This window comes from Nonomuraea sp. NPDC050783, assembly GCF_040802095.1.
Taxonomy (GTDB): domain Bacteria; phylum Actinomycetota; class Actinomycetes; order Streptosporangiales; family Streptosporangiaceae; genus Nonomuraea.
In genome coordinates this window covers 672953-785101 of record NZ_JBFAHK010000001.1, presented here as the reverse complement: position 1 = coordinate 785101, position 112149 = coordinate 672953, and the positions used below count along the sequence as shown (strand labels likewise).

At 73.2% G+C, this 112149-nt stretch carries 108 protein-coding genes and 1 tRNA gene (2 of these 109 only partly in view); 63 read left to right on the top strand and 46 right to left on the bottom strand.

Annotated features, from left to right (window positions below; all coding sequences use genetic code 11):
* A protein-coding gene (locus AB0H75_RS03640) for a GAF and ANTAR domain-containing protein (RefSeq protein WP_367789685.1) crosses the window boundary here: on the top strand, positions 1-248 show its end. It extends 448 nt beyond the left edge of the window; the window shows 248 of its 696 coding nt (coding positions 449-696); its start codon lies beyond the left edge, outside the window; the stop codon is at positions 246-248.
* Positions 249-351: 103 nt separating this feature from the next.
* Here the strand turns inward: AB0H75_RS03640 and AB0H75_RS03635 are convergent, their stop codons facing one another.
* On the bottom strand, positions 352-744 hold the full coding sequence (locus AB0H75_RS03635; RefSeq protein WP_367789682.1) for an STAS domain-containing protein: 393 nt from the start codon (positions 742-744) through the stop codon (positions 352-354).
* A gap of 189 nt (positions 745-933) precedes the next feature.
* Here AB0H75_RS03635 and AB0H75_RS03630 point away from each other — a divergent pair, with 189 nt between their 5' ends.
* The gene (locus AB0H75_RS03630) at positions 934-1575 is read left to right on the top strand and encodes a hypothetical protein (RefSeq protein ID WP_367789679.1); all 642 of its coding nucleotides are present in this window, start codon (positions 934-936) and stop codon (positions 1573-1575) included.
* Positions 1576-1703: 128 nt separating this feature from the next.
* Here the strand turns inward: AB0H75_RS03630 and AB0H75_RS03625 are convergent, their stop codons facing one another.
* Positions 1704-2510 (bottom strand): lysophospholipase, encoded by an 807-nt coding sequence (locus AB0H75_RS03625; protein ID WP_367789676.1) that lies wholly within the window; start codon positions 2508-2510, stop codon positions 1704-1706.
* A 100-nt stretch (positions 2511-2610) separates the two neighbouring features.
* On the opposite strand from AB0H75_RS03625, the gene AB0H75_RS03620 reads away from it, so the two are divergent.
* Positions 2611-3252 carry an alpha-ketoglutarate-dependent dioxygenase AlkB gene (locus AB0H75_RS03620; RefSeq protein ID WP_367789674.1) on the top strand — a complete coding sequence of 214 codons (642 nt, stop codon included), beginning with the start codon at positions 2611-2613 and terminating at the stop codon, positions 3250-3252.
* A 41-nt stretch (positions 3253-3293) separates the two neighbouring features.
* Here AB0H75_RS03620 and AB0H75_RS03615 read toward each other — a convergent pair whose 3' ends face one another.
* The 3 genes from AB0H75_RS03615 to AB0H75_RS03605 are packed head-to-tail and all read right to left on the bottom strand — an operon-like array spanning position 3294 to position 6279.
* Positions 3294-3983 (bottom strand): helix-turn-helix domain-containing protein, encoded by a 690-nt coding sequence (locus AB0H75_RS03615; RefSeq protein WP_367789671.1) that lies wholly within the window; start codon positions 3981-3983, stop codon positions 3294-3296.
* 9 nt (positions 3984-3992) lie between these two features.
* Positions 3993-5036 (bottom strand): alpha/beta hydrolase, encoded by a 1044-nt coding sequence (locus AB0H75_RS03610; protein ID WP_367789668.1) that lies wholly within the window; start codon positions 5034-5036, stop codon positions 3993-3995.
* Between the two features lie 22 nt (positions 5037-5058).
* Positions 5059-6279, bottom strand: coding sequence for an amidohydrolase family protein (locus tag AB0H75_RS03605; RefSeq protein ID WP_367789665.1), 1221 nt, complete (start codon positions 6277-6279; stop codon positions 5059-5061).
* Between the two features lie 111 nt (positions 6280-6390).
* Between AB0H75_RS03605 and AB0H75_RS03600 the strand changes: the two genes are divergently transcribed.
* A complete protein-coding gene (locus AB0H75_RS03600) occupies positions 6391-6918 on the top strand; it encodes an SRPBCC domain-containing protein (RefSeq protein WP_367789661.1) in 528 nt (175 codons plus the stop codon).
* A gap of 1 nt (position 6919) precedes the next feature.
* On the opposite strand, the gene AB0H75_RS03595 is transcribed toward AB0H75_RS03600, so the two are convergent.
* The 3 genes from AB0H75_RS03595 to AB0H75_RS03585 are packed head-to-tail and all read right to left on the bottom strand — an operon-like array spanning position 6920 to position 11530.
* The gene (locus tag AB0H75_RS03595) at positions 6920-10087 is read right to left on the bottom strand and encodes a BTAD domain-containing putative transcriptional regulator (protein ID WP_367789657.1); all 3168 of its coding nucleotides are present in this window, start codon (positions 10085-10087) and stop codon (positions 6920-6922) included.
* A 42-nt stretch (positions 10088-10129) separates the two neighbouring features.
* The gene (locus tag AB0H75_RS03590; protein WP_367789654.1) at positions 10130-10495 is read right to left on the bottom strand and encodes a nucleotide pyrophosphohydrolase; all 366 of its coding nucleotides are present in this window, start codon (positions 10493-10495) and stop codon (positions 10130-10132) included.
* A gap of 24 nt (positions 10496-10519) precedes the next feature.
* Positions 10520-11530 (bottom strand): LacI family DNA-binding transcriptional regulator, encoded by a 1011-nt coding sequence (locus AB0H75_RS03585; protein WP_367789651.1) that lies wholly within the window; start codon positions 11528-11530, stop codon positions 10520-10522.
* Between the two features lie 276 nt (positions 11531-11806).
* On the opposite strand from AB0H75_RS03585, the gene AB0H75_RS03580 reads away from it, so the two are divergent.
* The 15 genes from AB0H75_RS03580 to AB0H75_RS03510 all read left to right on the top strand — a co-directional run bounded on the left by AB0H75_RS03580 (position 11807) and on the right by AB0H75_RS03510 (position 27548).
* Positions 11807-12982, top strand: a complete 1176-nt coding sequence (locus tag AB0H75_RS03580) for an extracellular solute-binding protein (RefSeq protein WP_367789648.1) — start codon at positions 11807-11809, stop codon at positions 12980-12982.
* A complete protein-coding gene (locus AB0H75_RS03575; protein ID WP_367789645.1) occupies positions 12979-13938 on the top strand; it encodes a carbohydrate ABC transporter permease in 960 nt (319 codons plus the stop codon). Before AB0H75_RS03580 ends, AB0H75_RS03575 begins: the two co-directional genes overlap by 4 nt.
* Positions 13935-14777, top strand: coding sequence for a carbohydrate ABC transporter permease (locus AB0H75_RS03570; protein ID WP_367789642.1), 843 nt, complete (start codon positions 13935-13937; stop codon positions 14775-14777). The genes AB0H75_RS03575 and AB0H75_RS03570 overlap by 4 nt, the downstream gene beginning before the upstream one ends.
* An 8-nt stretch (positions 14778-14785) precedes the next feature.
* Complete coding sequence (locus AB0H75_RS03565; RefSeq protein WP_367789640.1) at positions 14786-16153, top strand: glycoside hydrolase family 5 protein; 1368 nt, start codon at positions 14786-14788, stop codon at positions 16151-16153.
* 89 nt (positions 16154-16242) lie between these two features.
* Positions 16243-17061 (top strand): iron uptake transporter permease EfeU, encoded by an 819-nt coding sequence (gene efeU, locus AB0H75_RS03560; RefSeq protein WP_367789637.1) that lies wholly within the window; start codon positions 16243-16245, stop codon positions 17059-17061.
* A gap of 11 nt (positions 17062-17072) precedes the next feature.
* Positions 17073-18206, top strand: coding sequence for an iron uptake system protein EfeO (gene efeO / locus AB0H75_RS03555; protein ID WP_367789634.1), 1134 nt, complete (start codon positions 17073-17075; stop codon positions 18204-18206).
* A complete protein-coding gene (gene efeB / locus AB0H75_RS03550; protein ID WP_367789631.1) occupies positions 18203-19471 on the top strand; it encodes an iron uptake transporter deferrochelatase/peroxidase subunit in 1269 nt (422 codons plus the stop codon). The genes efeO and efeB overlap by 4 nt, the downstream gene beginning before the upstream one ends.
* A 64-nt stretch (positions 19472-19535) precedes the next feature.
* Entirely contained in the window at positions 19536-20525 is a 990-nt protein-coding gene (locus tag AB0H75_RS03545) for an STM4015 family protein (protein ID WP_367789628.1), read from the top strand.
* The gene (locus AB0H75_RS03540) at positions 20525-21499 is read left to right on the top strand and encodes an STM4015 family protein (RefSeq protein WP_367789626.1); all 975 of its coding nucleotides are present in this window, start codon (positions 20525-20527) and stop codon (positions 21497-21499) included. The genes AB0H75_RS03545 and AB0H75_RS03540 overlap by 1 nt, the downstream gene beginning before the upstream one ends.
* The gene (locus AB0H75_RS03535) at positions 21496-22617 is read left to right on the top strand and encodes an STM4014 family protein (protein WP_367789624.1); all 1122 of its coding nucleotides are present in this window, start codon (positions 21496-21498) and stop codon (positions 22615-22617) included. Before AB0H75_RS03540 ends, AB0H75_RS03535 begins: the two co-directional genes overlap by 4 nt.
* A 74-nt stretch (positions 22618-22691) precedes the next feature.
* The gene (locus AB0H75_RS03530; RefSeq protein WP_367790476.1) at positions 22692-23477 is read left to right on the top strand and encodes an STM4013/SEN3800 family hydrolase; all 786 of its coding nucleotides are present in this window, start codon (positions 22692-22694) and stop codon (positions 23475-23477) included.
* Positions 23464-24885, top strand: a complete 1422-nt coding sequence (locus tag AB0H75_RS03525; protein WP_367789621.1) for an STM4012 family radical SAM protein — start codon at positions 23464-23466, stop codon at positions 24883-24885. Before AB0H75_RS03530 ends, AB0H75_RS03525 begins: the two co-directional genes overlap by 14 nt.
* Positions 24879-25715 (top strand): STM4011 family radical SAM protein, encoded by an 837-nt coding sequence (locus AB0H75_RS03520; protein ID WP_367789617.1) that lies wholly within the window; start codon positions 24879-24881, stop codon positions 25713-25715. The genes AB0H75_RS03525 and AB0H75_RS03520 overlap by 7 nt, the downstream gene beginning before the upstream one ends.
* Positions 25716-25809: 94 nt before the next feature.
* Complete coding sequence (locus tag AB0H75_RS03515; RefSeq protein WP_367789614.1) at positions 25810-26334, top strand: SigE family RNA polymerase sigma factor; 525 nt, start codon at positions 25810-25812, stop codon at positions 26332-26334.
* Entirely contained in the window at positions 26331-27548 is a 1218-nt protein-coding gene (locus tag AB0H75_RS03510; RefSeq protein ID WP_367789612.1) for a hypothetical protein, read from the top strand. The genes AB0H75_RS03515 and AB0H75_RS03510 overlap by 4 nt, the downstream gene beginning before the upstream one ends.
* 25 nt (positions 27549-27573) lie before the next feature.
* On the opposite strand, the gene AB0H75_RS03505 is transcribed toward AB0H75_RS03510, so the two are convergent.
* The 3 genes from AB0H75_RS03505 to AB0H75_RS03495 all read right to left on the bottom strand — a co-directional run bounded on the left by AB0H75_RS03505 (position 27574) and on the right by AB0H75_RS03495 (position 29948).
* Complete coding sequence (locus AB0H75_RS03505; protein WP_367789609.1) at positions 27574-28974, bottom strand: DUF6745 domain-containing protein; 1401 nt, start codon at positions 28972-28974, stop codon at positions 27574-27576.
* Entirely contained in the window at positions 28974-29270 is a 297-nt protein-coding gene (locus tag AB0H75_RS03500) for a hypothetical protein (protein ID WP_367789606.1), read from the bottom strand. The genes AB0H75_RS03505 and AB0H75_RS03500 overlap by 1 nt, the downstream gene beginning before the upstream one ends.
* Positions 29271-29360: 90 nt before the next feature.
* Positions 29361-29948, bottom strand: coding sequence for a CGNR zinc finger domain-containing protein (locus AB0H75_RS03495; protein ID WP_367789604.1), 588 nt, complete (start codon positions 29946-29948; stop codon positions 29361-29363).
* A 28-nt stretch (positions 29949-29976) separates the two neighbouring features.
* On the opposite strand from AB0H75_RS03495, the gene AB0H75_RS03490 reads away from it, so the two are divergent.
* Positions 29977-30882, top strand: a complete 906-nt coding sequence (locus AB0H75_RS03490; protein ID WP_367789601.1) for an arginase family protein — start codon at positions 29977-29979, stop codon at positions 30880-30882.
* Here the strand turns inward: AB0H75_RS03490 and AB0H75_RS03485 are convergent, their stop codons facing one another.
* Positions 30883-32493 (bottom strand): DUF4434 domain-containing protein, encoded by a 1611-nt coding sequence (locus AB0H75_RS03485; RefSeq protein WP_367789597.1) that lies wholly within the window; start codon positions 32491-32493, stop codon positions 30883-30885.
* Positions 32494-32615: 122 nt separating this feature from the next.
* On the opposite strand from AB0H75_RS03485, the gene AB0H75_RS03480 reads away from it, so the two are divergent.
* From AB0H75_RS03480 to AB0H75_RS03445, 8 genes are all read left to right on the top strand, one after another.
* Complete coding sequence (locus tag AB0H75_RS03480) at positions 32616-33404, top strand: SDR family NAD(P)-dependent oxidoreductase (protein WP_367789594.1); 789 nt, start codon at positions 32616-32618, stop codon at positions 33402-33404.
* Positions 33405-33498: 94 nt separating this feature from the next.
* A complete protein-coding gene (locus tag AB0H75_RS03475) occupies positions 33499-35055 on the top strand; it encodes an alpha/beta fold hydrolase (protein WP_367789591.1) in 1557 nt (518 codons plus the stop codon).
* A 191-nt stretch (positions 35056-35246) separates the two neighbouring features.
* Positions 35247-36338: an ABC transporter ATP-binding protein gene (locus AB0H75_RS03470; RefSeq protein ID WP_367789588.1), complete on the top strand. Its 1092-nt coding sequence runs from the start codon at positions 35247-35249 to the stop codon at positions 36336-36338.
* Entirely contained in the window at positions 36331-37557 is a 1227-nt protein-coding gene (locus AB0H75_RS03465; RefSeq protein ID WP_367789585.1) for an ABC transporter ATP-binding protein, read from the top strand. The genes AB0H75_RS03470 and AB0H75_RS03465 overlap by 8 nt, the downstream gene beginning before the upstream one ends.
* Complete coding sequence (locus tag AB0H75_RS03460) at positions 37554-38507, top strand: carbohydrate ABC transporter permease (protein WP_367789581.1); 954 nt, start codon at positions 37554-37556, stop codon at positions 38505-38507. Before AB0H75_RS03465 ends, AB0H75_RS03460 begins: the two co-directional genes overlap by 4 nt.
* A 6-nt stretch (positions 38508-38513) precedes the next feature.
* Positions 38514-39323 carry a carbohydrate ABC transporter permease gene (locus AB0H75_RS03455; protein ID WP_367789578.1) on the top strand — a complete coding sequence of 270 codons (810 nt, stop codon included), beginning with the start codon at positions 38514-38516 and terminating at the stop codon, positions 39321-39323.
* A gap of 4 nt (positions 39324-39327) precedes the next feature.
* Positions 39328-39603 (top strand): DUF2160 domain-containing protein, encoded by a 276-nt coding sequence (locus tag AB0H75_RS03450; RefSeq protein WP_367789575.1) that lies wholly within the window; start codon positions 39328-39330, stop codon positions 39601-39603.
* An 18-nt stretch (positions 39604-39621) separates the two neighbouring features.
* Positions 39622-41391 (top strand): ABC transporter substrate-binding protein, encoded by a 1770-nt coding sequence (locus AB0H75_RS03445; RefSeq protein WP_367789572.1) that lies wholly within the window; start codon positions 39622-39624, stop codon positions 41389-41391.
* A gap of 60 nt (positions 41392-41451) precedes the next feature.
* Here AB0H75_RS03445 and AB0H75_RS03440 read toward each other — a convergent pair whose 3' ends face one another.
* From AB0H75_RS03440 to AB0H75_RS03415, 6 genes are all read right to left on the bottom strand, one after another.
* Positions 41452-42519: a hypothetical protein gene (locus tag AB0H75_RS03440; protein ID WP_367789569.1), complete on the bottom strand. Its 1068-nt coding sequence runs from the start codon at positions 42517-42519 to the stop codon at positions 41452-41454.
* Entirely contained in the window at positions 42509-43789 is a 1281-nt protein-coding gene (locus AB0H75_RS03435; RefSeq protein WP_367789566.1) for a Gfo/Idh/MocA family protein, read from the bottom strand. Before AB0H75_RS03435 ends, AB0H75_RS03440 begins: the two co-directional genes overlap by 11 nt.
* 8 nt (positions 43790-43797) lie before the next feature.
* Positions 43798-45090, bottom strand: a complete 1293-nt coding sequence (locus tag AB0H75_RS03430; RefSeq protein ID WP_367789563.1) for an extracellular solute-binding protein — start codon at positions 45088-45090, stop codon at positions 43798-43800.
* A gap of 42 nt (positions 45091-45132) precedes the next feature.
* Positions 45133-46002 (bottom strand): carbohydrate ABC transporter permease, encoded by an 870-nt coding sequence (locus tag AB0H75_RS03425; RefSeq protein WP_367789560.1) that lies wholly within the window; start codon positions 46000-46002, stop codon positions 45133-45135.
* Positions 45986-46945, bottom strand: a complete 960-nt coding sequence (locus AB0H75_RS03420; RefSeq protein ID WP_367789557.1) for a carbohydrate ABC transporter permease — start codon at positions 46943-46945, stop codon at positions 45986-45988. The genes AB0H75_RS03425 and AB0H75_RS03420 overlap by 17 nt, the downstream gene beginning before the upstream one ends.
* Positions 46946-47158: 213 nt before the next feature.
* Entirely contained in the window at positions 47159-48112 is a 954-nt protein-coding gene (locus AB0H75_RS03415; RefSeq protein ID WP_367789554.1) for a LacI family DNA-binding transcriptional regulator, read from the bottom strand.
* Positions 48113-48304: 192 nt separating this feature from the next.
* Here AB0H75_RS03415 and AB0H75_RS03410 point away from each other — a divergent pair, with 192 nt between their 5' ends.
* Genes AB0H75_RS03410 through AB0H75_RS03395 form a run of 4 tightly spaced genes read left to right on the top strand, consistent with a single transcriptional unit; the run spans position 48305 to position 53056 of the window.
* Positions 48305-49198 (top strand): NAD-dependent epimerase/dehydratase family protein, encoded by an 894-nt coding sequence (locus tag AB0H75_RS03410; protein WP_367789551.1) that lies wholly within the window; start codon positions 48305-48307, stop codon positions 49196-49198.
* On the top strand, positions 49195-50067 hold the full coding sequence (locus AB0H75_RS03405) for a 5-dehydro-4-deoxyglucarate dehydratase (protein ID WP_367789548.1): 873 nt from the start codon (positions 49195-49197) through the stop codon (positions 50065-50067). The genes AB0H75_RS03410 and AB0H75_RS03405 overlap by 4 nt, the downstream gene beginning before the upstream one ends.
* Entirely contained in the window at positions 50064-51119 is a 1056-nt protein-coding gene (locus AB0H75_RS03400; protein WP_367789545.1) for a mandelate racemase/muconate lactonizing enzyme family protein, read from the top strand. The genes AB0H75_RS03405 and AB0H75_RS03400 overlap by 4 nt, the downstream gene beginning before the upstream one ends.
* Positions 51116-53056: a DUF6807 family protein gene (locus tag AB0H75_RS03395; protein ID WP_367789541.1), complete on the top strand. Its 1941-nt coding sequence runs from the start codon at positions 51116-51118 to the stop codon at positions 53054-53056. The genes AB0H75_RS03400 and AB0H75_RS03395 overlap by 4 nt, the downstream gene beginning before the upstream one ends.
* Positions 53057-53135: 79 nt before the next feature.
* On the opposite strand, the gene AB0H75_RS03390 is transcribed toward AB0H75_RS03395, so the two are convergent.
* Entirely contained in the window at positions 53136-53831 is a 696-nt protein-coding gene (locus AB0H75_RS03390) for a TetR family transcriptional regulator (protein WP_367789538.1), read from the bottom strand.
* A gap of 89 nt (positions 53832-53920) precedes the next feature.
* On the opposite strand from AB0H75_RS03390, the gene AB0H75_RS03385 reads away from it, so the two are divergent.
* The 6 genes from AB0H75_RS03385 (at position 53921) to AB0H75_RS03360 (ending at position 61723) form a co-directional block, all read left to right on the top strand.
* Positions 53921-55546, top strand: a complete 1626-nt coding sequence (locus tag AB0H75_RS03385; RefSeq protein ID WP_367789535.1) for an ABC transporter substrate-binding protein — start codon at positions 53921-53923, stop codon at positions 55544-55546.
* A complete protein-coding gene (locus tag AB0H75_RS03380; RefSeq protein ID WP_367789532.1) occupies positions 55543-56481 on the top strand; it encodes an ABC transporter permease in 939 nt (312 codons plus the stop codon). The genes AB0H75_RS03385 and AB0H75_RS03380 overlap by 4 nt, the downstream gene beginning before the upstream one ends.
* Positions 56474-58354: a dipeptide/oligopeptide/nickel ABC transporter permease/ATP-binding protein gene (locus AB0H75_RS03375; RefSeq protein ID WP_367789530.1), complete on the top strand. Its 1881-nt coding sequence runs from the start codon at positions 56474-56476 to the stop codon at positions 58352-58354. Before AB0H75_RS03380 ends, AB0H75_RS03375 begins: the two co-directional genes overlap by 8 nt.
* The gene (locus tag AB0H75_RS03370) at positions 58344-59315 is read left to right on the top strand and encodes an oligopeptide/dipeptide ABC transporter ATP-binding protein (protein WP_367789527.1); all 972 of its coding nucleotides are present in this window, start codon (positions 58344-58346) and stop codon (positions 59313-59315) included. Before AB0H75_RS03375 ends, AB0H75_RS03370 begins: the two co-directional genes overlap by 11 nt.
* A gap of 16 nt (positions 59316-59331) precedes the next feature.
* Positions 59332-60555 carry an acyl-CoA dehydrogenase family protein gene (locus tag AB0H75_RS03365; RefSeq protein WP_367789524.1) on the top strand — a complete coding sequence of 408 codons (1224 nt, stop codon included), beginning with the start codon at positions 59332-59334 and terminating at the stop codon, positions 60553-60555.
* Positions 60556-60742: 187 nt separating this feature from the next.
* Complete coding sequence (locus AB0H75_RS03360) at positions 60743-61723, top strand: NAD(P)-dependent alcohol dehydrogenase (RefSeq protein ID WP_367789521.1); 981 nt, start codon at positions 60743-60745, stop codon at positions 61721-61723.
* Here the strand turns inward: AB0H75_RS03360 and AB0H75_RS03355 are convergent.
* Entirely contained in the window at positions 61713-63131 is a 1419-nt protein-coding gene (locus AB0H75_RS03355) for an FAD-dependent oxidoreductase (RefSeq protein ID WP_367789518.1), read from the bottom strand. The two genes, AB0H75_RS03360 and AB0H75_RS03355, sit on opposite strands and share 11 nt — an antisense overlap.
* 75 nt (positions 63132-63206) lie before the next feature.
* Here AB0H75_RS03355 and AB0H75_RS03350 point away from each other — a divergent pair, with 75 nt between their 5' ends.
* Positions 63207-64034: a helix-turn-helix domain-containing protein gene (locus AB0H75_RS03350; protein ID WP_367789515.1), complete on the top strand. Its 828-nt coding sequence runs from the start codon at positions 63207-63209 to the stop codon at positions 64032-64034.
* A gap of 3 nt (positions 64035-64037) precedes the next feature.
* Here AB0H75_RS03350 and AB0H75_RS03345 read toward each other — a convergent pair whose 3' ends face one another.
* Both AB0H75_RS03345 and AB0H75_RS03340 read right to left on the bottom strand, forming a co-directional pair.
* The gene (locus tag AB0H75_RS03345) at positions 64038-64862 is read right to left on the bottom strand and encodes a polyphosphate polymerase domain-containing protein (protein WP_367789512.1); all 825 of its coding nucleotides are present in this window, start codon (positions 64860-64862) and stop codon (positions 64038-64040) included.
* A complete protein-coding gene (locus AB0H75_RS03340; RefSeq protein ID WP_367789509.1) occupies positions 64859-65401 on the bottom strand; it encodes a DUF4956 domain-containing protein in 543 nt (180 codons plus the stop codon). The genes AB0H75_RS03345 and AB0H75_RS03340 overlap by 4 nt, the downstream gene beginning before the upstream one ends.
* Before the next feature lie 250 nt (positions 65402-65651).
* On the opposite strand from AB0H75_RS03340, the gene AB0H75_RS03335 reads away from it, so the two are divergent.
* Positions 65652-66947: a sensor histidine kinase gene (locus tag AB0H75_RS03335; protein ID WP_367789506.1), complete on the top strand. Its 1296-nt coding sequence runs from the start codon at positions 65652-65654 to the stop codon at positions 66945-66947.
* A 2-nt stretch (positions 66948-66949) separates the two neighbouring features.
* A complete protein-coding gene (locus AB0H75_RS03330; RefSeq protein ID WP_367789503.1) occupies positions 66950-67633 on the top strand; it encodes a response regulator in 684 nt (227 codons plus the stop codon).
* A 4-nt stretch (positions 67634-67637) separates the two neighbouring features.
* On the opposite strand, the gene AB0H75_RS03325 is transcribed toward AB0H75_RS03330, so the two are convergent.
* The 5 genes from AB0H75_RS03325 to AB0H75_RS03305 form a co-directional block, all read right to left on the bottom strand.
* A complete protein-coding gene (locus tag AB0H75_RS03325; protein ID WP_367789500.1) occupies positions 67638-68870 on the bottom strand; it encodes a phospholipase D-like domain-containing protein in 1233 nt (410 codons plus the stop codon).
* A 26-nt stretch (positions 68871-68896) separates the two neighbouring features.
* Complete coding sequence (locus AB0H75_RS03320) at positions 68897-69298, bottom strand: hypothetical protein (protein ID WP_367789497.1); 402 nt, start codon at positions 69296-69298, stop codon at positions 68897-68899.
* 159 nt (positions 69299-69457) lie between these two features.
* Positions 69458-70126, bottom strand: a complete 669-nt coding sequence (locus AB0H75_RS03315; RefSeq protein WP_367789494.1) for a response regulator transcription factor — start codon at positions 70124-70126, stop codon at positions 69458-69460.
* Positions 70104-71525: an ATP-binding protein gene (locus AB0H75_RS03310; RefSeq protein ID WP_367789491.1), complete on the bottom strand. Its 1422-nt coding sequence runs from the start codon at positions 71523-71525 to the stop codon at positions 70104-70106. The genes AB0H75_RS03315 and AB0H75_RS03310 overlap by 23 nt, the downstream gene beginning before the upstream one ends.
* 36 nt (positions 71526-71561) lie before the next feature.
* Positions 71562-71990: a hypothetical protein gene (locus tag AB0H75_RS03305; protein WP_367789487.1), complete on the bottom strand. Its 429-nt coding sequence runs from the start codon at positions 71988-71990 to the stop codon at positions 71562-71564.
* Positions 71991-72185: 195 nt separating this feature from the next.
* On the opposite strand from AB0H75_RS03305, the gene AB0H75_RS03300 reads away from it, so the two are divergent.
* The 5 genes from AB0H75_RS03300 (at position 72186) to AB0H75_RS03280 (ending at position 76102) form a co-directional block, all read left to right on the top strand.
* A complete protein-coding gene (locus AB0H75_RS03300) occupies positions 72186-73040 on the top strand; it encodes an SDR family oxidoreductase (protein WP_367789484.1) in 855 nt (284 codons plus the stop codon).
* A 42-nt stretch (positions 73041-73082) separates the two neighbouring features.
* Entirely contained in the window at positions 73083-73694 is a 612-nt protein-coding gene (locus tag AB0H75_RS03295) for a trans-aconitate 2-methyltransferase (RefSeq protein ID WP_367789481.1), read from the top strand.
* A 38-nt stretch (positions 73695-73732) separates the two neighbouring features.
* Positions 73733-74086 (top strand): hypothetical protein, encoded by a 354-nt coding sequence (locus AB0H75_RS03290; protein ID WP_367789478.1) that lies wholly within the window; start codon positions 73733-73735, stop codon positions 74084-74086.
* Positions 74083-74916 (top strand): universal stress protein, encoded by an 834-nt coding sequence (locus AB0H75_RS03285; protein ID WP_367789474.1) that lies wholly within the window; start codon positions 74083-74085, stop codon positions 74914-74916. The genes AB0H75_RS03290 and AB0H75_RS03285 overlap by 4 nt, the downstream gene beginning before the upstream one ends.
* A gap of 118 nt (positions 74917-75034) precedes the next feature.
* A complete protein-coding gene (locus AB0H75_RS03280; protein ID WP_367789471.1) occupies positions 75035-76102 on the top strand; it encodes a cellulose binding domain-containing protein in 1068 nt (355 codons plus the stop codon).
* Here AB0H75_RS03280 and AB0H75_RS03275 read toward each other — a convergent pair.
* From AB0H75_RS03275 to AB0H75_RS03260, 4 genes are all read right to left on the bottom strand, one after another.
* Positions 76089-76607 (bottom strand): YbaK/prolyl-tRNA synthetase associated domain-containing protein, encoded by a 519-nt coding sequence (locus tag AB0H75_RS03275; protein WP_367789468.1) that lies wholly within the window; start codon positions 76605-76607, stop codon positions 76089-76091. The genes AB0H75_RS03280 and AB0H75_RS03275 overlap by 14 nt on opposite strands.
* A complete protein-coding gene (locus tag AB0H75_RS03270) occupies positions 76597-76899 on the bottom strand; it encodes an ArsR/SmtB family transcription factor (RefSeq protein ID WP_367789465.1) in 303 nt (100 codons plus the stop codon). Before AB0H75_RS03270 ends, AB0H75_RS03275 begins: the two co-directional genes overlap by 11 nt.
* A gap of 57 nt (positions 76900-76956) precedes the next feature.
* Complete coding sequence (locus AB0H75_RS03265; RefSeq protein WP_367789462.1) at positions 76957-77622, bottom strand: AIM24 family protein; 666 nt, start codon at positions 77620-77622, stop codon at positions 76957-76959.
* Between the two features lie 107 nt (positions 77623-77729).
* Positions 77730-78110 (bottom strand): response regulator transcription factor, encoded by a 381-nt coding sequence (locus AB0H75_RS03260; RefSeq protein WP_367789459.1) that lies wholly within the window; start codon positions 78108-78110, stop codon positions 77730-77732.
* 116 nt (positions 78111-78226) lie between these two features.
* Here AB0H75_RS03260 and AB0H75_RS03255 point away from each other — a divergent pair.
* Positions 78227-78298 (top strand) — tRNA-Arg (locus AB0H75_RS03255).
* Positions 78299-78350: 52 nt separating this feature from the next.
* Here the strand turns inward: AB0H75_RS03255 and AB0H75_RS03250 are convergent.
* A complete protein-coding gene (locus tag AB0H75_RS03250; RefSeq protein WP_367789456.1) occupies positions 78351-80582 on the bottom strand; it encodes an MMPL family transporter in 2232 nt (743 codons plus the stop codon).
* Between the two features lie 48 nt (positions 80583-80630).
* Between AB0H75_RS03250 and AB0H75_RS03245 the strand changes: the two genes are divergently transcribed.
* Positions 80631-81224 (top strand): TetR/AcrR family transcriptional regulator, encoded by a 594-nt coding sequence (locus AB0H75_RS03245; protein WP_367789453.1) that lies wholly within the window; start codon positions 80631-80633, stop codon positions 81222-81224.
* A 96-nt stretch (positions 81225-81320) separates the two neighbouring features.
* Here AB0H75_RS03245 and AB0H75_RS03240 read toward each other — a convergent pair whose 3' ends face one another.
* Together AB0H75_RS03240 and AB0H75_RS03235 are read right to left on the bottom strand one after the other, a co-directional pair.
* Positions 81321-82709: an amidohydrolase family protein gene (locus AB0H75_RS03240; protein ID WP_367789450.1), complete on the bottom strand. Its 1389-nt coding sequence runs from the start codon at positions 82707-82709 to the stop codon at positions 81321-81323.
* A gap of 542 nt (positions 82710-83251) precedes the next feature.
* The gene (locus tag AB0H75_RS03235) at positions 83252-83983 is read right to left on the bottom strand and encodes a TetR/AcrR family transcriptional regulator (RefSeq protein ID WP_367789447.1); all 732 of its coding nucleotides are present in this window, start codon (positions 83981-83983) and stop codon (positions 83252-83254) included.
* 110 nt (positions 83984-84093) lie between these two features.
* On the opposite strand from AB0H75_RS03235, the gene AB0H75_RS03230 reads away from it, so the two are divergent.
* The gene (locus AB0H75_RS03230; RefSeq protein WP_367789444.1) at positions 84094-85455 is read left to right on the top strand and encodes a serine hydrolase domain-containing protein; all 1362 of its coding nucleotides are present in this window, start codon (positions 84094-84096) and stop codon (positions 85453-85455) included.
* A gap of 19 nt (positions 85456-85474) precedes the next feature.
* Here AB0H75_RS03230 and AB0H75_RS03225 read toward each other — a convergent pair whose 3' ends face one another.
* Both AB0H75_RS03225 and AB0H75_RS03220 read right to left on the bottom strand, forming a co-directional pair.
* Positions 85475-85720 carry a hypothetical protein gene (locus AB0H75_RS03225; RefSeq protein WP_367789441.1) on the bottom strand — a complete coding sequence of 82 codons (246 nt, stop codon included), beginning with the start codon at positions 85718-85720 and terminating at the stop codon, positions 85475-85477.
* Between the two features lie 25 nt (positions 85721-85745).
* The gene (locus tag AB0H75_RS03220) at positions 85746-86951 is read right to left on the bottom strand and encodes a YncE family protein (RefSeq protein WP_367789438.1); all 1206 of its coding nucleotides are present in this window, start codon (positions 86949-86951) and stop codon (positions 85746-85748) included.
* A gap of 290 nt (positions 86952-87241) precedes the next feature.
* On the opposite strand from AB0H75_RS03220, the gene AB0H75_RS03215 reads away from it, so the two are divergent.
* Positions 87242-87919 (top strand): TetR/AcrR family transcriptional regulator, encoded by a 678-nt coding sequence (locus AB0H75_RS03215; RefSeq protein ID WP_367789435.1) that lies wholly within the window; start codon positions 87242-87244, stop codon positions 87917-87919.
* Here the strand turns inward: AB0H75_RS03215 and AB0H75_RS03210 are convergent.
* The 4 genes from AB0H75_RS03210 to AB0H75_RS03195 all read right to left on the bottom strand — a co-directional run bounded on the left by AB0H75_RS03210 (position 87916) and on the right by AB0H75_RS03195 (position 95392).
* Positions 87916-88542 (bottom strand): FMN-dependent NADH-azoreductase, encoded by a 627-nt coding sequence (locus tag AB0H75_RS03210; protein WP_367789432.1) that lies wholly within the window; start codon positions 88540-88542, stop codon positions 87916-87918. The two genes, AB0H75_RS03215 and AB0H75_RS03210, sit on opposite strands and share 4 nt — an antisense overlap.
* Before the next feature lie 81 nt (positions 88543-88623).
* Positions 88624-91242: an NACHT domain-containing NTPase gene (locus AB0H75_RS03205; RefSeq protein WP_367789429.1), complete on the bottom strand. Its 2619-nt coding sequence runs from the start codon at positions 91240-91242 to the stop codon at positions 88624-88626.
* Entirely contained in the window at positions 91239-91928 is a 690-nt protein-coding gene (locus AB0H75_RS03200) for a hypothetical protein (protein WP_367789426.1), read from the bottom strand. The genes AB0H75_RS03205 and AB0H75_RS03200 overlap by 4 nt, the downstream gene beginning before the upstream one ends.
* A complete protein-coding gene (locus tag AB0H75_RS03195) occupies positions 91919-95392 on the bottom strand; it encodes an NACHT and WD repeat domain-containing protein (RefSeq protein WP_367789423.1) in 3474 nt (1157 codons plus the stop codon). The genes AB0H75_RS03200 and AB0H75_RS03195 overlap by 10 nt, the downstream gene beginning before the upstream one ends.
* 209 nt (positions 95393-95601) lie before the next feature.
* Here AB0H75_RS03195 and AB0H75_RS03190 point away from each other — a divergent pair, with 209 nt between their 5' ends.
* From AB0H75_RS03190 to AB0H75_RS03180, 3 genes are all read left to right on the top strand, one after another.
* Positions 95602-96969: an NB-ARC domain-containing protein gene (locus tag AB0H75_RS03190; RefSeq protein WP_367789420.1), complete on the top strand. Its 1368-nt coding sequence runs from the start codon at positions 95602-95604 to the stop codon at positions 96967-96969.
* 76 nt (positions 96970-97045) lie between these two features.
* Complete coding sequence (locus AB0H75_RS03185; protein ID WP_367789417.1) at positions 97046-97858, top strand: alpha/beta fold hydrolase; 813 nt, start codon at positions 97046-97048, stop codon at positions 97856-97858.
* Between the two features lie 23 nt (positions 97859-97881).
* Complete coding sequence (locus AB0H75_RS03180; RefSeq protein WP_367789414.1) at positions 97882-98676, top strand: MerR family transcriptional regulator; 795 nt, start codon at positions 97882-97884, stop codon at positions 98674-98676.
* A gap of 18 nt (positions 98677-98694) precedes the next feature.
* Here the strand turns inward: AB0H75_RS03180 and AB0H75_RS03175 are convergent, their stop codons facing one another.
* Complete coding sequence (locus AB0H75_RS03175; RefSeq protein ID WP_367789411.1) at positions 98695-99249, bottom strand: RICIN domain-containing protein; 555 nt, start codon at positions 99247-99249, stop codon at positions 98695-98697.
* 126 nt (positions 99250-99375) lie between these two features.
* On the opposite strand from AB0H75_RS03175, the gene AB0H75_RS03170 reads away from it, so the two are divergent.
* Entirely contained in the window at positions 99376-99876 is a 501-nt protein-coding gene (locus AB0H75_RS03170; RefSeq protein WP_367789408.1) for an RICIN domain-containing protein, read from the top strand.
* A 9-nt stretch (positions 99877-99885) separates the two neighbouring features.
* Here AB0H75_RS03170 and AB0H75_RS03165 read toward each other — a convergent pair whose 3' ends face one another.
* Complete coding sequence (locus AB0H75_RS03165; protein ID WP_367789405.1) at positions 99886-100548, bottom strand: alpha/beta fold hydrolase; 663 nt, start codon at positions 100546-100548, stop codon at positions 99886-99888.
* 232 nt (positions 100549-100780) lie between these two features.
* Between AB0H75_RS03165 and AB0H75_RS03160 the strand changes: the two genes are divergently transcribed.
* The 4 genes from AB0H75_RS03160 to AB0H75_RS03145 are packed head-to-tail and all read left to right on the top strand — an operon-like array spanning position 100781 to position 104367.
* Positions 100781-101620, top strand: a complete 840-nt coding sequence (locus AB0H75_RS03160; RefSeq protein WP_367789402.1) for an SDR family oxidoreductase — start codon at positions 100781-100783, stop codon at positions 101618-101620.
* Complete coding sequence (locus AB0H75_RS03155; RefSeq protein ID WP_367789399.1) at positions 101617-102693, top strand: type I phosphomannose isomerase catalytic subunit; 1077 nt, start codon at positions 101617-101619, stop codon at positions 102691-102693. The genes AB0H75_RS03160 and AB0H75_RS03155 overlap by 4 nt, the downstream gene beginning before the upstream one ends.
* Before the next feature lie 16 nt (positions 102694-102709).
* A complete protein-coding gene (locus AB0H75_RS03150) occupies positions 102710-103204 on the top strand; it encodes a hypothetical protein (protein ID WP_367789396.1) in 495 nt (164 codons plus the stop codon).
* Positions 103201-104367, top strand: coding sequence for a zinc-dependent alcohol dehydrogenase (locus AB0H75_RS03145; RefSeq protein ID WP_367789394.1), 1167 nt, complete (start codon positions 103201-103203; stop codon positions 104365-104367). Before AB0H75_RS03150 ends, AB0H75_RS03145 begins: the two co-directional genes overlap by 4 nt.
* Positions 104368-104516: 149 nt before the next feature.
* Here AB0H75_RS03145 and AB0H75_RS03140 read toward each other — a convergent pair whose 3' ends face one another.
* Positions 104517-104918 carry a hypothetical protein gene (locus tag AB0H75_RS03140; RefSeq protein ID WP_367789391.1) on the bottom strand — a complete coding sequence of 134 codons (402 nt, stop codon included), beginning with the start codon at positions 104916-104918 and terminating at the stop codon, positions 104517-104519.
* 110 nt (positions 104919-105028) lie between these two features.
* Here AB0H75_RS03140 and AB0H75_RS03135 point away from each other — a divergent pair, with 110 nt between their 5' ends.
* The 4 genes from AB0H75_RS03135 to AB0H75_RS03120 all read left to right on the top strand — a co-directional run bounded on the left by AB0H75_RS03135 (position 105029) and on the right by AB0H75_RS03120 (position 108953).
* Entirely contained in the window at positions 105029-106051 is a 1023-nt protein-coding gene (locus tag AB0H75_RS03135; protein WP_367789388.1) for an LLM class flavin-dependent oxidoreductase, read from the top strand.
* A gap of 360 nt (positions 106052-106411) precedes the next feature.
* Complete coding sequence (locus AB0H75_RS03130) at positions 106412-106945, top strand: SigE family RNA polymerase sigma factor (RefSeq protein ID WP_367789385.1); 534 nt, start codon at positions 106412-106414, stop codon at positions 106943-106945.
* Positions 106942-108015, top strand: coding sequence for an ABC transporter substrate-binding protein (locus AB0H75_RS03125; protein WP_367789382.1), 1074 nt, complete (start codon positions 106942-106944; stop codon positions 108013-108015). The genes AB0H75_RS03130 and AB0H75_RS03125 overlap by 4 nt, the downstream gene beginning before the upstream one ends.
* Positions 108016-108128: 113 nt before the next feature.
* Positions 108129-108953, top strand: a complete 825-nt coding sequence (locus AB0H75_RS03120) for a class I SAM-dependent methyltransferase (RefSeq protein WP_367789379.1) — start codon at positions 108129-108131, stop codon at positions 108951-108953.
* Positions 108954-109052: 99 nt separating this feature from the next.
* On the opposite strand, the gene AB0H75_RS03115 is transcribed toward AB0H75_RS03120, so the two are convergent.
* The 3 genes from AB0H75_RS03115 to AB0H75_RS03105 form a co-directional block, all read right to left on the bottom strand.
* Positions 109053-109730 carry a helix-turn-helix domain-containing protein gene (locus AB0H75_RS03115; protein ID WP_367789377.1) on the bottom strand — a complete coding sequence of 226 codons (678 nt, stop codon included), beginning with the start codon at positions 109728-109730 and terminating at the stop codon, positions 109053-109055.
* 134 nt (positions 109731-109864) lie between these two features.
* The gene (locus AB0H75_RS03110) at positions 109865-110575 is read right to left on the bottom strand and encodes a hypothetical protein (RefSeq protein ID WP_367789374.1); all 711 of its coding nucleotides are present in this window, start codon (positions 110573-110575) and stop codon (positions 109865-109867) included.
* A 311-nt stretch (positions 110576-110886) separates the two neighbouring features.
* Positions 110887-111600: an ABC transporter ATP-binding protein gene (locus AB0H75_RS03105; protein WP_367789371.1), complete on the bottom strand. Its 714-nt coding sequence runs from the start codon at positions 111598-111600 to the stop codon at positions 110887-110889.
* Between the two features lie 140 nt (positions 111601-111740).
* Here AB0H75_RS03105 and AB0H75_RS03100 point away from each other — a divergent pair, with 140 nt between their 5' ends.
* Positions 111741-112149, top strand: the 5' end (the start) of a protein-coding gene (locus AB0H75_RS03100; RefSeq protein ID WP_367789368.1) for a sensor histidine kinase. Its footprint extends 731 nt past the window's final position; only the first 409 of its 1140 coding nucleotides appear in the window; it begins with the start codon at positions 111741-111743; its stop codon lies off the right edge, out of view.

The following is a 112149-nucleotide window of genomic DNA, read 5'->3' as shown; positions in this document are numbered from 1 at the left end:
GCCAGCTGTTCGCCGCGCACGCCGCGGTCGCGCTGTCCGGCGTGCGGCAGGAGGAGGACCTCGCCCGCGCCATCGCCATGCGCGACCTGATCGGCCAGGCCAAGGGCATCCTGATGGAGCGTCACCGGGTCACCGCGGACCAGGCGTTCACGCTGCTGGTACGCGCCAGCCAGCAGACCAACACCAAGCTGGCCGACATCGCCAGGCGCCTGGTCGACACCGGGGAGCTGGCCGGACGCGGCGGCTGACCCGGCGCGGGCCAGGCGCTCGGGCCAGGCGCGGACCTGGCGCGCAGACCTGGCGCGCAGACCTGGCGGGCCTGGCGGGCCTGGCGGGCGGGGTGGCGGGTCGCTACGCCCGGTGCCGGCGCGGCCTCGGCACGGGTACGACGCCGAGCTGCTCCAGCAGCCCCACGACGCCCAGGACGCGGCGCACCATCCGGCCCACCTCGGGGACCGCCAGCCGGCAACCGAGCTGGGCGGCGTCCTCCTGGCTCGTCACCAGCGCGCTGATGCCGCGCGCGTCGATGAACGTGATGCCGGTGAGGTCCACCTCGATGCGGGCGGGGCGGTGCCGGCGCAGCGCGTCGCGGACGGCGCCGCACAGCGCGCCGGCGGTGCAGGTCTCCAGCTCGCCCCAGGCGATGATCCGGACGGTGGCCTCCGGCCGGTCGTTGATGGTCATGGCGAGGGACAGCCGCGGGCGGCTCATCGCGGAGGAGAGGGCGAACAGGTCGGGGTGCATGGGCACGCTCCGGTGTACAGGACCGGCCGCGTCCCCTCACTGCTGAAGGCAAGGACCGGTCCCCGTGCGAGCTATCCCGTCCCCCGGTCCCTAAACGCGCCGTACCGCGCCGTACCGCGCCGTACCGCGCCGTACCGCGCCGCCGGAACCTTCCGCCGCCTGCGGGTGTAAGGGAGGCGAGGAGGATCGATGAAGTGGATCAGGATGCCGCTCGTGGCGGTGCTGGCGGTGGCGGTGATCGGCGGGTGCGCCTCGGACGGCGGGCGCCCGGCGGCGAGCGCGACGCGTCCCGCGGCCGGCGAGGGGGCGAGCGGGCAGCCCGGCAGCCAGGCGGGCGAACAGAGCGGCAGCCAGCCCGGCGAGCAGAGCAGCCGCCCGGCGGGCGAGCAGAGCAGCCGCCCGGCAGGCGAGCAGAGCGGCCGCCCGGAGGCGGGGGCCACGGCGAGCCCGGCCGCGACCGTCACGGGGGCCGGGTGCGGAGGGACGCCGGTGTTGTCGGGGGGCGGGTTCCTTGAGGTGCGGGGCGCCGGCGACGGGGTGGAGCTGTGGGGGCTGCTGTTCGCGAAGGGGCCGCTGCCGCTGCGGCACGGCGAGGAGGTCAAGATCGTCTGGCGGATGACCGGCGACGGCCCGCTGCGGCAGGTCAGGGCCACCCTTCCGGACGGCACCCGCGCCAAGCTCGCCTGGGGCCCGGAGGAGCACAGCGGCTCGAACTGGCCGCGTCCCGGCCAGGAGTGGGGCACCGGTTTCGTCTTCCCCGAGCGCGGATGCTGGAAGGTCGAGCTGGCCCGCGACCGCGGCCGGGGGCACGCCTGGCTGCTGGTCCGCTGAGCCGCTCGGCTCCGGGCTCCGCGCCCTGAACGGGTCAGGAGGGAGGGGGGCATCGTGCGCCGTCGCGGGCGGCGTCGCGGGCGGCGCGCGGGCGGCGCAGGGCGCGGTCCAGGAACGGGCGGCGGTGGTCAGAGCAGGGCGCGGTCCAGGAAGGCGATGACGTCGTCCAGGACCTCGTCCTTGTTGATCTCGTTGAACACCTCGTGCCGCGCCCCCGGGTAGATCCGCTCGGTGAGGTCCGTGCCGCGCACGGCCTCGATGCCCGCCCGGCTGGGCCCGAGCGGCACGAGCCGGTCGTCCTCGCCGTGGATCCACAGCGTGGGCAGCGCGCCGAACGTCCCGCCCTTGGCGATCGTGGCCAGCGTCGCGGCGAAGGCCTCCAGCGTGGCCCGCTTGAACGGCCCGTGCCAGACCAGCGGGTCGGCGGCGTAGGCGGCGCCCACGGACGGGTCGCGGGAGAGCGTGGCGGGGTCGATGGGGATGTCCGGCAGCTCGTCGAGGGCCAGCAGCGCGGGCACCGCCTCCCACTCCCCGATCACCGGCCCGGACAGCACCAGCGCGGCCAGGCCGGCGCCGTAGCGCTGGGCGTACCTGGCGGCGATCATGCCGCCCATCGAGTGGCCGATCACCACGACCGGGACGCCGGGATGGGCGGCCCTGGCCAGCTCCTCGACCGCGTGCACGTCGGTGACGACGTCCTCGAAGTCCTCGATGAGCACGCGCTCGCCCTCCGACCTGCCGTGCCCGGCGTGGTCGAGGCCGAGGACGGCCGCGCCGTGGCGGACCAGCCGGTCGGCGACGTGCTCGTAGCGGCCGATGTGCTCGCCGTAGCCGTGGACGAGCAGGGCGACGTAGCGGGGGTCGTCGCGCGGCCATTCGCGGACGGTGTTCGCGCCGCGCACGCCGGCGATGACGTGCTCGCGGGACTCGGCCATACGCTCTCCTCGGATCGGGCTGCGGCGAGCGTACGTCTCCCGCCCGTGCCCCCACAACCGCCCCGCGACCGCTTCCGGCCGCGCCGTAGGCTGGGACCCGATGATCCCGTTGCCGATGAGGGAGATCGCGCCGGGCGCGGTGCACGTGCCGGGCTGGCTGAGCATGGACGAGCAGCGCCGCCTCGTCCTGGCCTGCCGCGAGTGGGCCAGGGGCCCGGTGCCGATGCGGCACACCCGGCTGCCCGGGGGCGGCGTGATGTCGGTGCAGACGGTCTGCGTGGGCTGGCACTGGCAGCCCTACCGCTACACGCGCCTGGCCCACGACGTCAACGGCCGCAAGGTCGCCGACTTCCCCGGCTGGCTGGCCGAGCTGGGCCGCCGCGCGGTGGCCGAGGCGTACGGCCGCCCGGCCGACGACTACGCCCCCGACACCGCGCTGGTCAACTTCTACGACGCCGCGGCGCGCATGGGCATGCACCAGGACCGGGACGAGAGGTCCCCCGCCCCGGTCGTCTCGCTCAGCATCGGCGACACCTGCCTGTTCCGCTTCGGCAACACCGAGACGCGCGGCAGGCCGTACACCGACGTGGAGCTGGCCTCGGGCGACCTGTTCGTGTTCGGCGGCCCGTCGCGCCTGGCCTACCACGGCGTGACGAAGATCTACCCGGGCACCGGCGACCCGGCCACGGGCCTGGCCGCCGGCCGGCTCAACCTCACGCTACGGGTCACCGGCCTCCGGTGACGTGACCGAAAGTCACCGGCCTCCGGTGACGTGGTCGAAAGTCACCGGCCCCCGGTGACGTAGTCGAACTCGTCGTCCGACAGGGTGCGCCGCAGCGTCCGCAGCACCTTGTCCGGGTCGTCGCCGGGCTGCTCCATGTAGAACGGCTTGCCGTCGCGCCCGAACGTGATCGCCGAGCCGCCCTCCCACTTGCCGAGCGCGTCGGCCACCGGCGCGAAGTCCTCGTGCGGCTCGAACCCCAGCGTGCGGGCGTGGTCCACGGACCCCAGCACCAGGTGCCTGGCCAGCTCGTACGGCGCCTCCTGCCAGCCGGCGTACTCGCCGAAGAAGTACTCGCGGAAGCGGGCCAGCTCGCGGTCGTCCATGACCTGCGGGCCGATGGCGTTGCGCACGCCCAGGCAGAAGACGTCGGCGAGGTAGCCGGAGACCTCCACCCGGTCCCAGCCGTGCCGGCGGGCGACCAGCACGCACACCATGCCGTCGGCGCCCGACTCGGGCGCCTCGTCGCTCCAGCCGAGCGCCGGGTCCACGCCGAGACCGGCGCTCCAGCCGACGTTGATCCAGCACCCGACCACCTCGGAGGTCGCGCCGCCCGCGCTCTCCGCGGCGATCTCCCTCACCAGCGGAGCCACGACGGACGGCGCCACCTTGAGCGTGCGGGCGATCTCCTTGGGAGAGCGGCCCTGGGCGCGCAGCTCGCGTACCTGGTCCTTCAATTCCGCTTTGTCCACCCGGGCAGCCTAGCCGCTCCGCTCCGACAGCCGCCGGGCGAGCCAGCCGAGGGCCAGCGGGTAGCGGTACTCGATGCCGCCGTGCCCGGCGTCGAACAGCTCGAAGAAGACCCGCTCGTCCGGCACCCCGGCCGCCTCCACCGCGCGGCGGAAGGCGACCGCGCCGAAGTCCAGGTAGAACTCGTCCCGGCTGCCGGCGTCCACCCAGATGGCGCGCATCGAGCGCAGCGCCTCGGCGTGGCGCGGCTCGCGGGCCATGACCACCGGGTCGCGCGCCAGCCAGCGCGCCCACACCTCCGGCACGAGCGCGCCCGTGTCGTCGAACGGCAGCCGCACCGTGCCGTCCGCCTCGGCCGAGTACGCCGCCGCGTAGGCGTACATCTCCAGCAGTTCCAGGTCGCCCTCCCGGGTGCCGGGCAGCCGGGAGCGGAAGTCGGCGAGGAAGGCGTCGTAGGAGCCGTCGTACATGTCGCGCAGCCTGCGGGCCAGCGCCGGGAAGGCGTGCACCATGCTGACCTCGAACAACGCGTCCCCGGCGTGCGTGGCCAGCGCGCCGAACACGTGCGGGGCGAGCATCGCGGTCACCATCGCGCCGTAGCCGCCGCTGGACTTGCCGGTGACCGCGCGGTGGTCGCGGTCGGCGATGGTGCGGTAGCGGGCGTCCACCCAGGGCACGACCTCCTCGCACAGGTACGAGTGGTAGCGACCGGTGCCCGGCGAGTCGAGGTACTGGCTGCCGCCGAGCGCGGTCCAGGCGTCCACGTACACGACGATCGCGGGCGGCGCCTCGCCGGCCGCGAACAGCGCGTCGGCCAGCTCCGGGTAGGGCCGGCGGAACGGCGTGCGGTTGAGCCACATGGCGACGTGGCCGGTGTAGCCGAGCAGCACGTAGACGGAGGGGTAGCGGCGTTCGGGCTCGTCGTCGTAGCCCGGCGGGACGTACACCAGCAGCGGCCGCTCGTGCGGGTCGCCGAGCGGGTTGCCGCGCAGCAGCGCGCTGTCGATCACGTTGTGGTCCAGGCGGCCGGCCAGCTCGGCGGACCAGGGCAGCATGCGGATTCCCTTCGGCAGGTCGTCAGACGGAGTCGGTCACGGTGTCCACGCCGGTCTGGGTGACGGCGCGCCCGGAGACCAGGACGAGGACGAGCTCGCGCAGGTCGGCGATGCGTTCGAGCGGGTCGCCGCGCACCGCGATCAGGTCGGCCCGCTTGCCGGGCTCGACGGTGCCGGTGACCGCGCCCACGCCGCAGGCGTCGGCGGCCCGCGCGGTGGCCATCTCGATGATCTCCGCGTTGCCGAATCCGAGGCGCGCGAAGACCTCCAGCCCCGCCACGTAGCCGTCGGTGCGGTTGGCCACGCCCTGCGCCGCGAAGCCGGAGTCGGTGCCCGCGATGAGGCGCACCCCGGCCTCCCGCAGGGCGACGACGCTGTGCAGCCAGGCGTCCAGCACCTCCGCGCCGAGCGTGTCGCGCAGCCGCCCGGTCACGCCGTGGACGGTCGGGCAGACGTACGTGCCGCTGGCCGCCACCAGCTCGGCCAGCTCCCGGTCGTGGCGGTGGCCCGTGGCGGTGAAGAACGAGCAGTGCTCGATGGTGGTGACGCCCGCCTCGACCGCGCTGCGGATCGCCGCGTGCGCGTGGGCGTGCGCGGCCACGCCCTTGCCGCGCGTGGCGGCCTCCTCGACGACCGCGCGGATCTGCTCGGTGGTGTACTGGCGGACCCAGCTCGGCGGCGCGCCCGGCGTCATCAGGCCGCCGGAGGCCATGACCTTGAGGCAGTCGGCGCCGGCCCGCAGGTTCTCCCTGGCCACGCGGCGGATGGCGGGCAGATCGTCGGCCTCGCCGCCCATGTACCAGCAGTGGCCGCCGGTGAGCGTGATGGGCCTGGTGGCGGCGACCAGGTGCGGGCCGACGGCCAGGCCCTCCTCGATCGCGTCACGTAAGGCCAGGTCGAGGAAGCCGGGCGCGCCGAGGTCGCGGGCCGTGGTGACGCCGGCGGAGACGAGCTTGCGCGCGTTCTCGGCCATGCGCAGCAGCAGGTGGCGCTCGCTCTCCGCGCTGCGCCGCGTCACCGGATCGACCTTGTCGTCGAAGCCCAGGTGCACGTGCGCGTCGATGAGCCCCGGCAGCACCGTGCAGCCGGGCAGGTCGAGGACCTCGCCGGCCTCCCCGGGCCCGCCGGCGCCGCCGCGCGGCCCCACCGAGACGATCGTGGCGCCGTCGACGGCCACCTCGCCGTCCTGGACCACCTCTCCGGGGCGGCCGGTGAGCACCTTCGCGGCGCGAATGATCCGCATGACCCCCAGCCTGCCACAGCGGGGCTTAAGGAAGCGGGAAGGCGACCGTAAGCGCCGCGCGCGAACGTGGACCCATCGCGAACGACCGCGAACGACCTCACGGAGGCCCCGATGTCCCAGACCGCCGAGTACACCGTCACCCGCACCTTCGACGCCCCGCGCCGCCGCGTGTGGGACGCCTGGACCGAGCCGGAGGGCTTCGCGCGGTGGTTCGGCCCCCGCACGATGGCCACGCCGCTGGGCCGCATCACCCTGGACACCCGGCCCGGCGGGGTCTGGCGGGCCACGCTGGTCGGCGAGGAGGGGTTCGAGGTGACGCTCGACGGCCGCTACCGGGAGGTCAGCGCGCCCGGACGGCTGGTCTTCACCACCGGCGACCCGGACGCCCCGGGCGACGGGCCGGCGTCGGTGGTGACGGTGGACCTCACCGAGACCGGCGGGCGCACCGAGATGCGCTTCCACCAGTACGGCGTCAACACCGACCAGGAGCACGCCGAGCAGGCGAAGGCGGGCTGGATCGAGTTCTTCGAGCGCCTGGCCGAGCACGTCGAGCACCCTGAGCCCGCCGAGCACCCCGAGCGCACCCAGCCCGCCGAACCCGCTGAGCACACCGCGCCCGCCGCGCCCGCCGGGCGGTAGCTCACTCCAGCAGGCCGGGGGCGTCGTCCAGCTTGCGGGCCGCGCCCTCGGCGTACGCGGCCGCGTACGCCTCCTCGCCGAGCCCGTCGCGCACCCGCGCCGCGATCCGCTCGAACTCCGCCAGGTCGGACGGCCCGGCCGGAACGCCGTACTGCTCCCTGGCCGCCGCCGCCAGCCCCAGCAGCCGGGCCGCCCTGACGCTCGGCCCGCAGGCGGAGGCCGCGCCGACCACCGCGCCCGCCACGGTACGCGGGTCGCCGATCCTGAGCCCCGTGGTGATGGCCTCCTGCTGCATCGCGAGCGCGGCGGCCGGGTCGCCGCGCTGCTCGGTGAGGAGGCCCAGCTCGGTGAGCGTGTCGGGCAGGTGCAGGGACGGCTCGACGTCCGGGTCGCGCGGCACGCCCTCCAGGAGGCGCAGCAGGTGCCTCTCGGCCAGGTCGAGGTGGCCGGCGCGGCGGGCGGCGAAGGCCAGGCCCATCTCGCCCATGCTCTCGCCCACCTTGTAGCCCTGGTCGGCGGCCATCTTCCTGGCGCGCTCGCACAGCTCCATGGCGCGCTCGTACGCGCCGTCGCGCAGCGCCAGCCAGCCGAGCCAGGCCAGGTGCGTGGCGACCTCCGGCCACAGCCCGAGGTCCTCGGCCATGCGCAGCCCCTCGCCGAACAGCCGGCCGGCGCGCTCGACGTCGCCCGTCATCTCGGCGCCCGAGGCCAGCCACTCCGTGGCGCGCAGCAGCCCCCAGCGGTCGCCCAGCTCGGTGAAGATCCGGGCGCTGTCGCCCGCGCGGCGTTCCAGCGCCTCCTGGTCGCGCTGGGTGAAGGCGTCCTTGGCCTGGCGGGCGAGCGCCGCCGCCTCGCCCCACCGGTCGCCGGCGGCGCGGAAGGCCGCCAGCGCCCGGGCGTTGAGCTCCTGGCCGGTCGGCATGTCCCGGACGTGCATGCTCACGAACAGCTCGGCCCTGGCCCGCTCCCCCGGGTCGGCGACGGCCGCGAGCACCGGCCGCCAGTCGACCTCCTCGCCTAGCATCATCGCGAACCCGGCGTGCCAGGCCGCCGCCCGCGCCCGCGCCGGGGAGCCGGCTCCCGGCACCGCCAGGGCGGCGGCCAGCGAGCGCCGGCCCTCGGCCAGCCGGCCGCGCAGGAACCAGTACCAGGCCAGGGCGTTGGCCAGGCGGGCCGCGCCGTCGGCGTCGCCGGTGGTGACGGCGGTGTCGAGGGCGGCGCGCAGGTTCGCGGCCTCGGCGTCCAGGCGCAGCAGCCGCTCGCGCTGCTCGGGGCCGTACAGGCCGGGCTCGGCCTCCTCGGCCAGCGCCAGGTAGTGGCGCAGGTGGGCGCGGCGGACGGCGTCCACCTCGCCCGCCTCGGACAGCCTGGCCAGGCAGTACGCCGCCACCGACTCCAGCAGCCGGTAGCGCATCCCGGCGGGGGTGTCGGCGGCCACCACGAGCGAGCGGTCCACGAGCCGGGGCAGCAGGTCGAGCACGTCCGCCCCGGCGTCCCCCAGCTCCGCGGAGACCGCCTCGGCGGCCTCCAGCGAGCAGCCCTCGGCGTGCACCGCCAGGCGGCGCAGCACCCGGCGCTCGTCGTCCTGGAGCAGGTCCCAGCTCCAGTCGATCACCGCGGTCAGGGTCTGCTGGCGGGCCGGGGCGCCGCGCTGCCCGGAGGCCAGCAGCCGGAACCGGTCGTCCAGCCGGGCCACCACGCCCCGCACGCCCAGCGCCCGCACCCGGGTGGCGGCCAGCTCCAGCGCCAGCGGGATGCCGTCCAGGCGGCGGCAGAGCTGCGCCACCGCCTGCGCGTTGCCCGCGTCCAGCGCGAAGCCGCGGGCGGAGGCGGCGGCGCGGGCCACGAACAGCCGGACCGCGTCCGAGCGCGCCATCGCGGCCAGGTCCGTGCTGGTCGGCACCCCCAGCGGGGGCACGCTCCACAACACCTCGCCGGCCACGGCCAGCGGCTCCCTGCTGGTGGCCAGGACGCGCAGGTCGGGGCAGGCGCGCAGGAGCAGCTCGGCCAGCGCGGCGACCTCCTCGACGACGTGCTCGCAGTTGTCGAGGACGAGCAGGGCGCGGCGCTCCCGGAGCGCGCCGGCGAGCTGCCCCGCCACGTCGGCGGCGTCCGCGCCCTCCCGGATGTCCAGCGCGGCCATGACGGCCTCGGCGGGCGTCCGCGAGCCCGGCCCGGTGCCCGCCGGGCGCGGCCCGGCCTGGTCCAGCTCCACCAGCCAGGCGCCGTCGGCGAAGTCGTCCAGGAGCCGGTCGGCGGCGGCCAGGGCCAGCCGGGTCTTGCCGACGCCGCCGCTGCCGGTGAGCGTGACCAGCCGCTCCTCGCGGACCAGCGCGCACACCTCGGACAGCGCCTCGTCCCTGCCGATCAGCCTGCTCACGGTGGCGGGCAGGTTCGTCAGCGGCCGTCCGGCGGGGACGCTGAGCGACGGGTCCTGCGCGAGGATCGCCCGGTGCAGCGCCACGAGCTCGGGCCCGGGGTCGAGCCCCAGCTCCTCGGCCAGCCGCTCGCGCAGCTCGGCGTAGCCGGCCAGCGCCTCGCTCTGCCGGCCCACCCGGTACAGCGCCCGCATGTGGACGGCGCGCAGCCGCTCCCTGAGCGGGTACCGGGTCACCAGGTCGCCCAGCTCCCCCACCAGCAGCCCGTGCTCGCCCAGCTCCAGCCGGGCCTCGGCGTGCCGCTCCAGCGCCGACAGCCGCTGCTCCTCCAGCCGCAGGACGGCCGGGCGGGTGTACTCCTCGTCGGCGAAGTCCGCGTACGCGGGCCCCCGCCACAACGCCAGCGCCTCCCCCAGCAGCCCGGCCCGGTCCCGCGGGCCGCCGGCGGACTCGGCCCTGGCCAGCAGCTCGGCGAATCGCCCGGCGTCCACCGCCCCGGGGTCGGGGCGCAGCAGGTAGCCGGGGGCGCGCGAGACCACCAGGTTCTTGCCGCCCGGCTCGGCGTCCTCCAGGGCCTTGCGGAGCTGGGACACCCGCACCTGGAGCGCGGCCGCCGGGTTGCCCGGCGGCTCCTCGCCCCACAGGTCGTCCACCAGCCGGTCGGCCGACACCGGGTGGCCCTCGTGGACGAGCAGGTCCACCAGCAGCGCCCGTACCTTGAGGCCGGGGACGGTCACGGCCTCGCCGGCGTCGGTCCACACGGCCAGCGGCCCCAGCACCCCAAAACGCATGTTCGATACCTTATGCGGGGCTTCGTGGCCGCGAGAAGGACATCAACCGCCCGGGGAGGGCGCGGGCGGGGCCTTGCGGGCCGAGCCGCGGTAGAGGGCGGCGTCGTAGCGCCGCTCGTTGTCGGCCAGCTTGTCGCGGGCCGCCGCCAGCAGGTCCACGCCCAGCACGTCGGCCAGGCGTACCAGGTAGAGGGTCACGTCCCCCAGCTCGGCCCGCATCCGGGCCAGCGCCTGCGGCCCGGGATCGGCGGACTCGGCGGCGGTGAGCCACTGGAACTCGGCCACCAGCTCCCCCACCTCGCCCGCCAGCGCCATCGCGAGGTTCTTGGGCGTGTGGAACTGCTCCCAGTCGCGGGCGCGGGCGAAGTCGCGCAGGCGGGCGGCGAGGTGCTCCAGATCCGTCGTCACGCCGCCCGACCCTACCCGCGCCGGCTACCCGAGGCGGGCGGTGCTCTCACGGACGATCAGCTCCGTGGCCAGCTCGACGCGCTTGGTCTCCGGGGCCTCGCCGCGCCCCATCGCCAGCACCGTACGGGTCGCCAGCGCCGCCATCTCCTGCAACGGCTGCCGGACGGTGGTCAGGGGCGGCCAGGCGGACTTGGCCAGGGGCAGGTCGTCGAAGCCCACCACGCTCAGGTCCTCCGGCACCCGCAGCCCGCGCTGCCGGGCGGCCTCGAAGACGCCGAAGGCCATCAGGTCGCTGCCGGCGAAGATGGCCGTGGGCGGCTCGGGCAGGTCGAGCAGGGCGTGCCCCTCGTCGTGCCCCGACTCGACGAGGAAGGTGCCCCGGCGGACCAGCTCGGGCACGAGCGGGACCCCGGCCGTCTCCAGGGCGGCGCGGTAGCCGTCGATGCGGGCCTGGCTGCAGAGCATGTCGGCGGGGCCGCTGATCATGCCGATCCGGCGGTGGCCCAGCTCCAGCAGGTGGCGGGTGGCCGACAGGCCGCCGTTCCAGTTGGTGGCGCCGACGGAGACCACGCCGGGGGCGGGCTCGCCCTCCGGGTCCACCACGGCGAACGGCAGCGAGCGGGCGCTGAGCTGCGCCTGGATGCCGGTGGACAGCCGGGAGGCCACGATCACCACGCCGTCGGTGCGGCGGGCGGCCAGGCGTTCGAGCCAGTCGCGGCCGGGCCCGGCGTGGGTGTGCAGGACCGAGATGACGACGCTGGCCCCGCCCTCGTGGGCGGCGCTCTCCGCGCCGCGGACGATCTCCATGGCCCACGGCGACTCGACCTCGGCGAACACCAGGTCGACCAGCCCCGCCGGGGTGTCGTCCTGGCTGACCCGGCGCTGGTAGCCGTGCTCCTGGAGGAGCCGCTCCACCTTGTGGCGGGTCGCCGGGGCTACTTCCGGGCGCCCGTTGATGACCTTCGAGACCGTGGGGATGGAGACCCCCGCCTCTTCCGCGATCAGTGCGATCGTGACCCGCCTCTTCGCTGACACGATCGGGAGTGTATCCGAAAGTTTCGGTTTGGCGTCGCTCGGACCGGGGGTGTTGACGCTTTACGCGCCGTTTACCTAAGCTCCGCTCAAAGAAAGTATCGGGGGTTTCACGAAAGTTTCGTACCACCAGCTCCGCCGGCTCCGCCTAGCAGAGAAGGGACCCCATCCATGAAACGCAGTTTGGTGTTGATCGCGACCGCAGTGCTGATGGCCGGCTGTGGAAGCGGCGGTGGGGGCACCGCGACCTCAGGGTCGAGTGGGGGCGCCCCGGCGAAGGTGACGCTCGAATGGTGGCACCTGTCCACCGCCGAGCCGCTCAAGACCCTGTGGGCGCAGCGGGCCAAGGAGTTCATGGCCCAAAACCCCAATGTCACCATCAAGGCGACGGTCCTGGAGAACGACGCCTACAAGGCCAAGCTCACCACGATCACGCAATCGGGCAAGGCCCCCGACATCTTCGCCACCTGGGGCGGCGGCGTGCTCAAGCAGCAGATCGACGCGGGCCTGGTGAAGGACATCAGCGGCGACGTGGCCGACATCCTGCCCGGCTTCACCACCGCGTCGCTGGCGGCGTACCAGTTCGACGGCAAGACCTACGGCCTGCCGACCGACATCGGCATGGTCGGCTTCTGGTACAACAAGAAGCTCTTCAGCAAGGCCGGCATCTCGCAGCCCCCCGCCACCTGGGCGGAGTTCCTCGGCGACGTCAAGAAGCTCAAGGCCGCGGGCGTCACGCCCATCGCGCTGGCCGGCAAGGAGAAGTGGCCGGGCCACTACTACTGGGCCTACCTCGCCATGCGCATCGGCGGTCTCGACGCGCTCAAGAAGGCGGCGACGGACAAGAACTTCAACACCCCCGACTTCGTCGCCGCCGGGCAGCAGGTCAAGGCCCTGGCCGACCTGCAGCCGTTCCAGAAGGGCTTCCTCGGCGCGTCGTACTCCAGCCCCGACGGCCAGTCGGCCACGGTGAGCAACGGCAAGGCCGCCATGGAGCTGATGGGCCAGTGGGCCCCGGCCGTCCAGAAGGACTCCGGCAAGGGCCTCGGCGACGACCTCGGCTTCTTCCCCTTCCCGACCGTGGACGGCGGCAAGGGCTCGGGGATGGACGTGTTCGGCGGCGGCGGCGGCCTGGCGGTCGGCGCGGACGCCCCGAAGGAGGCCCTGCAGTTCGTCAGGTTCATGACCGAGATGGGCAACCACTCCAAGGCCGTCGAGGCCGGCGGCGTGCTGCCGGTGCTGAAGGGCGAGGAGAACGCGGTCAAGGACCCCAACCTCAAGCAGGTCGCCACGATGCTGGCCAGCGCCACCGGTTTCCAGCTCTACCTGGACCAGGCGTACCCGCCCGCCGTCGGCCAGCAGGTCAATGACAGCGTGGCCGAGCTGATCGCCGGGACCAAGACGCCCGAACAGGTCGCCCAGGCCGTGACCGAAGTGGCCAAGAGCGAAGAATGACGACACTCACCCGAGGGCCGGAAGCGGTCAAGCTTCCGGCCCCCGCCCCTGCTCCCCGGCAGCGCGGCCGGCTGCTGACGATCACCCTGTTCGTCCTGCCCGCGCTGGTCCTGTTCCTGCTGCTGGTCGTGGCGCCGATCCTGGTGGCCTTCTACGCCAGCCTGTTCCGCTGGAACGGCTTCGGCGGCCTGCCCACCAACTTCATCGGCCTCGACAACTTCACCCGGCTGTTCGGCACCGAGATCTTCCGGCGGGACCTGTGGCACCTGCTGGTGCTGGTGCTGTTCTCGGTGCTGGTGCAGCTCCCGTTCTCGCTGGCCATCGCGATGCTGCTGAACCAGCGCATCCGGGGCCGGGCGTTGTACCGGCTGGTGTTCTTCGCGCCGTACGTGCTCTCCGAAGTCATCACCGGCGTGCTGTTCTCGCTGATCCTCGCGCCCGACTCCGGCATGGCCAACCAGATCCTGTCGTTGTTCGGCGCCGACTCCGAGTGGCTGGCCGACCCGGACACCGTGATGCCGTCGCTGTTCCTCGTCATGACCTGGAAGTACTTCGGCTTCCACATGATGATCTACCTGGCCGGCCGGCAGAACATCCCCAACGAGCTGGTCGAGGCCGCCCAGATCGACGGCGCGAGCAGCTGGAAGACCTTCCGGCACATCACGCTGCCGCTGCTCGGGCCGACGATCCGGATCAGCGTCTTCCTGTCCGTCATCTACACGATCCAGCTGTTCGACCTGGTGTGGATCCTGACCCAGGGCGGCCCGTCGCACTCGTCGGAGACGATGGCGGTGACCATGTTCGAGTGGGGCTTCAAGCGCTCCCAGGTCGGCTACGCCAGCGCGATCAGCGTCGTGATGTTCCTGCTGAGCCTCGTCTTCGCCCTCTTCTACCAGCGCTTCGTCATGCGCCGCGACCTGGAGGGCGCGACCACCAACCTCGGAGGCCGCCGATGACGCACGGCAAGAAGCCCGCCCCCCGGCGCAACACGCTGCCGCTGCACGCCGTCGCGTGGATCGTCGGCGCGTTCATCCTCATCCCGGTGATCTACGCCGTCCTCGGCGGGTTCAAGCAGAACAGCGAGCTGTCCACCAACCCGTTCGGGCTGCCGTCGTCGTGGATGACCGGCAACTACACCGAGGTGCTCGCCTCGGGCTCGTTCTGGCTGCAGCTCTGGAACAGCATGTTCATCGCGGTCACCACCACCGTGATCACGGTCGGGGTGGCGGCGCTGGCCGGGTTCATCTTCGCCAGGTTCGCCTTCCGGGGCAGGGAGGCGCTGTTCACGCTGTTCACGGCGGGGCTGATGTTCCCGTTCGCGGTGGCGATCCTGCCGATCTTCGTGCTGCTGCGCACGTTCGGCCTGCTCGGCAACCCGCTCGGCGTCATCCTGGTGCAGGCCGCCTTCGGCCTGCCGCTGACGATCATCATCCTGCGCGGCTTCTTCCGGAGCATCCCGGGCGAGATCGAGGAGGCCGCCATCATCGACGGCTGCAGCCCGTTCGGGTTCTTCTGGCGGATCCTGCTGCCCATGGCCAAGCCCGCCGTCGCCACCGTCTCGGTCCTGGCGATCGTGGGGAGCTGGAACAACTTCATGCTGCCGCTGGTGGTCTTCACCGAGGAGGCCAACTGGACCCTGCCGCTGGGCATCCAGCAGTTCCAGGGCCAGTACGCCTCCGACACCGCCCGCATCCTCGCCTACCTCGTCCTGGCCATGGTCCCGGCGCTCGGGTTCTACGCCGTGGCGGAACGTCACCTGGTCGGCGGCCTCACCGCCGGCGCCACGAAGGGATGACCTCTCACATGCTGCACGTGTCCGGAACCCACCTCGTCACGGACGACGACACGCCTGTACGGCTCCGCGGGGTGGGCCTCGGGGGCTGGATGAACATGGAGAACTTCATCACCGGCTTCCCGGCCAGCGAGACCGCCATGCGCGAGGCGGTGCGCGACGTGCTCGGCGAGGAACGGGCGGAGCTGTTCTTCGACCGCCTGCTGACCTCGTTCTTCACCGAGCGGGACGCCGAGCTGCTGGCCGGGCTCGGCATGAACTGCGTGCGCATCCCCGTCAACTACCACCACTGGGAGGCCGACGAGCGGCCCTTCGAGATCGACCCGCGCGGCTTCCGGCACCTGGACCGGGTGATCGGCCTGCTCGGCGAGCACGGCATCTACAGCGTGATCGACCTGCACGCGCTGCCCGGCGCCCAGAACCAGCACTGGCACTCCGACAACCCCACCCACGTGGCGGGGCTCTGGCGGCACCGCCACTTCCAGGACCGGGTCGTGCACCTGTGGGAGGTCCTGGCCGACCACTACCGGGACAACCCCTGGGTGGCCGGCTACAACCCGGTCAACGAGCCGGCCGACGTGACCGGCCAGGTGATCGGCCCCTTCTACGACCGCCTGGTGAAGGCGGTGCGGGACGCCGACCCGCACCACGTCCTGTTCCTGGACGGCAACACCTACTCCACCGACTTCTCGATCTTCCGCGAGGTGTACGAGAACACGGTGTTCGTCATGCACGACTACGCCCTGGCCGGCTTCGCCCACGGCGGCCCCTACCCCGGCTACACCCGGGGCGAGTGGTGCGACCGGGACGAGCTGGAGCGCACGTTCGCCAAGCGCTCCCGCTTCCAGCGCGAGACCGGCACGCCGCTGTGGGTGGGCGAGTTCGGGCCGGTCTACACGGGGGACCCCGCCGTCGACGCGCAGCGGTACCAGGTCCTGCGCGACCAGCTCGCGATCTACGACGCGCAGGGCGTGGGCTGGTCGTTGTGGACGTACAAGGACGTGGGGCTGCAGGGGCTGGTCCACGCCGCGGGCCCGTACGTGGACAGGTTCGGGCCCTTCATGACCAAGAAGCGGCGGCTCGGCGCGGACCGCTGGGGCTCGACCATGGAGGAGGCCGCCGACGTGCTCTCGCCGGTGCACGAGCTGATCGAGACCGAGTTCCCCGGCTGGGACCCCTACCCGTGGGGGGCCCGCTACCAGAGCGACGACCTGATCCGGCACATCCTGTTCGCGCAGGCGCTGCTGCCCGAGTACGCCGAGCTGTTCAGGGGCCTCGGCGACGACGAGCTGGTCGCCCTCGCGGACTCGTTCCTGCTGGAGCGGTGCGTGCGCCGCGAACCCCTGCTGGAGCTGCTGGCGGACAACCTCTCACGGTGACGACCACCACACCGTGAACCCGTAGACAGGCTGACGGTAGGCTGCCCTAATTAGGTGAGGCTTCCCTCAGTGCTGTGGAGTGTGTGTCGGTGTTCGCCAGCTATCTCATCGGACTGCGCGAGGGCCTGGAGGCGTCGCTCGTCGTCTCGGTCCTCGTCGCGTTCCTCGTCAAGAGTGACCGCCGGGACCGGCTTCCCCAGGTCTGGGCCGGTGTGGGCGTGGCCGTCGCGCTGTCGGTCGCGTTCGGGGCGCTGCTGACCTTCACGGCGGCCCACCTGGAGTACACGGGGCAGGAGCTGTTCGAGGCGATCGCCTCGCTGCTGGCCGTCTGCTTCGTCACCTGGATGATCTTCTGGATGCGGCGGGCGGCCCGCGCGCTCTCCGGCGAGCTGCGCGGCAGGCTGAGCGACGCCCTCGCCATGGGCCGGCTCGCCGTGGTCGTCATGGCGTTCCTCGCCGTCGCCAGGGAGGGGCTGGAGACCGCCCTGCTCTTCTTCGCCTCCGTGCAGGGGGCCACGGCGACCGCCGCGCCGCTGGTCGGCATCACGCTGGGCGTGCTCACCGCCGTGGCCATCGGCTGGGGGTTGTACCGCAGCGCCATCAGGGTCAACCTCACCCGGTTCTTCACCTGGACCGGGCTGCTGCTGATCCTGGTGGCCGCCGGCATCTTCAAGTACGGCGTGCACGACCTCCAGGAGGCCGGCGTGGTGCCCGGCCTGAACGCGCTCGCCTTCGACCTCAGCGCCGCGCTGCCCGCCGACTCCTGGTACGGGGCGCTGCTGGCCGGGATGTTCAACATCACCCCGCAGCCGAGCGTCGCCGAGCTCGCCGTCTGGGCCCTCTACCTGGCGCCCGCCCTCTTCCTCTTCCTCCGCCCCCAGCGGACCTCCGCGCCCAGCGCGGCCTGAACAGGAGCATCATGCGTACCGTCCTCCGCCTGTCCGCCGGCGTGCTCGCCCTGGCGGGACTGACCGCCTGCGGCTCCACCTCCGGGGGAGCCGCCCCGTCCGCGTCCGGCGGGCCGGGGAAGATCGCCGTGGCCGCGAGCGACACCGAGTGCAAGGTGCCGGTCACGGAGGTCCCCGCGGGCACCACGACGTTCACCGTCACCAACGGCGGCAGCAAGGTGACCGAGTTCTACGTGCTCGCGGCCGGTGACCGGATCATGGCCGAGGTCGAGAACATCGTGCCCGGCCTGACCAGGGAGCTCATCGCCGAGCTGCCGGCGGGCACGTACGAGACCGCGTGCAAGCCCGGCATGGTGGGCAAGGGCATCCGCAACCCGCTCAAGGTCACCGGCGAGCACAAGGCGCTCACCACGGACGCGCGGCTCGCCGAGGCCGTCGCCAGCTACAAGCGCTACGTCAAGACGCAGAGCGACACGCTGCTGGTCAAGACGCAGGAGTTCGTGGACGCCGTCAAGGCCGGGAAGATCGACGAGGCCAAGGCGCTGTACCCGGTGGCGCGGACGTACTGGGAGCGCATCGAGCCGGTCGCGGAGATCTTCGGCGACCTGGACCCGGCGATCGACGCCCGCGAGGCGGACCTGGCCGACGGCGAGAAGTGGACCGGTTACCACCGGATCGAGAAGGACCTGTGGATCCGCAAGGACGTCGGCGACTCCGGCCCGATCGCCGACAAGCTGATCGCCGACGTCAAGACCATCGTCGCCAAGGCCAACGCCGCCGAGCTCACCCCGCTCAACCTGGCCAACGGCGCCAAGGAGCTGCTCGACGAGGTGGCCACCGGGAAGATCACCGGCGAGGAGGACATCTGGTCGCACACCGACCTGTGGGACTTCGCCGCCAACCTCGAAGGCTCCAAGGCCGCCGTGCAGTCGCTCCGCCCGGTGCTGGAGGAGCGGGCCCCCGACCTGGTCAAGACGCTGGACGAGAAGTTCGCCGCGGCCGAGGCGGCGCTGGAGGCGCACCGGAAGGGCGACGGCTGGCAGTTGCACAACGAGCTGTCGAAGGCCCAGCTCAAGACCCTGTCGGACGCGATCAACGCGCTGGGCGAGCCGATCAGCAGGATAGCCCCGGTGGTGGCGAAGTGACGCGGGGCGGGCCGGCGGGCCGGCTGAGCAGGAGGAGCCTGTTCGGGCTGGGCGCGGCCGGCGCGGCGGCGGTCGGGGCGGGCGCGGTGGCCGGCGGCTCGCTGCTGGACGATCCGCCCGTCGCGCACGCCTCCTCGACCTCCGACCCCTACCCCTTCTACGGCGAGCACCAGGCGGGCATCGTCACGCCCGCCCAGGACCGCCTGCACTTCGTCGCCTTCGACGTCACCACCGACCGGCGCGCCGAGCTGGCCGAGCTGTTGCAGGAGTGGACGGCCGCGGCGGCCCGGCTGACGCAGGGCAAGGACGCGGGCACGTTCGGCGCGGTGGGCGGCGCCCCGGAGGCCGCGCCCGACGACACCGGCGAGGCGCTGGGGCTGCCCGCCTCGGGGCTGACGCTGACCGTCGGGTTCGGGCCGTCGCTGTTCGACGACCGGTTCGGGCTGGCGGGCAAGCGGCCCGCCGCCCTCGCCGACCTGCCGAAGTTCCCCGGCGAGCAGCTCATCCCGGAGATCTCCGGCGGGGACCTCTGCGTGCAGGCGTGCGCGCACGACCCCCAGGTCGCGGTGCACGCCATCCGCAACCTGGCCAGGATCGGCTTCGGCCGGGTCTCGGTACGCTGGTCGCAGCTCGGCTTCGGCCGGACCTCCTCCACCTCCCGCGCCCAGGCCACCCCGCGCAACCTCATGGGCTTCAAGGACGGCACCAACAACCTGAAGCTGGAGGACGCCGACCTGCTGCGCGAGCAACTGTGGGCGGCCCCCGGCGACGGCCCGGCGTGGATGGCGGGCGGCACCTACCTGGTCACCAGGAAGATCCGCATGACGATCGAGACCTGGGACCGCACGTCGCTGGCCGAGCAGGAGCAGATCTTCGGCCGGGACAAGGGCGAGGGCGCGCCGCTGGGCGGCAGGCGCGAGTTCGACCCGCTGGACCTCGCCGCCCGGCGGCCGGACGGGCAACCGTACGTCCCGGACAACGCCCACATCCGGCTGGCCCACCCCAGCGCGCACGGCGGCGCGCACCTGCTGCGCAGGGGCTACAACTTCGTGGACGGCTCCGACGGGCTCGGCCGGCTGGACGCCGGGCTGTTCTTCATCGCCTACCAGCGCGACCCGCGCAAGCAGTTCGTCCCGGTACAGATGAGTCTGGCCAAGAACGATCGCCTCAACGAGTACATCAAGCACGTCTCCAGCGGGCTGTTCGCCTGCCCGCCGGGGGTGCGGGACGCCGGTGACTATTGGGGACGCGCGCTGTTCGAGTGACGGAAGTGTCGGCCGGTTCTGATAGGACAGGACCCGTCAGCCCCCCGACCGAGGACTTCCCCCGATGAAGATCGAGTACGACTCCTCCTACGGCTACCAGCACCAGTACGGCGAGAGCTACGCCGGCCTGCCGGTGGTCCACGTGCTTGAGTCCCCGCCCGCCGATCCGCCCGCAGATCCGCCCGCAGACGCCGGCGCGGTCGCCTGGCGGATCTGCGCGAGCGACTGGGGCGACGGCTCCTTCGGCCGCGTCTCCGACGCCTTCGACGCGTTCTTCGAGCGGGCCGACGCCGGGCGGGTCACCGCGATCGTCATCGGCGAGTGGGAGGAGTGCTACCAGGCGTCCTCCGCCCCCATCGTCGAGCGCCTGGTGCGGGAGGCCGGCCGGCTGCCCGCGCTGCGCGCGCTGTTCCTCGGCGCGATCAGCAGCGACCGGGCCGAGATCTCATGGATCCAGCAGTGCGACGTGACGCCGCTGCTGGAGGCCTACCCGAAGCTGGAGCGCTTCGAGGTGCGCGGCGGCTCCGGGCTGGAGCTGCGGCCCTTCCGGCACGAGGCGCTGCGCATGCTGCGCGTCGAGACCGGCGGGCTCCCCGGCGAGGTGACCAGGGCCGTGGCCGCCGCCGACCTGCCCGCGCTTGAGCACCTGGAGCTGTGGCTCGGCGTCCCCGACTACGGCGGCACCACGACCGTGGCCGACCTCGGCCCGATCCTGCGCGGCGAGCGCCTGCCCGCCCTGCGCCACCTCGGGTTGCAGGACAGCGAGCTCCAGGACGAGCTCGCGGCCGCCGTGGCGTTCGCGCCGGTCGTGGCCCGGCTGGAGTCGCTGGCGCTGTCCATGGGCGTCCTCACCGACGAGGGCGCGGCGGCGCTGCTCACCGGCCAGCCGCTCACCCACCTGCGCCGGCTCGACCTGCACCACCACTACCTCTCCGACGAGATGATGCGGCGGGTCGCCGAGGCCCTGCCCGGCGTGGAGGTGGACCTGTCCGACCAGGAGCAGCCGGACGAGGACGACGGCGAGGAGTGGCACTACGTGGCGGTGAGCGAGTGATGGAGATCCTGATCGACCCGGCCGAGCAGCCCAGCCACTACGAGACCTACCGGGAGTCGTACGCCGGCCTGCCGGTCGCCGACGCGCCCTGGCCGGAGGACGACGAGGGTCCGCGGCCCGAGGCGGGGGCGGCCGCCTGGCGGCTGTCCGGCCACGAGTGGGACGACGACGGCGCCGCCAACATCGCCGAAGCCCTCGACTGGTTCTTCGAGCACGTCGACGCCGAGCGGGCCAGGGCGCTGGTCGTCGGGCAGTGGGAAGACTGCTACGAGGTCGACTCCTCGGCGATCGTCGCCCGCCTGGCCCGGGAGGCCGGCCGGCTGCCCGCGCTGCGCGCGATCTTCCTGGGCGCGATCTCGCCCGAGGAGTCCGAGATCTCGTGGATCCAGCAGTGCGACGTGACGCCGCTGCTGGAGGCGTTGCCGGGGCTGGAGCGCTTCGAGGTGCGCGGCGGCTCCGGGCTGGAGCTGCGGCCCTTCCGGCACGGGGCGCTGCGCATGCTGCGCGCCGAGGCGGGCGGGCTGGGCGGCGGCTTCGTCCGCGCGGTGGCCGGCAGCGACCTGCCCGCGCTGGAGCTGCTGGAGCTGTGGTTCGGCGTCCCCGACTACGGCGGTGACGCCGGGGTGGGCGACCTGGCGGGGATCATGAGCGGCGAGCGGCTGCCCGCCCTGCGCCACCTGCGGTTGCAGAACGGCGGCTTCCAGGACGACGTGGCGGCCGCCCTGGCCGTGGCCCCGGTCGTGGCGCGGCTGGAGACGTTGAGCCTGTCGATGGGCTCGCTCGGTGACGAGGGCGCGGAGGCGCTGCTCAGCGGGCAGCCGCTCACCCACCTGCGGCGGCTCGACCTCCGGCACCACTACATGTCGAGGGAGATGATGCGGCGCGTCCGCGAGGCCCTGCCGGGGGTGGAGGTCGTGCTGTCCGAGCCCGAGGACCGGGAGCGCTCATGGCGGTTCGTGGAGGTGAGCGAGTGACGGTCCCGGCCGGTGGCGCCGGGGCGGCCGGTGGCGCGGGGCCGATGGCGGCCGACGGTGCGGGGGCGGTGGTGCGGCTGGCCGTGGTGGGGGTGCCCGGGGATCGGCGGGTGACGATGTTCCGCGACGCGGCCGTCGCCGCCGGGCTGGCGGAGCCGTCCGTGCTGCCGTGGCGTGACGTGCTGGCCGGCCGGGAGCTGCGCGTGCCCGAAGGGGCGTTGCTGCGCGTCGACTCGCCCGGCGAGGACGCCGAGACCGACGCGCTGCTGCGCGGCCCCGGCGATCCGGCGCGGGTGGGCGGCGGCGCGCGCTGGTACGCCGCGTTCACCGCCGGGCTGGCGCGGGTGGCGGCGCTGCCCGGCGTGCGGCTGCTGGGCGACGCGGGCGAGATCGCCGTCATGTTCGACAAGCGGCGCTGCCACGCCCTGCTGCGCGACGCCGGGGTGCCGGTGCCGCCAGGCTTCGCCGCCTCCTCCTACGGCGAGCTGCGGGAGGGCATGGCGCGCGAGGGATGGACGCGGGTGTTCGTCAAGCCCGCGCACGGGTCGTCGGCGTCCGGGGTGATCGCGTTGCAGGCGCGCGGCGACCAGGTCATGGCCGTGACCTCGGCGGCCTGGGGGCCGGAGGGCGGGCTGTTCAACTCGCTGCGGGTCCGGACGTACACCTCGTGGGAGGAGGTGCGGCGGGTCGTGGACGTGCTGGCCGGCGACGGGCTGCACGTGGAGCGCTGGTTCCCGAAGGCGTCCTACGGCGGGAGCACGTTCGACCTGCGGGTGGTGACCGTGGCCGGGCGGCCGACGCACGCCGTGGTGCGCACCAGCCGCGTCCCGATGACCAACCTGCACCTCGGCGGGCGGCGCGGCGACCTCGGGGTGGTCCGGTCGCGGGCGGAGCTGTGGGAGCGGGTGCTGGAGGTGTGCGCGCGGGCGGCGGCGTGCTTCCCCGCGAGCCTGGCGACCGGGGTGGACGTGATGGTCGGCGCCGACTGGCGGTCGGTGGCCGTGGCGGAGGTCAACGCGTTCGGCGACCTGCTGCCCGGTCTGGGGGATCTGTCGGGGCACGGGCGCGACACCTACGCCGAGCAGGTCCACGCCGTCCTGGCGGGAGCCGCGGCATGAGCGGCACGAGCGGCACGAGCCCCGCGAACGGCACGAGCCCCGCGAGCGGCGCGAGCGGCATCGGCGGCCTGGACATGAACGCCGTCGTGGGCACCCACGACATCCTGCTCGTCACCCTCGACACGTTGCGCTACGACGTGGCCGCCGAGCTGGCTGGGGCCGGGCTGCTGCCCGGCCTGCTGCCGCCCGGCGTGACCTGGGAGCGGCGGCACAGCCCCGGCAGCTTCACCTACGCCGCGCACGCCGCCATGTTCGCCGGCTTCCTGCCCACGCCGGTGGCGCCGGGGCCGCATCCGCGGCTGTTCGCGGCCACGTTCCCGGGCAGCGAGACCACCTCCCCCGGCACGTGGGTGTTCGACGCGCCCGACCTGCCCGCGGGGCTGGCCCGGGCCGGCTACCACACGGTGTGCGTCGGCGGCGTCGGGTTCTTCAACAAGCTGACGCCGCTCGGGTCGGCGCTGCCGGGGCTGTTCGCGGAGAGCCACTGGGAGCCGGAGTTCGGCGTGACCGACCCCCGCTCGCTGGAGCACCAGATCGACCGGGCCGCGGAGGTGCTGGCGCGGGCGCGCGGGCGGGTGTTCCTGTTCGTCAACGTCTCGGCGCTGCACCAGCCCAACCACTTCTACCTGCCGGGCGCCACCGGCGACACACGGGAGAGCCACGCCGCGGCCCTGCGGTACGTCGACCGGCACATCGGGCGGCTCTACGCGCTCATGCGCCGCCCGTGCCTGGTCATCGTCTGCTCCGACCACGGCACGGCGTACGGGGAGGGCGGGCACGTCGGGCACCGCGTCGGCCACGAGGTGGTCTGGACGGTCCCGTACGCCGAGTTCGTACTGGAGGATCATGCCGCCGCATGAGAGCCCCTACCAGGGCTACGTCTACGCCTACCCGCACAAGACCGCCTACCGGCCGCTCGACCCCCGGCCGCCGCTCAAGGAGGTCTGGGCCGGGGAGCGGCCCGGCGCGCTCTACGTGCACATCCCGTTCTGCGAGATGCGCTGCGGCTTCTGCAACCTGTTCACCCGCACCGGCGCGCCGGAGGAACTGGTCGCCGCCTACCTCGACACGCTGGAGCGCCAGGCGGTGCGGGTGCGGGACGCGCTGGAGGAAGCCGCCTTCACCACGGCGGCGTTCGGCGGCGGCACGCCGACCTACCTCGCCGCGGGCGAGCTGGCCCGGCTGTTCGACCTGACCGAGCGGGCGATGGGGGCCGACCTGGCGGCGATCCCGCTGTCGGTGGAGACCTCCCCCGCCACCGCGACCCCCGACCGCCTGGCCGTGCTCGCCGAGCGCGGCACCACGCGCGTCTCCATCGGCGTGCAGAGCTTCATCGACGCCGAGGCCCGCGCGGCCGTCCGCCCCCAGAGGCGCGCCGAGGTGGAGGCCGCGCTCGACACGATCCGCGCGTCCGGGGTGCCGGTGCTCAACATCGACCTCATCTACGGCATCGACGGCCAGACGGTGGACTCCTGGCTCCACTCCCTCGAAGCGGCGCTGGCCTGGCGGCCGGAGGAGCTCTACCTCTACCCGCTCTACGTCCGCCCGCTGACCGGGCTCGGCAAGCGGGGCCGCGCCTGGGACGACCAGCGGCTGGAGCTGTACCGGGCGGGCCGCGACCGGCTGGCGGCGGCCGGCTACGAGCAGGTCTCCATGCGCATGTTCCGCCTGCCCGGCACCGCCTCGGCCACCGAGTACGACTGCCAGGCCGACGGCATGGTGGGCCTGGGGTGCGGCGCGCGCTCCTACACGAGCACGCTGCACTACTCCTTCGAGTACGCGGTGGAGGCGCGGCACGTCCGCTCGATCATCGACGGCTACGTGCGCGGGGCGGACTTCGGCGTGGCGAACGTGGGCTTCGCGCTCACGCCCGGCGAGCGCAGGCGGCGGCACCTGCTCCAGTCGCTGTTGCAGGCCGAGGGGCTGTCGCGGGCGCTCTACCGCGAGCGGTTCGGCACCGACGTGCTGGCGGACTTCCCGCTGCTGGCCGGGCTCTCATCGGCCGATCCCCCATCCGCCGAGCCCCCATCCGCCGGGCTCTCGTCGGCCGGGCCCCCATCCGCCGGGCCCCCATCGGCCGGGCCGGTGCCTGCCGCCGGATCCCCGCCCGCCGGGCCCCCGCCGGCGTGGCCGTTGGCGGGCCGGCTGGTCGTGGACGACGAGACGGTCCGGCTCACGCCGGAAGGGCTGGCGTACTCCGACGCGATCGGCCCCGCCCTGTTCTCCCCGCGCGTCAGGCGCCTCATGGACGAGTACGCGCCGTGCTGACGATCCTCTACCGCGGCCCGCTGGCGAGCTGCGACTACGACTGCGCCTACTGCCCGTTCGCCAAGCGGCGCGACACGCCCGAGCAGCTGCGGGCCGACCGGGCGGCGCTGGAGCGGTTCGCGGCGTGGGTGGCCGGCCAGCCCTTCCAGGTGTCGGTGCTGTTCACACCGTGGGGCGAGGGGCTGGTGCGGTCCTGGTACCGGCGGGCCCTGGTCGAGCTGTCGTGGCTGCCGAACGTCACCCGGGTCGCCATCCAGACCAACCTGAGCTGCCGCACCGGCTGGCTCGCCGAGGCGTCGCCGGAGCGGGCGGCGCTGTGGGTGACGTACCACCCGACGCAGGTGCCGTACGAGCGGTTCCTGGCCAAGGTGCGCTCGTTGCCGGTGCGGCACAGCGTGGGCATCGTGGGCGATCCCGCGCACCTGCCGCACGCGCGGCGGCTACGGGCGGACCTGCCCGCCTCGACGTACCTGTGGGTGAACGCCGAGGAGGGCCGCCTCTACACCGACGCCGAGGCGGCCGAATGGTCGCGGATCGACCCGCACTTCCACTACAGCCGCTTCGCGCACCCGAGCGCCGGGCTGCCGTGCCGGACCGGGCAGGACGTGATCTCGGTGAGCGGCGACGGCACCGTGCGCCGCTGCCACTTCGTCCCGGAGGTGCTGGGCAACCTCTACGACGGCACCTACCGCCCGGCGCTGCGCCCCCGCCCCTGCCCGGCGGCGGCCTGCGACTGCCACATCGGCTACGTCCACCTGGAGCCGCTCGCCCTCTACGACCTCTTCGCCGGCGGCGTCCTCGAACGCGTCCCCGCGACCTGGCCCCTCTGACCGCCTCCGCCCGGCCCCTGTCCCTCCGGTCGCGCGTCCGGCCGCCCAACCTTTCGCCCTCTCCCCCGCGTCGGTACGGGCGAGAGGAGTCGTCTTGGACCGCAATGACAGCTTCCGCGAGTTCGTCGCCGCCCATCAGCAGTCGCTGATGCGGACGGCGTACCTGCTCACGGGAGACGCCCACCTCGCCGAGGACCTGTTGCAGAGCGTCCTGCTCAAGGTGCTCGGCCGCTGGCCCAAGCTGGCGCACGTCGCCAGCCCGCAGGCGTACGCCCGCAAGGCGCTGGTCAACCAGTACATCTCGTGGCGGCGCCGCCCGATGCGGGCCGAGGTGCCGAGCGCCGAGCCGCCGGAGCGGTCCTACTCCAGCGAGGAGTCCACGCTCGTCCGGCTCGCCGTGCGGCGGGCACTCGCGCAGCTCCCGCCCAGGCAGCGGGCGGTGATCGTGCTGCGCTACTACGAGGACCTGACCGAGCACGAGACCGCCAGACTGCTGGGCTGCTCGCTCGGCACGGTCAAGAGCCAGGCCCACAACGCCCTGGCCCGGTTACGCGCCCTGGCGCCGGAGCTGGCGCCCAGGTTCGCCGCGTTGGAAGAGCTGAAGGGGACGAAGCCATGATCTGGCTGCGGGACGTACTGGACGAGCTGGCCGACGAGGCGCCCCGGGCGGACCTGGCCGAGCGGACGATCAGGATCCGCGAGCGGCGCCGCCGCCGGGCCGTCTCGCTGGTGGCGGCGGCCGCCGTCGTCGCGATCGCGCTCGCCGCGACGGCCGCCGTACGGCTGCTGCCCGGCGAGCCGGACGCGGCGGGCCGCCCGTCCGGCGGCGAGGTGAGCGACCTGCCGGCGCGCGGCGTGGGGCCGCTGAGCCACGCCTACCTGACGTACTGCCGGCCGGAGCGGGGCGCGGCGCCGCGTGGCTGCGTCCACGGCGGCTGGCGGGTGGTGACGCGGGGCGGCAGGACGTACCGGCTGGCGGACGCCCTGCGCAGCTCCCCGACCGGCCTGCGGAACAGCCCGCTCGCGATCAGCCGGGACGGCCGCAAGGTGGCCTACTACAAGGCGGCGGCGGGGACGTTCGTGGTGCGCGACCTCGCCACCGGCGCCGTGAAGGCGGCCCCCACCCGGGTGCCCCGGGCCTGGCTGGGCAGCTTCGCCCACCTGCTGCTCTCGGACGACGGCCGCTTCCTGGCCTTCACCAAGGCACCCCGGCTGAAGGACCCGGCCATGCTGTTCGACCTGCGCGAGCGCATGGCCCGCCCGCTGCCGAACGGCTGGAACCCCATCGGCCTCTCCCCCGACGGCGGGACGATCACCCTGGCCGAGTACGCCCCCAAGACCCGGTTGCAGGTGATGACCCACCTGTGGCGGACGTCCACGGCGGGCAACGGCAAGGCCGTGGACGTGAGCGGGCACTACCTGGCCGGCGGCCTGGGCCCGGACGGGAGGAGCGTGGCCGCGCTGGAGGTCGCCTCCGTCCCGGGCACCGGATGCACCAGGAGCGGCGGCGATCTCGTGCACCTCGACCTGGAGACCGGCCGGACTCTGCGGAGGGTCGCCATCCGGGGCGTGTCGCTGACGGACCACCACGCCTACCTGCGGAGCTGGGTCGGCACCGACGAGATCACGCTGCTCACCTCACCCTTCCGGTGCAGGACCGACTCCGGCAAGCAGGACGGCCCCGCCGAGGAGGGGGAACGGCTGGACCCGCCTTACGTCCCCTTCACGGCCTACGCCCTGAACGTCCGTACGGGCGAGACCCGCAGGCTCGCCACGTACACGGCCCAGGACTCCTTCTACCTGGTGCTGCCCGGCTTCCCGGGAACGCTCTGACGAGGCGGCCGCCCGGGCCGCCGGGTCAGGTCTCGCGCTCGGGGTGGTAGTCCTTCTCCTCGACGCCGAACGTCCAGGCGACGCCCTGCCTGGCGCGCTGGATCCACGGCGGCACCCGCAGGAAGTAGGTGCGGCGGGTGCCGTCGGGCTCGGGCGTGGAGTTGACCACCTCCACCATGGTGATCGGCTCGTCGTCGGGCAGCTCGATGCGCCACAACACGCCCGTCTCGTCCCGTTGCAGCGGCCGGGCGCCGGACTCGGCCAGGTAGCGGTCGAGGCCGAAGTGCTCCAGCATGGCCCGGCGCAGCTCGGCGTTCTCCTCGGCGCGGATGCGCTCCGGGGTGAGCTCCCGCATGGACGCGCCGAAACCGGCGGGCACCGGCATGCCGTGCCAGGCGTGCAACGCGAACCCGTCGGCGTAGGCCAGGGCGGGCCCGTCCGCCCGGTGCAGCCGCCCGAGGTCGTCGAGGTGCAGCTCGACGGGCCGCTCGGTGACGACCGCCACCCGCTCGTACGGCCACCACCACCCGGCACACCCGGCCACCCGCCTGAGCCCCTTGAGCCCACCGCCCTCGCCGAGCCCGCCGCCCCGCTCGCGCCCGCCGTCCCTGTCGTGGCCGCCGAGCCCGCCGTTCCGCTCGCGCCCGCCGTTCCCGTCGTGGCCGCCGAGCCCGCCGTCCCGCTCGCGCCCGCCGTCCCCCTCGTGGCCGCCGTCCCGCTCGTGGCCGTCGAGCTTGTCGAAGGCGGCGAGCCAGGGCGCGTCGTGCTGCCCCAGCACCGCGTCCAGCGTCACGCGCCGCAGCTCTTCCCCGCCCAGCTCGGCCAGCCCCCGCCGGATGGCCGTGATGAGCCGGTCGGCCTGCGGCCACAGCCGCCCGCCGGTCTCGTCCCAGAGCGCCGCCCACCCCGCCGGGCCGAGCTCCGCGTACGCGGCCCGCCGCGCCCGCTCCCAGGGTGCGGTCCGCACCGCCTCCCGCACCACCCGGCCGGGCTCCCCGAGCCCGCGCAGGACCTCGAAGACGGCCGCCCGCCCACCTCCGGCACCCGCCGTCCCGTCCCCGGCACCCGCCGCCCAGCCTCCGGCGCCCACCGTCTCGCTTCCAGCACCCGCCGTCCCGTCCCCGGCGCCCGCCGTCTCGCTTCCAGCACCCGCCGTCCCGTCCCCGGCGCCCGCCGTCCCGCCTCCGGCGCCCGCCGCCGGCCGCCGCTCCTCGGCCGCGGCCTGCTCCAGCGCCGCCCGCCGCTGGTCGTCACCGCTCAGCCAGGCGGCCGCAAGGGCTCCGGCGGCGGGTGAGGGCAGCACGACCACGTGCCGCGGCTCGGCGAGCCCCGCCTCCCGGTACGCCTCCCGCACCCCCTCCTCGGCCCCGGCCCCGGCCCCCGCGCCGGTGGCCACGGCGGCCCGCTCCCACGTCAGCGTCTCCATCAGTCGGCCACCACCCGGTAGGACCCGGGCACGTACTCGCGCTGCCGGACCACCCGGTACCAGCCCTTGGGCAACGAGATCGCGGCGTGCTCCTCGTGCACGAGCCTGCCGCCCTCCGGCAGGTGCAGGAAGCCGCCGGCGAGCGTGCCGGGGCCCGGAATGGCGTGGCAGTGCCCGGTCGCCTCGCCGTACGCCAGCACCAGCCGCCCGCGCGCGTCTCTCGGCTCGGGACGTGCCGTGCGCGGCGCGGCCTCCTCGGGCACGGGCACGATCAGGATGTCGCCCTGTCGGTACATCGACCAACCTCCGTCGTCGGGGGGATGATCGCAAGCTACAGATCACCACCGACAATTCCGGGCGCCCGACGACGGCGAGGGGGAGCCGGGTCAGCGGTGGCGGGCGCGGGAAGCGGCGGCGTGGGCGCGGTTGGCGCAGCGGGTGGAGCAGAACTGGCGGCGGCCCGGCCGGCTGCGGTCCACGAAGGCGTCCTGGCAGGGGTGGGCGGCGCAGCGGCGCAGGCGGTCCCAGTCGCCGGAGGCGGCCAGGTCGAGGAGGTCGGTGACGGCGCGGACGGCGAGGCGTTCGGCCGGCGGGGCGTCCCGGCGGGCGGTGAGCCGCAGGCGCGGGAGGCCGTCCACGGTCTCCACGACGGCGTGGATCGCCAGTTCGGCCGCCCATCGGGCCAGGGCCTGGCTGCGGCGCTCGGGGGTCTCGCCCGCCAGCACCTCCCGCAGCCGCCCCCGCACCCGCCGGACCGCGTCAAGATCGGCGGCGTCCAGCCCTGCGGGGTCCGGCCCCCGGACGTCGGGGGGCGGCGCGCCCGGGCCGGTGGCCTCTGCCGCTGGTTCGCCCAGTTCGTGGCAGAAGCGCCGTAGTGCGGGCACGTCCGGGAGGCGTTCCGGGTCGTCCAGGTACTCGTCCCAGGTGTTGGCCAGGTCGATGGCCACGAGTCCCGTCTCCGCGAACTGGCGCATTCGGTCTCCCCTTGCTAGCGTCAGGACTATGAGCATAATAACCACTGACAGACGGCTGGTCGTCCTGGATGCCCCATCCAACCTCGGTTTGCGCCCGCCGGCCCCCGACGTCTCCCCCGGCTGCTACAAGGCACCCTGGGCGTTGCGTGACACCGGTCTCGTGCGGCGGCTCGGCGCGGCGGACGCGGGCGCGCTCGTCCCGCCCCGGTACGTGGCCACCTGGCAGCCGGGCGACGGCGTGCGCAACGGCCCCGCCATCGCCGCATACGCCCGCCGGCTGGCCGACCGCGTGGCGAGGATCCGGGCGGAGGGCGGGTTCCCGGTCCTGCTGGGCGGCGACTGCTCGATCGTGCTGGGCCCGGCGCTGGCCCTGCGCCGGAGCGGCCGGTACGGGCTGGCGTACCTGGACGCGCACTCCGACTTCCGCCACCTGGGCAACTCCCCGCACGTCGGCTCGGCGGCGGGCGAGGACGTGGCGCTGGTCACCGGCCGCGGCGACGACTATCTCACCGACATCGACGGCCTGCGCCCCTACGTCAGGGACGAGGACGTGATCCTGCTCGGCGTCCGCGACGAGGAGGACCTGCCGGATCTGGTGGGCACCGGGCTCGCGTACGTCCCCGGCGACGAGCTCGCCGCCGACCCCGGCCGCGGTCTCGACGCGGCCGGGAAGGTCCTGTCCCGCGACGAGCTGGACGGCTTCTGGATCCACGTGGACGCCGACGTCCTCGACCCGTCGATCCTGCCGGCCGTGGACTCCCCCACCCCGGGCGGCCTGGACGCGGCCCAGCTCACCACGCTCCTGCGCGGCCTGCTGGCGCTGCCGGGGGCCGCCGGGCTGGAGGTCACGATCCTCGACCCCGACCTGGACGAGGACGGCCGCCAGGCGGCCCTGCTCGCCGGCATCCTGGTGGACGCGCTCGCCAGCGGCTGATCACGGCATGACGTAGGGAGTGGTGCTGGTGGCGCCGGCCGCGTTCGTGGCCGTGATCGCGGTCCACGGCGCCGTCGGCACGTACGGCGCCCACGCCGACTCCAGGCGCCCACGCCCGTACCAGCCCTGCCCGACGGTGACCCCCTCCGGCTCGAAGCGCAGCGAGCCGCCCCGCAGGTTGTAGCCCTCGACGAGGACGCCGGCCCGGCCGTTCAGGTCCTTCCTGACGGCGCTGACCACGATGGGCTCCTGCCAGCCGCCCGCGATGTCGTCGGCCAGCGAGGGCGTGCCGTAATCGGCCTGACAGGTGAAGAAGGGGTCCCACCCGTACGAGATGATCTTGCGGGCGTGCGTCCCTGCGGCCATCACCTGCCGGTCCAGGCGGCTCTTCGTGGTGCGCCCGCGCAGCGGCAGCGGATCCACCCGCCCGCACTCGCCGTCGGCGGGCGTGGGCTCGAAGCCCTCGATGTTCACCCACAGCTCCACCCCGGGCGGCACCCGCCGCGCCGCCGCCTCGATGTAGTCGCGGGTGGCCCCGTAGTACGCCTGCGCGTTGGTGACGTCCCCGACGACGGGGACCAGGCGCGGCTCGACCTTGGCGTCCCGCTCGTGCGGGCCGTGCACGGGCACCTTGCCGGTGCCCCGCCCGTCCTGCACGGCCACGGCCATCGGGGCGCCCGCGCGGGTGCCGGCCAGGTCGGCGAGCCCGGCCTCGGTCTGCTCGGGCAGGAAGCCGCGGCCCCGCCGCGCGTCGATGTACGGGCTGACCAGGATGGTCCGGCCGGGCAGCGTGGCGGCGACGATCGCGTGCTGGGCGGCGTACAGCGCGATGATCGGGTCCTTCGGCGCGCGGTCGCGCATGGCCAGCTCGAACGACTGGTAGACCCCCGCGAACGCCGCCGACCCGCCGTAGCGCGCCCGGTAGTCGGCCAGCACCCGCCCGGTGAACGCGGTGAGCGCGGCCGTGTGGTCGTGGTCCGGCTCCCACGTCTTGCCGGGCTCCTGCGGCGCGGCGGGCAGGCCGGGGAAGACCTTCATCCCGTACGCCGCCGCCTCCGCCATCAGGTTGCCGAGCCCGTCGCCGTCCGTGGAGATCAGCACCAGGTCCTGGACCGGGTCCGCGCACGACCCGGCCAGCGACACCCGGTAGAAGACCCGGCCGCCGGCCTCGACCCGCCGGTCCAGCCCCTGGCAGCGCAGCAGGCCGGGCCCGAACTCCTCGCTGGTCGTGTACGTGTAGACGTGCCGGACCCGCTTGCCCGGCACCTCGGCGCACGGCCGCCCGTCCACGACGCAGGCGGCGAAGCCGGGGTCGGCCTCCCCGGCGGCGAACCGCGGCCCGAACGTGACCAGCGTGTCGCCGCCGATCTGGTGGACGGCCTCGACCATGCGCCGGGTCACGCAGGCGTCCGCCCGGGGCATGACCCAGTAGCCGGTGACCGCGTACGGGGCCGTCACCCGCGTGTCGCGGGGCTGGCACTCCTCCGGCGACCGCGAGGGCCCTTCCGACACGGCCGGCACGACGATCCCCACGACCACGGCGGCGAGCCCCACGACGACGGCGACCGCCGCCACGGCCCACAGGATCCGCTGCACCCACGCCCCTTCCACGCCCGGGCTCCAGCCTACGTAGTGCATCTGCCCAGCGGCCGCCGAAGTCGACCCCCGATGTGCGGCGGCCCCGGCCGGTCACGGAGAATGGCGGCAGAAGTACGGCAGGGGGGTACGACGACGTGCGCATCGATCTCAGCGGGAAGACCGCGCTGGTCACCGGCTCGACCCAGGGCATCGGGGCGGCCATCGCTGCGGGGCTGGCGGCGGCCGGCGCCCGGGTCGGCATCAACGGCAGGAGCGAGGGCGGGGTGGCCGCGGCCATCGAGCGGATGACCCCGCCGGGGGGCGAGTTCGTGGCGGCGCCCGGCGACGTGTCCACGGAGGAGGGCTGCGCGCGGGTGCTGAGCCTGCTGCCGCAGGTGGACATCCTGGTCAACAACCTCGGGATCTTCGGCGCGCGGCCGGCGCTGGAGATCGACGACGCCGAGTGGCGGCGCTTCTTCGAGGTCAACGTGCTGGCCGCGGTGCGGCTGACCCGGGCCTACCTGCCGGGCATGAAGGAGCGCGGCTGGGGGCGGGTCCAGTACATCGCCAGCGACTCGGCGGTGGCGGTCCCGGCGGAGATGATCCACTACGGGATGACGAAGACGGCGCTGCTGGCCGTGGCGCGCGGGTTCGCGAAGGACGCGGCGGGCACCGGGGTGACGGTCAACTCCGTGATCGCCGGGCCGACGCACACCGGCGGCGTGGAGGAGTTCGTCTACCAGCTCGTCGACCGGGAGCTGCCGTGGGAGCGGGCGCAGCGGGAGTTCATGCGCGTGCACCGGCCGCAGTCGTTGTTGCAGCGCCTGATCGAGCCCGAGGAGATCGCCAACATGGTGGTCTACCTCAGCTCGCCGCTCGCCTCGGCGACCACGGGCGGGGCGCTGCGGGTGGACGGCGGCTACGTGGACGCCATCCTCCCCTGAGCCCTGCCCCGCGCGGGGAGGATCCCCTGAAGGAGGCGGCCGTCCCCCACTGGCGGGGGATGCCCGCCGGCGGCCGCGCGGCCAGCCTTGGGGCATGATCCTGAGGACCTTACTGGCAAGCACCCTGGCGCTCGGCGCGCTCGCCGCGCCCGCCCGGGCCGCCGCGCCCGCCCAGACCGCCGCGCCCGCCCAGACCGCTGGGCGGCAGGCCGCCGTGAAGTGGCAGGAGTGCCCCGCGTACTCCGACGCCGTGCTGCGCTCGCTCGGCGTGCCCGAGGAGCGGTTCCCGGACTTCCGCCGCCTGTACGCCCGCACCGAGTGCGGCACGCTGGCCGTGCCGCAGGACTACGCCGACCCCGGCGGCAAGCAGATCACCGTCGCCTTCACCCGGCTGAAGGCCGCCGACCAGGCCCACCGCCTGGGCAGCCTGGCGGTCAACCCGGGCGGCCCCGGCGGCAGCGGCTACCTGATGCCGATCGAGCTGGTGCTGGGCGGCATGAAGCTGGACCAGCGCCACGACCTCATCGGCCTCGACCCGCGCGGCGTCGGCTACAGCACCAAGGTCGGGTGCCCGTCGCCCGAGCGGGAGCGCCCGCGGCCCGGCCCGGTCACCGAGGAGCAGGCCAGGAACGTTCACGCCCAGGTGGTCGCGGCCAACAAGGCGTGCGCGGCCACCGACCCCGGCTTCATCGGCCAGCTCACGGCCGCGAACGCGGCCCGCGACCTCGACCGCGTCCGCGCCGCGCTCGGCGAGCGCACGCTCAGCTTCCTCGGGGTGTCCTGGGGCACCTGGTTCGGCGCCGTCTACCGCAACCTGTTCCCGGAGCGCGTGCGGCGGATGTGGCTGGACAGCGTGGCCATCACGGTGCCGAGGATGGACGTCTTCACCGACGTGCGCGCCGACGCCACCGCCCGCGACTTCCAGCGCTTCGCCGCCTGGGTCGCGAAGCAGGACGCCACGTACGGCTTCGGCGACACCACGGCCGAGGTGGTGGCGGCGCTGACCCGGCTGCGCGAGCGCTACGACGCCGACCCGGTCACCTTCACCGACATCGACTTCACCGTGGACGGCCGGGCCATCGCCGAGGCGGCGGGCCAGCCCAGCCCGGCCTGGCGGGACGTGGCGCAGGTCCTCAAGGAGCTGGTGACCGCCACCGGCCCCGAGGCCCCGCCCACGCTCAAGCGGCTCGCGGGCGGCGGCGAGGACGGGCCGCCCCCGGCCGGCGCGCCCGAGCGCGGCAACGCGGTCGCCAGGAACGCCTACTTCTGCAACGAGGACCCGGGGCCGCGCTCGTTCGAGGTGTTCTGGCGGGACTACCAGGCGCGGCTGGCGCGGCACCCGGTGACCGGCGAGGCCACGGCCTTCGTATCCCCCTGCGCGGGCTGGCCGCTGCCGCCCCAGCCGACCCGGCTGCGCCGCTCCGGCGGGTCGCTGATGTTGTCGGGCCACCCGCACGAGACCCCGTCGCCGTACCAGTGGACGCTGGACATGCGCGCGGCGGTCGGCGGGACGGTGGTGACCGTGGACGACGACGTGCACGGCTCCGCGCTGCGGACGCCGGACTGCATCGCCAAGATCGTGGCCTACTTCGAGACCGGCCGGCGGGTCCGTACGTGTGAAGGGGTCCCGCTGCCGGCGGCCACCTCCTGACGGGTCGCGCCCGCCGGCGGTCGTCACCGATCGCCGGCGGGCGCCGGCGCGTCCGCCCCGCGCCGGGATCAGCCATGACGCCCCGGCCGCGATAGCCTTCGCCATTCGGCGCGTTCCCCGCCTTTAAAGCCGCCCTTGCACGCATTTTCAGATCATGTTAGATGGAGGCGAGCAGAGAGGACCGGGGACCCGTGACGCTGATTATCGATCGCGTCTCCGTACGCCGGCGCGGAGAAATCTGGCTCGACGACATCCGGCTGGAATTCTCGAATGGACTGACGACCCTGATCGGGCCGCTGAGCTCGGGGAAGACGACCCTGATGCGGGTCGTGGCGGGGTTGCAGCCGCCCGATTCCGGACGGGTCACGGTCAACGGCGAGGACGTCACCGGAATCTCCGTCCGGAAAAGGTCGATCGCTTTCGTCTATCAGCAGTTCATCAATTACCCGTCGCTCACGGTGTACGAGAACATCGCCTCCCCGCTCCGCCTGGACCCGCGTTTCCGCGGCGCCGCGATCGACCGGCGGGTGCGGGAGGTGGCCGGGCTCATGGGCCTGGCCGACCTGCTCGGCCGCCGCCCCGCCGAGCTGTCGGGCGGCCAGCAGCAGCGCACCGCCATCGCCCGCGCGCTGGCCCGCCCCGTGGACGTGCTGCTCCTCGACGAGCCCCTCGCCAACCTCGACTTCAAGCTGCGCGAGCAGCTCCGCGCCGATCTCAAGGCCATGTTCGCCGACGCGCCCGGCGTGGTGCTCTACTCGACGGCCGACCCCGCCGAGGCGCTGACGTTCGCCGCGCCCACGGTGGTGCTGGGCGAGGGCCGGGTGCTGGACTCCGGTGACGTCGCCGCCATGTACGCCCGCCCGCCCACGCTCGCCGTGGCCGCCACGCTCAGCGACCCGCCGCTCAACCTGCTGCCCGGCGTGGTGCGCGAGGGCCGCATCGAGTGCCTGGGCACGTCGTTCCCCGCGCCCGGCGCGCGGGCGGCCGGGCAGGGCGTGCTGCTCGGCATCCGCCCCCACCAGGTCACGCTGGCCCCCCGCGGGCCGGACGCGCTGGAGCTGCCCGCCGAGATCAGGCTGGCCGAGGTGACCGGCAGCGCCACGTTCCTGCACCTGCTGCTGCGGGGCGAGCGCCACCTGGTCGCCCACCTGCCGGGCACCCGGCGGTTCACGCCGGGCGAGCGGGCGAGCGCGTACGTGGACCCCGCGCACGTCTTCGTCTTCGACGAGACCGGCGGCCGGCTGCTGGCCAGCGGGGCGGCGGAGGTCGACCTGCATGGCTGAGATCCGGCTGGAGGGCGTGGGGCACAGCTACGACGGCGGCCGGACCTGGGCGCTGAAGCCGACCACGTGGACGTGGCGCAGCGGGCGGGCCTACGCGCTGCTCGGCCCGAGCGGCTGCGGCAAGACGACGCTGCTCAACATCGTCTCGGGCCTGCTCACGCCCACCGAGGGCCGGGTCCTGTTCGACGGCCGGGACGTCACCGGCGTGCCGACGGCGGGCCGCGACATCGCGCAGGTCTTCCAGTTCCCGGTCCTGTACGAGGAGATGTCCGTCTACGACAACCTGGCCTTCCCGCTGCGCAACCGGCGACTGCCGAAGGCGGAGGTCGACCGGCGGGTCCGCGAGGTCTCCCGGCTGCTCGGCCTCGACCCGGTGCTCGGCCGCCGCTCGCGCCGCCTCGACCCCGGCCGCCAGCAGATCGTCTGCCTGGGCCGCGGCCTGGTGCGCCCGGGGGTGGCGGCGGTGCTGCTGGACGAGCCGCTCACCGTGGTGGACCCGGCGCTGAAGTGGACGCTGCGCAGCAAGCTCAAGGAGATCCACCGCGACACCGGCCACACACTGGTGTACGTCACCCACGACCAGACCGAGGCGCTGACGTTCGCCGACGAGGTGGTGGTGCTCAACGAGGGGGCCATCGTGCAGGCCGGCGAGCCGGCCGAGCTGTTCCTGTCGCCCGCGCACGAGTTCGTCGGGCACTTCATCGGCTCGCCCGGCATGAACGTGCTGCCCGCCGAGATCAGCGACGGCGTGGTCCGGGTGGGCGGGGCCGTCGCCGGCGCGGCCCGCAAGGACGACCGGCCGGACGGCCGCGCGGACGGCCCGGCGAGCGGTCACCTGGACGGCCCGGCGGACGGCCACGCAGATGGCCCGGCGGACGGCCGCGCAGATGGCCCGGCGAGCGGCCCGGCGGGTGGTGAGGCTGGGCTGGCGCCCGGGCCGGTGCGGGTCGGGGTGCGGCCCGAGTTCGTGCGGATCGGCGGGGCGCCGGCCTCCCCCGGCGTGCCGGCCCGGGTCTCCGGGATCGACCACATGGGCGCCTACGACCTGGTCCACGCCCTGGTCGGCGAGCACCGGGTGACCGCCAGGGCCGAGGCGGGCGCGGCGTACCCGCCGGGCGCGGCGGCGTTCCTGCACTTCGCCGCCGGGCGCGCGTTCCTGTTCCGGGACCAGGTCCGGTGCGGCTCGCTCGCGCCGCTGGACGACGGGGGGACGCGGTGACGACCGGTCAGAGCACCGTCGCGGGCAGCCAGGTCGGCGGCGAGGTCGTCACGCCCCCGCCCGCCGAGCCGCGCGAGGCCCGCACCGACCCGCGCCGCCGGACCAACCGGGCCTGGCTGCTGGTCCTGCCCGTGGTGGTGTCGGTGGCGTTCACGGCGGTCATCCCGCTGATGACCGTGGTCAACTTCTCCGTGCAGGACGTCTTCAGCCCCAGCGACCGGGTGTTCGTCGGGCTGGACTGGTTCTACGAGGCCGTGCGGCGGCCGGAGAACCGCGAGGCGTTCGTCCGCACGCTGCTGTTCTCCGCCCAGGTGCTGCTGCTGGAGATCCCGCTCGGGGTGGCGATCGCGGTGGCGATGCCGCGCCGCGGCGTCTGGGTGTCGGTGGCGCTGGTGCTGGTGGCGCTGCCGCTGCTCATCCCGTGGAACGTGGTCGGCACGATCTGGCAGATCTTCGCCCGCCCCGACATCGGCCTCGGCGGCTGGACGGTCAACAACGTGCTCGGCGTCGGCTACAACTACACGCTCGACTCCACCGACGCCTGGGTCACGATCCTCGTCATGGACGTGTGGCACTGGACGCCGCTGGTGGCGCTGCTGGCCTACGCCGGGCTGCGCTCGATCCCGCAGCCGTACTTCCAGGCCGCGCAGATCGACGGGGCCTCGGCGTGGGCCACGTTCCGCCACATCCAGCTCCCGCGGCTGCGCGGGGTGCTGACGATCGCGATCCTGCTGCGTTTCATGGACAGCTTCATGATCTACACCGAGCCGTTCGTGGTGACGGGCGGCGGCCCCGGCAACGCGACGACGTTCCTCAGCATCCTGCTGTCGAAGATCGCCGTCGGGCAGTTCGACGTGGGGCCGGCGGGGGCGTTCTCGCTGATCTACTTCCTGATCGTGCAGATCCTCTGCTACGTCTTCTTCACCGCGCTGACCAGGTCGGGAAGGTGAGCCCTGATGGTGCGGAGGCTGCCCTGGGCGCGTACGGTCTTCTGGCTCTACGTGGCCACGCTCATGCTGCCGCTGTTGTGGATGTTCGGCATGTCGATCCGCCCGAACGAGGACATCCTGGGCAGCTTCTCGCTGGTCCCGCAGCGCGTGACGTTCGCGAACTACCAGACCTTCCTCAGCGACCCCTCGTGGTACGACAGCTACCTCAACTCGATCGTCTACACCTCGATGAACGCCGTGATGTCGCTGGTGGTGGCGCTGCCCGCGGCGTACGCGTTCTCGCGCTTCCGCTTCGCCGGCGACAAGCACCTGTTCTTCTGGCTGCTGACCAACCGCATGGCGCCGCCCGCCGTGTTCCTGCTGCCGTTCTTCCAGATCTACCAGGCGGTGGGCCTGTTCGACACGCATCTCGGCGTGGCGATCGCGCACATGTTGTTCAACGTCCCGCTCGCGGTGTGGATCCTGGAGGGGTTCATGTCCGGCATCCCGCGCGAGATCGACGAGACCGCGGCCATCGACGGTTACTCGCTGCCCCGCTTCTTCGTCCGGATCTTCCTGCCGCTGATCCGCTCGGCGATCGGCGTGACGCTGTTCTTCTGCTTCATGTTCAGCTGGGTCGAGCTGCTGATCGCCAGGACCATCACGTCGGTGGACGCCAAGCCGATCGCCGCGACCATGACGCGGACGGTGAGCGCGGCCGGCGTGGACTGGGGGCTGCTGGCCGCCGCCGGCGTGCTGACGATCGTGCCCGGCGCCGTCGTCATCTGGTTCGTGCGCAACTACATCGCCAAGGGCTTCGCGCTGGGGAGGGTGTAGCCGGATGTTCGCGTGGATGGTGTGGACCCTCCCCACGGCCCTGGCCTTCGCCGGGCTGGCCCTGCTGCTCGTGGTCATGGCGGTCTGGGCCCGGCTGTCGCCTCCCGTGGCCCGGCGGGGGTTCCTGCGCATCGAGACCGACCGCGGCGACCGGCTGTACATCGGCCTGATCAGCGCCGCGGCCGTGCTGGTCGGCTGGATGGCCGTCACCGACCTGTCCATGTGGCTCGCGCTCGGCTGCGCGGTCCTGGTGGTGGTCGTGATCGGGATATGGGGCTGACAGGAGAGGAGCGGTGCCATGACGCATCGGGCAAGGAGGTCAGCGCTCGCCGGCTCAGCCGCGCTGGTCCTCGTGGCCGCCGGCTGCGCGCAGGGCGGGGGGCAGCCGTCGAGCGACTTCCGGGAGGCCGACGGGAAGGCGGCGGCCCAGCGGTGGGTGACGCAGGAGTTCACGCCGAGCACGCTGTCGAAGGACCAGCAGCTCGCCGAGCTGGACTGGTTCATCAAGGCCGCGGCGCCGTACCGGGGGATGCAGATCAACGTGGTGTCGGAGACGATCACCACCCACGAGTACGAGTCCCAGAAGCTGGCCAAGGCGTTCACCGAGATCACCGGGATCAAGATCAAGCACGATCTGATCCAGGAGGGTGACGTCATCGAGAAGCTCCAGACCCAGATCCAGGGCAACCAGAACATCTACGACGCCTACGTCAACGACTCCGACCTCATCGGCACCCACGCGCGCGGGAACTACGTCCTGCCGCTGTCGGACTACATCGCCGGCGAGGGGAAGAACGTCACCTCGCCCACCCTGGGCCTGAACGACTTCATCGGCATCAGCTTCACCACCGGCCCGGACAAGAAGGTCTACCAGCTCCCCGACCAGCAGTTCGCCAACCTCTACTGGTTCCGCTACGACTGGTTCACCGACCCCGGCATCAAGAAGCAGTTCAAGGACCTGTACGGCTACGACCTGGGCGTCCCGGTCAACTGGGCGGCCTACGAGGACATCGCCGACTTCTTCACCAACAAGGTCAACGGCAACGGCACCATCGACGGCAAGAAGGTCTACGGCCACATGGACTACGGCCGCAAGGACCCGTCGCTGGGCTGGCGCTTCACCGACGCCTGGCTGTCGATGGCGGGCAACGGCGACCCCGGCATCCCCAACGGCCTGCCCGTGGACGACTGGGGCATCCGGGTGGAGGGCTGCCGCCCGGCCGGCTCGTCGGTCACCCGCGGCGGCGACACCAACGGCCCCGCCTCCGTGTACGCGCTGGTCAAGTACATCGACTGGCTCAAGAAGTACGCGCCGAAGGAGGCCGCCGGCATGAACTTCAGCGAGGCCGGCCCGGTCCCCGCGCAGGGCAACATCGCCCAGCAGATCTTCTGGTACACCGCGTTCACCGCCGACCTGACCAAGCCCGGCCTGCCGGTCGTCAACGCCGACGGCACCCCGAGGTGGCGGATGGCGCCCAGCCCGCACGGCGCGTACTGGAAGGAGGGCCACAAGCTCGGTTACCAGGACGCGGGCTCGTGGACGCTGCTGAAGAGCACGCCGAAGGAGCGGCGGGCGGCCGCCTGGCTGTACGCCCAGTTCGTCACGTCCAAGACGGTGTCGCTGAAGAAGTCGATCACCGGCCTGACCTTCATCAGGGACTCCGACATCAGGAGCGCCTACTTCGACGAGAACGCCAAGAAGTACGGCGGCCTCATCGAGTTCTACCGCTCCCCCGCCCGCAAGCAGTGGACGCCCACCGGGACGAACGTCCCCGACTACCCGAAGCTGGCCCAGCTCTGGTGGCAGAACGTGGCCACCGCCGTGACCGGCGAGACCACGCCGCAGCAGTCGATGGACAACCTGGCCAGGCAGCAGGACGAGATCCTGTCCCGGCTGGAGCGGCGCGGCTACGGCGGCGCCTGCGCGCCCAAGCTCAACCCGGAGCGGCCCGCCCAGTACTGGCTGGACCAGCCGGGCGCGCCGGTGCCGAAGCTGGCCGACGAGCGGGGCAAGCCGGCCACGCTCGACTACGACAAGCTGATCGCGCAGTGGAGGACCGGCAACTGAGCCGCGGGTGACGAACGGCGGGCGCCGCCGCCCGTGGCAGGCCGGGCGGCGGCTGGTCCGTCAGCCCCGCAGGTGCCGCGCGAGCCAGTCGAAGGCCCGCTCCTGCATGGGCACGTCGAAGCTGTGCGGCACGTCGGCGAAGACCGCCTCGTACGCGCCGGGGGCGTCCCGGTAGCGGGCGGTGATCGTCTCGTGGGCGCGGCGCATGCCGGGCCCGGGGAACAGCTCGTCACGGGTGGCGTACTGGACCATGAGCGGGGCGGGGGCGCGGGCGGCCACCAGGTCCGGCCAGTCGCCGAGGCGGGGCAGGCCGGGCGGGTAGAGCATCCAGGTGTGCCGGGCGACGTACCCGTCCAGCAGGTCCCGGTAGGAGGTCATCATCGCGGCCACCACGACGGCCGCCACGTGCTCGTCGAACGCGCCGAGCAGCCCGGCCCGCAGGCCGCCGCCCGACAGGCCCGCACAGCCCACCCGGGCCACGTCGGGGCGGGAGCGCAGGTAGGCCGCGGCGGCCAGGTCCTCGGCGGCGACCACGCCGGCGAACGAGGTGCCGAGCACGGCGCAGTGCTTGGCCACGACGTGCTCGTGCGCCCGCGCGGCCGCGTCGTAGCGGTCGGCCTCGCTGCCCGGGCCCGGCTCCGGGTCCAGCGGGAAGCGGCGGCTGCCCCAGGCGAGCACGTCGTGGGCGAGCACGGCGAAGCCGCGCCGGGCCAGGGCGTTGGCGAAGGCCCGGCCGCCGTAGAGGTCGGCGCGCAGCCTGGACACCTCGGGCGACGGGCCCTCGGGGGCGTCGGCGATCTTCTCCTTACCCGCCCACTTCATGCCGGCGTGGCAGTGCAGCGCCACCACGCCGGGCAGCGGGGCGGTGGCCTCGCGCGGCTTCAGCAGGAAGGCCCGCGTGCGCGGGCCGAACCCGACGGACCAGGACAGCTCCTCGCCCGCCAGGTCGCCGTCGGTCCACGCCCGCTCCACCCGCACGTCCTCGGCCCGCAGGTCGAGCACGCCCATGGCGTCCCGCGCGGCTTCCCTGAGCCGGGGACCGGGCTCGGGGAAGGTGCCGAGCCGCGCTCCGGCGAGCGCGGCCAGCTCCCCGAACACGGCCCCCTCGGCGGCGGGGTCAGGCGACACGGGTGCCGTCGTCCGCCAGGCGGACGGGGGCGCCGGAGGCGGCCGACATGGTGGCGGCGACGCCCGTCAGGACGCTGCGGATGCCGTCGCGGTAGCCGGCCTGGCGGCCCAGCGGGTCGTCGTCCGGACCGCGGAAGACGTCGTTGAGCAGCAGCCGGTCGCCGCCGCCGTGCCCGCCGGCCCCGGTCTCGATGGGGATCTCCTCCGGCTCGCGCCAGTGCCGGCGCAGCAGCAGCCGCTCCGACGAGCCGGTGGCGTGCTCCTTGGCCGCGGCGCTCGGGTCGACGGCCGCGTGCGGGGGCGTCCACTCCCGCTCGACGACGTCCAGCTCCAGCCGCCCGGCGGTGCCGTTGAAGGCGATCCGGTAGCCCTCCCACGGGGCGTGGGCGTGCAGCGAGTAGGTGAGCATCGCGCGGTTGGCGTAGCGCACCAGCACCGACATGTTGTCGTCGATGTCGATGCCCTCGCCGAAGACGTCCTGGTCCCGGATGTAGCCGTCCTCGTGCTCGGCGTCCAGGTAGAGCCGCTTGAGCCGGGGATCGGCGGAGATGTCCAGGATGAACGGGTCCGTGCCCAGCCCCGGAGCGCCCTGCCCGCGCTCGGCGCGCTCGCCCAGGCCGCGCGCGCGGGCATTGGCGGCGCCGTAGAAGCGCAGGTCGGTCTGGGCGAAGACCAGCTCGGGCGCGGCGCCGAGCCACCAGTTGACCAGGTCGAAGTGGTGGGTGGACTTGTGGACGAGCAGCCCGCCGGAGCTGGCCCGGTGCCGGTGCCAGCGGCGGAAGTAGTCGGCGCCGTGGATGGTGTCCAGCGTCCACTCGAAGTGTACGGAGGTCACCTCGCCGATCGCGCCCTCCATGAGCAGCCGGCGCACGGCCGAGTTGCGCGGCGAGTACCGGTAGTTGAAGGTGACGATCAGCTTGCCGCTGCTGCGCTCGGCGGCGGCGGCGATGGCCGCGCACCCCTCGGCGTCCACGGTCAGCGGCTTCTCCACGATGACGTCGCGGCCCGCGTCGAGCGCCGCGCACACGTACCGGGCGTGCGTGGCGTCGACGGTCGTGACGATGACCGCGTCGGCGAGCTCAAGCACCTTGCCGAACTCCTCGGGTGCGAAGCACGGCACCTGCCGGCCGATCCGCTCGACGTAGTAGTCCATGCGGGTCCGGTTGGTGTCGCACAGGGCGACGATGGTGCCGGCGTCGCGCCACTCCCCGAGCAGCGCGTCGACGTACATCTGCGCGCGGTGCCCGAGCCCGACGAACGCGTACTTCATGTCTCTCCTCAACCAGCGATGGAGGCGTTGGCCTCCGTGATGAACTTCTGCGCGGCGTCATCAGGCGTCATCCGGCCGAACATGACCTCCTCGGAGTACCGGGTGAGGATGTCCTCCATGGCGCTGGCGCCCTTCGGCGGGGCGGCCGGCGGCTCGGCCAGCTCGCCCTTGACCTTGTCCAGGAAGTCCAGCGTCTTCTTGTCGGTCTCCGGCAGCTTGTCCTTGACCGCCGCCAGCACCTTCGAGCTGGCCGGCAGGCCGCGGTCGCTGAGGATGATCGCGCCGGCCTCCGGGTCGTTGACCATGAAGTCGATGAACTTGGCCGCCTCGGCCGCGTGCTCGGACTTGGAGGAGGCGGTGTAGAACATGGCCGGCTGGAGGAACATGCCGCCGGTGGGGGCGCCCTCCAGCTTCGGCATGCGCAGCAGCTCCAGGTTCTGGCCGGACGCCTTCGCGGCCGCGCCGAGCTGGTTGCTCCACCACATGCCCATCGCGCCGGTGTTGGTGCCGAGCAACGACTGGTCGATGCTGGTGGCGCCGATCTCGGAGCTCTTGGCGGCCTCGGGGGCGCCCTTGGTCTTGATCAGGTTCTGCATGATGCCCCACCAGTCCTTGATGGTCTGGGGGCTCATGCCGAGCTTGTTGCCGTTGTAGAAGGGCTCGCCCTTCTGGGCGGCGTAGATCTGGAGGTAGGCCGGATTCCAGCTGAGCTGCGTGCCGGTGATCTTGCCCTTGCTGCCGGCGGTGATCTTCCCGGCGAACTGCACGAAGTCATCCCAGGTCCACTTGCTGTCGTCGGGCAGCTTCTGGCCGGACTGCTCGACCAGGGCCGGGTTGACGATCAGCGAGAAGGCGTTGACGCCGGTGGGGATGGCGAACTGCTTGCCGTCGATGGCGCCGGTGGACAGGACCTTCGCGTCGAAGTCGGCCGTGTTGACCGAGCTGGCCAGGTCGGCGAGGGTGCCGCGGTCGGCGTACTCGCGCAGGCCGCGGATCTCCAGCGTGATCACGTCCGGGGCGTCGTTGCCGGCGACCTTCGTGGACAGCGTCTCGTAGTAGCTGGCGAAGTCGGAGAACTCACCCTCGACGTCGATGGTGGGGTTCTTGGCCTCGAACTTCTTGATGGCCTCTTCGGTCATCTTCTGCCGCGCGTCGCTGCCCCAGTAGGAGAAGCGCAGCTTGATCTTGCCGTCGGCGCTCTCGCCACTGCCGCCGCTGCCGCCGCTGCCGCACGCCGCGGTGACCGCCAGCACAGCGGTGGCCAGCAGCGCCGCCGACCACATCTTCTTGCCAGAGCTCACGGCTCTACCTCCTAGGGGGTTTATGTGGGGGGTGGGGAGGGACTACTTCAGACCGGTGGTGGCCACGCCGCGGATCAGGTACTTCTGCCCGACGAGGAAGAACCCGAAGATCGGCCCCAGTGCGACGATCGACATGGCGAACATGGGACCCCACGAGGAGTCGCTGCTGGCGTCGAGGAAGGTGCGCAGTGCCACGGTGACCGTGAAGTTGTCCGGGTTGTTGAGGTAAAGGAGCTGGCTGAGGAAGTCGTTCCACGTCCAGATGAACGTGAAGATCGCGGTGGTGGCCAGGGCCGGCAAGCAGAGCGGCATGACGACCCTGAGATAGATCCGCCAGTAGCCCGCCCCATCGATCTCGGCCGCCTCGTCCAGTTCCCTGGGCAGTGTACGGATGAACTGCACCATCAGGAAGACGAAGAACGCGTCCGTCGCCAGCACCTTGGGCATCACCAGCGGCCAGATCGTGTTGATCAGGTCCAGCTCGGAGAACATGATGTACTGCGGCACGATCACGACGTGGTGCGGCAGCATGATCCCGCCGAGCATGAGGGCGAACCAGAACTTCTTCAGCGGGAAGTTCAGCCGGGCGAAGGCGTAGGCGGCCAGCGAGCAGGCCACCAGGTTCGCCACCACGGACAGCGCCGTGATCACCGCGGAGTTCCACAGGTAGTAGCCGAAGGGGTGCTTGAGCGCGTACCAGCCCTCGGTGTAGTTCTCGAAGGTGACCGTGCTGGGCAGCAGGCCCGGCTCGCGGAAGATCAGCTCCTCGGGCTTGAGCGAGCTGGAGATCATCCAAAGCAGCGGATACAACATGACCAGGCCGAAGCCGATCAGCAGCACGTGCTTGACCAGCGGTCCGCCCTTGACCGGGCGGAACAGGGCCGGGACCGGCCGCCTACTTGTCGTCGCCATAGAAGACCCAATACTTGGAAGCGAGGAAGTTGATCCCGGTGAGCGCCGCGATGATGACCAGCAGGACCCACGCCATCGCCGCGGCGTAGCCCATGTCGTAGCTCTTGAACCCCTTGAGGTAGAGGTACAGGGTGTAGAAGAGCGTCGAGTCGGCCGGGCCGCCCTTGCCGTTGCTGACGATGAAGGCCTGGGTGAACGACTGGAACGACTTGATGACCTCCAGCACCAGGTTGAAGAAGATGATCGGCGTGAGCAGCGGCATGGTGATCGACCGGAACTGCCGGAACGTGCCCGCGCCGTCCACCGCGGCGGCCTCGTAGTAGCTGGAGGGGATCTGCCGCAGGCCGGCCAGGAAGATGATCATCGGGGCGCCGAACGTCCAGACGTGCAGGAGGATCAGCGTGCCCAGCGCGGTGTCGGGGTCGCCCACCCAGCCGGGCCCCTGGATGCCGAAGATCGCGAGCACCGCGTTGACCAGGCCGTCCGCACCGAACACCTTGCGCCACAGGATGGCGATGGCGACGCTGCCGCCCAGCAGGGAGGGCAGGTAGAAGATGGAGCGGTAGAACGACAGGCCGCGCAGACCGCGGTCGAGCACCAGGGCCAGCGCGAGGGCGAAGGCCAGTTGGAGCGGGACCGAGACGACCACGTAGACCGTGGTCACCTTCAGCGAGGCGATGAACCTCGGGTCCTCGGTGAACATCTTGACGTAGTTGTCGAACCCGACCCACTTGGCCTCCTGCAGGAGGCTGTAGTCGGTGAACGACAGGTAGAGCGAGGCGAAGATCGGGCCGATCGTGATGACGAGCAGGCCGACGAACCAGGGCGCCAGGAAGAGGTAGGCGGCCCGTGCCTCTCGGCGGGAACGTTTCGTGGAGCGGTTACCGCCCTGTGCGGGTCTGGTCGCCGCTTCCCGGGGCTTCACCGCCACCGAGTCAGCCATGACGGAACTCATTCGTCATCACGGACCTTCCGGCGAAATGTGAATGGATAGCGCTTTCCTATAGCCGCCGGGAAAGTTACGTCAACCCTTTGCAGGCGTTACATAGCCGTTACCGATATATCGCCAGCGCGTTTGTCCTGGTAGCACGGGGGTCCTGCCGAGAAGTCAGACGAATTTTCTTCTGGTTTAGTACAACCGGTTGCAGCAGGCACGCTATCGTGGCGCTGCGGTGGACTCCCTGATGACCAGGCGCGTTTCCAGCGACGTCGTGGCGCTCACCTCCTGAATGAGCAGATCGACCGCCAGCCGCCCGGCGGCGGCCGTCGGCATGGCCACGGTGGTGAGCTTGGGCCGGCTCAGCCGTCCCGGCACGATGTCGTCGATCCCCACGACGGAGACGTCCTCGGGCACGCCCAGCCCGAGATCGCCCAGGCCCTCGATGAGCCCGATCGCCACGAGGTCGTTGTAGGCCAGCACGCCGGTCACCCCCGACTCGCGCACCCGCCCGGCGGCGGCGAACCCGCCCCGCTCGGTCGGCGCGTTCGGCCCGATCACCACCAGCTCGACGCCGGGCACCCGCTCGGCGGCGGTGCGGATCTCGGCGCTCGTCCACGAGCCGGCCGGCCCGGCGACCAGGGCCACCCGGCGGTGGCCGAGCCCGGCCAGGTGCTCGACCGCCAGCCTGGCGCCGTGGCCCACGTCCATGAGCACGGTGGCCGCGCCGCGCAGCCGCCGGTTGATGACCACGAACGGCACCCGCTCGGCCAGCCGCTCCAGCGCCTTGTTCGAGGAGCGGGGGCTGCACAGCACCACGCCGTCCACCTGCTTGGAGAACGCCTGGATCAGCTCCTCCTCGGCGGCCGGCTCCTCGTCGGTGTCGGCGACGAACAGGTGGTAGTCGCGCTGCCGGGCGGCGGCGTGCGCGGCCTTGATCAGCGGGGGGAAGAACGGGTTGGCGATGTCGGCCACGATGAGCCCGAGGTTGTGCGTACGCCCGGTCGTGAGCGCCCGCGCCGCCCGGTTGGGGCGGTATCCCAGCTCCTCGGCCACCGTCAGCACCCGGGAGCGGGTGGCGGCGTTGACCATGTGCGGCGCGGAGAACGTCCGCGACACGGTGGAGACGTGCACGCCGGACGCCCGGGCCACATCACGAATCGTCACTGTCACAGCGACCCACCCTAACGCAACCGCTTGCAGAAGCCCTGAGGACGTTGAAAGCGCTTGCCCAGCGGAGCCGAACCAAGACCGGACGGGAACCCCCAGGTAACACCGGGGGTATGAAATCACCTCTTGACGCCCCACCCTCGGGGACACAAAGGTTTAGTGCAACTGTTTGCAGTCTTGAAGGAGCCCCTCACGGTGAGCAGAGTCCTCGTCACCGGAAGCGCAGGACGCCTCGGCCGCAGCGTGGTCACCACGCTCGCGGCGGCCGGGCACGAGGTCATCGGCGTCGACAGCGCACCCGGCACCCCGGCCGAGGCCGCGGCCACGTTACCGGCCGACCTCACCGACACGGGAGCGGCGTTCGAGGTCATCGCCCGCTTCCGCCCGCAGTCGGTGATCCACCTGGCGGCCATCGCCACGCCGTTCAGCCGCCCGGAATCGGTGATCTACAAGGTCAACACGCAGCTCGCGTTCAACGTGTGCGAGGCGTCGGTGAGCCTGGGCGTGCCGAACGTGGTGATCGCCAGCAGCCCCACGGTGATCGGTTACGGGGCGCCCGGCGGGTGGGCGCCGGCGTACCTGCCGATCGACGAGGACCACCCGGTGCGGCCGTGGAACGCCTACAACCTGTCCAAGGTGGCCGCCGAGCAGACGATGAAGGCGTTCGCCGAGGCGGGCACCACCCGCTTCGCCGCGATCCGGCCGTGCTTCGTCATCGCCCCGGAGGAGTGGGCCGGCGCGCCGACCCAGTCGGGCCACACGCTCACCGAGCGGCTGGACCGCCCGGAGCTGGGCGGGGTGTCGCTGTTCAACTACGTGGACGCCCGCGACGCCGCCGAGCTGACCGGCGTGCTCGTCGAGGCGCTGCCCGAGCTGCCGAACGGCGAGGTGTTCTTCGTCGGCGCCGCCGACGCGCTGGCCAGGAAACCGCTGGCCGAGCTGCTTCCGCAGGTCATACCGGGCACCGAGCCGTTCGCGGCCGGGCTGACCGGATCCTCCCCCGCCTTCTCGACCACCAAGGCAGAACGCCTGCTCGGCTGGCAGGCCAAGCGGAGCTGGCGTACCGAGCTCAAGGAAGAGTCCGAATGAATCTGAGCGGTGTGCTGTTCTTCCCCGTCACCCCCTTCGACGCCGAGGGCGGGCTCGCCGAGGAGGTGCTGGCCGAGCACATCAGGCAGGGCATGGAGCACGCGCCCGGCGGCGTGTTCGTCGCCTGCGGCACCGGCGAGTTCTCCGCGCTGTCGGAGGCCGAGCACGCGCGCGCGGTACGGGTGGCGGCCGGGGTCGTGGGCGGGCGGGTGCCGCTGTTCGCGGGCGCGGGCGGGCCGCTGGGCGCGGCGCTCGGCCAGGCGCGGGCCGCGCGGGCGGCCGGGGCCGACGGGCTGCTGCTCATGCCGCCGTACCTGGCGCAGGGTCCCGGGCAGGGCTTCCGCGCGTACGTGGAGGCGGTCGCGGCCGAGCTGCCGGTGATCGTCTACCAGCGCGGCTCGGTGGTGCTGGAGCCGGAGACCGTGGTCGAGCTGGCCGGCGTCCCCGGCGTGATCGGGCTCAAGGACGGCCTGGGCGACATCGACCGCATGCAGCGGACCGTGCTCGCGGTGCGCGAGGCGTACCCGGACTTCCTGTTCTTCAACGGGCTGCCGACGGCCGAGCTGACCATGCCCGCCTACCGGGGCATCGGCGTGGAGCTGTACTCCAGCGCGGTGTTCGCGTTCGCGCCGGAGATCGCGAAGGCGTACCTGAACGGCGACGAGCGGCTGCTCACCGAGTTCTACGCGCCGCTGGTCCGGCTGCGCGGCAAGGTGCCCGGCTACGCGGTCGCCCTGGTCAAGGCCGGGGTCCGGCTGCGCGGCCTGGACGTGGGCCCGGTCCGCCCGCCGCTGGTGGACGTGACCGGCGAGCACCTGGCCGAGCTGGAGGCGCTGATCAAGAGCGGATTGGAGCTGGCGGCCCCATGACCGTCGCCGACCTGCGTACCGAGCTGCGCACCGCCGCGCTGCCCCGCCCGTGGGGCGCCGACGTGCCGGCCAACCACGTGATCGTCACCCACGTCACGCTCAAGGACGGCCGCACCGGCACCGGCTTCTCGTGGACGCCGCAGATCGGCGCGCACGCCGTGCGCGCGCTGCTCGACCACGACCTGCGCGAGGCGCTGATCGGCCTGCCCGCGCACCCCGAGGTGGTGTGGGACCGGCTGTGGCGGCACACCCGCGAGGCCGGCGCCGGCGGGATCACCACGATCGCGCTGGCCGGCATCGACCTGGCCCTGTGGGACCTGCGCTGCGGCGGGTCCGCCCTGCCCGACGTGCTCGGCCGGCGCCGCGAGGAGGTCCCGGTCTACGGCAGCGGCGTCAACCTGCACTACTCCCTGGAGGAGCTGGTCGAGCAGGCCAGGCGCTGGACGGCGGCCGGCCACCGGGGCGTCAAGATCAAGGTGGGCCGCCCCGACCTGGCCGAGGACGTCGAGCGGGTGGCCGCCGTCCGCGAGGTCATCGGCCCCGACCGGCTGCTGATGATCGACGCCAACCAGCGCTGGGACCTGCACCGCGCCCGGCGGGCGCTGGCCGCGCTGCGCGCGTACGACCCGCACTGGATCGAGGAGCCGCTGCCCGCCGACGACGTGGCCGCGCACGTGGAGCTGCGCCGCTCCACCGACGTGCCGGTGGCCGTGGGCGAGAACGTCTACACGACCTACGGCTTCCGCGACCTGCTGGCGGCCGGGGCGTGCGACATCGTGCAGCCCAACGTGGTGCGGGTCGGCGGCATCACGCCGTTCCTGCGGATCGCCGAGCTGGCCAGGACCTACGACGTGCCGGTCTACCCGCACCTGCTGAGCGAGGTGTCCGGGCAGCTCGCGCTGGCCCTGCCGCAGCCGGTGATGGCCGAGGACGTCGAGGACGCCTCCTTCGCCGCGCTCGGGCTGCTGCGGGAGCCGTATCCGGTGGAGGTCTCCGGCGGGGTGCTGCGCTCGGGCGGGCACGCCGGGCTCGGGCTGAGGTGGTCGGAATGACCAAGGTCGTTCTCGCCGGGGCCAACGGGCACGGCCGGCACCACCTGGGCAACCTGCGCCGGCTGGCCGGCCGGGGCGTGGTCGAGCTGGTGGGGATCTGCGACGTGCGGCCGGTGGAGGTCGACTTCGGCGCGCCGCGGCGCTCGGCCGACCTGGGCGCGCTGGTGGAGAAGACCGGCGCGGAGATCACGATCATCTGCACGCCGATCCACACGCACGCCGACCTCGCGGTGACCGCCCTGCGGGCGGGCTCCCACGTGCTGCTGGAGAAGCCGCCGGCGCCCAGCCCCGAGGAGCACCGGCGCATCGCCGAGGCGGTGGCGGAGACCGGGCTGGCCTGCCAGGTCGGCTTCCAGTCGCTCGGCTCGGCGGCCGTCCCCGCGCTGCGCGAGCTGATCGCGAGCGGCGCCCTCGGCGCGGTGCGCGGCATCGGCGGCGCGGGCGCCTGGGAGCGGCCGGCGGCGTACTTCACCCGCTCGGCCTGGGCCGGCAGGCGCCGGCTGGACGGCGTGGACGTGGTGGACGGCGCGCTCACCAACCCGTTCGCGCACGCCGTGGCGACCGCGCTGGCGCTCACCGGCAGCGGCGTCGCCGGGATCGAGACCGAGCTGTACCACGCCAACCCGATCGAGTCGGACGACACCTCCTGCGTGCGCATCCGGCTGGACGACGGGCTGACGGTCACGATCGCGGTGTCGCTGTGCGCGGCCGAGCGGCACGAGCCGTACCTGGTGGTCCACGGCGACCGGGGCCGCGCCACGCTCGTCTACACCGAGGACCGGCTGCGGGTCGAGCACGCCGACGGCACGGTCACCACCACCGTGTACGAGCGCACCGACCTGCTGGAGAACCTGATCGACCACGTCCGCACCGGCGCGGAGTTGCTGGTGCCGCTCGACCGCACCGAGTCCTTCACCCGGGTGCTGGACGCCGTGCGGCTGGCCCCCGAGCCGCAGCCGATCCCCGGGCGCTACCAGGCCGTCGAGCGGGACGAGGCCGGCGAGGCCGTCCGCCGGGTCCTGCCCGGCATCGCCGAGCTGACCGCCCGCAGCGCCGACGAGTTGGCGCTCTACTCCGAGCTGGACGTGCCGTGGACGCGGGTGAGCCTGCTGGCCGGCGGCACCGAGGTGGCCGCCTACGAGACCCGGCCCGACCTGCCGGCCACCGCCTCCCCCCGGCCCTACCTGCACCGGGTGCGCACGCTGGGCGGCGTCGAGGTCACCGAGGTCCGGCCCGAGGACCACGTGCACCACCTGGGCGCGGGCGTGGCGATCTCGGACCTCGGCGGGGTGAACTTCTGGGGCGGGCGCACCTACGTCAAGGACCAGGGGCCGGCCTGGCTCGACGACCACGGCACACAGCGGCACCGGGCCTTCACCCGGCTGGCCGACGACGGCTTCACCGAGGAGCTGGAGTGGGCGGGGCCGGACGGGCGGGTCGTGGCGCGCGAGGAGCGCGTCGTCACCGCCCGGCCGCTCGGCCGGCACTGGGCGCTCGACTTCTCCTTCACGCTGACGAACCTCACCGGCGCGCCCGTGGAGGTCAACAGCTCGGCCACCAAGGGCCGCGCGGGCGCGGGCTACGGCGGCTTCTTCTGGCGCGCCCCCGGCACCTCCACGGACCGGGCGACCCTGCCCGGCGGCGAGCAGGACGTGCACGGCAGCCGCGGCCGGTGGGTGGCGCTGTCCGGCACCGACCCGGAGGGGCGGGACTGGACGCTGGTGTTCGTCCAGGACGACGGGGACGCCTGGTTCGTCCGCAACACCGAGTACCCGGGGGTCGGGCAGGCGCTGGCCTGGGACCGGCCGCTGGTGGTGGCGGACACGCTCACCCGGCGGGTCGTCACGGTCGTCGCCGACGGCCGGCTGAGCCGGGACGAGGCCGAGTCCCTGGCCGCCGAGGCCCTGGCCCCCGAGTCCCTGGCCGCCGAGGTCTGAGGGTGGGGGTCTGAGGGTGGGGGTCTGAGGGTGGGGGTCTGAGAGCGGGGGTCTGAGAGCGGGGGTCTGAGAGCGGGGGTCACCGCCGGAGCCCGTCACCGCCGGGGCCGGGCTCGGGGTGGCCGCCGCTCTCCCGCTGCGCCGCACCGCCGGAGGTGTGCCGCAGCAGGCGCAGGGCGCCGCGCGACAGGGCGGTCAGGATGTCGGCGCACTCGTCCAGGTCCGGGTAGCGGCCCTCCAGGTGGCCGATGGCCAGGGCGTTCGTGGCCGCGTTGATGCCCTCGGCGATCATCTCCAGGCGGCGCCGGTCGCGCTCGTCGTCGGCGGTGTAGCCGAGCGCGGCCAGGTCGGCGGCGTGGTGCTCGCGATAGGCCCGCGCCGTCTCGACGGCGAAGTCGCGCAGCAGGGACGACGGGTCATGCCGGGCGCGGAGCTGGATGCGCAGCAGCTCCGGATGGCGGCAGGCGGCCTCCAGCGGGATGCGGAAGGTCTCCCGGTGGCTGTCGAGGTCGCCGGGAGCCTCGCGGGCCCGGCGCCGGGCCCGCCGCATGGACGCGCGCAGCCGCGCGCCGCTCTCCTCGGCCAGCACCCGCAGCAGCTCCTGCATGTCCTTGAAGTGCACGTAGAAGCTGGACTGGGCGATCCCGGCCGCCCTGGCGACCTTGACCGTGCTCAGCCCCGCCTCCCCCTCCTGGTCCAGGATCGTCAGCGCGGCCTTGAGCAGCCTGCGCCGGGTGCGGTCCTTCGCCTCGCTCCTGCTGAGCGGTGTCGTCATCACGTCAACCTAGAGGGTCTTGTGCGAATTTTCACCGATAGTACTATCGGTGAAATTGCTCTCGGGGGATGATCCGGGAGGAGGCGTGGATGAAACGCTGGAGAACGCCTGGCACGCTGCTGCTGGTCGCGGCGCTGCTGCTGGCCTGCAGCGGCCAGCGCCCGGTGGCCGGCCCGCAGGCGGGGGCCTCGTCCCCGGCGTCGGGGCCGGCCCAGGGCGGGCGGCTGGTGTACGCGCTGAGCGCCGACGCCAACGGGTTCAACCCGGTCACCGACCAGTTCGCGGCGCAGAGCTACAGCATGGTCACCACGATCATCGAGCCGCTGGTGGCCGTGGCCGCCGACGGGAGCTGGAAGCCGTACCTGGCCGAGTCGGTCACCCCCAACGCCGCCTACGACGAGTGGACGATCAAGGTCAGGTCCGGCGTCTCGTTCTCGGACGGCATCCGGCTGACCGGTGACATCGTCAAGGCGAACCTGGAGGCGCAGAAGGCCTCGCCGCTGACGGCGGCGGTGTTCGTGCCCATCAAGTCGTTCGAGCTGGCCGACCCGATGACGGTCAAGGTCAGGCTGAGGCAGCCGTGGGTGGCCTTCCCCTACTACCTGACCACCCAGACCGGCATGATCGTGCCGCCCGCCTCCCTCGCCGACCCCAGGACCGCCAGCCTCAAGCCGGTCGGCACCGGGCCGTTCCTGTTCAAGGAGTACGTGCCGGACAACCGGTTCGTCGTCGTCAAGAACCCGCACTACTGGCGGCAGGGGCTGCCGTACCTGGACGAGATCGAGTTCCGCGTCCTGCCCGACAGCCAGACCCGGGCGCAGACCCTGGAGGCCGGCGGCGTGGACGCCATCGGCACCTCCCGTGACGAGGACCTCACCAAGTTCGGCGCCATGAAGGACGCCTACACCGTGCACCGGGCCGAGGGGATGGCGGTCGCCGAGTACTTCTTCCTGCTCAACACCGCCGTCCCCCCGCTGGACGACGTACGCGTCCGCCGGGCGCTCGCCCACGCCACCAACCGCAAAACGGTGATCTCGACCCTGCGCGGCGGCCTGACCGAGCCGGCCGACGGCCCGTGGTCGAAGGACTCGCCCTGGTACGCCCCCGGCGGCTACCCCGACTACGACCCCGCCAAGGCCGCCGCCCTGATCAAGGAGGTCGAGGCGGAGAAGGGCCCGGTCCGCTTCGAGCTGATCTCCACCCCCGACCCCAACACCATGCAGGGCATCGAGCTGGCCCAGGACATGTGGCGCAAGGCCGGCGTCGAGGTGACGATCAGGCAGGCCGACCAGGCCGACCTGATCAACCGCGCGATCACCGGCAACTACCAGGCCACCGTGTGGACCCAGTTCTCCGCCCAGGATCCCGACGGCGAGTACATCTGGATGCACCAGGCGTACGCCAAGCCCGTCGGCTCCATCTCGCTCAACATGTCCAGGCTCAAGGACGACCGGCTCAGCAAGGCCCTCGACACCGGGCGGGTCAGCCCCGACCCGGCCACCCGCAAGCAGGCGTACGCCACCGTGCAGCAGCGCCTGCGCGAGCTGGTGCCGTACGTGTTCGTCGACCATCTCGACACCGGCGCCGTGGTGGCCAGGAGCCGGGTGCAGGGCATCGGCGAGCACACGCTGCCCGACGGCGAGAAGGGGCTGCCGCTGACCGGCTCGCCCATCCCGTACCACCCGTTCGCGCAGATCTGGGTCACCCAGCGGTGATCGTCGTCCACCGGCTGGTCCGGCTCCTGGTGGTGCTGCTCGCGGTCACCTTCCTGTCCTACGCCCTGCTCACCCTGCTGCCCGGCGACCCGGTCACGCAGATCCTGGGCCTGTCGGCGACGGAGGAGGCCCGCGAGCAGGTACGCCGGGAGCTGGGCCTGGACCAGCCGCTGCTGGTGCGCTACCTCGACTGGCTGGGCGGGCTCGCCACCGGCGACTTCGGGCACTCCTACATCACCCGCATGCCGGTCGCCGACGAGCTGGCCGGGCGCCTGCCGGTCACGCTGGAGCTGCTGGTCGCGGCGCAGCTCGTCGCGCTCGGCGGCGCGATCCCGCTGGGCGTCGCCGCCGCCCGCCGCGCCGGGCGCGCCCTGGACCAGGCGCTCACCGCCCTCAGCTTCGCGCTGCTGTCCACGCCCGTGTTCGTGCTCGGCGTGCTGCTCATCCTGGTCTTCGCGGTGACCTGGCAGGTGCTGCCCGCGACCGGGTGGACGCCGATCTCGCTGGACCTGGGCTGGAACCTGACCTCGGTGATCCTGCCGGCGCTCACGCTGGGCTGCGGGCAGCTCGCCGTGTACGCGCGGCTGCTGCGTACGGACCTGATCGCCACCCTCCAGGAGGACTACATCACGCTCGCCCGCGCCCGGGGGCTGTCGCCGCGCCGCATCCTGTGGCGGCACGCGCTGCGCCCGTCGGCGATCACGCTCGTCACCGCCGTCGGCCTCAACCTGGGCGCGCTCATCGGCGGCGCGGTGATCATCGAGACCCTGTTCGGCCTGCCCGGCGTCGGGCGGCTCATCGTGGACTCCATCTTCTCCCGGGACTACCTGGCCGTGCAGGGAGGCGTCGTGCTCATCTCGGTCGGCTACGTGGCCGTCAACCTCGCGGTGGACCTGGTGTACGCCGCCGTGGACCCGAGGATCCGCCGTGCTTAGGCGCCGGCCGGGGCGGCCACCCGGGCGGCGGCTGGGGCTCGGTCTGTGGCTGGCGGCCGGCTGGATCGGGCTGGTGCTGCTGGCCGCGCTGCTGGCGGACGTGCTGCCGCTCGCCCGCTTCGACGCGACGCTGGCCGGGCCGCCGCAGTCGGGCCCCTCTCTCGCGCACCCCTTCGGCACCGACGGGCTCGGCCGCGACGTGCTCAGCCGGGTCGTGCACGGCGCGCGGGTCTCGCTCGGCGTCGGCGTCGGCGCGGTGCTGCTCGGGCTGGCCGTCGGCGCGCCGCTCGGGCTGCTGGCCGGCTACCGCAGGAGGGCCGCCGACGCGGTGATCATGGCGGTCAACGACGTGGCGCAGGCGTTCCCCGCGCTCGTCTTCGCGCTGGCCGTGGTGGCCTTCGCGGGCGCGAACCTGCGCAACGTGGTCGTCGTGCTGGGCGTGCTCGGCGTGCCGTCCTGGGTGCGGCTGGTGCGCGGGGCCACGCTGAGCCAGGCCGAGCGGGAGTTCGTGCTGGCCGCCCGCGTGCTGGGCGCGCGCGACCGGCGCATCCTGTGGCGGGAGGTGGTGCCCAACGTGGCCGTGCCCGCCTCGTCGTACGCGTTCATCGGCATGGCCGTGGTCATCGTCGCCGAGGGCAGCCTGGCCTTCCTCGGCCTGTCGGTCCAGGCGCCCACGCCGACCTGGGGCGGCCTCATCAACGAGGGCCGCACGCTGATGGAGACCGCCCCGCACGTGGTGCTCGCGCCGTCGGTCGTGATGTTCCTGACCGTGTTGTCGTTCAACCTGGTCGGGGACCGGCTGCGGGCGCTCACGGACGTGCGGGAGATCGGCCTGGAGCCGGTGCGCCAGGTGAGCGCCGCCGTGCCCGCCGCGCCCCACCCCGTCCGCGACTGCCTGCTCCAGGCCGAGGAGCTGCGTACCCACTTCGTCACCCCGCGCGGACTGGTCAGGGCCGTGGACGGGGTCTCCTTCACCCTCGAACGCGGCCGGACGCTGGCCGTCGTCGGCGAGTCGGGATCGGGCAAGTCCATGCTGATCCGCTCGATCCTCGGCCTGCTGCCCGGCACGGCGGTCCGGGGCGGCACCGTCTACCTGTCCGGCGACGACCTGACCGCCCGCTCGCCCGCCGAGATGCGCTCGGTGCTCGGCCCCCGCCTCGGGACCGTCTTCCAGGACCCGATGACCGCGCTCAACCCCGTCAGGACCGTCGGCACGCAGGTCGCCGAGCCGCTGCGGGTCCACCTGCGGATGGGCCGGCGGCAGGCGCGCGAGGCGGCCGCGCGGCTGCTGGCCTCGGTCGGCATCCCCGACCCCGCCCGCGTGCTGCGCCGCTACCCGCACCAGCTCTCGGGCGGGATGCGGCAGCGGGTGACGATCGCCATGGCGCTGTCGTGCGGGCCCGACGTGCTGTTCGCCGACGAGCCGACGACCGCGCTCGACGTCACCATCCAGGACCAGGTGCTGCGGCTGCTGCACCGGCTGCGCGAGGAGCGCGACATGGCGGTGGTGCTGGTCAGCCACGACCTGTCGGTGGTGGCGCGGTGGGCGGACGAGGTGATCGTCATGTACGCCGGGCGGGTCGTGGAGCGCGGGCCGGCGGCCGAGGTGTTCGCCCGGCCGCGCATGCCGTACACCGAGGCGCTGCTCCAGGCGGCGCCCCGGCTCACCGGCCCGGCCCACCACCGGCTGCGGGTCATCCCCGGCCGGCCGCCGGACCTGGCCGACCCGCCGGCGGGGTGCGCGTTCGCGCCGCGCTGCGGGTACGCCAGGGAGCGCTGCGCCGCCGAGGCCCCGCCGCTGCTGGCGGAGGAGGGGCGCGCGTACGCCTGCTGGTACCCGTTGACGGAGGAGGCGCGGAGCATTGGCCGGTAGCGGGAGCGCGCACCTGCGGGCGCGCGAGGAGGTGCTGCTGCGGGTGGAGGACCTGGTCGTGGAGTTCCCCGCCGGGCGCGGGCGGGTGGTGAGCGCGGTGGCCGGGGTCGGTTTCGACCTGCGCAGGGGCGAGACGCTCGGCATCGTCGGCGAGTCCGGCTGCGGCAAGTCGAGCGCGGCCAGGGCGCTGGTGCAGCTGCCGCCGCCCCGCTCGGGCTCGGTGCGGCTCGACGGCCTGGAGCTGACCGCGCTGCGCGGCGAGGCGCTGCGCCGCACCCGGCGCCGCCTCCAGATGGTCTTCCAGGACCCGATCTCCTCGCTCAACCCGCGCCGCCGCGTGCGCGACATCGTCGGCGAGGGCCCGCGCGTGTGGCGCCTGCCCGGCGACCGGGTGGACGAGGTGCTGGAGGCGGTCGGTCTCGATCCGCGCACGGCGGCCGAGCGGCGGCCGCACGAGTTCTCCGGCGGGCAGTGCCAGCGCATCTCCATCGCCCGCGCCCTGATCCTGGAGCCGGAGGTGGTGATCTGCGACGAGCCGGTGTCGGCGCTGGACGTGTCGGTGCAGGCGCAGATCCTCGGCCTGCTGGAGGACCTCAAGGCGCGCTACCGGCTCACGCTGGTCTTCATCGCCCACGACCTGGCCGTGGTGAAGAACGTCAGCGACCGCATCCTGGTGATGTACCTGGGCAAGGTGTGCGAGCTGGCGCCGGGCGAGGAGCTGGTCTCCCGGCCCGCGCACCCGTACACGCGGGCCCTGATCGCCTCGATCCCCGGCGGCGGCCGGGCCCTTCCCCCGGCGGACGCGCTGATCAGCGGCGAGCCGCCGTCGCCCGTCGAGCCTCCCTCCGGCTGCCGGTTCCGTACGCGCTGCCCGCGCGCCACGGCCCGGTGCTCGCTGGAGGAGCCCCAGATCCGGCAGGTCGGCGAGGACCACTGGCTGGCCTGCCACAACCCCGCATAGAGCAGTGAGAGGAACCATGGCCATCGACTTCACCCTCGCGCCCGAGCACGAGGAGATCCGCAAGCGGGTCCGCGCCTTCATCCAGGGCACCGTCATCCCCGCCATGGAGGAGGTGAAGGAGAGCGACCGCGACGCCTACCTGCGGACCATCTTCCGGCTCCGCTCCCAGGCGAGGGCCGAGGGCCTGTGGTTGCCGCACATGCCGAAGGAGTGGGGCGGCATGGGGCTCGGGCACGTGGAGCTGGCCATGGTGCAGTCGGAGGCGGCCAAGACCCGCATCGGCCCGTGGGTGCTCAACTGCCAGGCCCCCGACGAGGGCAACATGCACACCCTGCTGCACTGGGCGACGGACGAGCAGAAGGAGAAGTACCTGCGCCCGCTGCTGGAGGGCACCCAGATGTCCTGCTTCGCGATGACCGAGCCGGAGGTCGCCGGGTCCGACCCGACCCTCATCCGGACGACCGCCGTCAAGGACGGCGACGAATGGCTCATCAACGGCCACAAATGGTTCATCTCCAACGCCCGCCGCGCCAACTTCGCCATCCTCATCGCCCGCACCGAGCAGGACGTCCCCAAAGGCACCCGCGGCGCCACCACCGCCTTCCTGGTGGACCTGCCCAACCCGGGCTGGAAGGACGTCCGCGAGGTCGAGACCATGCACGGCTCCACCGGCCACAGCGAGATCGTCATCGAGGACCTGCGCCTGCCGGACAGCGCCGTCCTGGGCGGTCGCGGCAACGGCCACCGCCTCGGCCAGTACCGCCTGGGCCCGGCCCGCCTCGCGCACTGCATGCGCTGGATCTCCCAGGCCGAGACGGCCCTGGACATGATGGTCGGGCGCGCCCTGAGCCGCTACAGTCACGGCTCCCTGCTCGCCGAGAAGCAGGGCATCCAGTGGATGATCGCCGACTCGGCGATGGAGCTCTACCAGTGCAAGCTGATGGTCCTGCACGCCGCCTCCAAGATCGACAAGGGGGAGGACTTCCGCACCGAGGTGTCGATGGCCAAGCACTTCGTCGCCAACAGCCTCAACCGCATCCTGGACCGCGCCATCCAGGTCCACGGCGCGCTGGGCTACTCGACGGACACGCCGCTGGCGAGCATGTTCCAGCACGCCCGCTGGGCCCGCTTCGCGGACGGCGCGGACGAGATCCACCAGATGCGCATCGCCGAGCGCACCATCGCCGCCTACCAGGCCACCGGCTCCACCGCCGCCGCCACCGGCGACCTCCCTCTCTGACCCTGTCCCCTCCGCCCCTCCGTCCCTTCGCCCCTTCGCCCCTTCGGCCGTCCCGGCCGGAGGGGCTTTCCCTTCTTCTCCGCCCCCGTTGCCCGCCTTCCGGCCGAATGCTAGCGTGACACGTGTAAGAAATTTATTACACACGTAACCAGCATCTGACCCATCAGCCGATGAGAGGACCCCGGCGTTGAAAGCCATCCGCCACCGCGCCTACGGCGGCCCCGACGTGCTCGAACTGCAGGAGCTCCCCACCCCCGCGCCCGGCGACGGCGAGGTCCTGGTCCGCGTCCGCGCGGCCGCGGTCAACCCGGGCGACTGGCACCGCATGAGAGGCGCCCCCTACGCCTTCCGCGCCGCGGCCGGCCTGACCCGCCCGAGGACCGGCGCCCTGGGTGCCGACCTGGCCGGCCACGTCGAAGCGGTGGGCCGCGGCGTCACCGGCTTCCGGCCCGGCGACGAGGTGTTCGGCCACGCCACCGGCGCCGGCGCCTTCGCCGAGCACGTCGCCGTCCGCCACGACGGACCGCTGCTCGCCAAGCCCGCCGCGCTCACGTTCGAGCAGGCCGCCGCCGTCCCCACCTCGGCGATCACCGCCCTGCGCGGCCTGCGCGACGTCGGCCGGGTCGGGCGCGGCCGGCGGGTGCTGGTCAACGGGGCCTCCGGCGGGGTGGGCACCTTCGCCGTCCAGATCGCCAGAGCCCTGGGCGCCGAGGTGACCGCCGTCTGCCGCACCGCCAACGCCGGCCTCGTCCGCTCCCTGGGCGCCGCCCACGTCCTCGACTACACCGAGCGGAGCTTCACGGCCGACGTACCGGCCGGCGGCTACGACGTCATCCTGGACAACGTCGGCGACCACTCCCTGCCGGCCTGCCGCCGGGCGCTCGCGCCCCGGGGGACCTACATCACCAACTCCGGCAAGGGCGGCCGCTGGCTGGGCCCCATGGGCCGCATCCTCGCCGCCAACCTCCTGTCGCTCGCCGGCCGCCGCCGGTTCGCCTCCTACATGGCCCGCCCCCGCAAGGACATCCTCGCCGCCGTCCGCGACCTGCTGGAGCGGGGCGAGCTGGCGCCGGTCATCGACCGCACGTACCCGCTGGCCGAGACCGCCGAGGCCATGCGCCACTTCGAGACCGGCCACCCGGCGGGCAAGATCGTCATCACGGTGTGACGGCGGGCGACGGCGGGTGGCCGGGGACGGTCATGGCGTCGTGGAGGCGCGCGCTCCTGGTGGTGAGGCGGAGGAGGGCGCGGCCGGCCCCTCTGGGCAGGGCGGAGACCAGGCGGGCGCCCCAGGCCAGCCCCGAGACGCCGAGACGTGAGGCGGGGACCACGGTCCTGGCCGCGCTGAGCGCGGCCGCGTGGCTGCCGCGCACGTGCCCGGCCATCGCGCGCTCGTAGGCGGGGAAGGCGCGCTCGTGATCGCCGCCCGCCCGCGCCAGCTCCCCGGCCAGCACGTACGCGCCGACCACGGCGAGGCTGGTGCTGCCGCCGACGGCCGGGCCCGGGCAGTAGCCCGCGTCGCCGACCAGCGTCACCCGCCCCCGCGACCAGGTGTCCATGCGGATCTGGCTGATCGAGTCGAAGTAGAACGCCGGGGTGCGGTCCAGCTCGTCCAGCCAGCGGTCCACCTGGGGGTGCATGCCGCCGAACGCGCCGCGCAGCAGCTCCTTCTGCCAGGGCACGTCATGGTGGTGGCCGGGCTCGCGCTCGGTCCTGAACAGGAACAACACCCGTGCGTCGCGGAGGTGCCGCGCGCCGTACATGCCGGCGGTGCGCCCGACGCCGACGTGCATGAGCAGCTCGCCGTCGAGGCCGGCGGCGCCGGGCAGGGCCAGCACCCCGAAGCAGGCGCCGATGAAGGTGCTGAAGCGGGACTCGTCGCCGAAGACGAGGCGGCGCACGTTGGAGTGCAGCCCGTCCGCGCCGACGACGAGGTCGAAGCGGCGCGGCGCGGCGTTGCCGAACCGCACCTCGCCGCCGGGCGAGATCGCGGTGATGGAGTCGCCGAAGACGTACTCGACGTCGTCGCACGTGGCGTCGTGGTAGATCTCGATCAGGTCGTCGCGCATGATCTCGACGTGCCGGCCGGAGGCGGCGCCGAAGATCTTGGAGAGGTCCACCGGGACGGGGCGCCGCGAGCCCTCCCGGTGGACGGTCATCCGGTGCGTGCCGGTGGAGCGCTCCTCGACGCGCGGGAGCACGCCCATCCGCTCGGAGATGTCCATCGCGGGCCGGAACAGGTCCACCGCGTGCCCGCCCGTCCTGCGCGGTGCGGGGGCCCGCTCCACGACGGTGACCTCGAAGCCGTGCCGGGCGAGCCAGTAGGCCAGCACCGGACCGGCGACGCCGGCGCCGGAGACGAGAACCCGCGTGGCTGCCCGCCGACCGGGCAGCGGCCCCGGGAGCGCGGGGGCGTCGCGGGGGCCGTCCATGCACCCGGGGAGCATCAGGCTCTCGGTGATCTCGGTGGTCCCGGTGCTCTCGGTGGTCTCGGTGGTCGCGGTGGTCCCGGTGCTCTCGGTGGTCGCGATGGTCTCGGGGCCGCTCGCGCGCGGCCCGCCGTCGGGAACGGTCATGAGCCCACGGTCGCCGCCGGTGACCGCCGATGTATTGGACGAATGTTCCCGCCACCGGCCGGTTAGCATGGGGCGGTGCGGACGTTCGTGCACGGCGCGGCGGTGTGGGGCGTCGCGAGCCCGGAGCGGCCCAGCCGGGTGGCCGGCGTCACCATGGCCGGGTTCCGCGTCCGCGACCTGCACACGCTCCGGATGATCCCGCACCCGGCCGTGACGCTGCTGGTGGAGTTCGGCGCCGGCGCGCCCGTCGTGGACGACGCCACCGGGTGGCGGCGGGGAAGCATCGTGGCCGGGCCCGGGGCCGGGTCGGGCGGCGCGGTCCGGGCGCGGGGCGAGAACGTCGAGTGCGTGCAGGTGCGCCTGTCCCCGGTGATCGCCGGCGCGGTCCTGGGCGTCTCCCCCGCCGAGCTCGACGGCGCCGTCGTGGCCCTCGACGACCTGTGGGGCCGGGAGGCGTCCCGGATCCGTGAGCGGCTGGCCGGCACTCCTTCGTGGCAGGAGCGCTTCGCGCTGGTCGACGCGCTGCTCGCCCGCCGCCACGAGGCCGGGCGCCCGGCCGACCCGGAGGTGGCCCGGGCCTGGCACCGGGTGGTCGGCAGCCGTGGCCGGGTCCGGGTCGACGGGCTCGCGGCCGAGGTCGGGTGGAGCCGCAAGCGGCTGTGGTCCCGGTTCCGGGCGCAGCTCGGCCTGCCGCCCAAGCGCGCCGCGAGGTTGGTCCGCTTCGACCACGCCGCCCACCGCCTGGTCACGGGCGAGGGCGCCGCCGGGGTCGCGGCCGAGTCCGGCTACGCCGACCAGTCCCACCTGCACCGGGACGTCATGGCCCACACCGGGGCCACCCCCGCGGCCGTGGCCGGCGAGCCGTTCCTCGCCGTCGATCACCTGGCGTGGCCCGGCCGCTGAATCTCACCACCAGGAGCCGGGCGGGGGACGGTCGCCCCCGGAGCCCGGCGGCTGGGGTTCGAGGTAGTGGTGCACGACCGGCAGCCACTGGTTGGCGCGCCGGTGGCGCAGCGCCGTGACGGCGAGACAGTACTTGCTCACCGGCACCGGCCGTGCCCCCAGCCCGCGCAGCACCCGGTCCGCCACCGCCCGGCCGTCGGCGGACTTCGACTCCAGGAGGACCAGGTCGCGGCGGGCGGCCACCCGGCGGTCGCCGCTCCGGCAGACCAGGCCGCTGTCGCAGGTGAGCCGGGCCGTGCCCGAGCGGTCCACCAGGGTGACCCGCCGGTAGTCGGTGGACAGCACCGGGCCCAGCGGATCGGGGGCGGTCAGGTGGAGCCGCGAGACGAGGGTGTCGCTGACGAAGTCCAGTGCCTGCCCGGTCAGAATGTGCGCGGGCGCGTCGTCGTACGGGATGCGGTGCTTGTCCGTGCCGCCCCGCGCGCCGTTGAGCTTGAGCTCCAGCCAGCTCCCGCCGCCGTCCACGTACGTGCGGGTGCGCAGCTTGAACCTGCGCCGCCGCTCCTGCCGGTGCTGCCGGAACGTGAGCAGATCGGGCGTGTCGAAGTACGTCGAGCTGTAGCGGAACTGGCGCCGCCCGGCGATGCGCAGCACGGCGAAGCGGTCGCCCAGCTCGGCGGCGAGCCGGACCATGACGTCGGCGGTCACGATGTACTTGTGGTCCACCCGGCTCATCAGCTCGGGCACCTCCTCCAGCCCGACCGGCGCCGCGCCGGCGGCCACCCCGGCGAGCACCACGCCGGCGTCCACCGTCGCCGGCGGCGTCATCGCACACCCGCCCGCGCGTGGGGCGCGACGTAGCGGACGTCCACCACCGTCACGTCGCGGACGTAGTCCACCTGTGTGACGACGCACTGCAGCACGCGCGCCCGCAGCCGGCTCTCCAGGTCGATGCGCAGCAGGTCGGGGTCGGCGTGCACGACGTCCAGCAGGACCAGCTGGTGGCGGGTGCGGCCGAGCAGGGCGGGATGGTCGGCGACGCACATCGTCGCCAGCAGGACGCCGTCGAGCGCGAGCGCGGTGAGCGGCCAGGCGGCGGCCAGGCCGTTGACCAGGCCCAGCGCGATCGCGACGAAGTAGTAGGCGATCTCCTGCTGGGTGATCTCGCTGGAACGGAGCCGGATGATCGACAACACGCCGAACAGCCCGAACCCGACCGCGATCTCGATCCGCTGCAGCAGGAGCAGCGAGACCACCGCGAAGATCCCGACGTTGAGCGCCACGTACGCGAACAGCAGGTCGCGCCGGTGATGCCGCCGGTAGTACAGGCCGTACGCCAGTATGAAGATCGCTGCGAGATCCGTCACCAAGCCGGCGACCACGACGACCGCCCCCTTCCGTAGACCCGTGGACCCGTCGGTCCGTCGCTGTTCAGCGTGCGGGCGGGCGGTGAGGTGGCCGTGAGGCGATGATGAGGGCTCTCTCATCGGGGACGGGACCGGCCGCGCCGGGGGTAAACCCCTGCGGTAGGACGGCTCCCGCCTACCGCAGAGGTTGCAGGCTCGACCAGCCGCGCGAGTGATGAGGGACCCGCGCCCTCGGGGCTACCATGCGCGGATGCGCGCAAAGGTGTTGTCGTCGCTCAGGCGGCTCGCCCGGATCCACCCCTTCCTCACCGACCTGGCCCTCGCCGTGGCGGTGACCGCCACCAGCCTGGCGTTCGCCCTCGCCTTCGCCGACGGTTCGAGCGACCCCGGCTACGCGCAGCGTCCGCTGGACGCCGCCGGCATCGGGATGACGGTCGCGGGCAACCTCGTGCTGAGCTGGCGGCGGCGCACGCCGCTGACCGTGCTGGCGATCACGTGCGCGGTGGCGGTGTCCTTCCACACGGCCGGGTACGACTGCCGGCTGAACAACTGGGGCACGCTCATCGCCCTCTACACGGTGGCCGGCCGGCTGCCCCCGGCCGTGTCGGCGCCGTGCGCGCTGGTGGTGGCGGCCTGCTGGTGGCACGCCTCGCTGCTGGCCCCCGACGACTTCACCTGGCCGAACATCGCGCAGGTGAGCGTCATGACCGGCGTCGCGTGGACGTTCGGCAACGGCGTCCGGATGCTGGCGACGCGCAACCAGCGGCTCGCCGAGCTGACCGAGCGGCTGCGCCGCAACCAGGAGGACCGCGCGCGGCGCGCCGTCACCGAGGAACGCGTGCGCATCGCCCGCGAGCTGCACGACGTGGTCGCCCACCACATGGCGGTCATCGTGATCCAGGCGGGGCTGGCCCGCTACGTGTTCACCAGCGACCCCGCCACCGCCCGGAGCGCGCTCGCCACGATCTCCGACACCGGCTCCGAGGTCATGGGCGAGATGCGGCGGCTGCTGGCGGTGCTGCGCATCGACCCGAACGGCGACCACGACGGGAACGGCGGCGGGGAGGGCGGCGGGGACCCCGCCAGCTACGACCCGACGCCCAGCCTGCAACGGCTGGACCAGCTGGTGGAGCGGGTACGCGCGGCCGGGGTGACGGTCGAGGTGACGGTCACCGGATCGGTACGGCCGCTGCCGCCCGGCATCGACCTGTGCGCGTACCGGGTGCTCCAGGAATGCCTCACCAACGTGCTCAAGCACGCCGGCCCCGCCACCGCGCGGGTCCTCGTCCACTACGGCACCGAGCTGGAGCTGCGCGTCAGCGACGACGGGCGCGGCAGGGCGGCCGCCTGCGGGGCTCCCGAGGAAGGCGGCGGGCACGGTTTGCCGGGAATGCGGGAGCGCGTCAAGCTGTACAGGGGAATGATCACGGCCGGGCCGAAGCCGGCGGGCGGGTTCGAGGTCGTGGTCACCCTGCCCCTCACGTCCCCGGGCGCGTCCCCGGACCCGGGCGACCAGCGCCCCCAGCCACGCCGCGGAGAGCCGTAGACATGATCAGCATTCTCGTCGTCGACGACCAGGTCCTCATCCGCGCGGGGCTGGCGGCGCTGATCCGCGCCGCGCCCGACCTCGACGTCGTCGGGGAGGCCGCGACCGGCGACGAGGCCGTCGCCCTGGCCGCCCGCACCCGGCCCGACGTGATCCTGATGGACATCAGGATGCCCGGCATGAACGGCGTCACTGCCACCGAGCGCATCCTGTCGGGTGGGGATGAGCACCGCCCCCGCGTCCTCATCCTGACCACCTTCGACCTCGACGAGTACGTCTACGACGCGCTGCGTGCCGGCGCCTCCGGCTTCCTGCTCAAGGACACCCCGCCCGAGCGGCTGATCGCGGCCGTCCACACGGTGGCCTCCGGTGACATGTTGTTCGCGCCCAGCGTGACCCGGCGGCTGATCGAGGCGTACACCTGCCGGTCCGGCCCGGCCGCCCCGCCCCATCCTCCCGCGCTGGCCCTGCTCACCGCCCGCGAGACCGAGGTCCTCACGCTGGTGGGGCAGGCGCTGTCCAACGCGGAGATCGCGGAGCGGCTGCGCGTGAGCGAGGCCACGGTCAAGACGCACCTCAACCGGGCCATGACCAAGCTCGACCTGAGCAGCCGGGCGCAGGCGGTCGCCCTGGCGTACGAGACGGGGCTCGTCACGCCAGGGCGGCAGGCCGGTCCGGTGGGCTGAGCGCCTACCGGCCGCAGGCGCCGCGCAGGTTGTAGAACCAGGACAGGTACGCGCTGTGCACGTCGCGGCCCGCGATCCGCAGCATGGAGTCGTCGGAGTTCTCCAGCGTGGTGAAGTTCGCGCTGCCCGTGTAGACGCGGGGGGTGATGTCGTCGCCGTAGGAGCCGTCGATCATCATGATCTTGGTGTGCGTCACCACCGAGCGGTCGCCCACCGCGAACCGGCAGGGCGTGACCTGGATGGACTTGCCGTTCGACGCCTTCGCCGCCAGGCGTTCCCTGATGGCGGAGGTGACGCCGTCGCCGTCGTAGAACACGACGTCGATCCAGCAGTTCTCGCCGCGCAGCCGCAGCAGCTCGTCCGCGATCTCCCTGCGGCTGGAGTTGAAGGCGGTCAGGGCCAGGCGGATGTCGCTCTGGCGGGTGACGCCGCCGGCGTCCTTGTAGCTGCACTTGACCTGCTTCAGCACGTTGACGATCGGATCGCCGCTGGAGGAGCTGCGCGGGAAGAAATGCCCCTGGTAGGTGGAGCCGGTGGGGGTCGTCCAGAAGTAGTCGGGGTCGACCGGCTGCATGCGCCGGGCCCGCAGGTCCTTGAAGTACGTGACGTAGCCGTCGTAGACCACGGCGTCGCGGAGCGTGAAGGCGTCGTTGTACGAGTTGTACAGGTACCAGTCCGACAGGTTGGACGAGGTCTGGAAGACGACCTTCGAGTAGGTCACCCCGCCGGCGACCACGCTGGAGAAGGCGGCGAACTTGGCGTGCAGGTAGTTCCGGGCGATGCAGCCCCGGTCGGCGCTCTCGTCCGGGTACTCGCAGCGCACGGCCCACGAGCCGGCCGTCTCGTCGGTGCCGAGGGCCGTGCTGAGCCGGCCGAAGACGGCGTCGTTGCGGCCGTCGTCCTGGCTGTCGAGGATGACCTGCACGTCGACGCCCCTGCCGTGCGCGGCCACCAGCTCCGAGGCCACCTCGCTCGACCGGTCGCCGGGGACGAACTGGTGCATGGCGAAGCGGATCTCGCCGCCCGCCGGCACCGCCTTGATGAGCCTGATCAGCTGGTCCATGACGGCCGACTGCCTGGCGCTCGGGCTGTGGGCGGCGCCCGAGTCCGCGGTGGGGTCGTTGAACACCGGGGCGTTCATGACCGGCGGCCCGGTGACGGCCGCTCCGGCGGCGGGGGCCGGCGCGACGGCCAGGTATAACGCCAGGGAGAGCGCGATGGCGGCGAATCGCTTCACGGTCGTCCTCAGGTGTGGTCGCGGCCTCAGGTGTGGTCGCGGTCGGCGTTGGAGGTGCAGGCCGCGAAGGACGTGTCACGGATGTCCCGCAGGTTGTCGATCGACATCCAGCCCTGCGTCCTGGTGCCCTTCACCCGGGCGTAGACCCAGCGGTGGCCGTACTTGTTCCTCGTCCAGCAGTGGAAGTAGAGGACCCGGCCGGCGCGGACGCCGGCCACCGTGACACACTTTCCGCCCGCGTACGGCCCGCTCTTGAGGTTGTAGGTCCCCCTCATGACACCCCAGCCGTCGTCCAGGTTGGCGACCGGCGGGGCCGTGCAGGACTGCGGCTCCGGCGTCGCCTCCGCGACCGCGCCGCCCTGCATCACCAGGACGGCGATCGCCGCGCCGCTCAGGAACGTACCGGTGAACCTGCTGGTGAACCTCATGTCGTCATGACCCCCATCGGTGACCCGAAACGGGGACCAGTGTCCCGGTGGACCGCCGCGCGAGGCGTCAACCCACCGGTTGAACCCTGACCGCCCGCGCCGTACGCCCTGCGTTGCAGGGGTAAACCTGCGCGGTATGCCACGGCACGCGGACTGCCCTCACGGCGCGGCGGCCTTCAGGCGGTAGCCGGTGCCGCGGACCGTCTCGATGCGGCCGGAGCCGATCTTGCGGCGGAGGTAGCGGACGTACACGTCCACGACGTTCGAGCCGGGGTCGTAGTCGAAGCCCCACACGTGGCTCAGCAGCTGCTCGCGGGTCAGCACCTGGTCGGGGTGGCGGCAGAAGATCTCCGCCAGCGCGAACTCCCGGGTGGACAGGTCCACCGCGCGGTCGGCGACGTAGGCCCGCCGGGCGCGCAGGTCGAGGGAGAGGTCCGACACGCGCAGCACGGTGACCTCCGGCGTCCGGTCGGGACGCAGGCGCAGGCGGACCCGGGCCAGCAGCTCCTCGAAGGCGAAGGGCTTGGCGATGTAGTCGTCCGCGCCGCCCTCCAGCCCGGCCACGGTGTCGCTGACGCTGTCGCGGGCGGTCAGGATGATCACCGGGATCGTCACCCGGGACTCCCGCAGCCGCCGCAGCACGGTGAAGCCGTCGCTCAGCGGCAGGCCGAGGTCCAGGATGAGCAGGTCGAAGCCGCCGGTGCAGGCCAGGTCGTACGCGCCGGGCCCGTCGCCCACCACGGCGGTGACGAAACCGTTGGCGCGCAGCCCCTTCTCCACGAAGGAGGCGATCCTGGCCTCGTCCTCAGCGATCAGAATGCGGTTCACCCAACCTCCAGAACTCCCACAGCGGCAGCGTCATGACGAAGCAGGCGCCGCCGCCCGGCGCCTCGGTCACCCGCACCCCGCCGCCGTGCGCCCTGGCGATGGAGCGCACGATGGCCAGGCCGAGGCCGGCGCCGTCGTGGGTGCCGGTGCGGCCGGCGCCGCGGACGAAGCGCCCGAAGATGCGCTCGCGGTCGGCGGGCGGCACGCCGGGGCCGCTGTCGCGTACCCACAGGTCGATCGAGCCGTCGCGGACGGCCGAGCCCACGGCGATGAGGTCGCCGTCGCGCGTGTGGCGCACGGCGTTGGCCACGAGCTGCATGAGCGCCTGCGTGAGCCGCTGCCGGTCGGCGGGCAGCCGGGCCTCGGCCACCTCGTCCACCCGCCACTGGCGATCGCCCAGCGCCCGCGCCTTGGCGACCACGCTGACGGTGAGGTCGGCCAGCTCGACGTGGTCGATCGCCAGGAACCCCGGCTGCTCGGCCTTGGCGAGCGTGAGCAGGTCGTCGACGATGCGGTTCATGCGGTCGAGCTCGTCGGTGACCAGGGCCAGCGTCTCGGCGCGGTCGGCCGGGTCGTCGCCCATGAGCTCCAGGTGGCCGCGGATGACGGTGATCGGGGTGCGCAGCTCGTGCCCGGCGTCGTCCATGAAGTGCCGCTGCACGACGAAGGCCCGCTCCAGCCGGTCGAGCATGTGGTTGAACGTGGCGGCCAGCGCGGCCACGTCGTCGTCGCCCGGCACGTCGAGGCGGCGGGTCAGGTCGGAGGAGCCGGTGATCTGCTCGGCGGTCTGGCTGATGATCCGGACGGGCGCCAGCACCCGCCCGGCCACGAACCACCCTGCCGCCCCGGCCAGCGCCGTCGCCGCCACCGCGGACCCGCCGAGCACCCGCATCGCGTCCGCGATCTCGCCGCGGTGGAGGTCGTAGAAGACGGCCGCGACGAACTGGGCGGAGCGGGGGTCGCCGGCCACGGTGACGGGGATGACGGCGTACTGGACCGTCCCCTCGGGGGTCTCGGTCGCACCCCGGTACGGCCGGGTCGCCGTGGCCATCCGCGCCACCAGGACGTGGTCGGTGTCGAGGCGCGCGGGCGGCGGGAGCGCGCTGATCCTGTGGGCGCGGCCCTCGACGATGCTGAAGAACGTCTCCCACCGGTCCGGCGAGTTGATCGCCAGGTAGCCGGTGAGCAGCTCCGCCACGTCGGTGACCGGGCGGCCGGTGCGCGGATCGACCGCCGTGGGCGCGTAGCGGCGCAGCTTCTCGGCCTCGTTCTCGAACTCCAGCCGCATCCGGTTGTCCAGGCGGGTGAGCAGGACGGTCCAGGTCGCGAAGATCGACACGGCGAGGGCGAGGCCGACGACGGCGAGCATCCAGCCCACGATCCGGGCACGGGCGCTCACCCGCACGGCTCCTCCCCGCCGCGCGCGCTCGCCCGATCAGTCGTCATCGCCACCGCCCGGCCCGTCGTCGCCCGGCCCGTCGTCATCCGGCCCGTCATCGCCCGGCCCGTCGTCCGCGTCGCTGTTGCCGGAGCCGACGCCCGCGTCGCTGTTGCCGGAGCCGACGCCCGCGTCGTCGTTGCTGGGGCCGCTGCCCGCGTCGTCGTGGCGGGCGCCGCCGCCCGCCGAGCCGCCGGGCCGGGGCGCGGGCAGCTTGACCGGTTCAGCGGTCATCACCTCGCGCGGGACGGACACCGCCTTCCTGGAACGTTCCACGACCTCCGGCCCGGCGGACGGCGTGGGCGACACCACGATCGGCCCGCCCAGATCGGAGCCCTTGTCGGCCGCCCGCACCCACCCCACCGACGTGAGCCCGGCCACCACCGCGCCCAACCCCAGCAGGACCACCACCGCCCGAGATCGCATGCCCTAGACCCTGCCGCCTTCCGAGGAGACCACGCTGAAACCCCGATGAGAAACCTCTCATCTCCGCCGCCGATCCGCAGGCGAAAGAAACACCACGTCACCCCGGGTGCCCGCCGCGCCGCGCCATGCGGGCCGTTCCGAAGTCCCGGGAGCCGATGGCGTTAGGCATACCGCGCCTCGGGAAGACCGCTGGGCATGCCGGAAACGACACCACCTGAGCAGAAGCAGCAGCATCCCGGCCAGACAGGTGAGATGTCCCCGCAGCCGCGCGACGAGATGCGCGACTACGTGGGCAGGAACCTGCTGGAAGGCAAGAAGGCCCTGATCACCGGAGGTGACTCGGGCATCGGCAGGGCGGTCGCGGTGGCCTTCGCCAAGGAGGGGGCCGACGTCGCGATCGCGTACCTGAACGAGCACGAGGACGCCGCCCACACCCGCAAGCTGGTCGAGGAGACCGGCCGCCGCTGCGTGTTGCTGCCCGGCGACCTGGCCGACCGCGCGCACTGCGGCTCGGTCGTCGAGCAGGCGGTGTCCGAGCTGGGCGGGCTGGACGTCCTGGTCAACAACGTGGCCTACCAGGCGCCGGTGGACAGCCTGGAGGAGCTGTCCGACGAGCAGTGGGAGCACACGTTCGCGGTCAACATCCACAGCTACTACCGCGTCACCAAGGCCGCCCTCCCCCACCTGCGCGAGGGAAGCGCGATCATCAACACCTCCTCGATCAACGGCCTGCGCGGCAACAAGTCGCTCATCGACTACGCCGCCACCAAGGGCGCGATCAACGCCTTCACCTACTCGATGGCCCAGGTCCTGGTCGATCGCGGCATCAGGGTCAACGCCGTCGCGCCCGGCCCGGTCTGGACGCCGCTGATCCCGGCGACGATGCCCGAGGAGAAGGTGGAGAGCTTCGGCCAGCAGGTGCCGATGGGGCGGGCCGCCGATCCGGACGAGATCGCCCCCTCGTACGTGTTCTTCGCCGCCAACCGCATGTCGTCGTACTACACGGGCGAAGTGCTGGCCCCGATCGGCGGCGAGACGCTGCCGGGCTGATCCCTGGCGACAGCGGGCGCGGATCGTGGCATGATCCGGGGCGTGGAGGAGGACCCTGTCACCCGCACCACCGCCGGCTACGACGACGTCGCCCCCGTCTTCGCCGAGCACACCGAGCATCCTGCCCCGGAGTTCGTCGCCTTCCGCGGGCGCTTCGCCGCGGTGCTGCCACCCGGCCGCGTGGCCGACCTGGGGTGCGGCCCCGGGCGGGACGCGGCCTGGTTCCGGGAGCGCGGGCTGAGCGTGGTCGCGATCGACCGGTCGGCCGGCATGCTCCGGCTGGCCGCCGCCCGCGGCGTGCCCGCCGTCCTGGGCGACCTGCGCCGCCCGCCGCTCGCCCCCGGCTCGCTGGCGGGGCTGTGGTCGTCGGCGGCGCTGCTGCACGTGCCCGCCGCCGAGACCGGCCCCACGTTGCGAGCCTGGGCGGCGACGCTGCGACCGGGCGGCGTGCTGGGCCTGAGCACCTCCGCCGGCGACGGCGAGAGCTGGGAGTACCACGGCTACGACACGGAGCTGACCCGCTACTTCGTCCACCGCGACCCCGACACGCTGCTGGCGGAGCTGGAATCGGCCGGTTTCGAGGTGCTGGAGCACGAGCGCACCGTCCAGCGCCGCACCTGGCTCAGCGTGCTGGCCGTACGCCGCGAGGTTTGACGATCGCCCTGAGCGGTACGGTCCCCATCAGGGGAAACATGAAGAAGATCACCGCTGTAGCAGGACTCGTGGTGGTGACCGCATTGGGGGGTCCCGCCGCCGCGGGTGACGGCGTTCCGCCGCGCGAGGTCGGCAAGGAACAGTACCGGACCCTGGTCTCCCAGTGCCGTTACGCCGACACGGCCAAGGCGCGGGCACGATGCCGCACGGAGGTCAAGGAGCTGTACCGGATCGGCAGGACCGACACCTCGCTCGACTGCCGCACCTACTCCGGCGTCACTGTCTGCGGCACGCTCACGCTCAGCAGGTCCGAGCGCCGGTGCGCCCAGGACTCCACCGACAGGGGCGTGTCGTTCCGGCGCGCCGAGGTGGAGTGCTACACGCTGTCATGATCGTCGTCGGGGTGGACGGCTCGCGCGCCGGGCTGGAGACCGCCGCCTGGGCGGGGGCCGAGGCCGCGCTGCGCGGCACGCCGCTCACCGTGGCCCACGCCGTCGCCTCCTGGGTGTGCGAGAACAACGGCGGCCACTACACCGAGGTGCGCCGGTGGCTGCGCGAGGGCGCCAGGACCGTGCTCGCGGCGGCCGAGGACCGGGTGCGCAGGGGGCATCCGGGCGTCGAGGTGACCGCCGTGCTGCTGCCCGGCGATCCCCGTACCGCGCTGATCGAGGCCGCCGAGGACGCCGAGCTGCTGGTCGTGGGCAGTCACGGGGTCGGCGGGGTGCGCGGGCTGCTGATCGGGTCGGTGGCGCACGGGGTGGCCGCGCACGCCCGTACCGACGTCGTCCTGGTGCACGAGCGGCCCGAGGCGTCGCGCGGCGAGGTGGTGGCCGGCGTCGACGGCTCCGCCGAGGGGCTGCGGGTGCTGGACTTCGCCCTGGCCGAGGCCGGGGCGCGGGGCGTCCGGCTCCGGGCGGTGCAGGCGTGGGCCTGGCCGCACCCCGTCGGCTTCGGCCCGGCCGACCGCGACGGCGAGCAGGACGTGCTGCGCGAGCTGCGCACCCTGCTGGCCGGGCGGCGCGGGCGGCATCCGGACGTCGAGGTGGTGGCGGAGGTCGTCCACGGCCATCCCGTCGAGGTGCTCAAGGAGGCCGCCGCGGGAGCGGACCTGCTCGTGGTCGGCACCCGCGGGCACGGCCGGCTCGCCGGGATGATCATCGGCTCGGTCAGCCAGGCCCTGCTCCATCACGCCCCGTGCCCGCTCGCCGTGGTCCGCCGGTGAAAGTTACATGCTCCGGCGCCACGTCACCGCAGGTCGCGACTCCTTGACCGGTTAGCCGCTTTCCGCCGTACGGCCGCGCTCCTACCATCGGCGCCAGGCTACGACGGGAGAGCGGACGATGCGGAAGACCAGCGGTGCGCTGGCGGCGTTCCTGGCCCTGGCCGCGGTGGTGATGTTCCTGAACACCGTGCCGGCCAGTGCAGCCGCCATCAGGATCATGCCCTTGGGCGACTCGATCACCGGCTCCCCGGGCTGCTGGCGGGCCCTGCTCTGGAACCGGTTGCAGAGCACCGGCTACACCGACATCGACTTCGTCGGCACGCTGCCGCCGCAGGGATGCGGGGTCGCCCACGACGGCGACAACGAGGGCCACGGCGGCTACCTGGCCACGAACGTGGCGAACCAGAACCTCCTGCCCGGCTGGCTCTCCGCCACCAGGCCCGACGTCGTCATGATGCACTTCGGCACCAACGACGTGTGGAGCAACCTCGCGCCGGCGACGATCCTCGGGGCGTACACGACGCTGGTGAACCAGATGCGGGCCAGCAACCCCGCCATGAAGATCCTCGTCGCCAAGATCATCCCGATGAACCCGTCAAGCTGCGCCGAATGCGCCCAGCGCGTGGTGAACCTCAACAACGCCATCCCCGCCTGGGCCGCCTCCACCACGACCGCGCAGTCCCCGATCACGGTGGTCGACCAGTGGACGGGCTTCAGCACGGCCACCGACACCTACGACGGGGTCCACCCGAACGCCTCGGGCGACCAGAAGATGTCCGACAAGTGGTACCCGGCGGTGGTGAGCGCGCTGTCCGGCATCACCCCGACGCCGACCGTGACCCCCACCGTGACCCCCACTGTCACGCCGACCGTCACCCCGACCGGCGGGGGCGGTTGCACGGCCACCTACAAGAACACCGGCCAGTGGCAGGGCGGCTTCCAGGGCGAGGTCACGGTCAGGAACACCGGCACCGCGCCGGTGACCGGCTGGACGGTGCGCTGGAGGTTCGCCGACGGCCAGCAGGTCACCCAGATCTGGGGCGGCACGCTGAGCGCGAGCGGCGCGGACGTGACCGTGCGCAACGCGAGCTGGAACGGCTCCCTGGCGCCCGGCGCGACCACCACGTTCGGCTTCCTGGCCTCATGGAACGGCGCCAACACCGCCCCGGCCCCTAGCTGCTCGTGACGATCCCGGCCACCCGGGGCTCGGCGACGCGCACGTAGTCCTCGGTGGCCAGGGCCAGCGAGCGGTCGAGCCGGGCCGCGTTGAAGTACAGCTCGGGCTGCTCCAGCAGCGACGGGTCGACGACGAGTTCGAGCCGCGGGTCGTAGCTGAACGGCAGCACGGTGCCGCTGACGCTGCCGGCCAGTTCCTCGGCCTTGTCCTTGGCGGCGAAGGCGGCGTACGTGCCGCCCAGCAGCTCCTTGACCGCCTGGAGGTCGAGCCGGGCGTCGCCGGGGACGACGGCCAGCACGTGCCGGGTCTGCTTCTTGCCGATCTTGACCATGACGACGAGGCACTTGGCCGCCTGCGCGACGTCGTTCCCGCGCAACGCGCTGACCAGGTCCGTCCGGCCCTCGGGGGCGTGCTCCAGCACCCGGTAACGCGCTCCGGCGGCGTCCAGGTCGCCGATCAGCCGGTCGTAGAGGGAGGTGGGGGCGGCGATCGCCCCCGCGTCGTTACCAGTCACCGGCCAGCAGCTCCTTCGCCTCGGCGATCCGTTCCTCGTCACGCTGGTAGAAGACCCATTGCTTGATCTTCCTGCCGCGGATCAGCCCGGCCTTGGCCAGCACCTTGAGGTGCTCGCCGCAGGTCGGCTGGCTCACGCCGAGCTTGTCGGCGATGAAGAGCGAGCAGACGCCGTCGCGTACGAGGTCGCCGTCCCGCTGCGGCGGGAAGTGGCGCTCGGGGTCGCGCAGCCACTCCAGGACGAGCAGCCGCTTGTCGTTGGCCAGCGCCTTGACCAGATCCACGTCCAGCACCAAGGCATTATGGCAATTAGCTAATTACCTTGTCCAGCCGGCCGGCCTCCGGCTCGCTCACGAGGTGGCCTTGACCACGGGCGGCCCCTCGCTGGCCTGCACCAGCACGAACCCCTGCCCCCTGAACGCCAGTTGCACGGCCTCCCCGCTCCCTCGCCCGATGAGCGCCCCCATCTTGATGGTCCGGTTGACCCCGACCTCCAGCCGCGTGCTCCAGCACACCGCCGACTGCGCGTCCGCGAACGTCGGCATGCGCGCCGCGTCGAGCAGCACCGGCGTGCCGTGCGTGGTCACCGCCACCCAGCCGGTCCCGGTCACGGTCGTGTTGAACAGCCCGCCGGCCGCCACCCCGGCCCCCTGCACCCGCCGGATGTCCCAGCCGAGCTGCGGCTGGAAGGCCAGCAGGTTGCGCCCGTTGACCGTCAGCCCCTCGTTCTCCAGGTAGAACAGGTGGATGTCGTCGGCGTTGTCCGCGAGGTAGAGCAGCCCCTCCCCGCGTACCCGCATGAGCGGCGCCCCCTCGCCCGTGACGGCCTTCTTCAGCAGCTTGCCGAGCCCGCCGCCCTCGTAGTCGAAGTCCATCCGCCCCTGGAACGCCACCATGGACCCCTGCTTGGCCAGCACCTCGGAGGGCAGCTCCACCCGCAACATCTTGCCGTTCTGCAGGACGAACCCGCCCGGCAGCCCCTGACCGTCGAGATCGCCGAACACCGAACTACGCACGCCTCACCCTTCCGCCACCGCGAACCGTCGCCGCCAGCGTACGGAACAACCGCCGCCCCCGCGCACCCCGCCGGACCCAGCCCACCGGCCCGCCGACCGGCCGGCGATCAGGGCCTGGCCGCCAGGTCCCGGACGACCTGGATCAACTCCGCCGGATCGAACGGCTTGGTGAGGTAGGCGTCCACCCCGATGCCCAGCCCCCGCCGCCGGTCGTCGTCCTGTGCCCGAGCCGTGATCAGCACCACCCTGATGTGGCTGGTGTCCTCATCCGTCCGCAGCTTCTCCGCCGTGGTCCACCCGTCCAGGCACGGCATCATCACATCGAGCGTGATGACATCCGGCCGGACCTCCCGCACCCGGTCGAGGCAGTCCTGCCCGTCGGTCGCGGTCTCCACCTCGAACCCCTCCAGGTTGAGGTTGACCGCGATGAGCTGCCGGATGACCTCGTCATCATCCACGACCAGTACTTTCCCAAGAACCTCACCCACGGCCGCCAAGCTAACTCCTGCCAGGCCCGCCACGCGGGGTTTTCGCGGTATGTGTTCGCCGAGCGTTATGTGGTGCCGACCACCCTCAAGATACTGATAGCCTTGTCACTCGTTGAGCCCCCTTAGCTCAGGGGATAGAGCACCGGCCTCCGGAGCCGGGTGCGTAGGTTCGAATCCTACAGGGGGCACTTCAAAAGAAGGGAACCGTCTTCGGTTCCCTTCTTCGCGTTGGAACCGTCCTCACGGATCGCGTACGAGCGGGAGCGACGCCTCCGGCCGGGCCGAGGTGGACGCGCGGCCGTGCGGCCACCAGTTGAGCGGCCCGGCCAGGCGCATGAGGGACGGCACCAGCACCGCCCTGATCACGGTGGCGTCCACCAGCACGGCCACGGCCATGCCGACGCCCAGCATCTGCACGAACGTCACCCGCGCGCTCGCGTAGGCGGCGAAGCTCAGCGCCAGGATGCCGCCGGCCGCGGTGATCAGTGGCGCGCCCCGCTGGAGGCCGGCGGCCACTGCCCGCCCGGTGTCGCCGGTGCGGTCGTACTCCTCCTTGATCCGCGACAGCAGGAACACCTCGTAGTCCATGGACAGGCCGTAGGCGACGCACAGCATGAGGATCGGGATGCTCGGGTCGAGCGTGCCGGTCGGGGTGAAGCCGAGCAGCCCTGACAGGTGGCCGTCCTGGAAGATCCAGACCAGCGCGCCGGCCATGACGCCGAGGCTGAGCAGGTTCAGCAGGGTCGCCTTGACCGGCAGCAGGACGCTGCGCGTCATGAGGAGCAGCACGGCGGACGTCACGGCCAGCATGAGCGCCAGCACCAGCGGCAGCCGGTCCACGACCGAGGCGCGGTAGTCCGCCAGCTCGGCGGGGTAGCCGCCGACCAGGACGGGGAAGGGCGGCGGCACGGCGCGCACCGCTTCGACCAGCCGCACCGGGTCGTCGGCCAGGGCGGCCGCGGACGGCACCACCGACAGCCAGGTGCCCTCGCCGCGGAAGCGGGCCGGGTCGCCGTCGCCGACGCGCCGTCCGGCGGCGTACGAGCCGGCGGCCGAGTCGACCTGCGCCACTCCGGGCACCAGGGACAGGCGCGCGGCGTAGGGGGCCGGGTCGGCGGTGACCGGGCCGCGCGAGACGAGCTGGACGGCGTCGGTCTCCTCGGCGGGGAACGCCCGGCGGATGACGTCCTGGGTCTGCCGCGAGGACGCCTCGGGCGGCAGGATCCGGTCGTCGGCCACGCCGAAGCGCAGCCCGAGGAACGGCGAGGCGAGCACGAGCAGCAGCGCGGCGGCCAGCCCGCCGGTCAGCAGCGGCCGGCGCATCACGCCTACGGCCACCGCGTGCCAGAGCCCGTCCGCGCGCGGCGGTTCGGCACGCTTCGGCAGCAGCGTCCCGCCGGCGGCACGCTTCGGCAGCAGCGTCCCGCCGGCGGCGGCGAGCACGGCGGGCAGGACCAGCACCGCCGCGACCAGCCCGCCGATCACCACGGCGATGCCCGCCCAGGCGAACGAGCGCAGGAAGTCGAACGGCAGCGCGAACAGCACCGCGAGGGACGTGGCCACGGTCAGCCCGCTGAACAGCACCGTCCGCCCGGCGTGCTCGACCGCGCCCGCGACGGCCGCCGCCCGGTCCGCGCCCGCCGCGCTCTCCTCGCGGAAGCGCTGGACGACGAACAGGCAGTAATCGATCCCGAGGCCGAGCCCCATGGCGAGGGTGAGGTTCAGGGCGAAGGTGGAGATCTCGGTGACGGCCAGCGCGGCGTTCAGCAGCGCCAGCCCGATCACCATGGCGAGCACCCCGGCCAGGATCGGCACCAGGGCCGCCATCACGCGCCGCAGGTAGAGCCAGAGCAGCGCGAAGGCCAGCGGGAAGATGACCAGCTCGGCCCGGACGAAGTCCTGCCTGGCCAGCGGGACGGTCTCGCGGAAGACCTCCTCCCCTCCTCCGGCCCGCACGTCCAGCAGGTCGGTGCCGGCGGTGACCCGCGGGACCAGCCTGGGCAGCACCACGCCCCTGACGTGGTCGGCGTCGCCGGGGATGCGGGCCACGACGAGCGCGTGCCTGCCGTCGCCGCTGCGCAGGGTCGCGGGCCGGCCGCGGGTCCAGTAGGAGGCGGCCTCGGCGACGCCGGGCTCCCGCGCGACCTCGGCGGTGAGCGCGCGGCCCGCCGCCTCGGCGGCCGGGTCGTCCACGGCGCCGCGCCGGACGGTGACCAGGAGGACCAGGTCGGGGCTGCCGGTGCCGAACCGCGCCGCCAGCTCCGCCCGCGCCCGGTCGGACTCCGAGCCCGGCGCCTCGAACCTGGCCAGCGACAGCCGCGGCACCGCGCCCGCGGCCAGCACGCCGGCGACCACGAAGCCGAGCAGCGCCAGCGCGAGGACGGCCCTGCTGTGACGGGCCAGGAAGAAGCCGAGCCTGCGCAGGGGAGGGCCGGGCTCGCGAAAAGTCGGTAGACTACTCGTGTTTTTCATCGGATCAGAAATACAAGTGAATGCTCGTATTTGTCAACGAGGTGACTCATGGCTGACCGCACGGTCCGCCGGCAGGCGCGCGGCCTGAAGCGGATGGCGGAGATCCTCGACGCCGCCGAACTCGTCATCGCCGAGGTCGGCTACCCCGACCTCACCACCAACCAGGTGGCCGCCCGGGCGGGCATGTCGCCGGGCTCGCTGTATCAGTTCTTCCGCAACAAGCAGGAGATCCTGGACGGGCTGGTGTCCCGCTACACCGACGACCGGCAGGAGTTCTGGGCCGCCCGGCTGGCCGCGGTCACGCCGGACGTGCCGCTGCAGACGCTGGTCGGGCAGCTCGTGGACGAGAGCGTGCGGTTCAAGGGCGAGTCGCCCGCGTACTGGTCGCTGCTGTACGGCAGCGCCACCGGCGACCAGTTCGCCGCCGCCGCGGCGCGGCTGCACGACGACCTCGCCCGGCAGCTCGCGGGCATGCTGCGCCGCCGCTCCCCCGGGCTGCCGGAGGAGCGGGCGCTGATGATGGGGACCATGGCGCTGGCCATGGTGAAGGCCGTGCTGCCGATGGCCGCCGCGGCCGGGCCCGAGCGGGGCGCCGAACTCGTCGCCGAGCTCAAGCACGCCCTCGTGCGTTACCTCGCCTAGTTCCCGGACGGAGCGGGCCGCGTACCTCGAAGGCGCGGCCCCCGGCGTGCCGCTCCAGGCGCAGGACGGTGCTGGAGCTCGCCGCAGCAGCAGCGCTCAGAGCCGCAGCCCGGCGTCCTGGGCCGTGACGAGCGGTCCGTGGCACGCGCAGCCGTGGCCGGCGGGTTGCGCCGTCGGCACCGGCTTTGCCGCCGCCCGCTCGACGTCGGCGAGCAGCGCCGCCCGCGCCTGAGCCGCGATGTAGCGTCCACGCGTGACGACGGCGTTGACGCGTCTGGTGTTGCGTATGTCGGTGAGAGGGTTCGCGTCGAGCACGACCATGTCCGCCGCCTTGCCGCGCGTCAGAGTGCCGCGCTCGTGGGCGACGCCCAACGCGCGTGCGGGTTCGACGGTGGCCGCCTGGAGGGCCTCCATCGAGGAGAAGCCGGCCTTGGTGAGCCAGACCAGCTCGTCGTGCAGCGCGAAGCCCGCGGCGACATAGGCCGTGCCGGTGTCGGTGCCCGCCAGCACGGGTACACCGGCCTCCTTGAGGGCCCCGACCAGCTCGATCCGCCGCCAGAACAGCTCCTTGCGCTGGGCGGTCTCCTCCGGTGTACGCCCGCGGAGGTACACTTCCGCGGCGACGTAGTCCCACATCTGCATCCCCTCCGACGCAGGCAGGTACTTGACCTGGTCGGCGGGAGGTCGCGCCTCGGCCGGGGTGTCGAGGCCGCGGTACATGGTGATCGTGGGCGTCTGCCACGTCCCGTTCCTGGCCAGTTGCTCGAAAAGCCTGGCGGCCTTGTCGCGGTCGTGGACGGCCGCCGCCTTCCACTCGATCGCGTGGAGCCGGCGGAACCAGTCGTTGTAGTAGGGCGCGTCCAGCCGGACCCTGGCGACGGCCCTGCGCAGCTCGCGTTCCTGCCGCGCGGTGGCCAGGAACAGGCCGTACATGTGCTCGAAGGTCCGCATGCCCAGGTCGCTGGCCTCCCTGGCGTCGAACAGGTCAGGGACGTGCCCGGCGAAGGGCAACCCTTGACGGCGCGCTTCGGCGGCGATGACCCGGAACAGGCCGGCGGGCAGCCGCGAGTACACCTTGACCAGATCCGCCCCTTCGGCCTTGGCCGCCCGCACCGCCTGCCGGGCCTCCTTCTCGCTGGTCACGCTGAGGTGCGGCTGGGGAAGGCCGTCCCAGAGCGAAGGAGCGCCGTCGACGATCCGGCTGGAGATCGTCCAGCGGGGCCCGACCAGCCGGCCCCCCTCGATGCTCCGGCGGAGGTGGTGGTGCCAGGGGCTGCCGTTCATCTCGCGGACCGTCGTGATGCCGTTGGCCACCAGGAGGGCGGGATAGACGTCCTCGCGGGGGGCGATGTGGAGGTGCATGTCGCACAGGCCGGGGATGACGTACTTCCCGGGCAGGGGGATCACGTGGGCGCCGTGCGGCACGCCGATGGCGTCTTTCCTTCCCACCGCCAGGAGCCGGTCGCCTTTGATGAGTACGGTCATGTTGTGCTGTGCGCGGGCTCCCGTCCCGTCGATCACCGTCACTCCGGTCAGCGCGGTGACCGGTTGAGCGTCAGAGGCGGATGCCGAAGTGGCGGACGTCGTGACCGGAAGGGCGAACGCCCCCAGCGTGGCACCGATCATTTGGCGTCGTGACAGGTTCATCGAAATCGTTCCCGCTGCTTTCTCGTCGCTTTCCCGCCGCAAAGGTCAGGCCAATGGCCACGACCCTAGGCCGCGTCGTTTTCCCTGGTCAGTAAGGCCATCGGGCCAATCGTGGTAAGGACAGCCCTACCAGGGGCCACGCCTTCGCCGCGCGGCGACGAATGGCACGGATCAGAGGGTTCCTGGCGGTTTCTCTATTGTTCACCGCCCTTCCGGCCGCGATCATTATCGGGTGCCTTCTCGTTTCGGCACACCGCCACCACAGCCGGGCTCCCCGGCTTCCCCGCCGGGGAGCCCGGCTGCGCGGACGAAGGAAACGTCAGCAGGGACACCTTCCGTGGCCGCGAGCGACAACCGCGGAGGAACCACTCGGCCGCGGCTCAGGGGCGAAGGCGGGTTTCCAGGCCGTCCAGGATGCGCTCGATGCCGTAGGTGAAGGACTCCTCTCGGAGTTGTCCCGGGTCCTTGCCCTGTACCGCGGACTGGCTCTCGCGCAGTAGCGGGTGGTCCCGCAGGGCGTGCTCGGCGGCCGGGCGCAGGTGCTCCAGCAGGTCCTGTTCGCTCTGGCCGCTTCGGGCGAGCATCGCCAGGTAGGCGGCCTCGCTGGTGGTCATGCCGATGACGTAGGCGATGAGCAGGTTCATCGCCTGGTCGGCCTCGTCGGCGGCGAAGCCCGCCGTCCGGAGCAGGGCGAGCAGGCGCTCCGACTGCCGCGTCAGGTTGGGCCCCAGGTGGGCGAGGCCGACCTGCCCGAACACGGAGACGGCCCAGGGGTGCCGCAGCACGATCGAGCGCAGGCTGCGAGCGGCCTCGGTGACGGCGGCCCGCCAACGCGCGGGGTCGCCGGCGTCGGGCACCCGCATCTCGCCGTAGATCTGGTCCACGACCAGCTCGATCAGCTCGTCCTTGTTGGCGACGTGCCGGTAGAGGGAGGTCGCTCCGGCGCCGAGCCGGGTGCCGAGGCTGCGCATGCTCAGGGCGTCGATGCCCTCGGCGTCCAGGAGCCGGATGGCCTCGGACACGATCCGGTCGCGGCTGAGTGCCGGCTGCTCCCGCTTGGCGCGCGGGCGGGCCCACACCGAAGGGACGGGCGGCTGCTGGTCGGCTGGCATGCGGGTCTCCTCGTCGTTCCCGGGTCATCCTAGCGCGCTTGCGTACACCGATCTGACATGCGTACAGTGTTCGCATCAAGCGCACGGCGTACACACAGAGGAGAAGCGCCATGATGGATCTCGCTCGTTGGCAGGCACGTCTCGACGAGCTGCGCGCCGCCCACCACGTGCCCGGTGCGTCCCTGGCCGTGCTGGCCGACGGGGAGGTGCACGAGCTGGTGAGCGGCGTCCTGCACCGGGGCACCGGAGTCGCGGTGACCCCCGGTGCCGTCTTCCACTCGGGATCGGTAGCCAAGGTCTACACCGCCACGCTGGTGATGCGGCTGGTGGACGAGGGCAGGCTGGAGCTGGACGCGCGGGTGGCGGACGTGCTTCCGGAGTTCGCCACCCCCGACCTCGAGGCCACGAAGACGATCACCGTGCGGCAGTTGTTGTCCCACACCGGCGGGGTCACCAACGACTTCAACCACGACTCGGGCCGCGGCGACGACTGCCTGGCCAGGTACGTCGAGGCGGCCCGGGAAGTGGCACTCGACTGCCCGCCCGGCACCGCCGTCTCCTACGGCGGCCTCGGCTACGTGGTGCTGGGCCGGGTCATCGAGGTGATCACCGGGCTGACCTGGGACCAGGCGCTGAAGGACCTGCTGTTCACCCCGTTGGGGCTGGAGCGCTCGATGACACTCCCGGAGGAGGCCCTGCGCTTCCCCGTGGCGATGAGCCACCTGGGCGAGCCCGGCCAGGACCCGGACCCGGCTCCCGTCTGGGACGCGATGCCCCGCTCGGCCGGCCCGGCGGGACGGGTGCTGGTCTCCGCCGGAGACATGGCGCGTTTCGCCCGGATGCACCTCGAAGGCGGCCAGGGCGTGTTGTCATCGCGGGCCGTGGCGGCGATGCAGCGCCGCGAGGTGGACGTACCGGACAAGTGGACCGTCAGCGCCGACGGCTGGGGCCTCGGCTGGACGCTGTACGACTGGGACGGCGTCCCCGGCTACGGCCACGACGGCGCCGCCATCGGCCAGTACGCCTACCTGCGCGTCGTCCCGCACGCGGGCGTGGCCGTGGCCCTGATGACCAACGGCGGCAGCGCCCGCCTGCTGTACGCCGACCTGTTCCGCGACCTCCTCCGCGAGCTGGCCGGCGTCACCATGCCGCCTCCCTTCGGCCCGCCCGCCGAGCCCCCGGTCGTGGACCTCGCGCCGCTGCTGGGCACGTACGGCCGGGAGGGCGTCCGCATCACGGTCACGCGCGGCGCCGGCGGGAACGCGCACATGCGCTACGCGTTCGTCGACGGCATGAAGGACCTCTCCCCTCCCCTGGAGATGGAGCTCACCCCCGTGTCGCCGGGGGTGTTCGCCGCCTCCGGCGCCGGGCCCTCCTTCAGCGAGGACTACATGCCCGTCGTCTTCGCCACCCTGCCCGGCGGCACTCCCTGCGTGTACGTCGGCATGCGCGCCACCCCCAGGCACAGCTGAGCCGGCGCGGGCCGGCGGCTCACCCGGACGCCTCCCGCCCGGCCCGCTGGGAGCGCTGCTTCAGCTCCGCCTCGTACACGTGCCGCCGCCCGCCCGTGAGCCGGTCGCGCACCTCGCCCTCCAGCTCGCGGAAGGCCGCGTAGTAGCCGTCGTCGTACTCCTCGACGATCTGGAACGTCCAGCGGCCGGCCTTCTCCGGCAGCTTCGCCGCCTGGTCGTCGGCGCCTTCGGGGCGGCGGTGGTCATGATCGGGTGAGTAAAGCATGGCCCCCGGCGTTACCCATGCGCGATCAAAGGATGCGCGGGCCCGTCCAGCCCTCCGGCACGTGCCCGAGCCGGACCCGTTGCGGGTGGTCGCCGACCGGGACCGACACCAGCTTCTGGCCGGTCGCGAAGTCGATCGCGGTCACCCGGTCGGCGCCGCTCTCGGAGATCACGCAGGCCCGGCCGTCGCCGCTGACCGTGGCCCAGTACGGCTTGCTCGCCGGCACCAGCGGCCCCGGCCGCAACGTCGCCCGGTCCACGACGGTGACGTAGTCGTCCATCGTCCCGGCGACGCACAGCTTGTCGCCGGTGGGCTTCATGGACAGGCCGTGGTGGCGGGAGTCGTTGACCCAGGTGGTGCGGTCCTCGCTGGTGGCGGGGTTCTTGGGCAGCGTGCCGATCCGGGTGATCCGGTCGGCGGCCACGTCGTACTCGACGACGCCGTTGAAGAACGAGACCTGGAAGTACAGCGTGCTCTCGTCGGGCGTGAAGACGGCGGGCCGGACGGCGTCCGACAGGTCCGCGCGGCCGAAGGCGTCGAGCCGGTCGCGCATGTCGATGGTCCTGACGACCCGGTAGGTGGAGGCGTCGGCGACGGTGATGTGCCGGTCGCCCTTCAGCCAGTCCTGGGACGGGGCGTCGAAGTCGTTGTCGACCTCGCCGATCGACATGTTCCACAGCAGGGCGCCGCCGCCGGTGAAGACGTTCTCGTGCGGCTTGTCGCCCGCGCGGAACGAGCCGAGCTGCCTGCCGGTGCGGATGTCCAGGACGTGCACGGTGTTGGAGGTGGACGCCGACACCGCCACCCTGGTGCCGTCGGGCGAGACGGCCATGTGGTCGGCCCGGTACCCGGAGACGGGGAAGCGCCACCGGAGCGCGCCGGTGGCCAGGTCGATCGACACCACGTCGGCGAAGCTGGGGCGCGAGACGACCACGGCCGTGCCGTCCGGCGTGGAGTACATGTCGTCCACGAGCTGGTCGTGGCCCTCGCCAGGCCCCTGGCGGATGCCCAGGAAGTAGACGAGCTTGATGGGGTTGGTGTAGATCTCGGCCAGGCGCTGGACCTTGTCGGGGACGACGTTGATCCGGGCGATCCTGGCGAGGTCCCCGCCGGATCCGATCACATCGGCGGTGCCGTCCCAGTTGTTGCCCACGAACAGCACCTCGCGCAGGGCGGTGGTGGTGGCGCCCGCGGGTGCGGCGCAGCAGGCGGTCATCACGGCTGCCGCCACGATGCCGTTCCGCAACGACGACCCGCATCGACGTGCACGAGCCAGAGCGTGCATGTTCCTTCTCCAGAGGGAGCCGGAAGGGGGGTGCGGGGCGCGCTGGGCGCGCCCCGGGGACGCGGCGTGGCGGTCCCGGGGAGCCGCCACGCGCGTACGAGGACGCGGTGTCTGGCATGGCCGGCCGAAGGTCTGAATATGCAGATATTCAGAGTTTGACTGGATAGTAGGCACGTGTGGCGCCCACCACAAGACCCGATGCGAGAAACTTTCCGTGACACCCAGCGGAGGACACGGTGGCGGGCAGGATCACACCGGCGGCGGGCCGGTACGGGGGCAGGACGGCGAGCGAGCGGCGGGCCGAACGCCGCGAGCGCTTCCTGGAGGCGGGCCTGGAGCTGTTCGGCGGCAGCTCCGGCTACCGCGCCACCAAGATCGTCGATCTGTGCCGGACCGCCGGGCTGTCCACCCGCCAGTTCTACGAGGAGTTCCGCACGCTGGAGGACGTGCTGGCCGAGCTGCACCTCCACGTCAACGACACCGCCGAGCGGGCCGTCCTGGCCGTACTGCCGCAGGCGCAGGAGCTGGACCCGATCGAGCGCTACTCGCGGCTGTTCCGCGCCTACGCCGCCGGGGCCACCGCCGACCCCCGCCACACCCGCATCGCCTTCGTCGAGATCATCGGCGTCAGCCCCCGCCTCGACCGCCAGCGGCTCGACCGCCGCGCCCGCTGGATCGGCTTCCTGTGCCACCAGGCCGAGGCCGCCGCCGCGCGCGGCGAGATCCCGCCCGGTGACTACCGCGTCGCCGCCGCCGCGTTCATCGGGGCGGTCAACGGCCTCATGCACGACTGGGCCGTCGGCTGGGTGGACGCCACCCTCGACCAGATCATCGACGAGCTGCTGGAGATCCTGCTGGCCAGGTTCCGGGTCCTGGCCGCCACCGACCCCCGCCCGCCGCGGGGGCCCGGCTAGAACGTGCGCGCCACCCGGCGGGCCCGCTCGTCGGCCAGCTTGCGCTCGCTCTCGTACGACCCCGACAGCGTCGGGTGGTGCCGGATCTCCTGGACGTCGGCGACGCCGGCCCAGCGCAGCCAGTCCGCGAAGTAGGTGGACTGGAAGTCCGTCCCGAACTCCGGGCCCAGGCCGGGCCCCCACACCGCCGAGGTGTAGACGACGGCCGCCCGCTTGCCGGTCAGCAGCCCCCGGTAGCCCGTCTCCGGATGCACGTCGAAGATCATGGCCGGCTGGCTGACCACGTCGATGAACTGCTTCAGCTTGTACGGCACGCCCGCGTTCCACATCGGCACGCTGAACAGGTAGCGGTCGTAGGCGTCGAACCGCTCGAAGGTCCGCACGGCGGCGGCCCACGCCTCGGCCTGCTCGCCCTCCGGCGTGCCGCCGCCGAAGACCGTCATCTTGGCCCCCGCGGCGGCGGGCCCGAACTCGGGCAGCGTGCCGTCCCACAGGTCGAAGTGGTCCACGGACGCGCCCGGATGGGTGGCGAGGTATTCCTCGACGAACGTCCCGGCGATCGCGAGGGAGATCGACTCCTCGCTCCTGGGCGAGGCGGAGATGTGCAGAAGCTTGTCGCTCATGAGGATGACTCCTTTGTGGCCCCACACAAGGGGACTGCGGTCCGTTTACCGCTACGGGGAATCTAACGGACCGCGGTCCGCTTAGTCAAGGCGGCCGCCCTCCTCCCCGTCCGGCGGGGCCAGGAAGTCCTGCAACTCGCGATGCCTGAACTGGTACGTGGCACCGCTGACGCGCAGCAGCCGCGCCTCGCACGCCCAGTCGAGGAAGGCCCACAACCGCAGCGGGAGCAGCCCCCGGGTGGCCGCGACCGCCAGGCCGATCATCGTGCGGGTCCAGGCCAGCGCGCCGAAGGACAGGCCGAAGGCCACGCCGCCGATGAGCGCGCACATCAGCGACTCGACGACGTCCTGGCTCATCACGAACACCAGGAAGGCGGCGACGCCGCCGGTCAGGCCGAAGGCGACCCCGGTCACCGGGTTGCGGTGCAGGGCCTCGCGCGGATGGGCCAGCTCGGCGTCCATGCTCCACCCGCCGGCGGCGATCCTGAAGGCCACGCCGAGCGCGAACGCCAGCACGAACGCGCCGCTCACCCCCGCGACCAGCGCCACGGGACCGGCACCGGCCAGCCGCAGCGGAGCCAGCCCGGTGAGCGCCCCGCACAGCCCGAACCCGGTCAGCGTGACGGGCTCGGCCCTGACCGCCTCGGAGACGGTCACGCGCTCGGCCCCGGTCCGGCCGGCGGCGGTCAGCCCGACGACCGCCCCGAGCGCCAGCCCCCCGGTCCCGCCCGCCGCGACCGCGAAGCCGGGGCCGAAGATCGCGCCGCCCGTCAGCGCCAGCCCGGCCAGCCCGCCGAGCACCCCGACGGGCACGCCTGCCAGCGCCCCGAGCAGGGCGCCCGCCACGCGCCGCCGGGCCGGGACGTTGGCCCGCCCGCCCGCCGCGGACGGCCACGGCGACAGCGACAGGCCGGTGACGATCCCCACCCAGGACGCCATGAGCGCCAGGGCGAGCAGCCGCTCCGGGCCTGGCCGCGCGCCGGGGCCGCCGGGGTCGCCGAGGCCGCCCATCGCGGAGCCCGTCCAGAAGGCCAGCATGGCGACGACCGCGAGGAGCGCCGAGCACAGCCCGTGCAGCGCCCGGACCAGCCGCCAGCCGCCGATCGGCCACAACAGGTGCGGGACGAGGTCGATCGCGGTCAGGCCGGGCGGCGGCCGGTCCGTCGCGGCGGTCCTGGCGGCCTGCCAGCGCAGGTGGGCCGCCAGGCGCACGAGCCACGCCCGCACCTGGCCCGGCTCGTACGGCGTGCCGGGCGCGGCGCGCGGCGTGAGCCGGGTGGCCGCCGGGACGTACGCCTCCAGCAGCCGCCTGGCGATCCGCTCCGCCCCGGCACGGGGGTCGGTGTGCGGGTCGGCGCGCAGCAGCTCGTGCGGGTCGGCGCCGGACTCCACGGCGGTGACGGTCAGCAGCAGCCGCCACGGGGTGGCGAGGGCGGCGTGGACGATCCCGCCCGACGGCCCGCGCAGCGCCTCCTCGATGCCGTCGCGGTGCTGCGCGCGGGGATGGTCGTCCGGCCAGCGGGCCCGCAGGTACGCGGCGATCTGCCCGGCGGTCAGGTCACGCAGGTGGACGCGGGTGGCGTTGGCGAGCCCGGCACCGGCCGCGCGCAGCTCGGCGTGGCGGTCGGCGCGGCAGGTCACGACGACCGCTCCCGGGCGCCGTCCCGACAGGTCGCTGTAGCGGTTGAGCTCGGCCAGCAGCCCGATCGCGCGGCGCGGGGGGCCGGCCGGCGGCTCGGGGTCCAGCTCGTCCAGCCCGTCCACCACCGGCAGCACGCGGCGGTCCCGGACCAGCCGCAGCGCGTCCTCCGCCGCGAGGCCGAAGTCCTGCACGAGCTGCTCGGCCAGCCACTGCTCGAACGGCCTGCCCAGGGTCCAGCGGGCCGCGTTCAGCCGGACCGGCACCATCGCCGGGCGGGCGGGGCGGGCGCCCGGGGTCAGCGCGGGCTCCAGCAGTTGCAGCACCAGCTCGATGGCGAGCACGGTCTTGCCCGCTCCCGAGCCGCCCACGACCAGCAGGCGCCGGGGGTTCAGGCCGGTGAAGAAACGGCCGATCGTGCGCACCCCCAGCTCGTTCCCGGCGGGCTCGTTCCCGGCGGGCTCGTTCCCGGCGGGCTCGTTCCCGGCGGCCGGGACGAAGGAGACCGGGGCGATGTCGTAGCCGCCGAGCAGCCCCTTGCGCGCCCGGTCCTCCTCGCGGGCCACCCGCCGCACGAGCAGCTCGACCGCCGGATCCGCGGGCGGGGGCTCGGGTTCGGGTTCGGGCGGCGGCTCGGGGGCGGGCGGGGGCTCGGGGGCGGGCGGCGGGTCAGGGGCGGGCGGCGGCTCGGGGGCGGGGCGGGGCTCGGCGGCGGTGGCGGTGGCGGCCAGGGCGGCGCGGGCGGCCCGCCACCGCTCCAGCTCGCCCGGGATCAGCTCCGGCGGATGGTCGCAGGAGCGCAGGCAGGCGGTGACGAACGCCCGGACGAACTCCCACCGCGGCAGCCGGTCGTCCTGCCGCAACACGTGCGAGGTCGTGCTCTTCGGCAACGCGTCCACCAGGCTCCCGTCCGAAGCCGCCGTCCGCCCGCCGAGCGAGCGCAGCCTGCTCAGCGACGGCTCGCCCGCCCACCGCCGCAGCAGGGCCAGCGTCCGGACGAACTCCGCGACGCTCCCGGCCCGCGCCGGATCGGGCGGCGCCGTACGGTCCTGGCCCGTCATCCCCCCGTCCTCACCAGCGCCCACGCGAACCGCGCCCGCCCGCGCCGGAGCCGCCCGCCCCGCACGTACACGCCTTCCAGCGTCTGCACGTGGCGCGACTCCATCAGGAAGTTGCGTGCCTCGTCGGCCTCCACCAGCTCCCGCCCGACCGCGATGGGCACGAACCCGTGCCGGGGGATGTAGACCCAGCGGCCCCGGTCCCAGTCGTAGGGGTCGAACCAGCGGTGCCGGACCGTCCCGGACACCCGCACCTCCCGCCCGTCCCTGGTCAGGACGAAGGAGCCGTGCGAGCGCAGCAGGCTCATCCTGCTCACGTAGAACAGCTCGGTGCCGATGAAGGCGTTGATCCGCGCGTCCCAGTAGTCGTGCAGCCAGGCCGAGGCGTGGTCGTCCAGCAGCCGGGCGCGCCGGGCGAGCTGCCGTTCGAACCGGCGCTGGTTCCTGCGCTCGGCCTTCTTGATCACTTTGAACGAGCGCAGCCAGCGCGGCGACATGATCCTGGAGGCGCCCGCGCCGTCCATGAAGTGCTCCAGGAAGTCGGAGGCGATCGGGTGGAAGTCGCGCCCGCCGTCGATGATGGACCGGAACAGGCCGACCAGCTCCGGGACGGGCCTGCCCGTCCTGCGCCGTAGCCCTCGCAGGAACATGCCGGTTTTCTCCGTGGTGCGGTCGAAGGTCACGGACACGTGGGGTGGAACTCCTCCTGCGGCATCAGATTCTCCCATTCTTCGCGGGTGAGCGAGCGGCCCGCGTTGGCGCACGCCGCGGCCAGCAGGTCGGCGGGCAGGGCGACGTTCCACACGCGCGCGGTCCCGTCGCCGGCCACCGTGACCACGGACCTGCCGTCCCGCGCGTAGGCGATCCCGGCCACGCCGCCGGTGTGGCCGGTCATCGGCGTGCCGAGCGGCCGGTAGGTGCTCAGGTCCCACAACAGGACCTCGCCGCGCGTGGTGCCGGTGGCCAGGATCCGGCCGTCCGGGCTGAAGGCCAGCGCGCTGGGCCGGACGTCCTCGGCGATCAGGGCGATGCCGAGCGGGCGGCGGCGCACGACGTCCCACAGCCGCACGGCGTCGTCGTTGGCCGTGTACGCCAGCGTGCGCCCGTCCGGGCTGAAGGCCAGGTCGTTGACCAGCCCGCCGGCGACCCCGGGCGGCGTGTCACCCTCGATCGGGCGGCGGCCGGCCACGTCGAACAGCCGCACTCGGGCGTCGAAGCCCGCGCTCGCCACCGTCCTGCCGTCGGGGCTGACCGCCAGCCCGGTGACCACGTCGGTGTGGTCGGGGACGGTGACGCGCGGCCCGCTCTCGCGGCGGCCGGCGACGTCCCAGAACGCGATGGACCGCCCGTGCTGGACGGCGACGAACCCGCCGTCCGGGCTGAGCTCGGCCAGCCCCCGGTACGTGCCGTCGTGGGCGATCACGCGGCGGCTCGCGACGTCCCAGAGCCACAGGCCGTCGAAGTCGGACGCCAGGAGCGTGCGCCCGCCGGGCAGGAAGGCGAGCATGGTCACCGGACGGCGGTCGCCCCCGGCGCGCAGCGGCGGGCCGAGGGGCCGCTGGGTGGCCGGGTCCCAGAGCTGGAGGTCGGAGCTGTGCTCGTCGGCGACGCCGGTGGCCAGGATCCGGCCGTCCGGGCTCAGGGCGACGGCCCCCTGGGCGGGCATCGGCCGGCCGAGCTGGAGGTGGACCCGCGGATCGGCCAGGCGGACCACGCCGTCGTCACTGGCGGCGGCCAGCAGCCCGCCGTCGGGGCTGAACGCCACCCGCTCGACGCCCGTGACGTTGTCGGCCAGCGCGAGCAACTGCTGCCGGGAGGCGGCGTCCCACAGGACGGTACGGCCGGAGGACCCGCCGGTGGCGATCCTGGTGCCGTCGGGGCTGAAGGCGACCGTGGCGAAGGCGATGCCGCGGTCCCTGATCACCCCGGTCTGCCTCCTGGCCGCCACGCTCCACAGCCGGGTGGTGCCGTCCCAGCTCGCGGTGGCCAGGGTGGCGCCGTCCGGGGAGAAGGCGACGTCGAAGACGGGCTCGGCGTGCCTGGCGATCGGGTCGCCCCGCGGGCGGGACGTGGCGGGGTCCCACAGCCGCACGGTCTCGCCGCGCGCGACGGCCAGGCTCGTGCCGTCCCGGGTGAAGGCCACCGCGCGGACGATGCTCGCCAGGTCCCGCCCGTGGTCGGGGCGGCCCAGAGGAGGGCCGTGGGGGCGGTGCGTGACCGCGTCCCACTGCCGGACGACGCCCCTGAAGTCGCCGGTCACGAGGATTCTGCCGTCCGGGCGGTACGCGAGCGCCGACACGACCGCCTCGTGCTCGATCGACCCCAGCACGCGGCGGGTGGCCACGTCGTAGAGGCGGACGGTGCTGAAGCAGGCGGTGGCCAGCGTCCGGCCGTCGGGGCTGAGGGCCAGGTGCACCTCGGAGCACTCGTACCGCGCGCGGGTGATGGGCGCGCCGAGCTGCCGCCGCGAGGCCGTGTCCCACAGACGCGCGGTGCCGTCGTCGCTCCCCGTCGCCAGGACCGAGCCGTCGGCGCTGAACGACAGCGCCATGACGCCCTTCGTGTGCCCGGTGAGCGCTCCCCGGCCGGTGCGGGTCGCGGCGGACAGCAGGCGGTTGCGGGCCTCGTCCGTCTCGGCCGTCCGCCAGGCCGCCACGGCCAGCAGCGAGGACAGGGCGACGTCGCCGGCGACCTCGCTCTGCGCCGCGAGCTGGCGGGAGGTCGCCACCCTGCGCTGCAGGTCGGCCTCGGCCGCGGCGTTGACGGCCACCGTGGCCCCGGCGAGGGCGAGCACCGACAGCAGCGCCAGGCCGGTCACGACGAGCCGCCGTCGGCGGCCGGCCCGCCGCGCCTCCCGCGCGGACGCCGCGACGAAGCCCTCGACGACGGGGCCGGGCGGCGGGTAGCTGTCAGGATCGCGCTCCCAGCGGGGCCGGCTGTCCTGGACGGCGAGCAGCCGGGCGCCCCGGTAGAGGAAGGCGGGGTCGCGGTGGTTGTCGGCCCACTGCGCGGCGGCCTCCACCAGCCCGTCGTAGACGGCCTGCGCGGTGAGGTCGGGTTCGAGCCACTGCCGCAGCGTGGGCCAGGCGGTCAGCAGGGCGTCGTGGGCGATCTCGACGCTGTCCTCGTGCAGGGTGAGCAGCCGCCGGTCGGCGAACGCGGACAGCAGCGCGTCCACCTGCTCCCTGCGTCGCGGCGTGAGCGCGGCGGCGGCCGCGTGGACCTCGCCCAGCCGCGCGCCGCGCCGGGCCACCTGCCCGCCGGCGGTGATCAGGGTCAGCCGGCGGAAGATCCGCAGCGCGGCCTTGCGGTCCTCCGGCGTCAGCCCGTCGAGCACCTCGTCGGCCGTGCGGCGTACGGAGTCGCGGACCCGGCCGGACTCCTCGTAGCCCCGGATGGTGAGGGTGCCGGCCACGCGCCGCTCCCATGTGTTGCGCAACGCCTGGGACAGCAGCGGCAGGGCGCCGGTCCGGTAGCGCCCTGCGGTGGGGCCGTCCTCCCGCAGCTCGGCCAGGACGGTCTCCACCAGGCCGGGTTCGAGCTTCAGGCCGGCCGTGGCCGCCGGGCCGGTGATGGCCAGGCGCAGGTCGGGCTCCGTCATCGGCTCGACGATGGCCTGACCGTCCTGGATCGCCTCGGCGAACTGGGGGTAGGCGGTGCAACGTTCCCAGTAGTCGGCGCGTACCCCGACGACCACGCCGGCCCCGTCCGGGCCCTCGGTCAGCGCGTGCAGGGCCGCCACGAACGCCTGGCGCTCCCGCTCGTCGGTCACCAGCGTGAACAGCTCCTCGAACTGGTCCACGACGAGGAGCAGGCGACCGCCCGCCGGGGTCTCCGTCGAGGTCTCCGCCGGGGTCTCACGGATGCCGGACAGGGCGCGCAGCGGCTTCGCGGTGGGGGTGATGAGCCGGCACCGCCACTTCTCCGCCATCGCCGGGATCAGCCCCGCCCGTAACAGCGACGACTTGCCGACCCCCGAGGCGCCCGTGACCAGCAGGACGGACCCGCGCCCCGCCAGCCGCCGGTCCAGGCGTTCGTGGAGGTTCCGCGTCGCGCGGGTGCGCCCGAAGAACAGCTCGGCCCGTCCCGTCTCGAACGGCGCCAGACCCTGGTAGGGACACACCTCGCCGGGACGGTCCCCCCGCTCGATCATGACGGCCATTCTGACAAACCCCGGCCGAGCCCATCAAACGCATTGTCCGAAACCGTCCAAGCCCGTCCCATATCGTCTGATGTCGTTCCGCCGGTGGTCTGAACGGCACGAACACGGTTTCGATGGACGTGCCGCCAGTTGATCGGGGGACCGGCCGGGGCCGTGGCGGGTTCGCGGGCGTCCCCCACGGGGGATCGCGGGAGACACCCTTGCAACCAGCACGATCACCTCTGCTCGACCTCGCGCGGAGCACCGACGCCGCGCCTTACTCGGGAACGCTCCTGCGCGGCTGGCGGGAGCGGGCACTGCTGACCCAGGAGCAGCTCGCGGAGCGGGCGGGGCTCAACGTCCGGACCGTCCGCCGGATGGAGAACGGCGGGCTCTGGCAGCCCCGTACCAGCTCGCTCCTGCTGCTGGCACAGGCGCTGGAGCTGGACGGCGAGGAGCGGGCGCTGCTGGCCGCCGTCACCCGGGGCCAGCCGGCCACCGGCGAGGGCGACGAGCCCGCCGCGTGCGGCCCGGCGATCGTCCCGCGCCAGTTGCCCGCCGACGTGGCGGTGCTGGCGGGCCGGGAGCGCGAGCTGGCGGCGCTGGTGAACGATCTCGGCGCGGGCACGGGGGCCGGCGCGGGGACGGGCACCGGGACGGGCACCGGGGCGGGTGGCGTGGCGGGCACCGGGGCGGGTGGCGTGGCGGTCGTCGCCGTCGAAGGCATGGCGGGCGTGGGCAAGACCGCGCTGGCGGTGCACGCCGCGCACCGGCTCGCGCCCCGCTTCCCCGGCGGGCAGCTCTTCGTGGACCTGCACGGCCACGCCCGCACCACGCCCCCGGTCGAGCCGGGCGAGGCCCTGGCGCGCCTGCTCCGCGCGCTCGGCGTCCCCGGCGCGGACGTCCCCGGGCACCTCGACGACCGCGCCGCGCTGTACCGCAGCGTCCTGGCCGAACGCCGGGTCCTGGTCGTGCTGGACGACGCCGCCGACGAGCACCAGATCCACCCGCTGCTGCCCGCCGGCCGGGACTGCCGGGTGATCGTCACCAGCCGCCGCCGGCTGAGCTGCCTGGACGAGGCCGCGAGCCTGCCGCTGGACGTGCTGCCGCCGGCCGCGGCGGTCGCCCTGTTCACCCGGATGGCCGGGCCCGGGCGGGTGGCGGGCGTGCCGCGGGAGGAGCTGTCGGAGGTGGTGGCGCGTTGCGGGCTGCTGCCGCTGGCCGTCCGCGGCGCCGCCGCCCGGCTGCGGGCGCACGCCACCTGGAGCGTGCGGCACCTGCTGGAGCGGCTGGCCGGGGATCGGCTGGCCGAGCTGGGCGCCGGGCGGCACGACGTGGCCGCCGCCCTGGACCTGTCCTGCGACCGGCTCTCCCCCGAGGCGCGGCGCGCGTACCGGCTGCTGGGCTCGCGCGGCGGCGCGGGCTTCGGCGCCGGGACCGCCGCGGCCCTGCTGGGGACGACCCCGCCGCGCGCGGAACGGCTGCTCGACCAACTCCTGGAGGCGCACCTCGTCCAGGAGACCGCCCCAGGACGCTACCGGCTGCACGACCTGGTGCGCGAGCACGCCGCGGCGCAGGCCGCGGGTTGACCCTGACGCAGGGTCAACCCGCCAGCATCGTCACACGAGCCCGGCGACCCCACGTAACAGGCGTGACGGGCGGAACATGATGAAAGGCGACACGATGCTGCGGCACGACACGATCCACCACGACACGATCCACCACGGGGACGTCACGATCCCGGTGTCCCGCGGCGGCCGGGGGCGACCCCTGGTCCTGTGCCCCGGACTCAGCTCGACGCAGGCCGACCTGCACGAACTGGCCGGGCTGCTGCGGCGCGACCACGACGTGGTGACCTTCGACCTGCGCGGCCACGGCCTGGCCTCGGCCGCCGGCCGGTACTCCTTCGTGGACTTCCTCGGCGACCTCGGCGCCGTGATGGCGAAGCTGGGGGACCTGGGCCTGCCCGAGCCGCCCCTGCTGGTCGGCTACTCGCTCGGTGCCGACCTGGCCGTCCATCACGCCGCCGGGCACCCCGGCACCGTGGCCGGGCTCGTCCTCATCGACGGGGCGAACCCGGTGCCCGAGCCGTTCGTCACCGAGGCCACCCTGCCGCGCTTCCGCGCCATGTGGGAGGAGGCCGCACGGGACACCACGCGCCCGGTGGCGCTCACCGCCCAGGAGATCCTGGACCTGAACGTCGAGATCGACGCGGTCCGGTCCAGGATCCTCGACCGGTACCGGGCGATCGACCTGCCGATCAGCATGATCATGTCGACCTCGATGGCCGGCGACGGCGGCGAGGAGCACGCGCTCCGCTTCAACCGGAACTGGCGGGCCGGCGTCGAACGGCTCGCCCGCGAGCACCCGCGCGTCGCCGTGACCTGGCTCGACGCCGACCACGGGCTCGTCTTCACCCACGCCCCGGCCATCGCCAGGATCATCCGGGACGCGCCCAGGGACCCGGCGGCCTCCTGAGCGGACCCTGCCAGACTGGTCCTATGCTGACCATCGGCGAGCTGGCCGCGTACGCCGGGGTGACGGTGCGCGCGGTGCGGCACTACCACGCCAAGGGCCTGCTGCCCGAGCCCGCACGCGACCACTCCGGCTACCGCCGCTACGACGCCGGCGCCGTGGTCGAGCTGATCAGGATCCGTACCCTCGCCGAGGCGGGCGTGCCGCTGGCCCGCGTACGGGAGCTGTTGCAGGCCGGCGAGCAGGAGTTCGCCGCGGCCGTCGCGGACATCGACAGGCGGCTGCGGGCGGAGATCCGGCAGCGGCAGCGGCACCGCGAGCGCATCGCCCGGCTCACCTCCGGCGACGGCCTGGCGCTGCCCCGGGAGGTGGTCGAGTACCTCGACCGGCTGCGGGCGCTCGGGATCGACGAGCGCATCGTCCAGGCTGAGCGCGACGGCTGGATCCCGCTGGCCGCCCGCTCGCCCGAGCGGGTCCCGCAGTGGATCGCGCGCAAGCGGGAGCAGCTGGCCGACCCGCGGCTCGTCGGCTTCTACCTGACCCTGAGCCGCGCCCTGGACCGGGCCGACGACGACCCCCGCCTGGCCGAGCTGGCCGACGAGCTGGCCGCCTACCTCACCCGGATGGCCGACGAGCGGGGCGCGGACTACGTGGACGACCTCGACGTGGAGCCGCCGCTCGCCCGCCTGATGGACACGCGGGCGTTCGACGCCGTGCCGCCGGCCCGCCGCCTGATCGAGCTGCTGGAACAACGCGGCTGGACGGGCTGGACCAGACTCGAACGCCTCCCCTCCCCCACCCCACGGGACGTCGCTCCGTGAGCCCCCTCGCCGGGCGGGTCAGAAGGTGTCGTCCCACGCCTGGGCGGTGGTGTCGTTGCAGCGCCAGAGTTGCATTGCCAGGCCGGCCTGGGGCGAGGCGCCCGGGACGTCCAGGCAGTGGCTGCTGGTCCCGGAGACGCGGGAGATGATCGGCCCGTCGAGGACGTCGATGAGGTCGGGCACCGGGTGTTGCCACCGCTCGTTGCTGATGGAGTTGCAGACCCACTGCTGCACCGGGGTCCCGTCGGTGGCGCTGCCGCGGGCGTCCAGGCACAGGCCGCTGCTGATGTTGCGGTAGTGGATCACGCCGCCGCCCAGGTCGTCCTTGGCCCACTGCTGGGCGAAGCTCCCGGCGCTCCAGTCGCAGGTCACCTGGACGATCGCCGCGCCGGGCTCCAGCGAGCCGTCCACCGGCTGGAGGCACTTGGCGGGGCCGGTCTCGTTGGTGTTGACGCTGACGAGGTGCCGCCCGGCGGCCCCGGTCGCGGCGGCGGGCGCGGCCTGGGTGGCCGCCAGGAGGGCGGCGCCCGCTCCGGCGAGGAGCAGGCGGATCGGTACGCGGCTTGCCTTCATGGTCGTCCCTCGTTTCGTGCCGTGCCGGCCGTTCGTCACGAGGGACGTTCCATCGCGTTCCAGCGGGAGGAACGGCATGGCACGCCCAGCCCGGTGAGAGCTCCGATCCGTGAAAGGAACAGCGCCTTGCGCAGAAACCGACTCGCCGTGGTGCTCGCCACCGCGGCGATCACCACCGCCTCCGCCGGACTGGCGGCCTCGTCACCGGCCCAGGCCGAGAACCCCATCGTCAAGCTCGTGAGCGTGCAGAACGGCAAGTGCCTGCAGCCCGCCTCCCTCGACCAGGGGGCGTCGGTCGTCCAGATGTCCTGCGTCGGCACCACCAACCAGCAGTGGACGGTCGAGTCCGTCAACTCGACCAGGGTCCACCTGCGCAACAGGGCCAGCCAGTTCTGCATGGACGCCTTCGGCAAGGCCGCCAACGGCACGCCCATCATCATGTGGCCCTGCAACACCATCAGCAACGAGAACTGGAGCTTCGGCATCACCAACAACCTGCTGTCCTCGGGCGTCTCCAACACCTTCAGCCACTGCGTGGCGACGCCGGGATCGCCGGACGGCCTGCCGATGGAGCTGCGCTTCTGCGACGGCAACAGCGCGCAGCTCTGGAACCGCCCGCCGGGCTGACGGCCGGTCTCACGCGGCGGGCAGGACCCGTACCAGGTGGTCGGCCAGCTCGGCCGGCCGGGACAACATCGCCATGTGGCTGCCGGGCATCTCCTCCGGGGTGACGCCGAGCCGCTCCGCCACGTGGCGGCGGACGAACTCGGGGGTGAAGAAGCGGTCGTCCCGGCACAGCAGGTAGCGCGTCGGGACGTCCGGCCAGCTCGCCAGCGGCCACGGCTCGTGGTAGGCCCGGTCCATGCTCATCTTCTCGGCGAGCGCGCGGTCGTGGGCCAGCACCCGGTCGCCCAGGTCGCGGGGGACGTCGTGCAGGTAGAGCTCGTACTCGTCCTCGATGCCGGGGTCGGGATGGCCGCTGCGTTCCCACCAGGACGCCGGGGCCTCGCCCGGAGCCGGGATCATGGCGGTGACCAGGACGAGCGCGGCAGCCTCCGTGCGCGCGCAGACGAGGGGGCCGACGAAGCCGCCCCAGGAGTGGGCCACCACCACGAGCGGGCGGCGCCCGCCGGCCGCCCGGACGACGGCGTCGGCGTAGTCCCAGAGCCCCGCCCCAGGCTCGGACATCGGCAGGTCCACCGCCACCGTGTCGTGGCCACGGCGGTGGAGCTCCGCTTCGAGCAGGTGCCAGTCGAAGGCGCTTCCGCCGCCGCCGTGGATGAGAGCGAAGGTCGTCATGCCGGTGATGACCGGCGGCGGCCAGGAAACTCATCGGCCGGGGGCGAGGAACCGGCCGAACCAGCCGAACCAGCCGAGCCGGCCGAACCGGCCCCGGCCCCGGCCCCGGCGGGCGCAAAGTCCCCGTCAAATCGGGCCGCCCGCTCCGCGGCGGGCGGCCCGGCGGGGTAATGCCCCTGGTGCCGGGCCTGATCTCGGGCCTGATCTCGGGCCTGATCTTGGGGGAGAGCCAATGAGTCAGCCAGCACAGCAGCAGACGCCGCCGGGCGTCCAGTCGGAGATGAACCCGCGGCCGGACTGCGGCGAGGACAGCTACCGGGGTTCGGGCCGCCTGGACGGCAAGGTCTCGGTGATCACGGGCGGGGACAGCGGCATCGGCCGGGCGGTCGCGATCGCGTTCGCCCGCGAGGGGGCCGACGTGCTGATCTCGTACCTGGACGAGGACGAGGACGCGCGCGACACGGCCAGGCTGGTGGAGGAGGCCGGGCGCAGGGCGGTGCTGGTGCCCGGCGACCTGTCCGACCCCGCGCACTGCCGGGCAGTGATCGCCCGGGCGGTGGAGGCGTTCGGCCGGATCGACGTGCTGGTCAGCAACGCGGGCTTCCAGATGACCCGCGACTCGCTGGAGGAGATCCCGGACGAGGAGTGGGACCACACCTTCGCCACGAACATCTCCGCCATGTTCCACCTGTGCAAGGCGGCGCTGCCGCACATGGGCGCGGGCGCCGCCATCATCGCCTCCACCTCGGTCAACTCCGACATGCCGCCGCCCAAGCTGCTGCCGTACAACTGCACCAAGGCGGCCATCGCGAACTTCGTCGGCAGCCTGGCCCAACTGCTGGGCCCGCGCGGCATCCGGGTCAACAGCGTCGCGCCCGGGCCGATCTGGACGCCGCTGATCCCGGCCACGATGCCGCCCGAGCAGGTGGAGTCGTTCGGGCAGCAGGTGCCGCTCGGCCGGCCGGGACAGCCCGCCGAGCTCGCCCCCGTGTACGTGCTGCTGGCCAGCGACGAGGCCAGCTACGTCTCCGGTGCCCGCGTCGCGGTGACCGGCGGGCAGCCGATCCTGTGACGCGCTGGTACCCGCTGCGGCTGAGCACGCCGGTCAGGTCCCACGTGTTCGGCGGCCGGGCGATCGCCGAGCGGCTGGGCCGTACCGGGCTGCCCGAGGGGCGGGTGGCCGAGACGTGGGAGGTCAGCGACGTGGACGGCGCCGGCGGCACGGTCGAGGAGGGGCCGCTGGCCGGCCGGACGCTGCGCGACCTGGTCACCGAGCACCCCGAGGAGCTGATGGGGCGCGGCTGGCGCGGCGAGCGGTTCCCGGTGCTGACGAAGTTCATCGACGCCACCGGACCGCTGCCGGTCCACCTGCACGCCGACGACGACACGGCGCGGCGCCTGGAGGGGCAGCCGAACGGCAAGACCGAGGCGTGGCACGTCCTGGCGGCCGAGCCGGGGGCCACCGCGCTGGCCGGCGCCAAGCCCGGCGTGGACGCGGACCGGCTGCGCGCGGCGCTGGAGCGCGGCGACTTCGACGCGGTGCTGCGCCGCCTGCCGGTACGCGCCGGGCAGACCCTCTACGTGCCGGGCGGCACCCTGCACAGCTTCGGCCCCGGCACGCTGGTGTACGAGATCGAGCAGACCTCCGACATCCAGCAGAGCGCGATGCCCTGGCGGATGGAGGACGGCACCGAGCTGCCCGAACCCGACTGGCGGCACAACCTGGACATGCTGCTCGCCGAGTGGGACCCGCGGCCCCGGCCGGACTTCCAGCCCGGCCTGTCGATCCGGGTCACCGACGACGTCGAGCGGGTGATCTGCTGCGCGGGGCCGTACTTCGCGCTGGAGCGCTGGCGGGCGGCGGCCGGCGCGACGATCACCCCGGCGGTCGGGACGGCGATGATCCTGAGCAACGCCGGCGCCGCCGTCCCGGTGGGCGCGGACGGCTGGACCGGCACGCTGGAGCGCGGCCGGACGCTGCTGCTGCCCGCCGCCCTGAGCCGGGTCGAGATCGGCGGCCCCGCCGACGTCCTGCTCGGCTACCTGCCCGACCTGGACCGCGACGTCCGCGGGCCGCTCGCCGCCGCCGGGTACGGCCCGCGGGCGATCGCGGCGCTGGGCCCGTCCGTTTCCGGCCGTCCCTGAGGGGCAGCCGCCAGCCATGAATTCTTCATTCACCGCAACGAGAGCCAGGCGGGCCCGCTGGCGGCTGCTGCCGTCCTGGTCGCGCCGCGCCGCGCGGGTGAAGGCCCGGCGCCGCCGGCGGCGGCTGTTCCTGCTCGGAGCCGCCGTGGTCGGAGCGGGCGTGGTGGCGGCCCGGTCGGTCCGTTCCCCGCGTCCCGAGGCCGCGGCCTGGTTCGCCGTCACCGTGCAGACCGACCCGGCCGAGCTGGCCGGGCCGAACCGGCCCGACGTCCTGGCACGCCTGGCCGAGCGGCACGAGGTACGCATCACCCCCGCGCCCGGCGGGCGGGGCAGCGAGATCGCGATCCGCGCCGCCGACGGCGCCGCCCGGGAGCAGGTACGCGCGCTCAAGCAACTGCTGGAGACCGGCGAGGTGCTGGTCGTGGAGGGGCAGCCGGAGGGGCACAGGACCCTGCTCGGCCGCGCCGCCGAGCCGGCGTTCCGCCAGCTCACCAGGAGGGGCGTGCGATGAGGGCGCTGTGCTGGACCGGCGTCAACGAGCTCGCGGTCGAGGACGTCGCCGAGCCGTCGATCCTCAACCGCCAGGACGCCGTCGTCAAGGTCACCGCCAGCTCGGTGTGCGGCTCGGACCTGCACCTGCTGGACGGCTACGTGCCCACGATGATGGCCGGGGACGTGCTCGGGCACGAGTTCGTCGGCGAGATCGTCGAGACCGGCCCCGACGTGCGCGAGCGCCGGGTCGGCGAGCGGGTGGCGGTGTGCTCGATCATCGGCTGCGGACGCTGCCAGTACTGCCGGCAGGGCCTGTGGTCGCTGTGCGACAACAGCAACCCCGACCCGGGCTTCCTGGAGAAGCTCAACGGGCACGCCACGGCCGGCATCTTCGGCTACTCGCACGCCATGGGCGGCTTCGCCGGCAGCCACGCCGAGTACGTGCGGGTGCCCTACGCCGACGTCAACGCCTTCCCGGTGCCGGACAACGTCCCGGACTCCAGCGCGGTCTTCGCCTCCGACGCGGTGCCCACCGGCTGGATGGGCGCCGACCTCGGCGAGGTCGGGCCCGGTGACGTGGTGGCCGTGTGGGGATGCGGCGGGGTGGGGCAGATGGCGGCGCTCGCCGCCAAGGTCATGGGCGCCGAACGGGTGATCGCCATCGACCGCTTCCCCGAGCGGCTGGCGATGGCCGCCGCCCTCGGCGCCGAGACCCTCGACTACGAGCAGGTGGACGTGCTGGACGCGCTCAAGGAGCTGACCGGCGGCCGCGGGCCCGACGTGTGCATCGAGGCGGTCGGCATGGAGAGCCACGGCACCGGCGCCCAGTACGCCTACGACCGCGCCAAGCAGGCGCTGCGCCTGCAGACCGACCGCGGGCTGTCGCTGCGCCAGGCCATCCACGCCTGCCGCAAGGGCGGGATCGTCTCCGTCCTGGGCGTCTTCATCGGCCTGGTGGACAAGTTCCCGATGGGCGCGGTCATGAACAAGGGCCTGACCCTGCGCGGCGCCCAGCAGCACGGCCACCGTTACATCCCGATGATCCTCGACCGGATGAGCAAGGGCGAGATCGACGCCTCACCTCTGCTCACCCATCCCATGACGCTGGAGGACGGCCCCAAGGGGTACGCGATGTTCAAGAACAAGGAGGACGGCTGCGTCCGCGCGGTGTTCCAGCCGTGACGCTTTCATGACGCGCGCGGCTCCTGGGCCCGCGACCGGGATGCCGCCCGGTGAGCGAAACGGACCGGGCGGGTGGAACGGATAGGCCGGGCGGGTGGAACGGACGGAGGCGGGCGGGTGGAACGGACGGAGGCGGGCGGGGCGGGCGTTCAGCGCTCCGGCGCGGAGCGGCGCTGGATGTCCTCCACCGCCCGCTTGGCCACCACTAGGGAGGCACCGGTGACCTGCCGGTAGATCTTGATGGCCTTGATGGTCTTGCCGTCGCGCAGCGCCGCGTGGAACTCCGGCGGAAGGGGCCGACGAGCGGGCCCCGAGCCGACGGACCCGGACCCGGCAGACGCAGAACCCACGGGCGCAGAACCAGCGAGCCCAGAGCCGGCAGGCCCGGAGCCGACGAGCCCAGAGCCGGCGAGCCCAGAGCCGGCAGGCCCGGAGCCGGCAGGCGCCGCGTCGAGGCCGAGGTGCCGCTGAAGCTCGGCCACCTGCTTCTCCAGCCGGGCGAGCCTGTCCTCCACGGATTCCACGCCGGAACTTTCCACGCCGGAACTCATGCCGGAACTCTACGTCACCTCGCGGGCTCCGGCCGAGCCCAGCCGAGCTCCCCGGGGCGACCGCAGGCCCGGGATGGAATGTCCTTGGCGCGAGGAAAGTTGAAGCACGTGTGAAAAAGATCGGGTTCCTCAGCTTCGGCCACTGGATGTCCTCGCCGTACTCGAAGGTACGCAGCGCGTCCGACACCCTGCTGCAGTCGATCGAGCTGGCCGTGGCGGCCGAGGAGCTCGGCGCCGACGGCGCCTACTTCCGGATCCACCACTTCGCCCAGCAGCTCGCGAGCCCGTTCCCCCTGCTGGCGGCCGTCGGCGCGCGGACCAGCCGGATCGAGATCGGCACGGGCGTCATCGACATGCGGTACGAGAACCCGCTCTACATGGCCGAGGACGCCGGCGCGGCCGACCTCATCGCCGGCGGCCGGCTGCAGCTCGGCATCAGCCGTGGATCACCCGAGCAGGTGATCGACGGCTGGCGGTACTTCGGCTACGAGCCGGCCGAGGGCGAGAGCGACGCGGACATGGCCCGCCGGCACGCGGAGGTCTTCCTCAAGGTGCTGGACGGCGAGGGGTTCGCCAAGCCCAACCCGCGGCCCATGTTCCCCAACCCGCCCGGGCTGCTGCGGATCGAGCCGCACTCGCCGGGCCTGCGCGAGCGGATCTGGTGGGGCTCCGGCTCGAACGCGACCGCCAAGTGGGCCGCCGAGCTGGGCATGCACCTGATGAGCTCCACCCTCAAGGACGACGAGAACGGCAAGCCGTTCCACGTCCAGCAGGCCGAGCAGATCGCGGCCTACCGGGAGGCGTGGAGGCAGGCCGGCCACGAGGGCGAGCCGCGGGTCTCGGTGAGCCGCTCGATCATGCCGATCGTCACCGACACCGACCGCGCGTACTTCGGCCACGAGGGCGGCAGCTCCGACCAGATCGGCTTCATCGACGCCACCACCAGGGCCATCTTCGGGCGCACGTACGCCGCCGAGCCCGACGTGCTCGTCAAGGAGCTGGCCGCCGACGAGGCGATCGCGGCGGCCGACACGTTGCTGCTGACGGTTCCCAGCCAGCTCGGCGTGGACTACAACGCCCACCTCATCTCATCGGTCCTGACGCACGTCGCCCCCGCACTCGGCTGGCGCTGACCACCACACCCCACCGCACCCGGCCAACACCGACCAGCGCCCCGCCACACTCGGCCAACACCGGCCAGCGCGCCTGACCGCACTCGCCCAACACCGGCCGGCGCGCCTGACCGCACTCGGCCAACACCGGCCAGCGCACGCCACCGCACTCGGCCGGTGCCAGCCAGCACACGCCACCGTCCCGCGGTCGCCCCGCGGTCGCCCCACCGCCTTCCCACCGCCTTCCCACCGCCTTCCCACCGCCTTCCCACCGCCCCTCCCGCTGCCTCTCCCACCGTGATCCGATCCCCGCATTTCTCCGGAGTGCCAACCTTTCCGCGCGCCCACCGCGTTTGAAGGTCATCGACACGAGGAGAGACGTTGGAGCGGAATGCCGGTTTCCGGGCGTTCGCGGATGAGCATCAACGCCCGTTGCTGCGCCTGGCGTACCTGCTCACCGGCGACGTCCACCTGGCCGAGGACCTGCTGCAGAGCGTGCTGGTCCGGATGCTCGGACGATGGCCGAAGGTGCGCCGGATGGACAGGCCGGAGGCGTATGCCCGCCGGACGATGGTGAACCAGTACCTCTCGTGGCGACGCCGGCGCGGCGCGCGCGAGATGCCGAGCGAGGACCTGCCCGAGCGGTCCCACGCGCCGGAGGACTCCACCGTCCTGCGGCTCGTCCTGCACCAGGCGTTGTCCCGGCTCACCCCCAAGCAGCGCGCGGTGCTCATCCTGCGCTTCTACGAGGACCGCGCCGAACGTGACGTCGCCGAGCTGCTGGGCTGCTCGATCGGCACCGTGAAGAGCCAGACCCACCACGCGCTGGCCCGGTTGCGCGTGCTGGCGCCCGAGCTGGCTCCCAGGCTGCCCGCTCCGGAAGGCCCGGCCCGTACCGAGGAGGCACGCCGATGACCTGGATAGGTGACGAGCTCCGCCGCATCGCCGATGACATGCCCGAGCGGGACCTGGCCGGCCGCGCGCTCGAGACGCACCATCGCAGGCGGCGCAATCTGGTGGCGGCCGTCGCGGCGGCCGTGGTCGTCATCACCGTGCTGACCGGCACAGTTGCGATCAGACTGCTGCCCGGCCGCGTGCCCGACGCGGCCCGCCCACCTGCGCCGCCCGAGCGGGCCACCGTCAACGTCGCCATGGTGTCCAGCGGCGAGGCGGCGCCACTGTTCGTGGCCCAGGAGAAGGGGTTCTTCGCGGCGGAAGGACTGACGGTGCAGCCCGTCTTCATCCCCAGCAGCGCCGCCGCGGTGCCCGGGCTGCTGGAGGGCCAGTACGCCCTCGCCCAGACCGACCACCTCACGGCGTTCGTGGCGCACGAGCACGGCAGGGACGTCCGGATCGCCGGCGGCCTGCACCGGGCCGAGCCCCGGAGCCTCGCCCTCGCGGTCGAGGCCGGATCCCAGATCAGGACCGTGGCGGGCCTCAAGGGGAAGCTGATCGCGGTTCCGGAGCTCAACGGGCTGGCCATGCTCTCCCTGAACGCCGTGCTGAAGCGGGCCGGGCTGGCGATCACCCAGGTCAAGCTGGTCGAGAAGCCTTACCCCGAGATGCTCCCCGGGTTGAGGACCGGCAAGTTCGCCGCCGCCGTCCTGGCCGAGCCGTTCGTGAGCATGGGGCAGGGGCACACGCGGGTCCTGCGCGAGATGATGACCGGGGAGTTCGCGGGGCTGCCCACCGCCGGCTGGATGGTGGAGGAATCCTGGGCCCGCGCCAACCCCCGCACGATGGCGGCCTTCCTGCGCGCCCTCGCCAAGGCCCACCGCGTTATCGCGGACGACCCCAAGGCGGCCTCGGCGATCATCCCCTCCTACCTGCGGACCACCACCCGCGAGACCGAACGAGCCGCCCTCGGGACGTACTCCGCCGAACTGGACATCCCCGCACTGCAACGACTGGCCGACGTAGCACGACGATACGGCTTCCTGAAGAAACCCCTGGACGTACGAAGCGTCATCGTGCCTCCACGCTGAACCGGAACGGACCACAGGCGCCACGCGACCAGCTCACCCCAGCCCGGACAACGTGGCGCCGCACGAGCGGTTCGTTCAAGACCGGGCCGCGTGGCCGGGCCGAGACTGCCGCCATGACAGACCGAGCTTTCACCCCCGCCCTGGGCCGTTTCTTCCCCACGCGCTTCTACGACGCGGTGGCCACCCTGCTCCGCGAGCGCCTGTGGCGCAGCCTGCTCGCGATGCACGTCGCCCCCCGTCCGGACGACGTGATCGTCGATGTGGGCTGCGGCACCGGCTCGCAGGTGCTGCTGCTGAGCCGGATCGAGCCGCGTGCCCGCCTCATCGGCGTCGATCCCGACCCCGATGTGCTGGCGGTGGCACAGCGCAAGGCGGGCACCGCCAGCGCGGCTAGCACGGCCGGCGCGGCCGGTGCGGCTGGCACGGCTGGCATCGCTGGCGCGACTGGCATCGCTGGCGCGGCTGGCACGGCTGGCATCGCTGGCGCGGCTGGCGCGGCTGGCACGGCTGGCATCGCTGGCACGGCTGGCGCGGCTGGCGTCGCCGACGCAGCCGTGCCGGCCGCGCAGTGGCGGGTCGGCATGGGCGACTCGCTGGAGGAGCTTCTGGGCGCCGGCTCGGCGAGCACGGTCGTCTCCAGCCTGGTACTCCACCAATGCCCGATGGCGATGAAGCAGGCGATCCTCGCGTCGATGTTCGCGGTGCTGCGGCCCGGCGGAAAGCTGGTGATCGCCGACTACGGGCTGCAACGTACGAAGCCGATGCGCCTGGCGTTCCGCGTCGTGCAGCTCGCGGACGGCGTGGCCGACACCCAGCCCAACGCCGACGGCGTGCTGCCCCGGCTGATGTCCGAGGCCGGGTTCGTTGACGTACGCGAGGCCGAGGTCGTGTCAACGATCAGCGGCTCCATCTCGATCTACGTCGCCCACCGCGAGTGAGGAACCCAGAACCTCCAGAACCCCGCCCACCGCAGGCGAAGAACGCAACACTTGACCCCGCTCAGATAGATCAGATAGAGGCGCAACACCGGGAACCCCTCATCCCGACGCAGGTGAAGAACGCAACACAGGCAGGACGGCGGACGGCGTCAGGCCGATCATCTCGCGCATGCACCGGGTGAAGTGTGCCTGGTCGGCGAAGCCACCGGTGACCGCCGCCCCGGCCGGCGACTGCCCCTCGCGCAGCGCCTCGGCCGCCCGGCGCAGGCGCAGCCAGATACGCCAGCGCGCGAGCGGCATGCCCAGTTGGTGCCGGGCCAGGGACCGCAGGCGTTGTGGTGAGAGACCGACTTGCGCGGCCAGGCGCGGCATCGGCTCGTCCCCGTCCGCCAGCTTGCTCATCGCCGCCAGCAGCCGGGAGTCAAGCTCATCGGACGGATGTGCCCCGGTCCGCCGGATGTGCTCCTCCCCGAGATCGCGCAGCTCGGCCGCCACGGTGACGCCGTCCCCGCAGCGCTCGCGCAGCCGGTCGGCGAACGCGCAGTGCGGCTCGACGAAGAACGTGAGCAGGCTTTCGGTGGCGAGCATCCGATGCCATGCCATGGGCGGCACGATCAGCGCGACGTCGCTGTGCCGGGCGCCGGACTCATCCACCACGGCCACCTCGCCCCGGAGCGCGATGGCGACCTGGAAGGCGGCGTGCCGGTGCGGGGCACTGTCCGTCAACGGGCCTCGGTAGAACGCGTACCCGTCCTGGATGGCGAAGTACGGCGCCATCTCCCCCACCCTGTGTCCCCGCCCATTGCCCGCGCCGTGATCGACGGGTCTCGCCCAGGTTCTGCCGTTCTTCCATTCTCGAACCAGTTCCGAAATTAGCAGCGAGAAACAGCCCCTGTCGAACATGGAACCGCTCAAGTGATGTCCATGCGTGAGACGCGCAGGGCTCCGAAGGCTGCGGGGATGACGATCCAGGCCAGCACCGAGACGGCCAGCCGGGCGGCCTCTCCTCCAGTCATCGCCTCACCGCCGGTCAGCGGACTCGTGGTGGTGTTGAGATCGAGCCAGCCGGCCAGCGTCGCGCCGACGTCCCCAAGCTGTCCGATGGCGCTCCATATGGCCGTGCTGCCCAGGCTGATCACGATCGCGGCCGGCGCGTTCAGTAACGCCAGGCCCAGCGCCAGCCCCTGCGCGGTGATTAGGATCATGGTCGCGACCCAGCCCAGCACCGTGGCGGGCGGAACCGCCCAGTCGGCCTCGGCTCCCTGCACGGCGGCGGCCATCGCCGTCGCGGGCACCGCGACCAGCAGCGCGAACAGGCAGGCCACGACCGTGGCCGCCAGAGGCGGAAGGCACTTGGCCGCCAGCACCCGCCCGCGCCTGGACTCCAGCGTGAACGTGGTCAGAGCCGTGCGATGGCGCCACTCGCCGGTCACGGTGAGGATGGCGAGCACGGGGAGCAGGATGGCGAGCGGGATGGCCGCCGTCCCGGCCAGCCGGAAGAACCTCGGCTCGGCCACGAACCCCCGGCCCACGACGGCCGCGATCACCAACCCGAGCAGGCACGCTGTCAGCACCATGCCGCTACGGGTGTCGAAGAGCTTGCGCGCCTCCACCCGCAGCAACTGCCCGAACGGGATCGCCCCCGCACCCGGCTGCGGCTCCCCAGCCGGTTGATCGCCGCCATCTTCCCCCTTCCAAGGCGAGGAGACAGACGCGTGGCTGCCACCACTCCCCTTCCAAGGCTGAGGGACGGGCGCATGGCCGTCGCCACCCCCCTTCCGAGGTTGGGGAGCAGGGATATGGCCGTCCTCGTTCCCCGTCCAAGGCGGGGGGACAGAGGCAAGGTCGTCGTCGCCCCCGCTCCGGAGTGGAGGTTCAGCGTGAGTCCGGGAGTGGGGGGTGCCAGGGGGTGGGGTCTGGTTTCGGGGGGTGGTCATGCGGCGCTCCTGGCGGTGTCGGCAGTCAGTCGGAGGAAGGCTTGTTCGAGACCCATGTCGCCGCCGACCTCGGCGAGCGTGCCCTGCGCGAGGACGCGGCCCCGCCCGATCAGCACGACGTGGTCGGCCACCTGCTCCACCTCGTGCAGCAGGTGCGAGCTGAGCAGCACCGCGCATCCGGAGTCGGCCAGGGCGCGCAGCAGCCCGCGCATCCACTGGATGCCCTGCGGGTCGAGCCCGTTGACGGGCTCGTCGAGCACGAGCACCCGGGGCCGCCCGAGCAGCGCGTGCCCGACGCCGAGCCGCTGCCGCATGCCGAGCGAGTAGCCGCCGACGGCGCGGCCGCCTTCCTTGGCGGTCAGCCCGACCAGTTCCAGGACCTCGTCGACGCGGGTCTTGGGCAGGCCGAGCAGCATGGCGCCCAGCGTCAGGACCTCCCGCCCGGTGCGGCCCGGATGCAGGGCTCCGGCGTCGAGCAGCGTGCCGACCCACCTGCCGGGGCAGCCGAGCTCCCGGTAAGGCCGCCCGAGAACGGTGGCCGAGCCGGAGTCGGGCCGGGAGAGCCCCGCCAGGATCCGCAGGGCCGTGGACTTGCCCGCCCCGTTGGGCCCGAGGAACCCGGTGACGCTGCCCGCCCCGACCGTGAAGGACACGTCGTCGAGGGCCCGCACCTTTCTGTACGTCTTGCTGACGCAGCGAAACTCGATCACGGGCCAAGTTCAGCGCATCGCGGCCTCCGCGCTCATCGGACCCAGGTCGAGGATCGCCTGCCGGAATGTAGACCCAGGGCTACCCGTTCTGGCCCCTGGTCGCTACAACGCAGGTCAGGCCGGTCCTTAAGCTGTGCATCGTGAACGGAAGGACGCACAAGTCCGCGCTGCGGTACACGCTGGCCAGCTCGCCCGCGCTGTTCTACACGGGCGTCTTCGTCCTGTCGTCCTGGAGCCGCGAGCTTCCCTCAGGCTCCGACCGGATCGCCCTGTTCCTCCTCGACCTCGCGCTCTGCGTGCCGGGCCTGGTGCTGATGCGGTGGCGGCACCGGTTCCCCTGGCAGGTCGCGCTGGCCACCGCCCTGTTGACCCTCGGGTCCTCCATGGCGTCCGGCCCCGCTTTCGTCACTTATGTGTCGTTGTGCACGCATCGCCGCTGGCGGTGGATCGTCCCGGTCGCGCTCGCCACCTGGCTGTGCCCCGTCGCGCAGGTGCTGTGGATGGACGCCGAGCCGGCCAGGGTCCACTCCGTCACGATCGTCACCCTGA

What these genes read in the sequence shown, in the direction of transcription:
- AB0H75_RS03305 (WP_367789487.1), bottom strand. Translation starts at nt 71,990, where the DNA reads ATGCGATCTCGGGCGGTGGTGGTCCTGCTGGGGTTGGGCGCGGTGGTG.
- AB0H75_RS03175 (WP_367789411.1), bottom strand. Translation starts at nt 99,249, where the DNA reads ATGAAGGCAAGCCGCGTACCGATCCGCCTGCTCCTCGCCGGAGCGGGC.
- efeO (WP_367789634.1), top strand. Translation starts at nt 17,073, where the DNA reads ATGCGTACCGTCCTCCGCCTGTCCGCCGGCGTGCTCGCCCTGGCGGGA.
- AB0H75_RS03185 (WP_367789417.1), top strand. Translation starts at nt 97,046, where the DNA reads ATGATGAAAGGCGACACGATGCTGCGGCACGACACGATCCACCACGAC.
- AB0H75_RS03210 (WP_367789432.1), bottom strand. Translation starts at nt 88,542, where the DNA reads ATGAGCGACAAGCTTCTGCACATCTCCGCCTCGCCCAGGAGCGAGGAG.
- AB0H75_RS03230 (WP_367789444.1), top strand. Translation starts at nt 84,094, where the DNA reads ATGATGGATCTCGCTCGTTGGCAGGCACGTCTCGACGAGCTGCGCGCC.
- AB0H75_RS03180 (WP_367789414.1), top strand. Translation starts at nt 97,882, where the DNA reads ATGCTGACCATCGGCGAGCTGGCCGCGTACGCCGGGGTGACGGTGCGC.
- AB0H75_RS03245 (WP_367789453.1), top strand. Translation starts at nt 80,631, where the DNA reads ATGGCTGACCGCACGGTCCGCCGGCAGGCGCGCGGCCTGAAGCGGATG.
- AB0H75_RS03445 (WP_367789572.1), top strand. Translation starts at nt 39,622, where the DNA reads ATGACGCATCGGGCAAGGAGGTCAGCGCTCGCCGGCTCAGCCGCGCTG.
- AB0H75_RS03195 (WP_367789423.1), bottom strand. Translation starts at nt 95,392, where the DNA reads ATGATCGAGCGGGGGGACCGTCCCGGCGAGGTGTGTCCCTACCAGGGT.
- AB0H75_RS03545 (WP_367789628.1), top strand. Translation starts at nt 19,536, where the DNA reads ATGAAGATCGAGTACGACTCCTCCTACGGCTACCAGCACCAGTACGGC.
- AB0H75_RS03605 (WP_367789665.1), bottom strand. Translation starts at nt 6,279, where the DNA reads ATGCGGATCATTCGCGCCGCGAAGGTGCTCACCGGCCGCCCCGGAGAG.
- AB0H75_RS03285 (WP_367789474.1), top strand. Translation starts at nt 74,083, where the DNA reads ATGATCGTCGTCGGGGTGGACGGCTCGCGCGCCGGGCTGGAGACCGCC.
- AB0H75_RS03240 (WP_367789450.1), bottom strand. Translation starts at nt 82,709, where the DNA reads ATGACCGTACTCATCAAAGGCGACCGGCTCCTGGCGGTGGGAAGGAAA.
- AB0H75_RS03565 (WP_367789640.1), top strand. Translation starts at nt 14,786, where the DNA reads ATGCTGCACGTGTCCGGAACCCACCTCGTCACGGACGACGACACGCCT.
- AB0H75_RS03530 (WP_367790476.1), top strand. Translation starts at nt 22,692, where the DNA reads ATGAACGCCGTCGTGGGCACCCACGACATCCTGCTCGTCACCCTCGAC.
- AB0H75_RS03280 (WP_367789471.1), top strand. Translation starts at nt 75,035, where the DNA reads ATGCGGAAGACCAGCGGTGCGCTGGCGGCGTTCCTGGCCCTGGCCGCG.
- AB0H75_RS03455 (WP_367789578.1), top strand. Translation starts at nt 38,514, where the DNA reads ATGGTGCGGAGGCTGCCCTGGGCGCGTACGGTCTTCTGGCTCTACGTG.
- AB0H75_RS03165 (WP_367789405.1), bottom strand. Translation starts at nt 100,548, where the DNA reads ATGACGACCTTCGCTCTCATCCACGGCGGCGGCGGAAGCGCCTTCGAC.
- AB0H75_RS03405 (WP_367789548.1), top strand. Translation starts at nt 49,195, where the DNA reads ATGAATCTGAGCGGTGTGCTGTTCTTCCCCGTCACCCCCTTCGACGCC.
- AB0H75_RS03235 (WP_367789447.1), bottom strand. Translation starts at nt 83,983, where the DNA reads ATGCCAGCCGACCAGCAGCCGCCCGTCCCTTCGGTGTGGGCCCGCCCG.
- AB0H75_RS03320 (WP_367789497.1), bottom strand. Translation starts at nt 69,298, where the DNA reads ATGAGGTTCACCAGCAGGTTCACCGGTACGTTCCTGAGCGGCGCGGCG.
- AB0H75_RS03300 (WP_367789484.1), top strand. Translation starts at nt 72,186, where the DNA reads ATGCCGGAAACGACACCACCTGAGCAGAAGCAGCAGCATCCCGGCCAG.
- AB0H75_RS03610 (WP_367789668.1), bottom strand. Translation starts at nt 5,036, where the DNA reads ATGCTGCCCTGGTCCGCCGAGCTGGCCGGCCGCCTGGACCACAACGTG.
- AB0H75_RS03140 (WP_367789391.1), bottom strand. Translation starts at nt 104,918, where the DNA reads ATGAGTTCCGGCGTGGAAAGTTCCGGCGTGGAATCCGTGGAGGACAGG.
- AB0H75_RS03225 (WP_367789441.1), bottom strand. Translation starts at nt 85,720, where the DNA reads ATGCTTTACTCACCCGATCATGACCACCGCCGCCCCGAAGGCGCCGAC.
- AB0H75_RS03150 (WP_367789396.1), top strand. Translation starts at nt 102,710, where the DNA reads ATGAATTCTTCATTCACCGCAACGAGAGCCAGGCGGGCCCGCTGGCGG.
- AB0H75_RS03330 (WP_367789503.1), top strand. Translation starts at nt 66,950, where the DNA reads ATGATCAGCATTCTCGTCGTCGACGACCAGGTCCTCATCCGCGCGGGG.
- AB0H75_RS03475 (WP_367789591.1), top strand. Translation starts at nt 33,499, where the DNA reads ATGATCCTGAGGACCTTACTGGCAAGCACCCTGGCGCTCGGCGCGCTC.
- AB0H75_RS03625 (WP_367789676.1), bottom strand. Translation starts at nt 2,510, where the DNA reads ATGGCCGAGTCCCGCGAGCACGTCATCGCCGGCGTGCGCGGCGCGAAC.
- AB0H75_RS03390 (WP_367789538.1), bottom strand. Translation starts at nt 53,831, where the DNA reads ATGACGACACCGCTCAGCAGGAGCGAGGCGAAGGACCGCACCCGGCGC.
- AB0H75_RS03160 (WP_367789402.1), top strand. Translation starts at nt 100,781, where the DNA reads ATGAGTCAGCCAGCACAGCAGCAGACGCCGCCGGGCGTCCAGTCGGAG.
- AB0H75_RS03570 (WP_367789642.1), top strand. Translation starts at nt 13,935, where the DNA reads ATGACGCACGGCAAGAAGCCCGCCCCCCGGCGCAACACGCTGCCGCTG.
- AB0H75_RS03630 (WP_367789679.1), top strand. Translation starts at nt 934, where the DNA reads ATGAAGTGGATCAGGATGCCGCTCGTGGCGGTGCTGGCGGTGGCGGTG.
- AB0H75_RS03335 (WP_367789506.1), top strand. Translation starts at nt 65,652, where the DNA reads ATGCGCGCAAAGGTGTTGTCGTCGCTCAGGCGGCTCGCCCGGATCCAC.
- AB0H75_RS03525 (WP_367789621.1), top strand. Translation starts at nt 23,464, where the DNA reads ATGCCGCCGCATGAGAGCCCCTACCAGGGCTACGTCTACGCCTACCCG.
- AB0H75_RS03595 (WP_367789657.1), bottom strand. Translation starts at nt 10,087, where the DNA reads ATGCGTTTTGGGGTGCTGGGGCCGCTGGCCGTGTGGACCGACGCCGGC.
- AB0H75_RS03540 (WP_367789626.1), top strand. Translation starts at nt 20,525, where the DNA reads ATGGAGATCCTGATCGACCCGGCCGAGCAGCCCAGCCACTACGAGACC.
- AB0H75_RS03495 (WP_367789604.1), bottom strand. Translation starts at nt 29,948, where the DNA reads ATGCGCCAGTTCGCGGAGACGGGACTCGTGGCCATCGACCTGGCCAAC.
- AB0H75_RS03290 (WP_367789478.1), top strand. Translation starts at nt 73,733, where the DNA reads ATGAAGAAGATCACCGCTGTAGCAGGACTCGTGGTGGTGACCGCATTG.
- AB0H75_RS03385 (WP_367789535.1), top strand. Translation starts at nt 53,921, where the DNA reads ATGAAACGCTGGAGAACGCCTGGCACGCTGCTGCTGGTCGCGGCGCTG.
- AB0H75_RS03145 (WP_367789394.1), top strand. Translation starts at nt 103,201, where the DNA reads ATGAGGGCGCTGTGCTGGACCGGCGTCAACGAGCTCGCGGTCGAGGAC.
- AB0H75_RS03125 (WP_367789382.1), top strand. Translation starts at nt 106,942, where the DNA reads ATGACCTGGATAGGTGACGAGCTCCGCCGCATCGCCGATGACATGCCC.
- AB0H75_RS03510 (WP_367789612.1), top strand. Translation starts at nt 26,331, where the DNA reads ATGATCTGGCTGCGGGACGTACTGGACGAGCTGGCCGACGAGGCGCCC.
- AB0H75_RS03355 (WP_367789518.1), bottom strand. Translation starts at nt 63,131, where the DNA reads ATGACCGTTCCCGACGGCGGGCCGCGCGCGAGCGGCCCCGAGACCATC.
- AB0H75_RS03420 (WP_367789557.1), bottom strand. Translation starts at nt 46,945, where the DNA reads ATGGCTGACTCGGTGGCGGTGAAGCCCCGGGAAGCGGCGACCAGACCC.
- AB0H75_RS03400 (WP_367789545.1), top strand. Translation starts at nt 50,064, where the DNA reads ATGACCGTCGCCGACCTGCGTACCGAGCTGCGCACCGCCGCGCTGCCC.
- AB0H75_RS03365 (WP_367789524.1), top strand. Translation starts at nt 59,332, where the DNA reads ATGGCCATCGACTTCACCCTCGCGCCCGAGCACGAGGAGATCCGCAAG.
- AB0H75_RS03600 (WP_367789661.1), top strand. Translation starts at nt 6,391, where the DNA reads ATGTCCCAGACCGCCGAGTACACCGTCACCCGCACCTTCGACGCCCCG.
- AB0H75_RS03490 (WP_367789601.1), top strand. Translation starts at nt 29,977, where the DNA reads ATGAGCATAATAACCACTGACAGACGGCTGGTCGTCCTGGATGCCCCA.
- AB0H75_RS03450 (WP_367789575.1), top strand. Translation starts at nt 39,328, where the DNA reads ATGTTCGCGTGGATGGTGTGGACCCTCCCCACGGCCCTGGCCTTCGCC.
- AB0H75_RS03120 (WP_367789379.1), top strand. Translation starts at nt 108,129, where the DNA reads ATGACAGACCGAGCTTTCACCCCCGCCCTGGGCCGTTTCTTCCCCACG.
- AB0H75_RS03425 (WP_367789560.1), bottom strand. Translation starts at nt 46,002, where the DNA reads ATGGCGACGACAAGTAGGCGGCCGGTCCCGGCCCTGTTCCGCCCGGTC.
- AB0H75_RS03620 (WP_367789674.1), top strand. Translation starts at nt 2,611, where the DNA reads ATGATCCCGTTGCCGATGAGGGAGATCGCGCCGGGCGCGGTGCACGTG.
- AB0H75_RS03505 (WP_367789609.1), bottom strand. Translation starts at nt 28,974, where the DNA reads ATGGAGACGCTGACGTGGGAGCGGGCCGCCGTGGCCACCGGCGCGGGG.
- AB0H75_RS03500 (WP_367789606.1), bottom strand. Translation starts at nt 29,270, where the DNA reads ATGTACCGACAGGGCGACATCCTGATCGTGCCCGTGCCCGAGGAGGCC.
- AB0H75_RS03205 (WP_367789429.1), bottom strand. Translation starts at nt 91,242, where the DNA reads ATGACGGGCCAGGACCGTACGGCGCCGCCCGATCCGGCGCGGGCCGGG.
- AB0H75_RS03115 (WP_367789377.1), bottom strand. Translation starts at nt 109,730, where the DNA reads ATGGCGCCGTACTTCGCCATCCAGGACGGGTACGCGTTCTACCGAGGC.
- AB0H75_RS03435 (WP_367789566.1), bottom strand. Translation starts at nt 43,789, where the DNA reads ATGAAGTACGCGTTCGTCGGGCTCGGGCACCGCGCGCAGATGTACGTC.
- AB0H75_RS03465 (WP_367789585.1), top strand. Translation starts at nt 36,331, where the DNA reads ATGGCTGAGATCCGGCTGGAGGGCGTGGGGCACAGCTACGACGGCGGC.
- AB0H75_RS03575 (WP_367789645.1), top strand. Translation starts at nt 12,979, where the DNA reads ATGACGACACTCACCCGAGGGCCGGAAGCGGTCAAGCTTCCGGCCCCC.
- AB0H75_RS03395 (WP_367789541.1), top strand. Translation starts at nt 51,116, where the DNA reads ATGACCAAGGTCGTTCTCGCCGGGGCCAACGGGCACGGCCGGCACCAC.
- AB0H75_RS03345 (WP_367789512.1), bottom strand. Translation starts at nt 64,862, where the DNA reads ATGACGCCGCCGGCGACGGTGGACGCCGGCGTGGTGCTCGCCGGGGTG.
- AB0H75_RS03250 (WP_367789456.1), bottom strand. Translation starts at nt 80,582, where the DNA reads ATGAAAAACACGAGTAGTCTACCGACTTTTCGCGAGCCCGGCCCTCCC.
- AB0H75_RS03635 (WP_367789682.1), bottom strand. Translation starts at nt 744, where the DNA reads ATGCACCCCGACCTGTTCGCCCTCTCCTCCGCGATGAGCCGCCCGCGG.